Annotated in this window: 102 protein-coding genes, 2 tRNA genes and 2 pseudogenes (2 of these 106 running past the window's edge); 59 read left to right on the top strand and 47 right to left on the bottom strand. The window is 35.1% G+C overall.

Going from position 1 to position 115,343, the window contains the following annotated elements; all coding sequences use genetic code 11:
- The 3 genes from ACZZ9T_RS14270 to alaS all read right to left on the bottom strand — a co-directional run.
- A protein-coding gene (locus ACZZ9T_RS14270) for a hypothetical protein (protein ID WP_463442644.1) crosses the window boundary here: on the bottom strand, positions 1-903 show its start. The gene continues 1,515 nt to the left of window position 1, outside the view; only the first 903 of its 2,418 coding nucleotides appear in the window; the start codon lies at positions 901-903; its stop codon lies off the left edge, out of view.
- A gap of 181 nt (positions 904-1,084) precedes the next feature.
- Positions 1,085-1,831 (bottom strand): hypothetical protein, encoded by a 747-nt coding sequence (locus tag ACZZ9T_RS14265; RefSeq protein ID WP_463442643.1) that lies wholly within the window; start codon positions 1,829-1,831, stop codon positions 1,085-1,087.
- Between the two features lie 210 nt (positions 1,832-2,041).
- Positions 2,042-4,645 carry an alanine--tRNA ligase gene (gene alaS, locus ACZZ9T_RS14260; RefSeq protein ID WP_463442642.1) on the bottom strand — a complete coding sequence of 868 codons (2,604 nt, stop codon included), beginning with the start codon at positions 4,643-4,645 and terminating at the stop codon, positions 2,042-2,044.
- A gap of 815 nt (positions 4,646-5,460) precedes the next feature.
- Here alaS and msrA point away from each other — a divergent pair.
- A pseudogene (msrA, locus tag ACZZ9T_RS14255) lies at positions 5,461-5,982 on the top strand (peptide-methionine (S)-S-oxide reductase MsrA); the annotation flags it as partial.
- A 41-nt stretch (positions 5,983-6,023) separates the two neighbouring features.
- On the opposite strand, the gene ACZZ9T_RS14250 reads toward msrA, so the two are convergent.
- From ACZZ9T_RS14250 to ACZZ9T_RS14240, 3 genes are all read right to left on the bottom strand, one after another.
- A complete protein-coding gene (locus ACZZ9T_RS14250; protein WP_463442641.1) occupies positions 6,024-6,698 on the bottom strand; it encodes a hypothetical protein in 675 nt (224 codons plus the stop codon).
- Positions 6,699-6,779: 81 nt separating this feature from the next.
- Positions 6,780-7,625 carry an ABC transporter permease gene (locus ACZZ9T_RS14245; protein WP_463442640.1) on the bottom strand — a complete coding sequence of 282 codons (846 nt, stop codon included), beginning with the start codon at positions 7,623-7,625 and terminating at the stop codon, positions 6,780-6,782.
- A gap of 2 nt (positions 7,626-7,627) precedes the next feature.
- Positions 7,628-8,530, bottom strand: a complete 903-nt coding sequence (locus ACZZ9T_RS14240) for an ABC transporter ATP-binding protein (protein ID WP_463442639.1) — start codon at positions 8,528-8,530, stop codon at positions 7,628-7,630.
- 191 nt (positions 8,531-8,721) lie between these two features.
- Between ACZZ9T_RS14240 and ACZZ9T_RS14235 the strand changes: the two genes are divergently transcribed.
- The 3 genes from ACZZ9T_RS14235 to ACZZ9T_RS14225 all read left to right on the top strand — a co-directional run bounded on the left by ACZZ9T_RS14235 (position 8,722) and on the right by ACZZ9T_RS14225 (position 12,102).
- Positions 8,722-10,071 carry an AAA family ATPase gene (locus ACZZ9T_RS14235; RefSeq protein ID WP_463442638.1) on the top strand — a complete coding sequence of 450 codons (1,350 nt, stop codon included), beginning with the start codon at positions 8,722-8,724 and terminating at the stop codon, positions 10,069-10,071.
- A gap of 114 nt (positions 10,072-10,185) precedes the next feature.
- Positions 10,186-11,298 carry a peptide chain release factor 2 gene (gene prfB / locus ACZZ9T_RS14230; RefSeq protein WP_463442637.1) on the top strand — a complete coding sequence of 371 codons (1,113 nt, stop codon included), beginning with the start codon at positions 10,186-10,188 and terminating at the stop codon, positions 11,296-11,298.
- Between the two features lie 87 nt (positions 11,299-11,385).
- Complete coding sequence (locus ACZZ9T_RS14225) at positions 11,386-12,102, top strand: DedA family protein (RefSeq protein WP_463433201.1); 717 nt, start codon at positions 11,386-11,388, stop codon at positions 12,100-12,102.
- 41 nt (positions 12,103-12,143) lie between these two features.
- Here ACZZ9T_RS14225 and ACZZ9T_RS14220 read toward each other — a convergent pair whose 3' ends face one another.
- Both ACZZ9T_RS14220 and ACZZ9T_RS14215 read right to left on the bottom strand, forming a co-directional pair.
- Positions 12,144-12,803 carry an alpha/beta hydrolase gene (locus ACZZ9T_RS14220; protein WP_463443008.1) on the bottom strand — a complete coding sequence of 220 codons (660 nt, stop codon included), beginning with the start codon at positions 12,801-12,803 and terminating at the stop codon, positions 12,144-12,146.
- Between the two features lie 259 nt (positions 12,804-13,062).
- On the bottom strand, positions 13,063-13,560 hold the full coding sequence (locus ACZZ9T_RS14215; RefSeq protein ID WP_463442636.1) for a hypothetical protein: 498 nt from the start codon (positions 13,558-13,560) through the stop codon (positions 13,063-13,065).
- A gap of 122 nt (positions 13,561-13,682) precedes the next feature.
- On the opposite strand from ACZZ9T_RS14215, the gene ACZZ9T_RS14210 reads away from it, so the two are divergent.
- Together ACZZ9T_RS14210 and ACZZ9T_RS14205 are read left to right on the top strand one after the other, a co-directional pair.
- Complete coding sequence (locus ACZZ9T_RS14210) at positions 13,683-14,588, top strand: DUF808 family protein (protein WP_463442635.1); 906 nt, start codon at positions 13,683-13,685, stop codon at positions 14,586-14,588.
- 115 nt (positions 14,589-14,703) lie between these two features.
- Complete coding sequence (locus ACZZ9T_RS14205) at positions 14,704-15,621, top strand: acyltransferase family protein (RefSeq protein WP_463442634.1); 918 nt, start codon at positions 14,704-14,706, stop codon at positions 15,619-15,621.
- A gap of 105 nt (positions 15,622-15,726) precedes the next feature.
- Here the strand turns inward: ACZZ9T_RS14205 and ACZZ9T_RS14200 are convergent, their stop codons facing one another.
- The 6 genes from ACZZ9T_RS14200 to proS all read right to left on the bottom strand — a co-directional run bounded on the left by ACZZ9T_RS14200 (position 15,727) and on the right by proS (position 22,372).
- Positions 15,727-16,077 carry a prevent-host-death protein gene (locus ACZZ9T_RS14200; RefSeq protein WP_463442633.1) on the bottom strand — a complete coding sequence of 117 codons (351 nt, stop codon included), beginning with the start codon at positions 16,075-16,077 and terminating at the stop codon, positions 15,727-15,729.
- 95 nt (positions 16,078-16,172) lie between these two features.
- Positions 16,173-17,291, bottom strand: coding sequence for a molecular chaperone DnaJ (gene dnaJ, locus ACZZ9T_RS14195; RefSeq protein WP_463442632.1), 1,119 nt, complete (start codon positions 17,289-17,291; stop codon positions 16,173-16,175).
- Between the two features lie 66 nt (positions 17,292-17,357).
- Positions 17,358-17,894, bottom strand: coding sequence for a nucleotide exchange factor GrpE (locus tag ACZZ9T_RS14190; protein WP_463433190.1), 537 nt, complete (start codon positions 17,892-17,894; stop codon positions 17,358-17,360).
- Positions 17,895-17,997: 103 nt separating this feature from the next.
- Complete coding sequence (locus tag ACZZ9T_RS14185; RefSeq protein ID WP_463442631.1) at positions 17,998-19,332, bottom strand: Nramp family divalent metal transporter; 1,335 nt, start codon at positions 19,330-19,332, stop codon at positions 17,998-18,000.
- A gap of 111 nt (positions 19,333-19,443) precedes the next feature.
- Positions 19,444-20,772, bottom strand: coding sequence for an OmpA family protein (locus tag ACZZ9T_RS14180; RefSeq protein WP_463442630.1), 1,329 nt, complete (start codon positions 20,770-20,772; stop codon positions 19,444-19,446).
- A gap of 124 nt (positions 20,773-20,896) precedes the next feature.
- A complete protein-coding gene (proS, locus tag ACZZ9T_RS14175) occupies positions 20,897-22,372 on the bottom strand; it encodes a proline--tRNA ligase (protein WP_463442629.1) in 1,476 nt (491 codons plus the stop codon).
- 146 nt (positions 22,373-22,518) lie between these two features.
- Between proS and ACZZ9T_RS14170 the strand changes: the two genes are divergently transcribed.
- Positions 22,519-23,565: a prolyl-tRNA synthetase gene (locus ACZZ9T_RS14170; protein WP_463442628.1), complete on the top strand. Its 1,047-nt coding sequence runs from the start codon at positions 22,519-22,521 to the stop codon at positions 23,563-23,565.
- A gap of 53 nt (positions 23,566-23,618) precedes the next feature.
- Positions 23,619-25,025: an OmpP1/FadL family transporter gene (locus tag ACZZ9T_RS14165; protein WP_463442627.1), complete on the top strand. Its 1,407-nt coding sequence runs from the start codon at positions 23,619-23,621 to the stop codon at positions 25,023-25,025.
- Positions 25,026-25,104: 79 nt separating this feature from the next.
- Here the strand turns inward: ACZZ9T_RS14165 and ACZZ9T_RS14160 are convergent, their stop codons facing one another.
- Both ACZZ9T_RS14160 and ACZZ9T_RS14155 read right to left on the bottom strand, forming a co-directional pair.
- Positions 25,105-25,821, bottom strand: coding sequence for a ZIP family metal transporter (locus ACZZ9T_RS14160; RefSeq protein WP_463442626.1), 717 nt, complete (start codon positions 25,819-25,821; stop codon positions 25,105-25,107).
- Between the two features lie 262 nt (positions 25,822-26,083).
- Entirely contained in the window at positions 26,084-26,809 is a 726-nt protein-coding gene (locus ACZZ9T_RS14155; protein WP_463442625.1) for a class I SAM-dependent DNA methyltransferase, read from the bottom strand.
- A gap of 136 nt (positions 26,810-26,945) precedes the next feature.
- On the opposite strand from ACZZ9T_RS14155, the gene ACZZ9T_RS14150 reads away from it, so the two are divergent.
- Complete coding sequence (locus ACZZ9T_RS14150) at positions 26,946-28,115, top strand: THUMP domain-containing class I SAM-dependent RNA methyltransferase (protein WP_463442624.1); 1,170 nt, start codon at positions 26,946-26,948, stop codon at positions 28,113-28,115.
- 180 nt (positions 28,116-28,295) lie between these two features.
- On the opposite strand, the gene ACZZ9T_RS14145 is transcribed toward ACZZ9T_RS14150, so the two are convergent.
- Positions 28,296-28,862: a DUF6705 family protein gene (locus tag ACZZ9T_RS14145; RefSeq protein WP_463442623.1), complete on the bottom strand. Its 567-nt coding sequence runs from the start codon at positions 28,860-28,862 to the stop codon at positions 28,296-28,298.
- Positions 28,863-28,873: 11 nt separating this feature from the next.
- On the bottom strand, positions 28,874-30,193 hold the full coding sequence (locus ACZZ9T_RS14140; protein ID WP_463442622.1) for a hypothetical protein: 1,320 nt from the start codon (positions 30,191-30,193) through the stop codon (positions 28,874-28,876).
- A gap of 177 nt (positions 30,194-30,370) precedes the next feature.
- Here ACZZ9T_RS14140 and ACZZ9T_RS14135 point away from each other — a divergent pair, with 177 nt between their 5' ends.
- The 12 genes from ACZZ9T_RS14135 (at position 30,371) to ACZZ9T_RS14080 (ending at position 37,435) form a co-directional block, all read left to right on the top strand.
- Positions 30,371-30,742, top strand: coding sequence for a helix-turn-helix domain-containing protein (locus ACZZ9T_RS14135; protein WP_463442621.1), 372 nt, complete (start codon positions 30,371-30,373; stop codon positions 30,740-30,742).
- A gap of 205 nt (positions 30,743-30,947) precedes the next feature.
- A complete protein-coding gene (locus ACZZ9T_RS14130; RefSeq protein ID WP_463442620.1) occupies positions 30,948-31,955 on the top strand; it encodes a glycosyltransferase family 2 protein in 1,008 nt (335 codons plus the stop codon).
- An 89-nt stretch (positions 31,956-32,044) separates the two neighbouring features.
- Complete coding sequence (locus ACZZ9T_RS14125) at positions 32,045-32,635, top strand: Crp/Fnr family transcriptional regulator (protein ID WP_463442619.1); 591 nt, start codon at positions 32,045-32,047, stop codon at positions 32,633-32,635.
- Between the two features lie 79 nt (positions 32,636-32,714).
- Positions 32,715-33,128: a VOC family protein gene (locus tag ACZZ9T_RS14120; protein WP_463442618.1), complete on the top strand. Its 414-nt coding sequence runs from the start codon at positions 32,715-32,717 to the stop codon at positions 33,126-33,128.
- A gap of 25 nt (positions 33,129-33,153) precedes the next feature.
- Positions 33,154-33,678 (top strand): DinB family protein, encoded by a 525-nt coding sequence (locus ACZZ9T_RS14115; RefSeq protein ID WP_463442617.1) that lies wholly within the window; start codon positions 33,154-33,156, stop codon positions 33,676-33,678.
- A 40-nt stretch (positions 33,679-33,718) separates the two neighbouring features.
- Positions 33,719-34,150: a VOC family protein gene (locus tag ACZZ9T_RS14110; RefSeq protein WP_463433160.1), complete on the top strand. Its 432-nt coding sequence runs from the start codon at positions 33,719-33,721 to the stop codon at positions 34,148-34,150.
- Between the two features lie 72 nt (positions 34,151-34,222).
- The gene (locus ACZZ9T_RS14105; RefSeq protein ID WP_463442616.1) at positions 34,223-34,636 is read left to right on the top strand and encodes an SRPBCC family protein; all 414 of its coding nucleotides are present in this window, start codon (positions 34,223-34,225) and stop codon (positions 34,634-34,636) included.
- Between the two features lie 25 nt (positions 34,637-34,661).
- A complete protein-coding gene (locus ACZZ9T_RS14100; RefSeq protein ID WP_463442615.1) occupies positions 34,662-35,525 on the top strand; it encodes a VOC family protein in 864 nt (287 codons plus the stop codon).
- Positions 35,526-35,630: 105 nt separating this feature from the next.
- Positions 35,631-36,059, top strand: coding sequence for an SRPBCC domain-containing protein (locus ACZZ9T_RS14095; protein WP_463442614.1), 429 nt, complete (start codon positions 35,631-35,633; stop codon positions 36,057-36,059).
- A gap of 62 nt (positions 36,060-36,121) precedes the next feature.
- Complete coding sequence (locus ACZZ9T_RS14090; protein WP_463442613.1) at positions 36,122-36,565, top strand: SRPBCC family protein; 444 nt, start codon at positions 36,122-36,124, stop codon at positions 36,563-36,565.
- 93 nt (positions 36,566-36,658) lie between these two features.
- Positions 36,659-37,120, top strand: a complete 462-nt coding sequence (locus ACZZ9T_RS14085) for a DoxX family protein (RefSeq protein ID WP_463442612.1) — start codon at positions 36,659-36,661, stop codon at positions 37,118-37,120.
- 241 nt (positions 37,121-37,361) lie between these two features.
- A tRNA-Asp gene (locus tag ACZZ9T_RS14080) sits at positions 37,362-37,435 on the top strand.
- A 410-nt stretch (positions 37,436-37,845) separates the two neighbouring features.
- On the opposite strand, the gene ACZZ9T_RS14075 is transcribed toward ACZZ9T_RS14080, so the two are convergent.
- From ACZZ9T_RS14075 to ACZZ9T_RS14065, 3 genes are all read right to left on the bottom strand, one after another.
- The gene (locus ACZZ9T_RS14075) at positions 37,846-38,172 is read right to left on the bottom strand and encodes a T9SS type A sorting domain-containing protein (protein ID WP_463442611.1); all 327 of its coding nucleotides are present in this window, start codon (positions 38,170-38,172) and stop codon (positions 37,846-37,848) included.
- A 33-nt stretch (positions 38,173-38,205) separates the two neighbouring features.
- Positions 38,206-38,439, bottom strand: a complete 234-nt coding sequence (locus ACZZ9T_RS14070) for a hypothetical protein (RefSeq protein WP_463442610.1) — start codon at positions 38,437-38,439, stop codon at positions 38,206-38,208.
- A 582-nt stretch (positions 38,440-39,021) separates the two neighbouring features.
- Entirely contained in the window at positions 39,022-40,782 is a 1,761-nt protein-coding gene (locus ACZZ9T_RS14065; protein ID WP_463442609.1) for a T9SS type A sorting domain-containing protein, read from the bottom strand.
- A gap of 344 nt (positions 40,783-41,126) precedes the next feature.
- Here ACZZ9T_RS14065 and ACZZ9T_RS14060 point away from each other — a divergent pair, with 344 nt between their 5' ends.
- Genes ACZZ9T_RS14060 through ACZZ9T_RS14040 form a run of 5 tightly spaced genes read left to right on the top strand, consistent with a single transcriptional unit; the run spans position 41,127 to position 46,990 of the window.
- Positions 41,127-42,110, top strand: coding sequence for an L-histidine N(alpha)-methyltransferase (locus tag ACZZ9T_RS14060; RefSeq protein WP_463442608.1), 984 nt, complete (start codon positions 41,127-41,129; stop codon positions 42,108-42,110).
- 20 nt (positions 42,111-42,130) lie between these two features.
- Positions 42,131-43,321 (top strand): ergothioneine biosynthesis protein EgtB, encoded by a 1,191-nt coding sequence (egtB, locus tag ACZZ9T_RS14055; protein WP_463442607.1) that lies wholly within the window; start codon positions 42,131-42,133, stop codon positions 43,319-43,321.
- 6 nt (positions 43,322-43,327) lie between these two features.
- Positions 43,328-44,248: an ABC transporter ATP-binding protein gene (locus tag ACZZ9T_RS14050; RefSeq protein WP_463442606.1), complete on the top strand. Its 921-nt coding sequence runs from the start codon at positions 43,328-43,330 to the stop codon at positions 44,246-44,248.
- Positions 44,245-45,810 carry an ABC transporter permease/substrate-binding protein gene (locus ACZZ9T_RS14045; RefSeq protein WP_463442605.1) on the top strand — a complete coding sequence of 522 codons (1,566 nt, stop codon included), beginning with the start codon at positions 44,245-44,247 and terminating at the stop codon, positions 45,808-45,810. Before ACZZ9T_RS14050 ends, ACZZ9T_RS14045 begins: the two co-directional genes overlap by 4 nt.
- 4 nt (positions 45,811-45,814) lie before the next feature.
- Complete coding sequence (locus ACZZ9T_RS14040; protein ID WP_463442604.1) at positions 45,815-46,990, top strand: MalY/PatB family protein; 1,176 nt, start codon at positions 45,815-45,817, stop codon at positions 46,988-46,990.
- Positions 46,991-47,149: 159 nt separating this feature from the next.
- Here ACZZ9T_RS14040 and ACZZ9T_RS14035 read toward each other — a convergent pair whose 3' ends face one another.
- From ACZZ9T_RS14035 to ACZZ9T_RS14015, 5 genes are all read right to left on the bottom strand, one after another.
- On the bottom strand, positions 47,150-47,464 hold the full coding sequence (locus ACZZ9T_RS14035) for a MoaF-related domain-containing protein (RefSeq protein ID WP_463433134.1): 315 nt from the start codon (positions 47,462-47,464) through the stop codon (positions 47,150-47,152).
- Positions 47,454-47,843 (bottom strand): nuclear transport factor 2 family protein, encoded by a 390-nt coding sequence (locus ACZZ9T_RS14030; protein WP_463442603.1) that lies wholly within the window; start codon positions 47,841-47,843, stop codon positions 47,454-47,456. The genes ACZZ9T_RS14035 and ACZZ9T_RS14030 overlap by 11 nt, the downstream gene beginning before the upstream one ends.
- A gap of 102 nt (positions 47,844-47,945) precedes the next feature.
- Positions 47,946-48,302, bottom strand: a complete 357-nt coding sequence (locus ACZZ9T_RS14025) for a nuclear transport factor 2 family protein (protein WP_463442602.1) — start codon at positions 48,300-48,302, stop codon at positions 47,946-47,948.
- Between the two features lie 69 nt (positions 48,303-48,371).
- Positions 48,372-48,989: a hydrolase gene (locus ACZZ9T_RS14020; protein ID WP_463442601.1), complete on the bottom strand. Its 618-nt coding sequence runs from the start codon at positions 48,987-48,989 to the stop codon at positions 48,372-48,374.
- Between the two features lie 147 nt (positions 48,990-49,136).
- The gene (locus tag ACZZ9T_RS14015; protein WP_463433126.1) at positions 49,137-49,718 is read right to left on the bottom strand and encodes a Crp/Fnr family transcriptional regulator; all 582 of its coding nucleotides are present in this window, start codon (positions 49,716-49,718) and stop codon (positions 49,137-49,139) included.
- A 442-nt stretch (positions 49,719-50,160) separates the two neighbouring features.
- Here ACZZ9T_RS14015 and ACZZ9T_RS14010 point away from each other — a divergent pair, with 442 nt between their 5' ends.
- The 4 genes from ACZZ9T_RS14010 (at position 50,161) to ACZZ9T_RS13995 (ending at position 53,451) form a co-directional block, all read left to right on the top strand.
- Complete coding sequence (locus tag ACZZ9T_RS14010) at positions 50,161-51,183, top strand: Atu2307/SP_0267 family LLM class monooxygenase (RefSeq protein WP_463442600.1); 1,023 nt, start codon at positions 50,161-50,163, stop codon at positions 51,181-51,183.
- Positions 51,184-51,216: 33 nt separating this feature from the next.
- Positions 51,217-51,507 (top strand): GNAT family N-acetyltransferase, encoded by a 291-nt coding sequence (locus ACZZ9T_RS14005; RefSeq protein WP_463442599.1) that lies wholly within the window; start codon positions 51,217-51,219, stop codon positions 51,505-51,507.
- Positions 51,508-51,509: 2 nt separating this feature from the next.
- The gene (locus tag ACZZ9T_RS14000; RefSeq protein ID WP_463442598.1) at positions 51,510-51,722 is read left to right on the top strand and encodes a (4Fe-4S)-binding protein; all 213 of its coding nucleotides are present in this window, start codon (positions 51,510-51,512) and stop codon (positions 51,720-51,722) included.
- An 88-nt stretch (positions 51,723-51,810) separates the two neighbouring features.
- The gene (locus tag ACZZ9T_RS13995; protein WP_463442597.1) at positions 51,811-53,451 is read left to right on the top strand and encodes an FAD-dependent oxidoreductase; all 1,641 of its coding nucleotides are present in this window, start codon (positions 51,811-51,813) and stop codon (positions 53,449-53,451) included.
- Positions 53,452-53,563: 112 nt separating this feature from the next.
- Here the strand turns inward: ACZZ9T_RS13995 and ACZZ9T_RS13990 are convergent, their stop codons facing one another.
- The 6 genes from ACZZ9T_RS13990 to ACZZ9T_RS13965 all read right to left on the bottom strand — a co-directional run bounded on the left by ACZZ9T_RS13990 (position 53,564) and on the right by ACZZ9T_RS13965 (position 58,966).
- Positions 53,564-54,427 (bottom strand): SDR family oxidoreductase, encoded by an 864-nt coding sequence (locus ACZZ9T_RS13990; RefSeq protein WP_463442596.1) that lies wholly within the window; start codon positions 54,425-54,427, stop codon positions 53,564-53,566.
- 78 nt (positions 54,428-54,505) lie between these two features.
- Entirely contained in the window at positions 54,506-55,075 is a 570-nt protein-coding gene (locus tag ACZZ9T_RS13985) for a Crp/Fnr family transcriptional regulator (RefSeq protein WP_463442595.1), read from the bottom strand.
- A gap of 359 nt (positions 55,076-55,434) precedes the next feature.
- Positions 55,435-56,622, bottom strand: coding sequence for an aspartyl protease family protein (locus tag ACZZ9T_RS13980; RefSeq protein WP_463442594.1), 1,188 nt, complete (start codon positions 56,620-56,622; stop codon positions 55,435-55,437).
- A gap of 226 nt (positions 56,623-56,848) precedes the next feature.
- A complete protein-coding gene (locus ACZZ9T_RS13975; RefSeq protein ID WP_463442593.1) occupies positions 56,849-57,712 on the bottom strand; it encodes an alpha/beta fold hydrolase in 864 nt (287 codons plus the stop codon).
- 166 nt (positions 57,713-57,878) lie between these two features.
- The gene (locus ACZZ9T_RS13970) at positions 57,879-58,439 is read right to left on the bottom strand and encodes a TetR/AcrR family transcriptional regulator (protein ID WP_463442592.1); all 561 of its coding nucleotides are present in this window, start codon (positions 58,437-58,439) and stop codon (positions 57,879-57,881) included.
- Between the two features lie 152 nt (positions 58,440-58,591).
- Positions 58,592-58,966, bottom strand: coding sequence for a winged helix-turn-helix transcriptional regulator (locus ACZZ9T_RS13965; RefSeq protein WP_463442591.1), 375 nt, complete (start codon positions 58,964-58,966; stop codon positions 58,592-58,594).
- A gap of 252 nt (positions 58,967-59,218) precedes the next feature.
- Here ACZZ9T_RS13965 and ACZZ9T_RS13960 point away from each other — a divergent pair, with 252 nt between their 5' ends.
- The 6 genes from ACZZ9T_RS13960 (at position 59,219) to gcvP (ending at position 66,025) form a co-directional block, all read left to right on the top strand.
- The gene (locus ACZZ9T_RS13960; RefSeq protein ID WP_463443007.1) at positions 59,219-60,058 is read left to right on the top strand and encodes an NAD(P)H-dependent oxidoreductase; all 840 of its coding nucleotides are present in this window, start codon (positions 59,219-59,221) and stop codon (positions 60,056-60,058) included.
- A 518-nt stretch (positions 60,059-60,576) separates the two neighbouring features.
- Positions 60,577-61,155: an RNA polymerase sigma factor gene (locus tag ACZZ9T_RS13955; RefSeq protein ID WP_463442590.1), complete on the top strand. Its 579-nt coding sequence runs from the start codon at positions 60,577-60,579 to the stop codon at positions 61,153-61,155.
- Positions 61,156-61,166: 11 nt separating this feature from the next.
- On the top strand, positions 61,167-61,505 hold the full coding sequence (locus tag ACZZ9T_RS13950; protein ID WP_463433102.1) for a hypothetical protein: 339 nt from the start codon (positions 61,167-61,169) through the stop codon (positions 61,503-61,505).
- Positions 61,506-61,848: 343 nt separating this feature from the next.
- Positions 61,849-62,106: a hypothetical protein gene (locus ACZZ9T_RS13945; protein WP_463442589.1), complete on the top strand. Its 258-nt coding sequence runs from the start codon at positions 61,849-61,851 to the stop codon at positions 62,104-62,106.
- A gap of 121 nt (positions 62,107-62,227) precedes the next feature.
- Positions 62,228-62,878, top strand: a complete 651-nt coding sequence (locus ACZZ9T_RS13940) for a J domain-containing protein (protein ID WP_463442588.1) — start codon at positions 62,228-62,230, stop codon at positions 62,876-62,878.
- 288 nt (positions 62,879-63,166) lie between these two features.
- Positions 63,167-66,025, top strand: coding sequence for an aminomethyl-transferring glycine dehydrogenase (gcvP, locus tag ACZZ9T_RS13935; RefSeq protein ID WP_463442587.1), 2,859 nt, complete (start codon positions 63,167-63,169; stop codon positions 66,023-66,025).
- 117 nt (positions 66,026-66,142) lie between these two features.
- Here the strand turns inward: gcvP and ACZZ9T_RS13930 are convergent, their stop codons facing one another.
- The 7 genes and pseudogenes from ACZZ9T_RS13930 to ACZZ9T_RS13900 form a co-directional block, all read right to left on the bottom strand.
- Entirely contained in the window at positions 66,143-66,994 is an 852-nt protein-coding gene (locus ACZZ9T_RS13930; RefSeq protein ID WP_463442586.1) for a transporter, read from the bottom strand.
- Between the two features lie 28 nt (positions 66,995-67,022).
- Entirely contained in the window at positions 67,023-67,244 is a 222-nt protein-coding gene (locus ACZZ9T_RS13925; protein ID WP_463442585.1) for a hypothetical protein, read from the bottom strand.
- A 484-nt stretch (positions 67,245-67,728) separates the two neighbouring features.
- Positions 67,729-68,205 (bottom strand): hypothetical protein, encoded by a 477-nt coding sequence (locus tag ACZZ9T_RS13920; protein WP_463442584.1) that lies wholly within the window; start codon positions 68,203-68,205, stop codon positions 67,729-67,731.
- Positions 68,206-68,374: 169 nt separating this feature from the next.
- Positions 68,375-68,666: pseudogene (locus tag ACZZ9T_RS13915) on the bottom strand (CPCC family cysteine-rich protein).
- 8 nt (positions 68,667-68,674) lie between these two features.
- Positions 68,675-69,016: a hypothetical protein gene (locus tag ACZZ9T_RS13910; RefSeq protein WP_463442583.1), complete on the bottom strand. Its 342-nt coding sequence runs from the start codon at positions 69,014-69,016 to the stop codon at positions 68,675-68,677.
- Between the two features lie 75 nt (positions 69,017-69,091).
- Positions 69,092-69,436, bottom strand: coding sequence for a hypothetical protein (locus ACZZ9T_RS13905; protein WP_463442582.1), 345 nt, complete (start codon positions 69,434-69,436; stop codon positions 69,092-69,094).
- Positions 69,437-69,842: 406 nt separating this feature from the next.
- A complete protein-coding gene (locus ACZZ9T_RS13900) occupies positions 69,843-70,325 on the bottom strand; it encodes a hypothetical protein (protein WP_463442581.1) in 483 nt (160 codons plus the stop codon).
- A 306-nt stretch (positions 70,326-70,631) separates the two neighbouring features.
- Here ACZZ9T_RS13900 and ACZZ9T_RS13895 point away from each other — a divergent pair, with 306 nt between their 5' ends.
- Complete coding sequence (locus ACZZ9T_RS13895) at positions 70,632-73,634, top strand: LamG-like jellyroll fold domain-containing protein (RefSeq protein WP_463442580.1); 3,003 nt, start codon at positions 70,632-70,634, stop codon at positions 73,632-73,634.
- Positions 73,635-73,705: 71 nt separating this feature from the next.
- Positions 73,706-73,867: a hypothetical protein gene (locus ACZZ9T_RS13890; protein WP_463442579.1), complete on the top strand. Its 162-nt coding sequence runs from the start codon at positions 73,706-73,708 to the stop codon at positions 73,865-73,867.
- A gap of 73 nt (positions 73,868-73,940) precedes the next feature.
- Here the strand turns inward: ACZZ9T_RS13890 and ACZZ9T_RS13885 are convergent, their stop codons facing one another.
- The 4 genes from ACZZ9T_RS13885 to ACZZ9T_RS13870 form a co-directional block, all read right to left on the bottom strand.
- Positions 73,941-74,504: a hypothetical protein gene (locus ACZZ9T_RS13885; protein WP_463442578.1), complete on the bottom strand. Its 564-nt coding sequence runs from the start codon at positions 74,502-74,504 to the stop codon at positions 73,941-73,943.
- A gap of 65 nt (positions 74,505-74,569) precedes the next feature.
- Positions 74,570-75,274, bottom strand: coding sequence for an AAA family ATPase (locus tag ACZZ9T_RS13880; protein ID WP_463442577.1), 705 nt, complete (start codon positions 75,272-75,274; stop codon positions 74,570-74,572).
- A gap of 172 nt (positions 75,275-75,446) precedes the next feature.
- Positions 75,447-75,953, bottom strand: a complete 507-nt coding sequence (locus ACZZ9T_RS13875; RefSeq protein ID WP_463442576.1) for a MepB family protein — start codon at positions 75,951-75,953, stop codon at positions 75,447-75,449.
- A gap of 579 nt (positions 75,954-76,532) precedes the next feature.
- A complete protein-coding gene (locus tag ACZZ9T_RS13870) occupies positions 76,533-77,264 on the bottom strand; it encodes a DNA-formamidopyrimidine glycosylase family protein (protein ID WP_463442575.1) in 732 nt (243 codons plus the stop codon).
- Positions 77,265-77,334: 70 nt separating this feature from the next.
- On the opposite strand from ACZZ9T_RS13870, the gene ACZZ9T_RS13865 reads away from it, so the two are divergent.
- On the top strand, positions 77,335-78,690 hold the full coding sequence (locus ACZZ9T_RS13865; RefSeq protein ID WP_463443006.1) for a deoxyguanosinetriphosphate triphosphohydrolase: 1,356 nt from the start codon (positions 77,335-77,337) through the stop codon (positions 78,688-78,690).
- A gap of 70 nt (positions 78,691-78,760) precedes the next feature.
- Positions 78,761-79,693, top strand: coding sequence for an SPFH domain-containing protein (locus ACZZ9T_RS13860; RefSeq protein ID WP_463442574.1), 933 nt, complete (start codon positions 78,761-78,763; stop codon positions 79,691-79,693).
- 228 nt (positions 79,694-79,921) lie between these two features.
- On the opposite strand, the gene ACZZ9T_RS13855 is transcribed toward ACZZ9T_RS13860, so the two are convergent.
- The 3 genes from ACZZ9T_RS13855 to ACZZ9T_RS13845 all read right to left on the bottom strand — a co-directional run bounded on the left by ACZZ9T_RS13855 (position 79,922) and on the right by ACZZ9T_RS13845 (position 82,818).
- Positions 79,922-80,245 carry an Mpo1-like protein gene (locus ACZZ9T_RS13855; protein ID WP_463442573.1) on the bottom strand — a complete coding sequence of 108 codons (324 nt, stop codon included), beginning with the start codon at positions 80,243-80,245 and terminating at the stop codon, positions 79,922-79,924.
- A gap of 284 nt (positions 80,246-80,529) precedes the next feature.
- A complete protein-coding gene (locus tag ACZZ9T_RS13850; protein ID WP_463442572.1) occupies positions 80,530-81,141 on the bottom strand; it encodes a hypothetical protein in 612 nt (203 codons plus the stop codon).
- A gap of 3 nt (positions 81,142-81,144) precedes the next feature.
- Positions 81,145-82,818 (bottom strand): APC family permease, encoded by a 1,674-nt coding sequence (locus ACZZ9T_RS13845; RefSeq protein WP_463442571.1) that lies wholly within the window; start codon positions 82,816-82,818, stop codon positions 81,145-81,147.
- A 231-nt stretch (positions 82,819-83,049) separates the two neighbouring features.
- Between ACZZ9T_RS13845 and ACZZ9T_RS13840 the strand changes: the two genes are divergently transcribed.
- From ACZZ9T_RS13840 to ACZZ9T_RS13810, 7 genes are all read left to right on the top strand, one after another.
- On the top strand, positions 83,050-86,013 hold the full coding sequence (locus ACZZ9T_RS13840) for a tetratricopeptide repeat protein (protein ID WP_463442570.1): 2,964 nt from the start codon (positions 83,050-83,052) through the stop codon (positions 86,011-86,013).
- 80 nt (positions 86,014-86,093) lie between these two features.
- On the top strand, positions 86,094-87,863 hold the full coding sequence (locus ACZZ9T_RS13835) for a porin family protein (RefSeq protein WP_463442569.1): 1,770 nt from the start codon (positions 86,094-86,096) through the stop codon (positions 87,861-87,863).
- A 75-nt stretch (positions 87,864-87,938) separates the two neighbouring features.
- Positions 87,939-88,012 (top strand) — tRNA-Arg (locus ACZZ9T_RS13830).
- 232 nt (positions 88,013-88,244) lie between these two features.
- Entirely contained in the window at positions 88,245-88,607 is a 363-nt protein-coding gene (locus tag ACZZ9T_RS13825; RefSeq protein ID WP_463442568.1) for a response regulator, read from the top strand.
- A 660-nt stretch (positions 88,608-89,267) separates the two neighbouring features.
- Complete coding sequence (locus tag ACZZ9T_RS13820) at positions 89,268-90,383, top strand: glycosyltransferase (RefSeq protein WP_463442567.1); 1,116 nt, start codon at positions 89,268-89,270, stop codon at positions 90,381-90,383.
- Positions 90,384-90,388: 5 nt separating this feature from the next.
- Positions 90,389-91,492 (top strand): UDP-galactopyranose mutase, encoded by a 1,104-nt coding sequence (gene glf / locus ACZZ9T_RS13815; RefSeq protein ID WP_463441773.1) that lies wholly within the window; start codon positions 90,389-90,391, stop codon positions 91,490-91,492.
- Positions 91,482-92,657, top strand: a complete 1,176-nt coding sequence (locus ACZZ9T_RS13810; protein WP_463442566.1) for a hypothetical protein — start codon at positions 91,482-91,484, stop codon at positions 92,655-92,657. The genes glf and ACZZ9T_RS13810 overlap by 11 nt, the downstream gene beginning before the upstream one ends.
- A 161-nt stretch (positions 92,658-92,818) precedes the next feature.
- Here the strand turns inward: ACZZ9T_RS13810 and ACZZ9T_RS13805 are convergent, their stop codons facing one another.
- The gene (locus tag ACZZ9T_RS13805) at positions 92,819-94,105 is read right to left on the bottom strand and encodes a DUF389 domain-containing protein (RefSeq protein WP_463442565.1); all 1,287 of its coding nucleotides are present in this window, start codon (positions 94,103-94,105) and stop codon (positions 92,819-92,821) included.
- Between the two features lie 290 nt (positions 94,106-94,395).
- Here ACZZ9T_RS13805 and ACZZ9T_RS13800 point away from each other — a divergent pair, with 290 nt between their 5' ends.
- The 12 genes from ACZZ9T_RS13800 to ACZZ9T_RS13745 form a co-directional block, all read left to right on the top strand.
- Positions 94,396-94,614 carry a hypothetical protein gene (locus tag ACZZ9T_RS13800; protein ID WP_463433077.1) on the top strand — a complete coding sequence of 73 codons (219 nt, stop codon included), beginning with the start codon at positions 94,396-94,398 and terminating at the stop codon, positions 94,612-94,614.
- 490 nt (positions 94,615-95,104) lie between these two features.
- Positions 95,105-95,620 carry a hypothetical protein gene (locus tag ACZZ9T_RS13795; protein WP_463442564.1) on the top strand — a complete coding sequence of 172 codons (516 nt, stop codon included), beginning with the start codon at positions 95,105-95,107 and terminating at the stop codon, positions 95,618-95,620.
- 32 nt (positions 95,621-95,652) lie between these two features.
- Positions 95,653-96,483, top strand: a complete 831-nt coding sequence (locus ACZZ9T_RS13790) for a glycoside hydrolase family 28 protein (protein ID WP_463442563.1) — start codon at positions 95,653-95,655, stop codon at positions 96,481-96,483.
- Positions 96,480-99,335 carry a glycoside hydrolase family 2 protein gene (locus tag ACZZ9T_RS13785; RefSeq protein WP_463442562.1) on the top strand — a complete coding sequence of 952 codons (2,856 nt, stop codon included), beginning with the start codon at positions 96,480-96,482 and terminating at the stop codon, positions 99,333-99,335. Before ACZZ9T_RS13790 ends, ACZZ9T_RS13785 begins: the two co-directional genes overlap by 4 nt.
- A 2-nt stretch (positions 99,336-99,337) precedes the next feature.
- Positions 99,338-100,660, top strand: coding sequence for a rhamnogalacturonan acetylesterase (locus ACZZ9T_RS13780; RefSeq protein WP_463442561.1), 1,323 nt, complete (start codon positions 99,338-99,340; stop codon positions 100,658-100,660).
- Positions 100,661-100,670: 10 nt separating this feature from the next.
- Positions 100,671-103,448 carry a glycosyl hydrolase gene (locus tag ACZZ9T_RS13775; protein WP_463442560.1) on the top strand — a complete coding sequence of 926 codons (2,778 nt, stop codon included), beginning with the start codon at positions 100,671-100,673 and terminating at the stop codon, positions 103,446-103,448.
- A 54-nt stretch (positions 103,449-103,502) separates the two neighbouring features.
- Complete coding sequence (locus tag ACZZ9T_RS13770) at positions 103,503-105,377, top strand: rhamnogalacturonan lyase (protein ID WP_463442559.1); 1,875 nt, start codon at positions 103,503-103,505, stop codon at positions 105,375-105,377.
- Positions 105,378-105,408: 31 nt separating this feature from the next.
- A complete protein-coding gene (locus ACZZ9T_RS13765) occupies positions 105,409-106,572 on the top strand; it encodes a glycoside hydrolase family 88/105 protein (protein ID WP_463442558.1) in 1,164 nt (387 codons plus the stop codon).
- 96 nt (positions 106,573-106,668) lie between these two features.
- Positions 106,669-107,757 carry an L-rhamnose/proton symporter RhaT gene (gene rhaT / locus ACZZ9T_RS13760; RefSeq protein WP_463442557.1) on the top strand — a complete coding sequence of 363 codons (1,089 nt, stop codon included), beginning with the start codon at positions 106,669-106,671 and terminating at the stop codon, positions 107,755-107,757.
- Between the two features lie 336 nt (positions 107,758-108,093).
- Positions 108,094-111,138, top strand: a complete 3,045-nt coding sequence (locus ACZZ9T_RS13755; protein ID WP_463442556.1) for a SusC/RagA family TonB-linked outer membrane protein — start codon at positions 108,094-108,096, stop codon at positions 111,136-111,138.
- A gap of 18 nt (positions 111,139-111,156) precedes the next feature.
- Entirely contained in the window at positions 111,157-113,220 is a 2,064-nt protein-coding gene (locus ACZZ9T_RS13750) for a RagB/SusD family nutrient uptake outer membrane protein (RefSeq protein WP_463442555.1), read from the top strand.
- Positions 113,221-113,499: 279 nt separating this feature from the next.
- Positions 113,500-115,343, top strand: the 5' portion of a protein-coding gene (locus ACZZ9T_RS13745; protein ID WP_463442554.1) for a bifunctional aldolase/short-chain dehydrogenase. The gene runs 259 nt beyond the window's last position; 1,844 of the gene's 2,103 nt are visible here — the first part of the coding sequence; it begins with the start codon at positions 113,500-113,502; its stop codon lies off the right edge, out of view.

The following is a 115,343-nucleotide window of genomic DNA, read 5'->3' as shown; positions in this document are numbered from 1 at the left end:
TTCGTTTTTTTCTTTGCTGATGCTTTCTATTTTTTTGATGCCATAGGTATCAATATCAATGTAAAGATACCCGCTGAATTTTCTTCTTTTAACCGATTTTTTATAGCTCGCCTCACGGAAACGGATGACAAAGTTTTTTCTGCCGTCAACTTCAATGGTGTCTGTAAGATAAAATCTGTACAGACCACGATTCTCCGGCTTGATCTGATCTGGAATTTTGTCCCTGTTTCCCTGCATCGCAATCAGTTCGTAGATGGGCTGCTTCAATCCGGAAATCCGGTTATCAAGAATATTTACCTTTTCACCGAATTTTTGTGAGTACAAATATTCCTGAGCCCTTTCCCAAAGAAATAATTTGCTTTTCGAGAATATTCTCCTTGCCGAAACATCATTGATAGAATCTTTTGTTTTCTGCTTTTTGAATAGATTAAAATTCTCATTGAAAACTTCGTTGAACGCTGAAATACTGTCCTGATCAATATCTAATGAGATCTTATCGTAAGATTTGTAGGTGTAAGAATCTAAGCTTTGTGGTGAGTTGCTTTTAAAAAGCTGGTCTACTTTTCTCAGAACTTCTAATGCCTGTGGATCACTTTTATCTTCAAGAATTACGGTTTCTATAGATTGTGTTTTTGATGACGTGTGGATAAGAGTAACGGTCATTTCATCTTCAACCAATGCACTTTCTTTGAAATAATTGGGTGCAGAGATCTGAATACTTTTACACTTAGATTTAAATTCTAAAAATCCGGCAGGATCTGTTTTACCTAGAATTATACCGTCACATAAAACAATAGCATCAGAAATTGGAGTTCCTTTGGCTTCGTTTATTACTGTAAGTTTTGATTGTGAATAACCAAAAATGAATAGTAACAGAAATATAAAAACAAGCCCTTTTTTCATGAAAAAAATCTGCCCCAAAATTACTGATATTTCTTTGGGTAATAAAGTTTTTGAGGTGAAGTTTATGTTTCAATTTAAGCTCTGAAAAACAAAATTCCCGATCATGAACTGTCTAAAAAGTGTTGAACTCTTCGGAACCGTCCATTATCGGGAATTCTATTGTTTTTAAATGAAAGTTGTATTACATTGCTTCTTCCTTCGTGATGGTAATTTCTTTCAATACTTTACCGCTTTTATCAGTATAGATATATTTGATATGATTGATTCCCAAAACAGAAATCTGTGAAAACACTTGTCTGATCTGACCAGATTTCAGCATCGCTTCTTTCATGGCTACCTCTGTTCCTTCAATTGCCAAAGCCTTCTTAAAGCTATCAGGAACTTCGCAGGTATACACTAAATTATTATCAGCATCCGCTTTAATATTTGTGATTTTTGTTCCTGTTGAAGGATCCTCAACGGGAAGATTCTTGTTGAATGATTCAAGAATACTGTTCAGTTGTTGATTGTTTGGTTGGTTTCCTTTAGCAATAGATTTAAAATCAACATCTTTTGCAAGGGTTTTGTTGTCGATGGTTTTATCTAAAATCAATTTAGAATTGAGACCATATACTTTTAGATTAAATTTTACTCCGCTATCGAAAAGTTCCTGACCTAATTTTTCACTTTTAATAGCCTGTCCTATAAGATCGGGGAGAGCAGCTGTTACCAGATCGCTTTCCATTCCGCTGCCTTCGTAATCGGTCTCTACGGAAATATTAACTAAATCCGGACTGGATGTTGTGGCTTTAGTCGATTTAATTTTGTTGTTGGTGATCATACTCGAAGACCGATTATACATATCCACAAACTCCTGGGTCTTGTCTTCTTTTGTTTTACAAGCCATTAACAGCATTGAAGCCATTACCATAAAAAGTAGTTTTTTCATAAATAATATTTTAGGAAAGATAATCAAAAACATAAACTTTAGGTCTCTGTTTATGTTATTTAATTTTAAAATTTAATCTCGGCTTAAGAAGTGAAAAGAGGATTGATCTTATAACATAAACAATCCCTTTCAAAACTGAAAGGGATTGTTTAAACTACTTCCGTACAATAAAATCTTACAGAACCATAAGTAGTGATATGTTAATAAGAATTAAATATTCAAAGCTTTCTGATAGGCATTTTCCAGACCATCAAGATTTTTACCGCCTGCTGTTGCAAAACCTGGGTTTCCGCCGCCGCCGCCTTGAATTTCCTTTGCTAAATCTTTTATAATCGTTCCTGCCTGATAACTTGCAGCCAAATCATCAGAAATCCCAACGGTAATCATTGGTTTTCCGTCGTAATCGGATAAAACAATCGTTACAGAAGTCGGAATTTCTTTCTTCAGTTGAAATACGATATCTTTCACAGAACCTGCATCCAGAGAAGTTTTCTTTACCAGAAGCTGCTTGTCGCCTTTATGTTCATAAGAAGTTTTCCAGTCGCCGATTTCGCTTTTTGCTTTTTCTTTTTTCAGAGATTCAACTTCAGATTTTAATGCTGAATTTTCATCCATTAATTTCTCAATTGATTTTACAATATCTTTAGATTTTAACAAATGTGAAAGTTCAGCAACTTGTTTTTCCAAATTCTTGAAATATTCTTCAGATTTGTCTCCTGAAATGGCTTCAATTCTTCTGATTCCAGCCGCAGCAGAACTTTCAGAGTTGATTTTAAAATGACCGATCTCGCTTGTATGTTGTACGTGAGTTCCACCGCACAATTCTTTTGAACTTCCAAACTGGATCATTCTCACGCTGTCGCCATATTTTTCACCAAACAATGCCATCGCACCTTTCTCAATCGCTTCCTGAATCGGAATGTTTCTAAACTCCTGCAGTGCAATATTTTCTTTAATTTTTGCATTGACTTTTTCCTCAATCAAAGCCAATTCTTCTTCTGTCATTTTACTGAAATGCGAGAAGTCAAAACGCAGATAATCAGGACCAACGAATGAACCTTTCTGCTCAACGTGCGTTCCCAGAACTTCTCTCAGAGCCTCGTGCAATAAATGCGTTACAGAGTGGTTTGCCTGAGAATTTTTTCTTTCGCTTGCGTTGACTTTAGCGTAGAAAACAGCCCCCGCATCTTTCGGAAGTCCGTTGATTAACGAAATAATCAATCCGTTTTCCTTTTTAGTTTCAATAACTTCAAAGCTTTCAACTGCATTTTCCAAAACGCCTTTATCACCGATCTGTCCTCCTCCTTCAGGATAGAAAGGGGAGTTGCTCAACACAACCTGATAAAATTCGCCGTCTTTATTTTCTACTTTTCTGTATCTTGTAATATATGTTTCCGCTTCGATTTGGTCATAACCAACAAAATTTTCAGGCTTTTCTTCTAAAACAACCCAGTCGTACACTTTAGAAGCAGAATCTTTTTTAGAACGTTGCTTTTGTTTTAACATTTCAGCTTCGAAACCAGCTTCATCAATCGTCAAACCTTTTTCTTCGGCAATAATTCTCGTCAAATCATCAGGGAAACCGTAGGTATCATATAATTCAAAAACTTCTACACTTGATAGAACTTTAGAATTTTCTGAAATCGTCTGCTGAATTAATTTTTCAACTCTTAATAAACCTGTTTCAATAGTTTTTAAAAAAGATTCTTCTTCACTTTTGATGACTTCAGTGACTAATTTTCCTTGCTTTTCCAATTCCGGGAAGAATTTTCCCATTTGGTTTTGAAGAACAGCTACCAATTCAAAAAGGAATGGTTCTTTTCGATCTAAAAATCGATAAGAATAAGAGATTGCTCTTCTTAAAATTCTTCTGATTACGTAACCTGCACCGCCGTTTGAAGGTAACTGTCCGTCAGCAATTGCAAACGAAACTGCTCTGATGTGATCTACTACAACGCGGATCGCAATATCTTTTTCGTCCGTTAAAATTCCTGTATATTTTTTTCCTGAAAGTTCTTCAACTTTAGCAATCAAAGGCGTAAAAACATCAGTATCATAATTCGATTCTTTCTGTTGCAAAGCCATACAAAGACGTTCGAATCCCATTCCTGTATCGATGTGTCTTGCAGGAAGGTTTTCCAGTGAGCCGTCTGCTTTTCTGTTGAACTGCATGAATACGAGATTCCAGATTTCTACAACTTGTGGATGGTCGTTGTTTACTTCCTCAATTCCAGGTTTTTTTGCTTTTTCTTCTGCACTTCTAAGGTCAACGTGAATTTCAGAGCAAGGTCCGCAAGGTCCGCTTGCACCCATTTCCCAGAAGTTATCTTTTTTGTTTCCGTTGATGATTCTGTCTTCAGAAACAAATTGTTTCCAAAGATCATAAGCTTCAGTATCTCTTTCCAGATTCTCTTTTTCGTCACCTTCAAAAATGGTCACGTACAGATTTTCTTTTGGAATTCCGTACACTTCCGTCAACAATTCCCAAGCCCAGGAAATAGCTTCTTTTTTGAAATAGTCGCCAAAAGACCAGTTTCCCAACATTTCAAACATGGTGTGGTGATAGGTATCACGGCCCACATCATCCAAATCGTTATGCTTTCCGGAAACTCTCAGACACTTTTGTGTATCGGCAATTCTTGGCGCCGTCGGAGTTTTATATCCTAAGAAAAAATCTTTGAACTGTGTCATTCCGGAGTTGGAAAACATCAGCGTTGGATCGTCTTTCAACACGATAGGTGCTGAAGGAACGATAAGGTGGTTTTTACTTTTAAAATAGTCTAAAAACTGTTGGCGTATTTCCTGTGAAGTCATTTTTTATAGCTTTTAATATCAAAAAAATTGATAAGGTTGCAAATTTAATATTTTTAAGTGATTGCGAAATAGAGTTGCTGAGAATTAATGAAAATTATCGAGTGTATTTGATAGATTTTTTTTAATTGTTCTTAAATTTCACCATTAAGAAAATTAATTTATTAAGGGTAATTAAGAATCAATTAAAATTGATTTAAGAATGCTGCTGGATATTGACTTTGGTGTTTATTTTAACGCAAAGCACACAAAGATTTGTAACTACTAACTGCTTTAGGTTACACAGAGGCGTTTGACTTAGTCGAATCTTCGATTTCACTTATAAAAGCTCGCAAAGTGTTGTTATTACAAATTTCTGATAATCAGAAAGGTTTTTAAAACAATTCGTTGATGAAAATATTATAAATCATCAGAACCTTGTATTTCTTTAATAAGTGAACGCCTTTGCTTATCCTAATTTAAGAATGTTTATGTATAAAAATCTTAGTCTTTCTTTGCGTTAAAATTTAGCTTATGAGAAATATCGTGTAATCGTAAACCAGTTAAACAAACTATTTTCTAAGATTTTTCGTATATCATATTAAAGAAATTGATCGTTGAAAATTAATCTAAATCAAATTTAATTTTAGCGTGAAATTTGCATCTAACAAAAGTGTTCTAAAAATTATATCAACAAAATGATTAAGCATAATAAACAAAAAATGAAAAACATATTCATATTACTGGGAATGTTTCTTGGAATTGCTGTTTTTGCAGCAAGCTGCGGAGATTCTAAAAAAGTAAAACCAACAGAAACTAAAGAAGAAAATCAAAAAATTATGGAAGCAGGAAATGTAAAAGAAGTTTATTTTGCAGGAGGATGTTTTTGGGGAACCGAACATTTATTTCAGCAGGTAAGAGGCGTTGTAGGAACTGAAGTAGGATATGCCAATGGGAAAACTAAAAATCCAACGTATGAAGAAGTGGTGAGTCATACTACAGGTTTTGCGGAAGCGGTAAAAGTGAAGTACGATGCAGATGAGGTAGATTTGAAACTGTTGATTGAACTTTATTTTAAATCAATCGATCCTACGACTTTAAACAGACAGGGAAATGATGTAGGAGATAATTACCGCAGCGGAATTTATTTTACTGACGCCAATACAGAAAAAATTGTAAAAGCAGAAGTTGAAAAATTAGCCAAAAATTATTCTAAGCCGGTCGTTGTAGAGGTTGAAACTTTGAAAAATTTCTATAAAGCGGAAGATTATCATCAGGATTATCTGAACGCAAATCCGGGAGGTTACTGTCATATCGAACCGGGACTTTTTGAAGAAGCGAGAAAAGCAAACCCGCCAAAAGCGAAAAAATAAAATTGAAAAGTTGTCGAAAGGCAACTTTTTTAGTTTAAAAATCTTTCTTTGATGCTGAACATGGAGATGTTTAGGAAGATTAAAAAGGAAAAAAATATATAATAAGCTGGTTGAGAAAGATTATTTAAAATGTTCTCCTGATTTTGAATACTTATTTTAATATTCTCAAAAGATTGTTGAATAAAATTTTGTTCAAAAGCTTCTGTATTTACAAAATTATCATGACAAAGCAGACACTCAATCTTTTCATCAGATTCTCTAGGTTTTGGATAATCTGAACTCACGACTAAATTTCCTGTTTCTAAATCTATTCCGTAATATTCATGCTTTGAAATATGAAAGTCATTCAATAATGATACAAAATCACCGTATGTGTTCTTTTCATTTAGAATAAATTCAATTCCTGAGTTCTGAGAATTTTGATTCTTGAGTTTTCTAATTTCAGAAACATATAGATTTGAATTCTTTTTCGCATTATTACTCTTGATATTTATTTTTGTGTAATGATCATGTTTTAAAGGCAAAAAAATTCCAATACCATTTTTGTCTGCATTTGCATTCTTATCTTGGGATGGAAGTTGTATGTCTATAATATTCGCAACCGTAAAGTCGATGTATGGGGTGATGTAATACCAAAACAAAACAGGAATCAATAATGCGCTTATCAATCCTGGAACGTAGTATATTTTCTTTCCTGAAATCATCGGTTCAAATGTAAATAAAAAAAGTGACTCAAAAAATGAATCACTTTTATATTTGAATAATGTTAAATCTTAAAATAAAAACTACCAATCTCTCTTTTTCAAGATCAGATAAGAACCCAGAATGAAAATTGTACACCAAACGATACAGGCAATCAGACTTTCCGTAGGATAGGTAAACTCGTATTTCATACCCATCGCTTTTGCCATATTAAGTCTCATCATCGGGTTTGGAATTAAACTCGACATACTTTCCAACGGTAAAAGTTTGCTGAAGAAAAAGTCGTTTTGAAGAATCTCATTTCTCTGTGGTCCCTGCATTCCGCTAACTTTCGAATAGGTTTCAATACCTCCAAGAATCGATTCGCCTACCCAAAGTACAAAAAACGCAAGAAATACAAAGATTGATTTTCTCAACAAAATAGAAAGAAACATTAAGAAGCAGAAAAATGTAAACAGCTTTAAAAAGTAATTTCCAATGAAAAATATCTCTGCATAAACCTTTGATGATTCTGTATCTTTAGAATATTGAAATCCTAAAAACATTGTAATTGCCAAAACAAGTACAGTGGAAATCACCGTAAAAATCGTAATGGTAAGCAGTTTTGAACCGATAAATTCTTCTCTGCTTAAACCATCTATCGTATTCTGTTTAAACATTCTGTTGCTGAATTCCTGACAGATGGAGAATACAATGATTAATCCTAAGAAAATCTTCAGTAAAGCAACTATCCATGTGGTGAAATTCCAGATTTCCGGAAAATTATACATTCCCTGTTCTTTTAAATTAATAGGGTTTCCGAACAGTTTTATATCAACCAAACCGATTAGTAAAAAAATTACCAATATTGCAAAGTAAAGTATCGTAAAAACCTTAAACGGTGTGTAATTCAGGTTTTTGTAATATTCAAGTTTTAATAATTTCATCATGATTAGTTGGTGTTTTTTACAAGTTCAAGGAATTGATTTTCAAGTGACTGTTTTCTTTTTGCAAGATGAGATAAGAAAATGCCTTTTTCAGATAATTTCTGATTTAGAGCAGACGCAGAGACAGATACATCTTCAAGAATCTGTGCTTTGATAACATCGCCGTCAATATTGATAGAACCGAACCATTGAAGTTCTTCCAGAGCAGTCATCAATGTGGTGTTATTATCAGCTTTCAGTTCAAAATATCCTTTGTTATTCGTTATTTCGTTCACTCTTCCGGAGTAGATCGCATTTCCTTCTTTCAAAACGATTACGTGGCTGCAGATTTTTTCAATCTCATCCAAAAGGTGACTCGCAATGATGATGGTGATTCCCTGTTTTGCGATACTCCCGATAATCTCTCTGATCTGAATGATTCCTTCAGGATCTAAACCGTTCGTAGGCTCGTCTAAAATCAAGACTTCCGGATTATTCAGCAAAGCAGAAGCAATTGCCAAACGTTGTTTCATACCCAAAGAATAGGTCTTAAAAGCGTCTTTTTTTCTATCTAAAAGTTTTACGGTTTGCAATACTTCATCAATTCTTGAGAAAGGTGTTCCTTTGATTTCTGCAACAATTTTAAGATTGGTTTCGGCATTTAAATAAGGATAAAAATTCGGCTGTTCAATGATGGCGCCTATTCTTTTCAGTGTTTCAGGATCAGTTCCTTTTTTGCCAAACCAAAACCAGTCGCCACTTGTAGGGTTAATGGTTGAAAGCAGCATTCCGAAAGTAGTTGATTTTCCGCTTCCGTTGGGACCGAGAAGTCCATATACATTGCCTCTTTCTACGTCAAAGGAAATATTGTTAACAACAACTCTCTTGAATTTTTTAGTCAGATTTTTGACCGATAAAACTTTTTCCATGTTTTTAATTCTATATGCAATAGGTTTCTCTTTTTCGTGAAATGTTACAATGAAGTTCAAATATTATTAGAAAGTTAATACGTTTATAAGTTTATTGATAAGAACTAAATTTTTATCCAACATCAAACAACAAAGAACGAGTAACCATCAACCTATCATATTTTTTATTAAATTTGATTCAAAGATGATTTATGAAGTTAATAGAACTGGCAAAGGAATTGAGTGTTTCCGCAGAGGCTATCAAGCAGTTTATTCAGGATTTTGATCTGGATCTTATTGATTGTATCACCACTCAATTTGAAGTGAAAGAAGATTTTGAAAAGTTTGCCCGGGAAAATGTGGATTTTTTGAAACAATATGAGAAAGATTTAGACGAAAATAAAACTGTCGAACAAATAGCCGAAACCATCAATCAGCCGAAAGAAAAGATTGAAAAGGCAATTGAGGAAGATCAATCCAATATTTTTGATAACGGATTTTTCCGTTCTTCGGTTTCAAGTTATGGCATTGACAATAAGCTAGGAGGCAATTATCAATTTGTCTATAATTATTTTGGAAATAAAACCAGGCTGCAACAGCGAGATTTTATAGGTTACAGAGATTTATTCTTTTATATTTCTAGCGTTTTAGAACCGTTTTTAAATCCTCAACAGATCAAAGACTGGGGAATCAACAAACCTGTCGGAATCATTTTATACGGTCCTCCGGGAAGCGGTAAGATTTTTTGGGCAAACAAAATTGCGGAAATAATTAGTTATCAATTTAAAGAAGTCAAGAAACATTATCTGGGAACCTCTTTCGTAGATGGAAATCAGACCAACTTTAATGATTTTCTTTTAAAAATGATGAAAGAAGAAAAAGTTTTGCTTTTTTTGGAAGATTTTGATGAAATTATGATGGCGAGAAGTGCTGAGACAAATGTTGCAACCTGCAATCTCGAATCTCAGGAAGTTATTCTTCATTATATTTCAAAATTTGAGAGCGAGGATGTTTTAATGGTTGGTTCAGCCAATTCAGTCGCTGATATTGATGAAGAAATTCTGGCACCCGGAAGATTTGATGTCGTAATACCTGTTTTTCCTCCCAATGCGGCGGAGCGGTCGGAAATCATTCTGTATTCAATGACCAGAAATCTAGATAAAGATTCTTTGCTTTTCAGGATTCTTAAAAATAACAAAGCTGATAAAATCCCTTTCTGGAGCGGAATTGCTTCTAAAATGAAAGTTTTTAGCAACACCATGCTGATTGATTTTACCCAAAGTTTAAAAAAACGAATTAAAAACCGTTATGACAAAACTAAAAACGAAAAACTCATCATTGATGAAACACTTTTAAACGGTGCTTTACGGGATGCCGGAGCAAAACTGACCGAAGAATATCTCAACCAGATTGCCCAGTTTTTAAGTGATGTGATCGTTAATAATTTAGATGATTTCCAGATGAGAATTCATGCTTTAAAAACCGAATTAGAATCTTACAAAGCTGTGGAAATACCAAGAAGAGAAATAGGTTTTCAGCATAATGATGAAGATAAGGTATAAGTGAAATAGATTGAGCGTTGGAGTATTGAAGAGATTACAGCTTTAAATATTACCCATTTCAAAATACCTTTGCTCATGATTTATGCGTAAATTTACACCTCAAATTTTATAGTTTTGATTAACAACGACCAGATAAAAGAAACCCAATCCAGAATTCAGGATTTATATAAATTTTTGCAAATCGAGAAAAAGAAAATTGAGATTGCAAACGATGAAGAAAAAACACTTGCTCCGGAATTTTGGGACAATCCCAAAGAAGCAGAAATTTTCATGAAGCAAATGCGCTCCAAGAAAAAGTGGGTGAATGATTATGAGGAAATTTTTACAAGATTTGAAGATATTCAGGTTTTAATGGAATTTGCTAAAGAAGATCCAGATTCTGAAAAAGAATTAGACGAATCTTTTCCGGCTCTTGTAGAAAAAATTGAGGATTTAGAGTTTAAAAATATGTTGTCTAATGAGGGCGACGAACTTTCTGCTGTCTTACAAATCACAGCAGGAGCAGGAGGAACCGAATCTTGCGATTGGGCTGCAATGCTCATGAGAATGTATACGATGTGGGCAGAAAAGCAGGGTTATAAATTACGGGAACTGAATTTTCAGGAAGGTGAAGTTGCAGGTGTAAAAACGGTAACTCTGGAAATAGACGGCGAATTTGCCTTCGGATATTTGCGTGGGGAAAATGGTGTGCACCGTTTGGTAAGAATATCTCCGTTTGATTCTAATGCGAAAAGGCATACGAGTTTTGTTTCGGTTTATGTATATCCTTTGGTAGATGATACGATAGAAATCAATATCAATCCTGCCGATATTTCCTTTGAAACCATGCGTTCGAGTGGGGCAGGAGGGCAGAACGTCAACAAAGTGGAAACAGCTGTTCGTCTTCGTCACGCACCTTCCGGAATTATTATTGAAAATTCTGAAAGCCGTTCTCAGCTACAAAATAAAGAAAAAGCAATGCAGCTTTTGAAATCCCGTTTGTATGAAATGGAATTGGCAGAAAGAATGAAAGCCCGAAACGAAATTGAGGCCGGAAAGATGAAAATCGAATGGGGAAGTCAGATCAGAAATTATGTGATGCATCCTTACAAATTGGTAAAAGATGTACGTTCCGGACACGAAACTTCTGATGTAGACGGTGTGATGAACGGAAATTTAACCCCATTTCTTAAAGCCTTTTTAATGGCAGACGGAACTTCGGTTTCTGATGATGACCTCGACCTATAAAATATCATGTTTGAATTTTCGTTAAAATATGCTAATATATTTTCAGCATAATTTTATTAAGCTTATTTTTGTTCATCATCATTACTTATGGAAGATTACAATAGCTGGAGAGATTTACTAAACCCCGAATTCTATATCAATATGGGTGGGTTTTGGGTTATATTGTTTATCATTTTTGCCGAAACAGGTTTGTTTGTAGGGTTTTTTCTTCCGGGAGATTCTTTGCTTTTTGTTTCTGGTATTTATGCAGTAGATATTATTTCTCAGACTTTTGGGTCTACAGGAAGTGATTTTTTAGACACTACTCTTTTGGCAAGTGCTGTGGCGATTGCTGCTATTGTAGGTAACCAGGTAGGATATTGGTTTGGCAGCAAAACAGGACCTGCTCTTTATAAAAAACAGGATACTTTCCTTTTCAAGAAAAAATATTTATACCAAGCTCATGATTTTTTTGAAAAAAATGGAGCATTAGCTGTGATTATGGCGAGATTTTTACCTGTGGTAAGAACGTTTATGCCAATTGTAGCCGGTATCGTGAAGATGGATAAAAAGGCATTTCTACGAGATAATATCATCGGTGGTATACTCTGGTCTTTCAGTTTGATCTTTGCAGGGCATTATTTAGATAAATTATTCATGGATCAATTTGGGATCAATCTGAAAGAAAAGCTTGAATTTATCATCATCATCATTGTTCTGGTAACTACAGTTCCTGTCATTCTTAAATTTGTCCTTGGAGCTCCAAAAGAAAACCCGAAATTGGAGGATGAGGTTTTAGATGATTTGATCGATAAAGAAAAATAACTAACTTTAAATAAATTGTATAACCTGCTTTCCTGAGCAGGTTATTTTTTGACCCAGTCGAGAATGTTTGGGTAAATGATGCTGTCTCTTTTCTTCTTATTAAAAAATCTCGGCGCGTGACCTGTTTTATCCATAAAAACAAATTTGTGAGGAACATTTAACGCAGTTAATGCTGAATCTAATGCTAAACCTTGCTTCTGATTAACAAGAAAATCCTGATTTCCCTGAAATAAAAGGGTTGGAACATTCGTAATGTTCGCAATAGGGCTGGCTTTTTTAAATTCTTCAGATAAATTCTTTCGGTCAAATTGTATTCCTACCATTTTATGAACGGTTCCCGATGTGTATTTTGAATAGAATGAATGTAAATATTCCTGAGAATAAAAATCTGTAGGTCCACTCAGGGAGATGATTTTTTTTATTTTGTCTGAATTCTGATAACCGTAAAGCAATGCCAAATGTCCTCCTGCGCTTTCGCCCAAAAGAATATAATTATTGGGAAGAAGTTCGGCTTTTTCACATAAATTGTTGAACTTTTTGATTGCTAAACTGATGTCTTCAAGCTGCTCTCTGTAAGTTAAATGTTTTGAAACCAGACGGTAATTCATATTAACGCTCGGAATATTATTTTCAAAAAGCATTTTCTGAATTTTAATCATGTGCTCTTTTCTACCATATTTCCAAGCACCACCATGGAGAATTATAACGACAGGAGAATTGGGAGCATAATCTGCAGGGAAGAAAAATATCCATTTTCTGGCGTTTGTGTTCTCCGTAATTTAAATTGTAAATTTTTTGTTCTTTATTTCCCACCCAAACCCGAAATTTAGAATTACAAGAATTGAATACAAAGCCTATCAATCCTAAAACAAAGAAATGGTAATTGAGAATCAGCTTTTTCATAGAGTAAAGGTAAGGAGAATTTGATTTTTATAGTGATCGACTGATATGATTTATTTCTTACAGACTGTAGAACTCATACATATCACCAGATCCATTCTTACATTCTCGGAAAAACTCTTTAGGAATGCCATTTTTAAAATTAATTTTTGATGAAGATTTTTTGTCACAATCACTATTTTCATTTCCAAATATCAAAATTCCATTTTCAAACTTTTTAGGCAGATCAGAAACCATTGTGACATTATACTCCCCAATATATTGATTAATTTTATTGAATATTAAAATTCTATTAGTTGCTCTTTTTGATAAGCCCCAAAGCCATACTGAGGTCAATATTTTATAAGTTTTTCCTTTTTTGGTGTTTACATTCCCCAAATATGTTAAATGAGTTTCAGTTCCGCCTTTTTCGTTCCATTTTCCATAAACATATTTTTTACCAATATTTGATTTTTGTAAAGTTTTTAATCTGATGTCATCATCATTTATCTGAGCAAATAATGTTTGTGAGAAAATAGTAAAAAGAATTACTGCAGATATTTTTAAAGGTAATTTCATTCAAGTAAATTTAAAGAAAACACTTTAATCTAATTAACATTATTAAGATTATAAGCTGTTAAAAATCAAATTAAATCTATATTTTTGCAGGACTTAGCATTAATTAAAAATATTAAAACAATATGGCTTCTGGTTTTTTTGCGATTTTAGATGATATCGCTGCTTTGATGGATGATGTTGCGGTTACGAGTAAAATTGCAACTCAGAAAACAGCAGGTATTTTGGGTGACGACTTAGCGGTAAACGCAGAAAAAGCGACTGGTTTTCTTTCATCAAGAGAAATTCCTGTGTTAATGAAAATAATGAAAGGGTCATTCATCAATAAGCTGATTATTGTACCTTTTGTTTTCCTCCTAGAATGGCTGTATTCGCCTGCGATAAAAATTATTTTAATTATTGGTGGATTTTATCTGGCTTATGAAGGGGTCGAGAAAATTGTAGAATTTTTATTTCACAGAGAAAAAAAGGGACATGAAGTAATTGAAGAAGCAGACGATGTGATTCAGGATGGTGAAGAAGCTGAGAAAGTTAAAGTAAAATCGGCCGTAACCACTGATTTTATTTTATCCCTTGAAATTGTAATTATCTCATTGGCGGCAGCAAAAGATGGCTACGAAGCTTTAAAATCACAGTTTAATCCGTTGCTTGTAGAAATTGTTACCGTTTCGATAGTCTCAATAATTGCTACCGTAGGAGTTTACGGAATTGTAGCATTAATTGTAAGAATGGACGATGCAGGCTTCAAGTTAATTAAGAAAAGTAATGATAAAGGTTTCTTTGCTAAATTGGGACATCTACTCGTAAAAGCTCTTCCTTTTGTAATAAAAGCTCTGGGAGTGATCGGTACAATTGCCTTGATTTTGGTAGCAGGCGGAATTTTTGATCACAACATCGATTATCTTCATCACTCACTTCCAACATGGAACGAAACGTTGAAACAAGTTATTTTCGGTATAGTCGGAGGATTAGTTGCTTTGTTTTTGATTACCGGAGGAAAGAAATTATATTCATTAGCTAAAAAAAAATAATTAGTATATCTTAATACAAAATCCTGCTTTGAATGATCACGGCAGGATTTTTAATACAAAGTTTTATTTATTTTGCGAAAATTGAATGTTTAGTTCTTATTGTTAATGACTAATTATGGGTAGAAATTTGTCAATTGATGTTTTAAAAATTGTACTGGCATTTTTTGTCGTGTTCCTGCACATGAATTTTTTGAAAGATTCTTATCCAACTTTAAGTTACGTCTTGGTCAACGGATTGTTCAGAATCGCAGTTCCCGTTTTTTTAATTATTACAGGATTTTATTTCTTTCACATTGACAACAAAAAAAAGCTGAAAAAATGGCTTTTCAGAACGTTTTTGCTTTATGCAATCTGGATGCTTATTTATGTGTCGTATTGGAAGGATAACGAACAGATTTTCCTGACTGTTCTATTTGGTTATCATCATTTATGGTATTTAATCGGAACTTTTTTTTCAGGCTTTATTCTTTATTTTTTAAGAAATCAAAGTTCTATACTATTGATTATACTGACTCTGTTTTTATTTTTGACAGGTTATATCATTCAGGTTTTGGGAAATTTGCATTATTTTCAACAAAATCATGATCTGATTTTGAATGATTATCTGCTTTACCGAAATTTCCTTTTCGTATGTTTTCCATTTTTAACGATGGGCTTTTTGATTAACAAGCACGAAATTGTTGTGTCGAAATATAAAAAGCCATTTCTATGGATGATTTTGTCTGTCTTGTGTGTTATTGCAGAAGCGTTTTTTAATTATCACACAATCAGTTCAGAAAGCACAGACATTTTATTTTCTTTGATTTTTGCCTGTCCGCTGGTGTTTTTATACTGCCAGAAAATATACATCAAAACTACTTCAAAAATTTTGGCAAGTTTTTCCACAGCAATATATGTTGTTCATCCGCTGATTATGAAGTCAACTTTTTACAAGGAAATTCAATCTTTTCAAATTTTGATTTTTCTGGCAATTTTAATTCCTTTAAGTTTTGCTTTGGTTTACCTCAATAAGAAATTCAAATATTTGCTTTAAACTTTAATTTTCAGCATTCATCTACAAAATAAAATCATCAAAAAAAACTATTAATTTGATGAATTATACTGCCCGAAAATTTGTATTCAATAAAATAGAGAGAATTTAATTTAAATCATAATTCATAATAACAAGCCTCAGAATAAAATGAACAAAATCCTGTTGTGCATCATTTCTGCTGATAAGTTTGTTTTTGTATTCGTAAGAACCCAAAACTTTCAATAAAGTTTTGTAAGTGTTATAATCTTCGTCTTTAATTCTGATTTTTACATGTCCGTCTTTTCTTTTGATAAGTTTATCATCTAAAGTTCTGACTTTGAATAAAACGTCGCAAGATTTAGGAACAAGACCGTAGTATCTTTCTACAATATTTACTTTGAAAGCATCAAAGACTATCGTGTTAAAAACAAGATTGGCTTTAGAATCTGGTGTGCGAAGTTGAAGTTGATAGTTCATTTTGAATTGCTACCTTTTTTATAAGGTATAAAATTAAATAAAAAATTGAAGCTAAAAAAGAGACTTTTTTTATAAAGCCTCTTTTATTATCTTTTTTAGTTGAATAAGTCTTTCACTTTGTCAAAGAAAGTTTTTTCCTTTCCTGAAGGTTCTGCTACCATGTCACCGCTAGACATTTGTTTTTCAAAGAAATCTCTTTGCTCTTTATTCAGTGTCTGGGGAGTCCATACATTGATATGGATAAACATATCACCTTTACCGTAGCTGTCGATACTTGGCAAACCTTTTCCTGCTAATCTTAAAATTTTTCCGGATTGAGTTCCTGCATCAACGGTAATTTTTACTTTTCCGCCAACGGTTGGAATTTCTTTTTTTGTCCCCAGAGCTGCTTCTGCGAAAGAGATATACAATTCTTGATGAAGATTGTCTCCTTCTCTTTTGATAGTCTGGTCTACTTCTTCTTCTACAATCACAAGTAGATCTCCGGGAATTCCGCCAAACGGCGCATCATTTCCTTTACCTCTTACATTCAGCTGGATGCCGTCTCTGGCTCCTGCAGGAATGTTGATTGAGATTTCCTCTTCATCTTTTATTAAACCTTGTGCGTTTGCACCTGCAGGAATTTTATCGGCAACTTTCCCGATTCCCTGACAGGTTCCACAAGTAGTTTGTGTCTGCATCTGTCCGAACATTGTGTTCATCACTTTCATCTGAACTCCGGCTCCGTTACAGGTAGGACAAGTTTTTGAAGTGGCACCTTCTGCCATCTTCATTTTTTTTACTTTAAGAGTTTTTTGAGTTCCGTTTACCATTTCTTCAAGATTCAGCTTGATTCTGATTCTTAAATTAGAACCTTTCACCTGCTGCTGACGACCGCCACCACCGCTGAATCCTCCAAAACCACCTCCGAAAATATCACCGAACTGGCTGAAGATGTCTTCCATATTCATTCCGCCTCCGCCGAAACCACCTCCGCCATAGCCACCACCGCCGACTCCTGCATGACCATATTGGTCATATCTTGCACGTTTTTGGTCATCACTCAGGACTTCATAGGCTTCTGCAGCTTCTTTAAATTGATCTTCAGCTTCCTTATCTCCCGGGTTTTTATCCGGGTGATATTTGATCGCCATTTTTCTGTATGCTTTCTTTATTTCGTCGGCACTCGCAGATTTGCTGACCTCAAGAACCTCGTAATAATCTCTCTTTGACATATATTTATAAGTAATAAACAATGGGTAATGAGCAATTATTAATTACTTATTACCCATTACTGATAATTAATTTCCTGTTACAACTTTTGCAAAACGAATCACTTTATCACCTAAAGTATATCCTGTTTCTATAACGTCTACAATTTTACCTTTCAAATCTTCAGAAGGAGAAGGGATCTGAGTAATTGCCTCGTGATAATCTACATTGAAACTGTCACCCGCTCTTACTTCCATTATTTTTAAACCTTTCTCAGTTAATTTGCTTTTGAATTTCTGATAGATCAGCTCAATACCCTGAATGTCTGTAGCGTTTCCATTTTTACCAATTTCTTTTAATGCTCTTTCAAAATCATCCAAAACACCCAACATAGAAACCATCATTTCCTGATTGGCATAGGTGAAGAATTCCATCTTCTCTTTTGAAGTTCTTTTTTTATAGTTTTCAAACTCAGCATACAATCTGATATAACGGTCTTTTTCTACTGCCAAAAGTTCTTCTGCAGTAGGAATTTCTGTCACATTTTCTTCTGTTGTAACTTCTTCCTGAGTAATGTTTTCTTCTTGATTATTGATATTTTCTTCGTTGATATCCTGATTTTCCATGTTTCAATAACTTTTTATAAAGCATGATTGTCAAAGATTTTGCCAAATAAAAAAAACAGGACATTTAGGCAGGTTTGTGTTGAGAAGGTAATTTATCATCTACTTATTCCCCGAAAAATGTTTGATATAAAAGATAGAGATTAAGAATGATAATAACAAAAGTAATCACCCAGACACAAGTTTTCAAAAAGGGCTTGTTGACAAACTCACCCATTTTTGCTTTATCACTTGTAAACATAACCAGAGGAACCACTGCAAAACTTAACTGCATCGATAAGATTACTTGACTTAAAACCAAAAGATCTGTTGTTCCTTTCTCACCGTATATAATGGTCACAATCAATGCAGGGATTACGGCAATTAATCTTGTAATCAATCTTCGCAACCAAGGTTTTAATCTGATGTTTAAAAAACCTTCCATTACAATTTGCCCGGCAAGGGTTCCCGTTAATGTAGAATTTTGTCCGGATGCCAAAAGAGCAACTGCAAAAGCAATACTCGCCATCGATGCACCTAAAATAGGAGTCAGCATTTTGTACGCATCATGAATATCTGCAATATGTTCATTTCCTGTTGTATGAAAAGTTGCTGCAGCTAATATTAAAATAGCAGCATTAATGAAAAACGCTAGTAGTAATGATACTGTGCTGTCTAAAGTTGCAAATTTTATAGCCTCTTTTTTTCCTTCTTTGTCACGGGTGTAATCTCTGGTTTGTACGATGCTGCTGTGAAGATATAAGTTGTGCGGCATAACGGTGGCTCCCAAAATTCCGATACCAATGTAGAGCATTGCGGGATTGGTGATGATCTCTTTCTGAGGAATTAATCCTCCCAAAATGGCATTGATTTCAGGTTTAGAAATGATAATTTCATACCCAAAACATACTAAAATGATAAACATCAATCCTGCAACAATACTTTCTATCCAGCGGAAGCCTTTTGCCTGAAGCAATAAAATAATCAAGACATCAATAGTTGTAATCACAATTCCCCAAGTCAAAGGAATTCCAAAAAGTAAATTTAAAGCAATTGCAGAACCTATTACTTCTGCAAGATCGCAGGCAGCAATGGCAATTTCACAAAATATCCACAACATGAAATTTGTAGTAGGTTTAAAATGATCTCTGCACGCCTGTGCAAGATCTCTCTCCGCAACAACACCTAATTTTACAGACAAATGCTGTAAAACCATTGCGAAGATATTCGATATTAATATTACAGATAGTAGAGTATAACCGAATTGTGAACCGCCGGCAATATCAGTTGCCCAATTCCCGGGATCCATATAACCTACAGCGACCATTAATCCGGGTCCGGCAAATGCAAGATATTTCCTCCAAAAACTACCGTTTCTGGGGATTTTTATAGATGAGTAAACTTCTGATAATGAGTTTGAAGTTTTCTCTTTTCGCCAAGCGCTATTGAGTTTAAAATTCATAATTGTTAGAAATGACTAACAAATGTAATTAAATAAATGAAATGATGATGATATTCATATAAAAAATCCCGAAATATTATTCCGGGATTTAAATTATGTTTAAAAATAAAATTATTTTGTAAATCTTACAGCCATTTTTCTGTCAACTGCTCTTTCTTCGTTAGTAGCGCTTGCATCAACTTCAGCAAATTTACTTCCATATCCTTCAGCTCCAAGAATCTGAGTTCCTACACCAGCATTGGTTAATGCAGTTTTGATGAAGTTTGCTCTTGCAGTAGAAAGTTTTACATTGTCTGCTTCAACACCGGTTTTGTCGGTATAACCACCAATTTTGATTTTTGCATCCGGGAATGCTTTCAAAATTGCTACCAAGTTATCAATTTGACCCTGAGAACCAGCTTCTAATTCTGTAGCAGAACCTATTTTGAAGTTCACATGATCAAAACTGTACCAAGTATCTTTTAAAGCAGCATCGTCAGCTGCACTTGCATACGACCCGCTTTTCAAGAAAGTAATCATATTATCTTCCATTCCTCCCTTGTAACCTTTCAATGCTGTACCGTTCAGATCAATGTTTTCATCAACTTTTGTTGTTGTCATTGTTGTAGCAGTATCATTTTGCATTGATGATGAATCATTTACAGTATTTAAAGAATCACCTGCAACAGTGGTTGTAGTTGTTGTTTCTTTTTTCTCACACTGCTTCCATATAAAATATGCTGCAGCAATTAATAATAGCAAAGGTAAAAGCCATTTCCATATAGATCCACCATCCGATGTAGTGGTCGCTCTGTCGGGGAAAGTTCCGCCATCTGCAACACTTTTTGTTACTTCAATTTTCTTTTCTTCATGATGTGTTGGGTTAGGAAGTGGTGTTGTTGGTGTGGTCCTGATGGTATCATTATCGTTATCAAATTTGTAACCTTTCGCCCAGTCTCCTACATTTAAAGATGCTAAAGAAAGACCTGCAGGCAATAATGATGAAACTATACCTTTCTGATCATTCAGTAAACTTGAAATTCCTGACTTATCAAGATTATTATCAGCTGCATATTTTCCTACAGAACCTACTGTTGCCCCAGTTACCAGATTAAGTAAAGAAGCTGACGAGTTATTACTGATTCCTGCATAAGTTGCAATAGAATTAACCAGACCTCCTAGTTTGTCACCAAAAATTGATGTTAGTAAACCTGCAACCCATGAATTATTGGTAATCGTTCCCATTAGATTTCCAAGCAATCCTTGAGAAGGAGCATTTGAAATCGCATCCAGAACAGCTGGATTGTCTGAATTGTTAGCCAATCCTCCAACAACTGCTGGTAATAAACCTCCGATAGCTTTTGAAATACCGGATTCACTTTCGCCCAATTGCGATGCAGCCTGTGTTACTAATGCAGAACCTAGCTGTCCTTTAATTAAATCGATGATGTTTAATGACATAATGTATTATTTGATATTAATGTATTATAAAATTAAACAAAAATCTCTCCAAACGTTGAATTTTTAAAAAAAATCTTCAAAAAATTAACTATTTTTTGAAGATTTGATAATATTATGTTAAGTGTTAATAGGCTTTCGCATATAAAACACGTCTCTTAGATGGCTTTCCGGAAATCATAGAAATGCCTTCTTCAATGTCATCATCCATCGGGATACATCTGATTGTAGCCTTGGTTTCTTCTTTTATCTGCGCTTCTTCCTCATCAGTTCCGTCCCAATGTGCATAGATAAAACCTCCTTTTTCTTCTAAAACCTTTTTAAATTCTTCATACGAGTCAACTTTTGTAATGTTTTCCTTTCTGAAATTTAAAGCCTTAGTGTACATATCATTTTGAATGGTTTTCAATAAATCTTCAATATATGTGTCTAAACCTTCCAGCGGACGAGTTTCTTTCGTAAGATTATCTCTTCTTGCAATTTCTACAGATTTATTTTCTAAATCTCTCTGTCCCATCGCAATTCTCAACGGCACACCTTTTAATTCGTATTCGGCAAATTTCCAACCCGGTTTATTATGGGTATCATCATCAAATTTTACCGTAATTCCCTTTGCTTTTAATTTATTCTGAATCTCTAAAGCGACTTCGCTGATTTGATTTAATTGTTCTTCACCTTTAAAGATAGGTACAATCACCACTTGAATCGGAGCAAGAGTAGGAGGTAAAACCAAACCGAAATCATCGGAATGGGTCATAATCAAAGCACCCATCAGACGGGTTGAAGTTCCCCATGATGTCGCCCAGGCATGTTCTATTTTCCCTTCTTTGTTGGTAAATTTCACATCGAATGCTTTGGCGAAATTCTGTCCCAAGAAATGAGAAGTTCCTGCCTGAAGAGCTTTTCCATCCTGCATCAAAGCTTCAATGCAATACGTGTCATCGGCTCCTGCAAATCTTTCAGACGGTGTTTTTACACCCATTACAACCGGCATTGCCATGAATTTTTCTGCAAAATCTGCATACACATTATTCATTTTTTCCGCTTCTTCCAATGCTTCGTCTTTTGTAGCATGAGCAGTGTGACCTTCCTGCCATAAAAATTCTGAAGTCCTCAAAAACAAACGGGTTCGCATTTCCCAACGAACAACATTTGCCCACTGATTGATCAAAATCGGTAAATCTCTGTAAGACTGAATCCATCCTTTATATGTATTCCATATGATTGCTTCAGAAGTAGGACGCACAATCAATTCTTCTTCTAATTTTGCCTCCGGATCAACCATCAGTTTCCCAGGATTATCCGGATCATTTTTTAAACGGTAGTGGGTAACAATCGCACACTCTTTAGCAAAACCTTCCGCATTTTTTTCTTCAGCTTCAAATAAACTTTTCGGAACAAAAAGCGGGAAATAAGCATTAACGTGACCGGTTTCCTTGAATCTTTTGTCCATCTCATCACGCATCTTCTCCCAGATTGCATATCCGTAAGGTTTGATAACCATGGATCCTCTCACGCCGGAGTTTTCAGCCAAATCTGCTTTTACTACCAACTCATTATACCATTTGCTGTAATCTTCGCTTCTTGAAGTTAATTTTGCCATTAATTTTTTTTTAATATTTTAACTTTTGTATATTATTGTAATCTAAAAATAAAAATCTATTTTTGATAGTTGCTTGTTACCAATAATTTGGTATATTTTTGGTACAAGATGCAAATATAATTTAAATTAAAAATTTATCCATTATCATGAAAAGAAATATATATAAAAATTTATTTGGAATTGTAAAATCTAGAGGGGTTTTAGCAGTTGCAAGTGGTTTATTATTAATGTCTTGCGGTGCCCAGGTTGGCGGTTACAGTGAGACCGACGGAGTATATTACGATCCCAATAAAGATACTCTTCCTGAAGGGGTTATTATTAACGGAGATCAGGGAAATAGAGTAGGAGATTATTACGATTACTATCCACAATCTAGTATTGTAGAAAATTCTCAGATCAACTCTCAAGAATACGACAACAGATACAATGAATGGAGCAATGTGAATAACAATGCAACAGACTCTGACTGGGGTAATTTTGCAGGAAATGAAACCAACATTTATGACAACTCTTGGGGTTGGGGTTCACCATGGGGATGGGGCTCACCTTGGGGATGGAACGGCGGATGGGGCATGGGAATGTCATTCGGCTGGGGAAATTCTTGGGGATGGGGCGGATTTAACCCTTACTGGGGAATGGGATGGAACTCACCTTATTGGGGAATGTACAATCCTTACTGGGGCGGTGGATATGGTTTTGGAAACTGGGGTTACGGAAACGGCTATTGGGGAGGTAATTATTACAGACCAGCTTACAGAAGAAGCGGAGCGAACGGAGGAGGATTTGTAAACAGTACAAAAGGGATCAATAAATCTAATTCAAGCGGATTTAGAAACGGCAACAGTGGTTCTGGTTTCAGAAACAGCCAAGGAAATAATGGTGGTTTCAGACAAGGAAATTCAAACGGCGGTTTCCGTCAGGGAACAACCAATGGAGGTTTTAGAAATCAATCTGGTATGAGAAATCCAAATGCTCAACAAAGACCCAATTATAATTACAGACCACAACAACAGCAGTCTCAGCCAAGATACAGAAATGACAGCGGATCGAGACCAAGTGATAACGGTGGTTTCAGATCGGGAGGATATAACTCTGGCAGTAGCGGAGGAGGTTTCAGATCAGGAGGATCTTCTGGCGGTGGTGGAATGAGATCAGGCGGCGGAGGCGGCGGTTTCAGATCCGGAGGTAGATAATATTAAACTCAATAACTATTAATAAAATAATGTTAAAAAAATCTTTAGTAATAATGAGTATTTCTGCAGCATTTTTTGTGCAGGCTCAGGATATTTCAGTAATCAGAAACTCCGTGGATGTATATTCAAACACTCCAATGGTAGGGTCTTCAAAGTTTAATGCGATGGTAGGTTCAAACGGAGCTTTAGGAGGTGACGCTACTTCGCTGATGACGAATCCTGCAGGTATAGGAGTTGCCATTGCAGGTGATGTTTCAGGAACGCTGTCTGTAATTAATAACAAAAATACGGCTTCATTAGCGGGTTCTTCTATTGATTACAATATCAACAAGGTTAATATAGGAAACGTCAACGGTGTCGCTACGTTCCAGTTGATGACAGAAACTCCTTGGAAATTTATTAATGTAGCAGCAAATATTTCGACAACTTCTATAGAAGACTATGTAGAATCACCAGGTAACTCTAATGTTTCTATTGCGAAAAATCTTGTAGATCAGGGTGGAAATAATGTTGTAGGAAATATGTCATATTTAGGTCATGCTTACAACAGATACGGAACGCAAACAAAATTTAATGTTGGGGTAGGTGCAAATTATAACAATGCATTATATTTTGGTGCGAGTCTTAATATGCATGGAGTAGATATGGAGCAGTTTGACAGCGCAGTTTTCGGATTAGACTTAGATAATTCGGTTACTACTTTCGACAAACAATTTACTCCTTATTCTGAAAATTCAAGCGGATTCTCAGGAAGTTTAGGGGTAATTGGTAAAGTAAGCAATCAATTAAGATTGGGTGCATCGATTGAAACCCCTACTTGGTGGACCATTGACAGAGCTTATAGAGACTATTATGACGGAGCAGATGGAATTTATTATGATAATTTTGTAGAAGACAGAACCTTTAGATCTCCTATGAAAGCAACCTTAAGTGGTGCATTTGTTCCCAGCAAAAACTTTGCGATAAATGTTGACTACACTTTAGGTTTGACAAAGCCAAGATATAAAGTACAAGGTTCAGCAGAAACTGAATTAAACGCTTTTTTCAATGATAACTACAAAAATTTATCTGAAGTAAAAGTTGGGGCAGAGTACAGAATCAAATCTCTGAGATTGAGAGGAGGTTATTCTTATGCATCAAGTCCTTTTGATACCACTACAATCAGTGCATTTTCTAATGCAGGTACAGTGGGCGACAGCAGCTTCAGCAATTATATTTTAGGAGACAGAAGTACAATTGGTGCAGGTATCGGATATGATTTCGGGAAGTTTTATGTTGATGCAGCTTATCAAAACGTAAGTTCAGAATACAAAAATCCGTTTTTGGCGGGATATGAATTTGATAATTACAATACAGGATATTACTCAGGAGATTTTGATGTAACCACACCATCTTCAGTAGTATCAGATGTAAAAAATATCCGAAATAATTTCTTCCTTACAATAGGCTGGAAATTTTAATCAGATTTTTTACTTAAATAAATACAACAAAGGCTTCGAATATTTTCGAAGCCTTTGTTGTATTTATTTGAACCTGATATCAATGATGATCGTGAGGATGAGAATGAAATAAATGCATGATTAAAGCTAACGAAACTCCCAATATAACCAAGCCAATCTTTGACCAGTTGATGTTGTGATTTTTATTGCTTTCAAAAATAATAACGGATGAAATATGCAGAAAAATACCACCCACAATCGCAAGAAAATAGGGTTGCCATTGAGGATTGAAATAATTTCCGAGCAACATTCCCATTGGTGAAGCTAAAGCAAACAATGCAACAATTAAAATAGAAGGATAGGATGCTTTTGAACCCGATCTGTTAAACAGAAATGCTCCCAAAATAAACGAAATAGGAAGATTGTGAAACAAAATTCCTAAAAGATAAGGTGACCAGGGATTCGTTTCATTTGCCAAAGGAATTCCCTCGATAAACGCATGAATAAACAGTCCGATCATTAAAGCGGCGGGTAAAATATTACCACTTTCATTATGATGATGGAAATGCCCGTGTTCAAAACCTTTTGTTAATGCTTCCAAAATCATTTGAAGTAGAACACCGCCAATAACGAAAATTCCCAAATTTTCACTTACTTCTGACGTATAAACCAGCGGGAAAACTTCATTTAAGCAAATGGTAATCAGGAAACCGGCACTCAGAATCAAAAGATTTTTTGCAAACTGCTCTTTTTTACCAAAGAATTTTCCAAGAAAAACTCCGGTGATGACGCTTAGAATTAATAATATTATAATCATTTTAGATAAAAGGTAATAGTAAACAAATTAAAACAATCAATAAATTTAATACTGTAAAAGCTAAATGGATTTTATAGCTGTATTTATCTTTGAAAATCGTCTTAAAAAAAATTAAAACAGTTCCAATCAATAATAGTAAGCTAGACAAGACAAATGACAATGGAGGCGTATGACTGTCTGTAAATCCTAATTTCACTCCTAAAAATATAGAGCTTAAAGTCAGAACGATGAAAACTATATTAATCTTCATTGTAATTCTGAGTTACTTTTTCTTAAACAAATTGATGCAACGTGGCGAAATTTCTTTCTGAAAATCATTCAGCTGATAATCTCCCCAAATTTTTATTCTTTCAAAACCACATTCTGAAGCGTAGTTTTCGATAGTTTCTAGGGTATGAAGTTTTACTTTTTCGAAAAAATGTTTAGACTCTCCGTCAATTTCAAAGCGAATATCTTTAATAATATGTCTGCCTTCAATTTTTTTAGAAATATGAAAATCAACTCCTTCTCTCTGAACGGTAGTTTCCGGAACTAAATTTCTGGTGACGTATTCTTCGTTCAGATAATCTAAAACAAAAAAACCTTCTGGTTTTAAGACATTGTAAACAGACTGGAAAACGTTTCTGTCATCAGCTTCGTTATCAAAATACCCAAAGCTCGTAAAAAGATTAAAAACCGCATTGACAGGTTGAGAATCAATAGGATTTCTCATATCATGCACTTGGAAAGCCAGATTTTCATTTTCAAACTGTTTGTCAAACTCAATACTTTGTTGAGAAAGGTCTAAACCAAGCACATCGTAGCCCAATTTATTAAGAAAAACAGAATGTCTTCCTTTTCCGCAAGCGAGGTCAATTATTTTTGATGATTGAGGCAGCTGAAGCTCCTGAGTGAGTTTTGTGATGAAGTTTTCTGCTTCTGTGTAATCTCTGTTACTGTAAAGCAAATGATAATAAGGTGTATCAAACCAAGATTCAAACCATTCCATAATGCAAAAATAACTAAATTTGCGGTGTTGAAAGAAAAGTATTTTAAATATTAAAAGAGTGAAAAGTTCAATTAATTGAGAAATTGAAATGGTAATTCTTTGACTTTTAAATAGTTAAATCTTTTAATTATAATTTATGGATACAGAAAATATTAAAATTCAGATAAAAACATTCTTCGGATTAGAAACCGTTTTGGGTGAAGAGATCAAAAAACTGGGTGGAAGAAACGTTGAACTTAAAAATCGTGCAGTGAATTGCGAAGGAGATTTAGGTTTTCTTTATAAAATCAATTATTCTGCAAGAACAGCTTTGAAAATCCTGGTTCCGATTGATGAGTTTAAAGCTTATAACGAAACAAAATATTACGACAGACTCTTTAAATTTGAGTGGGATCAGTTCATGGATGTCGATCAGACTTTTGCCATCGATTCTACGGTGAATTCTGAAAGATTCAGTCATTCTCAGTTCATGACTTTCAAAATGAAAGATGCAATTGTAGATTATTTCCAGAATAAATATGGAAAGAGACCCAACATCGAAACGAAATCTCCTAATATCAAATTTCACCTTCACATCGACAGAGAATTGGTAACAATTTCTCTCGATTCTTCAGGTGATGCCTTATTCAAAAGAGGCTACAGAAGAGAACAGGGTGAAGCACCGATCAACGAAGTTTTAGCAAGCGGAATGCTGCAACTGGCAGGTTGGGACGGAAAAGGAAATTTCCTTGATCCGATGTGCGGTTCGGGAACACTATTAATTGAAGCTGCGATGATTGCGATGGATTTGCCTGCGCAATTGTACAGAAGAGGATTTGCTTTCCAGAACTGGAAAAATTATGATGAAGATTTGTTTGCAACAATAAAACAGCATCGCGTAGACAGAATTAGAGAATTTCACGGAAAAATTGTGGGTTATGATATTGACGGTAGAATGCTTGATGCTGCAAGAACCAATGTAGAATCTGCAGAAATGGAAGACGTCATCGAAGTGAGAAGAGAAGATTTCTTTGATACTAAAAAAGATATGTTTCCTTTGTTAATGGTTTTCAATCCGCCTTATAACGAGAGAATTTCGATTAATGATGATGATTTTTACAAAAAGATAGGAGATACGTTCAAAACGAATTATCCTAACACTTTGGCGTGGCTGATTTCTTCAGATCTCGATGCACCGAAGAAAATAGGATTGCGACCTTCAAGAAAAATCAAACTCTTCAACGGAAAACTGGAAACCCGGTTTTTGCAGTATGAAATGTATGAAGGAACGAAGAAGTTGCATAAACTGGAGAATAAAGAAGACTAAAATTTAAATCATCAAAAAAACAGAACTTCAAATGAAGTTCTGTTTTTTTTCTAACTGAGTAATTTTAGCTTTTAAATCTTCGATCTCTTTTTTTAGAATGTTGATATACTCTTGCTGGTTTGCAGGAGATATTCTGGAACATTGCAATAAACATTATTACTTCCTATATAACTATTTGTATTATTGTTTTGTCAACACAATATCTTTAGGGAAATTAATTGGCCAGTCACCATGCTGTGCTACATAAGCATTGTGAATACAGTTCTCATCATAGTAACTTGGATCAAACATCAATTTTAAGGTCATTTGAGTAGAAGTGATATTTGTAATATGTATTGTTGCAGTTTTTCTGCACATATCTCTCGGAAAGAAAAGTATAGTATCTTTTCCTGGATATACTAAACTTGGGAATATACCCCAAAATTCTGCACCATCATTTGCGAAATTACTGATGCGGTCTATTTCTATAGTACCATTTGCATTAATGATTTTTCTTTCACCTTTTATTTCGTCCATATAATATGGATGATTACCATCATAATAATATTTCACCTTTCTAAGATCGATATAAACTGTTTTCCCGTTCCAGTTTCCTGTCCATACCCCTATATATTTATCCAACTCATTATTGATATCTTTAATGTAGGCATTATCAGGAATGTCGCCGGGACTTGTGTTTAAAGGAAATATTTGCGCTTTGCAAGATATTGCAAGAGTAGAAATTAATATTATAAGTAAATGTTTCATAATTTTAAATTTTATTGTGGACATGGGTTTGTTTTTCTGTTTCCGTTTTCTAGATAGAGTTCTGTATTGCCACTATTTTCAACTTTAAAGAGTTTTAAATCTGGCATACTAAGATTATCTTTCATGAATTTCATAAATTCTTTTTCTAACTTATCCATATTATAAGATATACCTGAAGCACCAGCAGTAGCGCAACTTCTTAACATACTAATGTATTTCTTATTTATATTATCAACTTCTTGTTGTGTAAAATTTTGAAAAGGCGTTGATCCCATACCATCATATGTCATCGTATAGCTTCCCCAACTTGTTACTACCGTATAGGAAAGATTATTGAGATCAATCTTGGGATTATTGGTTGGGATGTCGTTCCATGATTTTGCCCATACAATCCATTCGTTGAAACGTATAATATCTCCGGGTGAAAAGATAGGATAAATTCCGTCATAATGAGTATGCATAAATGCATAAGTTGTTGGATGAAATGTGAATTTTACTTCTGAAGACCCTAAAGGACTATCTAAAAACTGCGGTTGTGCACCGAGAGAAAGAGTATATCCTGTTTCTCTTTTTAAATCAGTTTTTCCTTTTAGAGTATTTGCACTTGAAACAAATTGAGGATTGGTAGTAGTTGCCTTTGTTCTTGTACATGGATCTTCCTCTTCCTCCGGTTCATTTCCACCGCCACCACCAAGTCCGGGATAAGTGTAGCCGCCTTCACCATTACCACCGTCACATTGTCCGTACTCGTTGATAAAGCCAAGACATTCGTCTTTTAATGCTTTACATTTGATAATTGAGATAGGAGATCCCCAAGATCCCGGTCCATCAGGATTACTTTCATCATCAGGATACCACATACTTACCCATTGTCGGGTACAGGTAATAGTGTTGGTCTGTGCCGTAGAACCATCCGGCATTCCTGCTTTTTTAATTTTGGCAAAAACCAAAGCCCGGAAAAATGCAATATCGCTTTCGTCATGCGTGTAATAGAAGTAGATCCTCTTTCCGTGTCTCGGTACTTTCAGCACCGAGGTTACTTTTCCGTTGTCTACGATTGGCACTGCGACGAAGCTTTCGTCGAAGCTCTCTACTGTCGTGGCATAGTCCCAGTAAGGGATTCCGTTTACTTTCTTGATGTCTGCCTCGTTTTCGGCATAGACTTTCATGACATTGGTAATGTACCTTTCGTCCTGTTTCCAGAGACTTTTGTTGATGTATTCTGTAGAAGAAGGGTCAGATGAAGAGTAGACTTCATCGTGAATACAGGAATAGAGCGACAGCATCACTGTCATCAGCAGGCAAAGCCTGAGAAATAGATTTTTTTTCATACCAGTTGTGTTTGGTTTTTAATGGATTAAATATATAAATTTTTCTGCAATCACTAAAATGTGATTATGATTTTTCAAAAATAGAAATTGTTTTATGTCCAACCAACAACCTACAGTTATAATTTTATAACCTTTAGTTATCAATATAAATTATTTTATATTTGTAAAAAATATTACATGAGTTTAGGAACAAAACTTAAACAGCTAAGACAAAATAGAAGCTGGTCTCAAGCTGATGTTGCTTATAAATTAGATGTTTCTCAACCCGCATATAACAAATGGGAAACAGATCAGGCAAAACCTAGTTTAGATAAATTAGGAAAAATTGCAGAGGCTTTTGAAATAGAAATACAAGATTTATTTGAAAATGAAGGAAACGTCATTATTTCAAATAATACTTTCGAAAACTCAAATATCGTTTACCCTAAAGATTCAACAGTAAATATTCAATCAGCAGAATTGTTACAGAGCATTTTGAAAAACCAGGAGCAGATTTCAAAGCTTATGGAAAATCAAAGTAAACTAATTGAAAATCTACTGAAAAAATAAAAAGAACATCATTGTAAGAATTTAAATATTTCATAATAAAAGATATAGTTGTTTCATTTTTATATTTTTTAAGCGTAGAAATTTAGTCTCAATGGCAAAGAATTAAATACAAACCAGAATAGAAATATTCTGGTTTTATATTTTAATTAACGGTAAACTGTTTGTAAGTTCATTCACGAATAATTAATTTTGAAAAAAATTCCATTTGAATCCTACCATTTCCATTGTCGTTGCCATATTTAATCGAAGAGACGAGCTTTTTGAGCTTCTTAATTCGCTCGCTTTTCAGACTGATAAAGCGTTTGAAATCATTATTGTAGATGATGGTTCTCTCATCGATTTGAAACCGACCATTCATAGTTTTGACGGGATTTTAGATATTAAATATTTCAGGAAAGATAATTCAGGACCCGGTTTGTCAAGAAATTACGGTTCAAAAAGAGCTTCGAACGATTGGCTTGTTTTTGTAGACAGCGACGTGATTGTGGAGAAAGATTATATTCAGAATATTAAAAAAGATATTCTCACGATTCCTTGTGATGCTTTTGGTGGTGCAGATAAGGCGCATAAAGGTTTTAATCTGATGCAGAAAGCGATTTCTTATTCAATGACATCTGTTTTTACGACCGGAGGAATCAGAGGAAATAAAAAAGCGGTTTCCAAGTTTCAGCCAAGAAGTTTTAATATGGGAGTGAAAAAAGAGGTTTTCGAGAAAGTTGGCGGTTTTTCAGAAATGAGAATTGGTGAAGATCCGGATTTGTCGATGACACTTTGGGAAAACGGCTTTACGACAGCTTTTTTTGATGATATTGCGGTCTATCACAAACGCCGTGTAGACTTTGGAAAGTTTTCAAAACAAGTGTATCAGTTTGGTTGTGCAAGACCTATTCTGAACCAAAGACATCCGAAATACGTAAAAATATCATTTGCATTTCCTACGCTGTTTTTGTTGGGATATATTTTAGGATTTATAGAATATTTTGTTTTGGGAAGAGGGGTTATTCTCGCATTTTACGGGTTGTATACATTCATGGTTTTAATTCATGCGATGATGGTTACAAAGAATATAGCCATTGCAGGAATGGCTGTTATTTCTACTTATATTCAGATGTTTTCTTATGGTTACGGTTTTCTGAAGTCCTGGTTTCTGCTGAATGTTGTCAGAATGAAACCTGAAGACGCTTTTCCAAAACACTTTCACAAACAATTATAAGCTAAGTTGTATTCATTGATAATTTAGAGATATTTTTTTTCGTCAGTTCCCATAAATCATTTAATTTTAAAATTTTAAAACAGTGATTGATGAAAAATAAATCCTTTGAAGTTTACTACGATTTTCCATTTTTCTTCCAGGAAGAACTGGATGAAATTATTAATGCTCATGAAAAAGTTGTTTTCCAAAAAGGAGAAATTATTCTTCGTGAAAGCAAAACAGCTAATGAATATTATATTCTGGAAAAAGGCTTGGCGCGTTCGTTTGTTAATGATTTCAACGGAAACGAAGTGACCACCAACTTTTTTGCAGAAAATGAAATTATCATTGAAGTATCTTCACTCTTCCAGAGAATCCCGACACAGGAAAACATTGTTTGCATCACCGATTGCGAATGTTGGAAAATGGATTTTGAGGTTTTTCAGGAGCTGTTTCATAAAATTCCAAACCTCAGAGAATGGGGAAGAGCATGGATGTCGCAACAGCTTTTTCTTTACAAACAGCGTTCTGTAGAGATGTTCATTCTATCTGCCACCAAACGTTATCTTCAGCTTTTAGAACAAAAACCACAAGTTATACAGTTTGCACCTTTAAAACAAATTGCTTCCTATCTGGGAGTTACAGACACTTCATTAAGCAGAATCCGTAAAGAATTGGTTTCGCATCCAAAGAAAGATTAAATCTTGTCTTATGGCAAGTTGAATATAGCATATACGAAGTAATTTTGGTTAAAAGTTTAACCTTAAAAAAAATTACAATATGCAGATCACCGATATTTATGTAAATCTTCACGTAAAAGATGTTCACAAAACAAGAGAATTTTGGACGAAGCTAGGATTTGAGATAAACGAGCAATTCTCTGATGATAAAGCAATTTGTGTGGTCATGAAAGAAGACCATATTTACGTAATGTTTTTACAGGAAGAGTTTTTTCAGACTTTTACAAACAGAGCTATCTCGAAGAATGATACTACACAGACGCTTCTCGCTATTGGTGTAGGAAGTCGTGACGAAGTGGATGCCATGGTACAAACTGCAGTAGAAAACGACGGTTCTGTCTACAGCGAAACAAGAGATCATGGATGGATGTATCAAAGCGCTTTTGCAGACCTTGATGGTCATCAGTGGGAAGTGATGTACGGCGACATTTCTCAATTACCTGCTCAGCCTTAGATTTTAAATTTTCAAATATAAAATTATGGACACACCAACATCAAAAAAATTAGACATCATCATTCCCGCATTTCGTGGGCACAGCCAAAGTTTTCTTATGGTTCTGGACGGAATTTCTGAAGACGACGCTTTGAAGAGAATTGAAGGCAGAACCAATCACATTATCTGGATGGTCGGAAATTTTCTCGATATGCGGTATGCTTTAGGAAATGTACTTGGTCTGAACGAAGAATTTGAATTCAAAGATTTTTTCTTTCAGGGCAAAGCTTTGGATGAAAGCTTATCATATCCAACTTTACAACAGCTGAAGGATAATTTTCATCAAATATCACCTTTAGTCTATGAAAAATTATTAAATGTTTCTGATGAAGAATTGGGAAAAGCATTTCCGATGGGAATGAACATTGAATTTTTCCCGGAAAATGTGCTCAATTTCGTTGGGATGTGCATCGGTCGTGAAGATTATCTATGCGGACAGATCGGTCTGATGCGCAGAATTCTAGGGTACGAAGGCATGAAATATGACTTTGACGAAAATATGAAATACTAAATTCTTTAAAAATTATTAATGAAATCTAAACCTAAAAATCATGGCAAAATTAAATCCATACCTCAATTTTGATGGTAAAGCAGAAGAAGCTTTCACATTTTATAAATCTGTTTTTGGCGGAGAATTCGTAGGCGAAATCCACAAAATGGGCAATGCTCCGGGAACAGAAAATTTATCAGATGAAGAAAAAAACAGAGTAATGCATATTGCACTTCCGGTTGGTGGTGATCTTTTAATGGCTTCGGATATTGTTCCTTCATTCGGACAGACATTATCAGTGGGAAACAGTAATTACGTTTCGATTTTCCCGGATTCCAGAGAAGATGCAGAAAAACTTTTCAAAGGACTTTCTGAAGGAGGAAACATAGAAATGCCCCTCGAAGATCAGTTTTGGGGAGATTATTTTGGGAGTTTCCAGGATAAATATGGTGTCTATTGGATGGTGAATTATAATGAAGAATATATAAAATAGTTTTATATTTAATGAATACAAGGGTAGCTATTTTGGTTACCCTTCCTTTTACACGATTAAATAAAAAAAATTATGGATAAAATAAAAATAGACATTACGATTTTGTCACCGGTAGAAAAGGTCTGGGATTATTTTAATAAGCCGGAACACATTACCCAATGGAATTTTGCTCACGAAAGCTGGGAATGCCCATCTTCAGAAAATGATCTTAGAGTCGGTGGAAAATTCAATAACAGAATGCAGGCAAAAGATGGAAGTTTCGGGTTTAATTTGATTGGCATTTATGATGAAATTATTCAGAATGAATTGATTAAATATCATCTGGAAGACGGCAGAAGCGTTGAAGTGATTTTTGAAAAAATAGATGAAAGCACCACCAAAGTAACCGAAATATTTGATCCTGAAAAACAAAACTCCACCGAGATGCAGCGCGACGGTTGGTATGCGATACTCAACAACTTTCATAAATATGTGGAAAACAATTAAGAGCTTTCATTAAAAAAATAAAATCATGAATAACAATATTTTTCCATGTCTCTGGTATAACGAAGACGCAAAACAGTCAGCAGATTTTTATTGTAAAATATTCAACGGAAAAATTACGGCAGATACACCGGTTGTGATGAATATTGAGCTGTTGGGTCAAAAATTAATGCTTTTGAATGGCGGTCCGCAGTTTGAAAAAAATGCTTCGGTTTCGTTTATGATCATGTGCGAAACTGAAGATGAGGTTCAGAATTATTGGGATCAGTTATCAGATGGCGGAATTGTTTTGATGCCTTTGGATTCTTACCCATGGAGTAAAAAATACGGTTGGGTGCGTGATCAGTTTGGCGTGACATGGCAGCTTTATCTGGGTGAAAAACAAGGCGAACAAAGAATTATTCCGACCTTGATGTTTATTCACCAAAATAACGGAAAGGCTTTAGAAGCGATGGAATTATACACAAAAATATTTCCGAATTCTAAAATAGGAAGCGTCCTGAAATACGGAGAAGGTGTAGGGAATGAAAGTCATGAAATTCCTGATAATCTACAACACGCTCACTTTGAGATTGATCATTATTCGTTCTTCTGCATGGATAATTCTTACGATCATCAATTTGATTTTAATGAAGGGATTTCTATGGTCATTATGACCGATAATCAGGAAGAAACAGATCATCTCTGGAATTCTTTAACGGAGAACGGAGGTAGAGAAAGTATGTGTGGCTGGCTGAAAGATAAGTTCGGAATGAGTTGGCAGATCGTCCCCAAAAAATTAATTGAATTGATGAGCGATGCTGATCAGGTGAAAGCTCAAAAAGTTGTACAGGCAATGATGAAAATGCGGAAAATCATCATTAAAGATTTGGAACAGGCTTATCATTCTTAATTTTTCGGCTTGCCGTTTGATGTAAAATCAGGTCTTTAAAGTCTTCTTTAAAATAAATTTCAATTTTTTAGACTTTAAGTTTATCTAATGATTAAAATTAAAACTATGGAAATTTTACAATACGAAATTCAGACTGATGCACCACCAGAAAAAGTCTGGACGGTTCTTTGGGACGATATGAGTTACAGACAATGGACTTCTGCTTTCACCAAAGGTTCATTTTACGTGGGAACCTGGGAAGAAGGAAGCATCATGAAATTTTTTGACCCGAGTAACAACGGGATGTATAGCAAAGTTCTTAAAAATGATCCCAATAAAGAGATGGTTTTTCTGCATCTTGGAGAAATTTATGATGGAGTAGAAGTTCCTCAGGAGTGGGGAGATGCAACAGAATCTTATCTTTTGGAAGAGACAGAAAACGGCACAAAATTAACTGCAAAAATTAAAACTTCGGAAGAATTTAAAGTATTCTTTGAAGAAAAATTTCCTCAGGCACTTCAGAATGTTAAACATTTGTCTGAAAATCAGCTGTAGTGAAATACCAATATTCAAGTATAAAATCTTATTGATTTTAAATAATCAACAAAATCAACATTATGGAAACATTATCACACGAAATTATTATCAATGCTCCTAAACAGAAAGTATGGGACGTTCTTTGGGGAAGTGAAACGTACAGTGAGTGGACACAATTTTTTGGTTCGGGCTCTCAAATGAAATCAGACTGGAAAGTAGATGGTAAAACGTATTTCGTCAATGCAGAAGGTGCAGGAATGGTATCTACTATTGATAGTTTAGAAGAACCTGATCAAATCATCTTCAAACATCTCGGAATGGTTGATAAAGATGGAGTAGAAGATACGGAAAGTATGGAGATCAAGCAGTGGAGCGGATGTTTTGAAAAATATTTTCTAATCGATTTTGATGGAAAAACAAAGCTTCATACAGAAGTGCAGGTTGACAAAGACTGGCAGGAGCACATTGATCATGGTTTTATAAAAGGTTTAGAAGTTGTGAAAAGTCTTGCTGAGAATAATTGATAAGTCCTGAATATCATTTCACAGCTTATATTGCGAAAAGAGCTAATATTACTATAATTTTGCAATTGTAATCTGCGAAAATTTACCTGGCTCATGAAATTATTAAGCATCCTTTTCATAACATTCATTCTGGCATTACTGGGAACTAAAATCTTTCAGGAAAATTGGGATTTCTTGTTTGCCGGAAATTTAGGGATGGCTGTTTTCATTGTTTTTACAGGTTTTTCACATTTTAAATTTCAAAAAGGAATGGCTTTGATGATTCCTGATTTTATTCCTGGCAAATTATTCTGGGTATATTTTACAGGAATTTTAGAAATTGCAGCCGGAATTGGTTTAATGATTCCTTCAATACGTGAATTCACAGCAGTTTTACTTATTATCTTTTATGTTTTGGTTTTTATAGCCAATATCAATTCATCTAAAAAAAAGGTCAACATTTTTAAAGGCGATTATTCTGGTCCGGGAATGAATTATTTATATGCACAGCGGGTTCCGATGCAGATAATTTTAATTATCTGGACGTGGTATTTTGGGATTTATTATGCATCCTAAAGTCATTGAAGTAAAAATTTTTGTATCTGAAAATGTGGATTTTAGGTTGTTGTAAGGCTAAAAGAGATGACTTATTTTGTGAAAACTAAAAAAAACTATATATTTGCACCAGTTAAAATTAAGCTTTTCAAATGTCTTGAAATTCACTATCACAGTAATTTAAAACATATATTAGCTTGAATAAATGAGTAGAGTTAGTTTTTAAAATTCTTTTCCATTTTAAAATTTTAGCACTTAAAAAGATCCGGTAGTTCAGCTGGTTAGAATGCCGCCCTGTCACGGCGGAGGTCGCGGGTTCGAGTCCCGTCCGGATCGCAAGTACAATATCAAAGTAGTACAAAAAGCTTTAAAACATATGTTTTAAAGCTTTTTTTGTTTTATGTCTTTTCAAGGAGAACTAAAAGGATAATTTGAAAGTGACCTGTTCAGTGACCAGTTGAAAGAGGTTTAAGAAGATCACTGAAAATTCAGATAAACCCTTTTCAGGAGCTATTTCAGCAACTGAATATCTTGTGATAAGTTTTTGCTAAGGTTTAATTTTAAATCTCAAAAGCTAAACGAAATGAACAATACATTCAATTCACTTTTTACACCTTTCAGCAACAGCAGTATTGAAACTTTGAAGAAAGAATTTTTTGAAATTATATAAAAAGCAGGTTAGAAAAAATCTACCGGCTTCTCTTAATAAAAAGTATAAAAAAACTAACTATGATTTTTTAAATTCATTATTTCTTTATGAATTTGTTTCTGAACATTTTACCTTCTGCGCTTTTACATACAATCATATAAATACCCGGAACAAAACTGCTTACGTCGATAGCTTCTTTAAATTGATGTTCTTTTTTCTGCTTTATGAGCTTTCCGGTCATATCGATAATTGATACTTCAGTATATTTCTTGTGAGATTCTTTACCTATATATAAAAATTGAGCAGTAGGATTGGGATAAACATTTAAATTATTTTCCTGCGTAGTAGTTTCTCCGGTAGAAAGGTTTTGACAGAAATTCCAATTTCCGAAATTCAGCTGTAGAAAGGCAAATGTTGCCAACATTTCACATTGGTCTGGACAGTATTCTGTGCAGGCTTAAAAACCATACAGCCCAGTTTCGGTTGCAGTATAAGAATCTCCTGTTGCACCCGGAATTATGCAGGCATCTGTAGGTTGTGGAGGATTACTTCCAGGAATACACCTGAACCAGAGATGATCTCCATAAACTTGCGGAAAACCATTATTTAGCTGAACAGAAGCACCATTACATACATTATATTTGAAAATTGAGTTTTCTCTAAAAAAACTGTGTAAAATAATAATGATCAAGGCTCTTAAAATCAGGAAAGGAAAATAATAAGATTCTACACAGGTGTTATAGTTTTTATAACATAATATTAAAAGAAAAACAGTAGCGGGTTAGCCGAAATTACAAAACTTTTAAACCAACAACTTTCCATCTTATATATATTTAGCCTGGTCAATTTCTTGATCAGGCTTTTGATTAATATTCATTTCTATAAGTATCTGGATAATGTTCCCTCTTTTACTTTTGACTTTGAAAGATCGGTTCCGTTCCTAATGTTGTCGATCTTTCCGTATATGTTAAGCGGAATTTATTTCTGCGTCGTATTTTTTTCCTCAAAAACCAATATCAGTTAAAAATCTTGACATGGAGAATGCTTTTTGTAATCATCCAGCAGTTCATTTAAGCTGCTTTATTTATAAATCAATATATAGGGATATAGGTTATGATTACCAAAAGAATAACAGTATTTTACCACTACTTGTTCTGACAGTAAAACAAAACAGTCGTGAATTCATGAAAAATTAATTGAAGAAATATTGATAATTGGTTAATAATCAAATTGAAAAGTCAACCCTTCAATCAGCATCAAACAGATTATGCAATTACTTTTTAATAATCTTTTCAACAAAAGTCTGAGCACCAGAATTAATATGAAGCAGGTAAATGCCGGTAGTTAAATCTTTTAGATTTAATTCAGCAGATTTACCATCTGTATTTTTTGAGAAAATAAGCTTACCGTCAATACTGTAAACTGCAACACTTTTGATATGTGATTCAGATTGAATGTTAATCTTGTCACTTGTAGGATTCGGATATATATTGAGTTTTACCGGCAAACTAACATCGATAGTTTTGAGAAACATATTTTTACTAAGTTTTACTGTAAACCCATCATAAACTCCGTCGACATTGACGTTCGTTATAGCCGGATTAAAATTTACATCTTCAGAATATTTTCCTCCCAAGATAATGTCCTCATTGTTATCAATAGCAATCGTATAAAGATAGTCATGAAGTATACCCCCATAGCTTTTCGCTCCGGCAAACACGCCATCGGTATCCAGTGCAATAATAAACATATCATAATTGCCACCGTTGGCGGTGATGACATACTGCTGATTCTCATCAGGATTACAATCCATACTTACCAAAAAGTATCCGGCTAAATAAACTTTATTACCTTTTACTGCAATATCATATGGTTTTTGTTCTGTGGGATAAAGAGCGCCCATTGCGCTGAATCTCTTTACCCAAACAAATTGTCCTGTAGATGAAAGCTTTAAGAAGTAGGTACTGTAAGAAGTTCCTGTATTGGTCAAAATAGCAGTATTGATAGGGTCTGGATTAAAATCAACACTTCCTTTGAAATGTCCTGAGGTGTACACATTGCCGTTATTATCAACCTGAATTGCAAAACCGCTGTCTGCGCCGACTCCGCTTCCAATAGATTGAGCCCACTGCAGGCTCCCGTCTGATAAACTGTATTTTGCAAGATATCCGTCAAAAGTATTTCCTACAGAAAGCAGATTGCTGACTGTGCTTTGCGGATCAAAATCTACAAGCCCTTTATAAGAACCGGTAATGTACATATACTGATTATCGATAACCATTTTTCTTACAATATCATCCTGACCCGGGTTTCCTATTTTTTTTGCCCACACAAAATTTCCTTGGGTATCGAGTTTCATCATAAAGATATCGTAACTGTTATCGGAAGTTAGATTAAAAGTCCCGGTTCCCGGATCAAAATCAACCGTATTCCAAAAGTTTCCTGCAAAATAGATGTTTCCCAAGTTATCAACTTTCATGTTATTAAAAACACAGCCTAAATTGTCATTGCCACCGATTCTCTTGGCCCATACAAATCCTCCGTCAGTAGTGTACTTCCCAACAAAGCGATATGTGGCACCAATGCCCGGTATATCAGACAGGAAAAATGATGATGAAGGGCTCGGATCCAAATCCATACGGTAATCATAAAGCCCGGTGATGTAAAAATTCCCCAATCCGTCTAATGTGATCTTGGGATGTAAATATTCAGCATCCACTGCATTGACACTGACACCTTTATCACCTCCGATCTGTTTAACCCAGATCAGATTACCGGCCGGGCTGTATTTTACAACAAATAAATTTCCTTTATCCAATGTAAAAGTATTCATATTGATGTTTGGAATTCCCGGATCAAAATCTGCCCAGTTAAGAAACCTTCCGACTGAATAGACATTCCCTGCAGCGTCCACTGCTACATCAGATACATAATCATCACTGTCACTTCCGACAGGTGCTACCCAATTGGGAATCTGAGCGGATAAAGAGAACTGCGTTAAAAACACAAAAGCTAAAATATAGAAGAACTTCATAGATTTATTAATAATTTGCAAAAATAAGATAAATCATAAGAATTCAAAACTGTTGAGGAGTGTTTTTGTTCATTTAGCAGTGACTTTTCAGGTGAAAGATATCAGATAACAACTTCACCAGATGCACATGAGGTACTTAACTTCTATAATGGAACAAGTATTATTGAGATGATCGTTCTCAAAATTAATAAGGACTAAGTATATCGTCGAAAATGAAGATATTCATCCTAAAATTAAATTCTTTAAATTAGATGAAATTGCAGAAGCTCATACTTTTATAGGAAGTAATTCTAGTGTCGGCAAGATAGTTGTAGTTCTCTAAAAATCAAAAAAACAATATTTATATGAATTCACAGGTGGAAACAGAGTTTCAGACACAAAAAAATTCAAAACAAATTTTTCTCACAGACGTTATCGATGGTTTGAAAAGCAGTTCGAAACGATTGTCATCAAAATATTTTTACGATAAAGCGGGTGACCAACTTTTTCAACAGATAATGAATATGCCTGAATATTATCTGACCGATTGTGAACTGGATATTTTTAAAAATAAAACCAAGGCGTTGGCGGATAGTATTATTTCTGATCATTCACCTTTCGATTTAATTGAATTAGGAGCAGGCGATGCAATGAAATCACGTTACCTCCTGGAATATCTGACAAAAGAAAATATAGATTTCACTTATATGCCAATCGATATTTCTGGGAATATTCTTTCGGAACTAAATCATAAATTTAGGACACAGTTGCCAAAATTAGAGGTCGTTTCTTTGGAGGGCGAATATTTTGATATGCTGGACAAGGCAATGACCATATCGCAAAGAAGAAAAGTGGTTCTTTTTTTAGGTGGAAATATCGGAAATATGGATTTGGAAGAGTCCTCTCATTTCTGCAGAGAATTGAGGAGAAAACTCAATCGTGGTGATGTTCTTCTGGTTGGTTTCGACCTTAAGAAAAACCCGCATACAATTCTCAATGCCTATAATGACGAGACAGGCATCACATCATCTTTCAACCTGAATCTTCTCATCAGAATGAATCGCGAACTAGAAGCAGATTTCGATGTTTTGAATTACCAGCATTACCAAACCTACGACCCTATATCAGGCGCTTGCAAAAGTTATCTAGTAAGTCTTTCGGAGCAAAATGTACACATCGGAAAGCAGGTCTTTCACTTTGAAGAAAATGAACTGATTGATATGGAGATCTCACAAAAATTTTCCCGGGAAGACATCAGTAAACTCGCCAGAGATTCTAATTTTCATATTATTGATGAAATCCACGATTCTAAAAACTGGTTTGTAGATTCTATCTGGCAGGTTTTGTAAATTTTAAATAAATGAATCAAATGAAGACAAATTCAGTAATAGCAAGATCAAATTCGATTATAAATTGGGCAGAGAAATATTCAGAAATTCGTGACCTTTCGGTGGAAATTTGCAGACCTCTCGAGATTGAGGATTATGTTGTTCAGCCCATCATTGATGTCAGTCCACCAAAATGGCATCTAGGTCATACAACCTGGTTTTTTGAGACTTTTATTTTGGAACCAAATTTCCCAGGTTATCAGGTTTTTGATTCTCAGTATAATTACGTTTTCAACAGTTATTATGAAACTATTGGTGCAAGAGTAATCCGAACCGATCGCGGAAATCTGAGTCGTCCGTCTGTTTCTGATATTTACAAATACCGGGAATATGTCGATGAACAAATGAATGCTTTTCTTCAAAGCGAATTTTTAACTGAAGAAATAAAACCTTTACTGGAACTCGGACTCAACCATGAGCAGCAGCATCAGGAATTATTGCTGACTGATATCAAATATATTTTAGGTCATAATCCACTTTTTCCGGCTTATAAAAAAGAAGAAACTATAAAAATAAGATCTAGTGAAAATTTAGAAATGATCAGATTTTCAGAAGGTGTTTACGAAATCGGTTTTCAAGGAGAAGGTTTCTGTTTTGATAATGAATTGGGAAGACATAAAGTTTATTTAAATGATTTTGAAATAGCACATCGATTGGTGATCAACAAGGAATATCTTGAATTTATGGAAGCGGGAGGGTATGAAGATTTCAGATACTGGCACGCCGAAGGTTGGGATTGGGTACAACAAAACGAAGCACGATCCCCATTATATTGGCATTTGATTGATGGAAAGTGGATGAATTATACTCTAAATGGTTTGCAGGAATTAGATCTGAATAACGCAGTTTGTCACATCAATTTTTATGAGGCCTCAGCTTTTGCTTCCTGGAAAGGGATGCGTTTGCCAACCGAAGCAGAGTGGGAGATTGCATCCAATCATTTTGAATGGGGAAGCCGGTGGGAATGGACGGATTCTGCCTACCTACCATATCCGGGTTTTAAAAAAGAAGCCGGTGCAGTTGGTGAATATAATGGAAAATTTATGGTCAATCAAATGGTTTTGCGTGGCGCTTCAGATGCAACATCAATCGGTCACAGCAGAAACACGTACCGTAATTTTTTCCAGACGGGATTGAAATGGCAGTTCACCGGAATCAGACTTGCTCAATAACTGCCCATGATTACATTAGAATCGGTTTCAAAAAGTTTCAACGGAAAATCAGCAGTAGACGGTATTTCTTTTCAGGCAAATGACCGGGAAATTCTAGTGCTTCTGGGAACCAGCGGTTGCGGAAAAACAACAACTCTGAAGATGATTAACCGCTTAATTGAAGCTGACTCGGGAAATATTTTGATTGATGGTAAAAATATCCAAGATCAGAAAATAGAGAAATTGAGAATGGGAATTGGTTTCGTGATGCAGCATTCCGGACTTTTCCCTCATTATACGGTCAGGCAGAATATTGCCGTTGTTCCTGAATTATTGAAATGGGACAAAAAAAAGATTCAAGACAGAACAGAAGAGCTCTTGCTTAAACTTCATCTTTCCGAAGAGGTGCTTTCCCGTTTCCCCAGTGAATTAAGTGGGGGTCAACAGCAAAGAGTAGGAATTGCACGGGCTTTAATAGCCAATTCCCCAATTCTGCTGATGGATGAGCCTTTTGGAGCTTTGGATAACATTACGAAAGCCGATATTCATTCAGAATTTAAATCGTTGAAAGAACTTAAAAATAAAACCATTATTCTTGTTACTCACGATGTTCAGGAGGCTTTTGAACTGGGACACCGGATTTGCCTGATGGATAAAGGAAAAATTATCCAGACCGGAACACCGAAAGAAATGTTGTATCGTCCAGAAAATGATTTTGTGAAAGACTTTTTCGCTGAAAATAGATTGTTACTGGAATATAAAGTGGCGAGTTTGCAGGATGTTAATTCTTTCATCCATTCAGAAAATTTTATCAGTGAATTTACATTTACAAAAGACACAAGTGTTTGGGATGCTTTACAAAAATTAAGTTCTGACCATAAAAATACTGAGTCATACGAAATGCTGATCAAAGCTTTCAATATTTATCGAAAATTACAAATCGTATGACGCAGCAAAGTCTTTGGCAGTTCGTCATCGAACAACACGAAAAATTACTGACTCAGCTTGTGCAACATCTTGGGCTGACTTTTTTGTCATTGCTTCTGGCGATTATCGTGGGTTTGCCTCTCGGAATTTTAATTGCAAGAAAAAGAAAACTTTCAAGTCCTGTTCTTGCTTTTGCCGGGATTTTACAGACCATTCCAAGTATTGCTTTGTTAGGATTTATGATTCCGGCTTTTGGAATTGGTGCTACTCCGGCAATCGTCGCCTTATTAATCTACGCACTTTTACCGATTATAAGAAATACTTTTACAGGAATTGCAGGAGTTAATCCCGCTGTGATTGAAGCGGCAAAAGCAATGGGAATGAACCGGAAACAATTGCTTTTCAAAGTTGAACTTCCGTTGGCGATGCCCGTTATCATTGCAGGGATAAGAACTGCAGCAGTTATCAATGTTGGGGTTGCCACACTAGCGTCATTCGTTGCAGCAGGTGGTTTAGGTGAATTTATCTTCGGCGGAATTTCATTAAACAATACCAATATGATTTTGGCAGGTGCAATTCCTGCAGCGTTATTGGCTATTTTGCTAGATCAGATTATCGCTCTTTTACAGAGATCCGGCTATCAGTTTTTAAAGAAATTAAAATATATAATTCCAGCACTTTTAGTGATTTTTGGAATTATTTATTTAATGACATCAGTTTCTGATAATAAATTGAAAGCAGGTTTTACGCCCGAATTTATGGGGAGACAAGACGGAAATTTAGGTCTGCGTTCCGTTTATGGAATGGATGTCAATCCTAAAGTCGTGAATGATGCCCTAATGTACAAAGCAGCGTACGAAAATGAATTGGATCTCATCAGCGGCTATTCTACGGATGGAAGGATCAAAGCTTTTGATTTATATGTTCTCGAAGATGATAAAAAAATATTTCCACCGTATTTTGCGGCTCCGATCATTAAAACCAAAACATTGGAAAAGTTTCCTGAATTGGAAGAAACCCTGAATTTATTATCAGGAAAATTCAATGATTCGATAATGACGGATCTCAATTACCGTTCCGACTATCTCAACCAAACACCTGAAAAGATTGCGAAGGATTTTCTAATTAAAACTAAATTATATAAAGTTCCACGAAACGGAAATGGAGCAACAATTCGTATTGGTTCAAAGATTTTTGGCGAGCAGTACATTCTCACAGAGATTTATAAAATCCTGATCGAAGGCTACACCCATTACAAAGTGGAAACCAAAACCGGATTGGGCGGTACGAAAATCTGTTTTGATGCTTTGATGAACGATGCCATCGATTTTTACCCCGAGTATACAGGAACCGGACTTTTAGTTTTATTAAAATCTACAGAAAAAACCATTAAAACTGTTTCTCAAAATGCCGATGAAACCTATAAATTTGTAGATTCAGAATTCAGAAAACAATATGGGATTCAATGGTTGAAACCGCTTGGATTTAATAATTCTTATGCCTTAATGATGCGACAAAAACAGGCAGACGAATTGAAGATAAAAAGTATTTCAGACCTTAAAAAATATCTCGATTCAAAATAAAAAAATGAGTACCAGCAAATATAACTTTGACGAAATCATCGACAGACGACTAACAGATTCTGTAAAATGGGATTTGGCGAAAGATGCCGAAGTTTTGCCAATGTGGGTCGCAGATATGGATTTTAAAACTGCGCCCAAAATTACAGAAGCACTTCTAAATAAAGTTTCACAAGGTATTTTTGGTTACAATCTTGTTCCGACAGATTTTTTCGATTCGATAATTCATTGGTGGAGAGAAATTCATCATTTTGATATTAAAAAAGAATCGATTCTGCCTGGTCCTGGAATGATTCCGACACTTTCTGCAATCTTGAGAACCTTTGTTAAATCTGGTGAAAATATTATTATTCAGCCGCCTGTTTACAATCATTTTTATAATCTTTTGGAAAATTGTGAATTTGGAATGGTCGAGAATAATTTAATCTATCGAAACGAAAATTATCAAATTGATTTTGATGATCTTGAAATTAAAGCCTCAAATCCCAAAACCACACTTCTGCTATTGTGCAATCCTCACAATCCCGTTGGCAGAGTCTGGAATAGAAGTGAACTTGAAAAGATGGCGGAAATTTGTTCGAAACATCAGGTGATGGTAGTTTCAGATGAGATTCATGCAGATCTGGTTGTTAACGGTCATCAGCATATTCCTTTCGCATCGATTGCTGAAAATTATGATTTGAAATCTATTACTTGTGGTTCGCCTTGTAAAACTTTCAATCTTGCAGGTTTACCTATTTCTTATGTGCTTTCTGAGGATGTTGAAATTTTAAATAAAATTCATAAAACTTTCGAAATTCAGGAAACAAGTTATCCAAATCCAATGGCTGCAGAAGCTTTGGTTGCCGCTTACCAATATGGAAAAGAATGGCTGGAAGAACTGAAAATTTATCTTTATGAAAATTATGAATATCTTTTAGAATTTATCAGCCAAAATTTACCAGAAATTAAAGTCATTCCATTAGAAGCAACCTATTTGGTCTGGCTGGATTGTAGTTCATTAAATAAAACGTCAGAAGAACTTTCCAAAATTCTACTCGAAGAAGAAAAGCTTTGGGTAAATCCCGGAACATTGTATGGCTCAGCCGGCGAAGGTTTTCTGAGAATCAATATTGGCTGCTCCAGGGAAATTCTAATTGAGGGTTTGAACCGATTGAAAAATTTTTGTCAGAATTTGAAATAATAATTTCTAATAAATTCGCTCATTACTATGATTTAAAATTAATTAGAATATAATAAAAATGGCGCCGCTTGTTTTAAAGTGGCGCCATTTGGCTTTTTGTGAACTAATTTTACTTGCTGCTTTTGTCCACGATAAAACAATCTTTTATGATTTAATGTCTTATATCAAATGAATAGTACCTTTCATTGTATAAAAACTACCGTCAGCCAAAGTTGCATTGCTGTAGATAATTCCTTTCTCGTGGTCTTCAACATGAGTAACCGTAGCGCCTGAAATTTCTTTCCATGCAACCATATAAACATTTTCACGAATCTCGGCAATGGTTGTTTTTACTCTTTCTGAATACCCGTTTTTAGTTAATGAGCCTCCGTCAATAATGGTAAAAACTAAAGAGTCATCAGAATCGAAAAACAGTTCTGTTTTCAGACCATCCACTTCCATTCTGTATTTGTTGCCTACTAATTTATTTTTCATTTTTAATCATATTAAAGGAGTTCATAGGATTTCCATTTGCAGATTTTGATGCAGGAATTTCTTCTTGTACAACATCCCAATGCTCAGCAATTTTCCCATCTTCGATACGGAAGATATCCACAACAATGACGGGTATCGGACCCCATCCATTAACTACGCTGTGGCTGATAACAACATTTCCCTCTTCTACAATAATACCGGGTTCCCATCTGAACTTTGGATCAAGTAGGGTTAAAAGATCTTTGAGACCTTGGTGGCCGCTTATCATTGATGGATTGTGCTGAACGTATGATTCATGCCAATAGCGGTCTATAGCAGTACTGTCTTTTTCGTGAAACAATTCATTCATTGCTTTCACTACGATTTCTTTATTTTTCACTTTTTATTAGTTTTAATTTATTTGTTTCTTTTAATGTCCGAATGTTATTTTAGTTCGAGGGATCAAATTAAAGCAACATGATAAAACATTTTTCTGGTTTGCTTAATCAAGAAAAACATATAATGATTTAATTTTTCCATCTTTAAAATGAGCGATATCCATTCCTGTAGCAACGTGCGGCTGACCTTCAGGACCAGCTCCCCAAATGAGCCTGCCCAAATTATTATTAATGATAATAGGTTTAAGCTGAGTGAAAATAAAATCAGGTGGCAAATTCTGAAGTGTTATGGTCACGCTTTCATTAATGGCATCTAATCCCTTTACTTTATGTCCTGTATGGTACAATTTGGCTTCTTCTCCATAAATTTTTTTGATGGCTTCCATTCTGATGGTAGAATTTTTTTCATTCCAAACATGTTGAAGGTTGTCTTCCATCATTTGGATTTCTTGATTTTTCATATTTTGGATTTTAGAATCTTTTTAAATAACAAGCACATCCTGATGATAAAAAGATGTGCTGTAAAATGTTTAATTTGTAGATACAGGAGTATTTAGAAGCTGCAGTTCCCATGCAAGTGCAACACCGCTTGCGCCACCATGTTCTATGATCACTTCAGAAAGTTGACCCGCTGTTTCCATACGTGCCCAATCGCGCTGCCACTCAGCAATTACCGCAAGCCAATTGATCGGCACAATACCGACCTGAACCATACGGCGTACTGCCATATCATGCGCTTCTGAAGTTGTCGAACCACTTGCATCGGTTACCACAAAAACATCATAACCTTCACCTAATGCCTGAATTGCAGGCATCGCAACGCAGATCTCTGTCCATAAACCGGCAAGAATCAGCTGCTTACGGCCGCTTTCTTTTACGATATCGGTAACCTTCGGATCTTCCCATGTATTGATGAATGTCCTGTTAATAGGTTTTTGATCAGGATAAACATCCTGCAGTTGTTTGATAATGTAGCCACCTCGTTCCTCAATAACGGTGGTAAGAATTGTAGGAACATTAAAAATTTTGGATGCTTTGGCGAGCCCTGTCACATTATTTACAATCATTGTCGGCTCATGACTGTTGAGGTTTGTAAATTGATAAGGCTGATGATCAATCAGTACAACAATGCTGTCCTCAGGACGCAAAAGACCTTGAAGGCCGATTTTGGGAGATTTTTCCATTTTTTATGATATAAAATTAGTATCACAAAAGTGAATGAAATGATCCGTCAAAATAGTAGACAAAAGACGAAAAAAAAAGTAGATATATGTCTAAATAAGAAATTGGCTATATTATTTTTTAAGTAACTTTTTTCGCACTCTACTAAGGGTATCTTTTGTTATTCCCAAATAGGATGCGATAATATGCTGAGGGAAGCGGGAAACAAAATACGGATGACATTCAACAAAATCATTATAGCGTTTTTCCGCAACAGAACTGATGGAAGATGTTATTCTTCTCTGTGTTGCAATATTGTTTCTCTCATCAAGCTTTAACAAAAGCTCATTAAAAGCAGGACATTCATGGGCTAATTTTACGGTGCTTTCTCTCGTGACCAAAAAGACTTCACAGTCTTCCCATGCATCAATATGATATGCACTCGGTGTTGACATTGCAAAACTTTCGCGATCACCTGCCCACCAGTTTTCAACAAAAAGATTGACAATATGTTCAGTGCCTTTATCGTCTGTATAATATTGTCTCATGGCTCCTTTTACAATAAATGCAAAATGTTTGCAGATTTCTCCTTCTTCTAAAAGGAATTGTTTTTTTCGCAGTTTTTTTCTGATAAAGTAATTCTGAAAGACTTTGAAATCTTCTGCAGAAATTGGGGTTGTAGAGTACTGGTTGATATAGTTCAATAATGGATGCATGGAATGATATTAGCTCAGACAAAGTTAATTATTTTTTGAGTTTTGATAATATTTCTGTTATGCAGACAAAATTCTTTTTTCTATTGAGGTAAGATTTAAATACTACAAAATATCGGGTTCAATTTTCTTTAATAAGCGATTATGTAAAAGTATTTGATTTCAAATAAATTGATTTAAAGGAGAAATTTAATAATAATTTTTGTTTTATTAGTAGATATATGTCTACAATATTTATTGTCAAATGTCGTCTTTGATTTATAATGATACATCTAAATTTGTTTCAAATTATAGAGTTTGAAGTGATATGAAAATAAGCGTTTAAATTAGATTTAATGCCTTTTTCTTAGTAAGATTATATCAAAATCTTAACAAAACAAAAAATCATTTAAGTTCGCAATCCTTGAACAATCATATATATAAAACCAAATAATCAACAATATAAATGGAAATAGGAATAGACAGTTTTGCATCTGCAATGTATGGCAGTGACCATCTTAATAGTGCAGATGTCATGGAACAACTGTTGGATAGAATCGTAAAGGCCGATCAGGCCGGGCTGGATTTTTTTGGTGTCGGAGAGCACCATAAAAGGGGCTTTTTAGATTCTGCACCAGCCGTCATTCTTGCAGCCGCCGCAGCCAGAACAAAACGGATTATGCTTGGCAGTGCGGTAAAGGTGCTGAGCACCGATGATCCTGTACGGGTGTATCAAAGCTTTGCTACCCTTGATCTGATATCGAGAGGACGTGCCGAAATAGTAGTTGGCCGCGGTTCTTCAATTGAGGCTTACCCTCTTTTCGGTTTTAATCTGAAAGATTATGATGCACTATTTTCGGAAAAGCTGGAATTACTTCTTCAAGTAAACGATAACGAGTTTACAACCTGGTTCGGTAATTTCAGGCCGTCATTAGATAACCAACCCGTTTACCCACGGGCATTACAGGAAAAACTGCCTGTTTGGTTGGGAGTAGGTGGCACACCGGAATCATTTGTGCGTGCAGGCTCATTGGGACTGCCTTTGATGGTAGCTGTAATCGGTGGAGAAACAGAACGCTTTCGCCCTCTAGTCGATCTTTATCGTGAAGCAGGGCATGCCGCAGGATTTTCACCAGAGCAGCTGAAAGTGGGGTTGCATTCTCCAGGTTATGTAGCTCATACTACCGAACAAGCGATTGAAGACTATTACCCCGGCTATTCCAAATTATGGACTCAGTTGGGTAAGGATCGCGGCTGGCCTCCGGTAACTCGACAAAGTTTTAACGCTTTGATTGCACCAAAAGGCGTATTGATAGTGGGAGGATCGGAAGAAGTCGCTGAAAAATTATTAAGGCACAGTAAAGCATTGGGTGGTGTAGACCGGTTTGCTTTCCAAATGGATAACGCTGGCTTGTCGCATCAGCAATTGCTGCAGGCTACCGAATTAATAGGGACCAAAGTAATCCCATTCATAAAGCAGGCATTATAAAAAATATTATTTACAAAAAACAAATTGACAATTATGAAAATATTCATCAAAGAGCGTGAAAACGGAGGCTTTGCCATAGCAAGGGAAAATGAAAAAAGGGCAGGAGCAATGACGTACTCTTCAGCAGGAGAACATTTGATCATCATCGACCACACTGAGGTGGAGCCAGAATACATGGGTAAAAAAGTCGGCCTTCAAATGTTGTATAAAATTGTTGAGATGGCTAGGAAAAACGATATGAAAATCATTCCGTTATGTCCTTTTGCGGCAGCGATGTTCAAAAAAGAAGAAAATATTAAAGACGTATTAAAAAACATTAATTAATTTTGGAAAATACAAAAGAATATAAAAAAGGTGACTTCACCATTTTGTGGAAACCCAAAATGTGCATCCATGCAGGTATTTGTGTAAAAAGTCTGCCACAGGTTTACAATCCAAAAGCATCACCATGGGTTAATTGCGAGAATGCTTCAGTAGAAGATCTAAAGAAGCAAATAGAAAAATGTCCTTCCGGAGCATTATCGTATAAGGAATCTTAATTGAGATTTATTCCACCTACAGCATCATCGATGAAAGGTGAAAATTTCAAAAATAAAAAAATATCCATATCATTTAAATTTACAAACAATGACTGATCCAAGATTTCCTGTATTAACCCAAAAACAAATCAATATTTTAAAAGAGTCAGGAACGGTAATGACCTTTGAAAAAGAAACTGCGGTTTTTGAAGCTGGGGATAGCTCCTATAATTTTTATGTCGTTCTAGACGGAGCAGTGGTCATTAAAGATCCGTTTAATGAAAATCAAGTATTGGCAACTCATGGGATCAATGAGTTTACCGGTGATAACAGTATGCTATCCGACAGAAGTATACCATTTAGCGCTTATGCTTTAAAAGACACTGCCGTTCTTAGCATTACCCCTATTGATCTTAAAGAGATCATATCCAAACACAGCGATATATGTGACGTTCTTTTAACTGCTTTTATTCATAGACAGGAAATCATGCTGAAAGAATTCAACGGGGGTATAAAAGTGATCGGTCCCGAAAAATCTAAAGAAACCTATGCATTACGTGATTTTCTGGAAAAGAATCATATTTGGCATACGTTCCTTAATACTGATGTTTCAGAAGAAGCTCAGGAGCTTTTACAGAGTTTCGGACTGCTCAATGAAGATTTACCGATTGTTATCAGTATCTCAGGAGAAATTTCGAAAAAGCCTACTGTTGCTGAAATTGCAAGAAAAACGGGTGTTTTAATTGAATTTACTGATGAAATATTCGACGTTTTGGTAGTAGGAGCAGGTCCATCGGGTTTAGCAGCGAGTGTATATGCCGCTTCAGAAGGGCTGTCTGTTATTACCATTGACGGTAATGCTCCCGGAGGACAAGCCGGAAAAAGTTCAAAAATAGAAAATTACTTAGGCTTTCCTACAGGAATATCCGGAAACGACCTTGCCAATAAAGCATACATCCAGGCACAGAAATTTGGATGTACGCTTTCTATTCCGCAAAAGGCAGAAAAAGTAGAGTATAACGGCAGCTATTTTACCTTGTGTGCTTCAAATGGTAAAAATATTAAGGCAAAATCTGTCATTGCAGCAACGGGAGCCAACTACAGACGTTTACCGGTAGATAATATTGAAAAATTTGAAGGCAGCGGAGTTTTCTACTCAGCTACAGGAATGAATGCATCTGCCTGTAAAAATGAACTGGTAGGAGTGATTGGAGGTGGGAATTCAGCGGGACAAGCTGCACTGTTTTTAGCAGATCATGCTCATGAGGTTCATGTAATTATTCGTGGAAATGATCTGGGAGCCAAAATGAGTGATTATCTGGTTCAAAGAATTGAGACTACTCCCAATATCATCGTTCACAAGAATAGCAATATCACTCAGCTCAACGGAACCCATTATCTGGAATCTTTAGTACTTGATACAGATGGAACGACACAAGTGATCGGTATTTCAAATTTATTCACGTTCATAGGAGCAAAACCCTGCACGGAATGGTTAAACGGAATGGTTTCCATGGATGATAAAGGATTTATTCATACAGGCTCTGAAGTTGTTGAATCTACAATGGCTGAATCTGTTATCTACAAAAAAAGAAAGCCACAATCTCTTGAGACCAGTATTCCAGGTTTCTATGCTGTAGGAGATGTTCGGAAAGGGTCTGTAAAAAGAGTAGCCTCTGCGGTTGGTGAAGGTTCTATGGCCATCAGTCAGGTTCACCAGTATTTAGCCGAATTAAAAATGAATGCTTAGATTAAATTTGAGGTATTAAAATTAGAAAATGTCTATTTACAATAGAGAATTCTCATTATGAAACAAAAAAAATACTCCAAAGTCGGAAACTTTGGAGTATTTTAATTAGATATTATGATAAAAGTTCCTGCATTCCAAATGCTGTTAAAACTTTTGCATATTCAGAGGCTACAGCTTCATTGGCTGTTCTTACAATTTCTCCCGTTGTAGGGTCGGCAACTGTTCTTAACGGTCTTTGTCCTTTTGGTAAATTGATTAGGTTTACGACAGCATCTGCAACCTCCTGCGGATTTGGTTTTGCAGTTTCAAACATTTGACCAACGGCTCCAAATATTTTATCCGGAATATCAGCGATCTTTTTATAATCATCAACAACGGATGCGTCAGAACCGAATTGAACTTTTTGAGACATCTCGGTAGGAAACGAGCCTGGCTGAATAATGGCTACATCTACTCCAAATGGTCGTAGCTCATAATGCAAACTTTCGCTTAAACCTTCAAGAGCGAATTTTGAAGCACCATACATTGCAAAAAAAGGAGCTGAGAATCTGCCCCATCCGCTGGAAACATTAATAATCAAACCTTCTGATTGTTTACGCATAAAAGGTAACGCCAATTTCATCAATCTCCACGGAGCGATTACATTCACATCAATCATTCGCTGCAAATCTTCAGGCGTAGAACTTTCAGCCACACCAAACATTGAGATCCCTGCATTATTTACCAAGATATCAATGGTACCTTCTTTAGCTATAATGGTGTCGATTGCATTTTTCACACTTGTTTCATCAGTGAGCGCCACATCCAAAACGGTTATGTTTTCTACCTGTGCCAAGGCTGTTGCTCTATCGGCATTTTTTCCGTCTGTATCTCTCATTGTAGCATACACTTTATGCCCTAAAGCTGCAACACTATTAGCAGTAAGCCACCCAAATCCACTATTTGTACCTGTTATTAACACTACTTTTTTGTCCATTTTCTTTATTTTAAATTGATGATACAAATTTCGGGTATTGGTAAGTGGAAACGTTTACCAAATGGTAAAAAGCAATTTTCACCTGATATTTTTTCTTATTCTGCTTAATGATTGTTGGGTAATTCCTAAGTAAGAAGCAACATGGGAAAGAGGTATCCGATTGACAAGATTCGGAAATTTTTCAATGAAAGATAAATAGCGGGTGGTTGCATCTTCTGAAACCAACGGACTTCTCCTTTCAATGGTTTCTATCAGACATTTTTTATAAATTTTAGCAACAGTTGTGTCCCAGCCAACTATAGTATTAAGAAGGTCTTCCCAATCTTTTCTTGAAAAAACAAGCATTGTAGAATCGGTAACTGCCTGTATATATTCGGAAGCTACCGAGTTTGTTTCAAACTTCTGATAATCGCTGACAAAATTGTTTTCATCAATAAAAAAATGTGTTATCTCATCACCATTGTTGTTGTAATAACAAAAACGAAATACGCCCTTAAGAATAAATCCAACCTGCATAGGGACTTTTCCCGCTTCGGAAAAATATTCATCTTTACGAAGATTAACCATTGTTGCTTTGCTTGTGATAAGGTCAATTTGCTGTTTATTCAGACCTCCAAACTGTAGAATATAATCTATAAACTCTTTCATAATTTAAAAATACTTTTTATTACCATCAACAAACTTACCCTATGGTAAAAATCTATTGTTTGACAAAATGCATGAGCAATTTCAGTACCTTTTTTCCAATTGCTAATTTCAGTTCCGACCATCAAAAATGTACATTGTTCAGAGTCTGGAACGGTGTTTTCTCATTGATGACTTTTGAAAACTATCCTTTGTCGGCAAATAGTTTTCCAAAAAGCTGCTCCGTCATTTTTTAATGCTTCGGGTTACGAGTTGAAATATATATGATAGAACAATTTTGAACATTTTCAAAAATTAGGCTTAACTGTTTAGAGTCAAACCCAATTATCTTCAATTACTAATATATGCTATAATATTTCAAATTAATTTTTTAGTTTAATTTTTACTGACTTAGTCTTATTATTAAGATCTACATATTTGAATATTATTTCTCCATTTTCTTGCTTGAGCAGTTGATCGTAGGTATAGATGTCTTTACTTACCATATTATTGATAGATATAACCTTCTGACCTTTCTTAAGTCCTTTTTTATAAGCATCTGTATTTTCCATAACATTTGATATTATAATCTCTTTCCTGTCGTCACTATACTCAAAAGTTATAGGTTTAGCCAATGCGTCAAAATCCATAAAAAAAAGATTGTTAGGCTTTAAGTAAAGATATTTATTCTTATAATCGAGTATAAAATTAAACCTGTTAATGATCTCGCTTCCCAAGATGCCTAAAAGATGATCTAAAGAACTAACGCCTTGTTTATCAGAGGATAAAGAAATCGCTAAATTTTTATTTTTAATTATAGTATTACCTAACTGAATACTTTTAATGAGTCCTTTATTATAATTCGTATTATTGCTCAGATTGCGGCTACTGTACAAAATTTTCTCATCAATTTTATTGAGAAGATCATTTTTCTCCTTATAAGGCGTATTGACCAGAAGAGTAAGTCTTGCACCGCTATCAAATAGTATGTCACCGGAAAATTTTTCATTATTTTTCAGTTCAAAGGTAATCGGAATTCTAGGAATGCCAGAGAAAAGCTCAAAAGGAATCTTCTCATAACCCTCATAATCTATAAGATCACCCAACTTGTATAAATTCATGGTCTGAGTTTCAAAATCAATTTTGGTAAGATAATTTGTTAAAATCGCAGCGCCTATGATTCCGTCAAACTTTTTCTCATACGTTGTATTGAGTCTTGATAAGTCATCTAAAACAATATTTGTACTATCTATAAATTGACTTCTATCAAAAAATATTTTTTGATTAGTCATTACCTCATAAAGCTTTTTACCTCCTGCTCCGGTCACTTCTGTTTGGTAATCAGCTTTAAGATTGTATTTTTCAGCTATTTTTTTATCTAACAAAGTTGTACCTGCTCCTGTATCGAAAAAAAAGAGTAAACTGTCCTTTTGGTTTTCCATAGGAAGTTTTATAAAAACAGCTTTATTGTCCTTTGATAATTCGAAGGTTAGCTTTATCTGTTGTGCGTAACAAGTAGCTGCAACAAAGAGGATTAAAAAAAAAGTTAATTCTTTAAATTTTATATTCATAATTTATTTTATTACAAATTAAGTTCTTATCAGCCAGTATCTTTATAGACAATTATCTACTATAAGATAATTATAGTTATGTCTGGTGAAATTGTCTATAAAATACTTGGAATTAATCAATACGGTTCAGATTTTCAGTTGAAAATAAATACCAATAAAGACTAGAAGCAAAAACTGTTTTATATTTTTCGTTTTTTAAACACTTACAATATTAATACTGATACCTTTATTTATTCAGTTTCTTCATGAAGCTGCGGATTTTTTCGATGATTGCATCACCTTCTTCTTCCATAGCAAAGTGACCGGTATCATAGATATTATAATCGATATTTTTAACATCTTTTATATAAGCTGCTGCACCGCTTTCTGGAAAATAGATATCATTTTTACCCCAAACAACTAATAATGGTGGCTGATAATCACGAAGATATTTTTGCCATTTTGGATATAGTTTGACATTATTTTGATAGTCATACCACAGATCAAGATTTACCTTGTGTGCATTGGGGCGAGACATTCTGAGATAATCTAATTGCCAAGAATCAGGATTTATATTTTCTTTGTTTCTGGTGCCGTGCGTGTATTCATTTTTCAAACCTTCAAGAGTAAAAGCTGGTAATAAAACTGATTCTGTTTTCTCATTCCGGTCTTTCCATAATTCTCTTATAAGTTTCCATCCTTCACCGAGGCCTTCTTCATAAGCATTTCCGTTTTGTGTTATCATAGCAGTAACTCTTTCCGGATGTTTTGTAGCGATTCTAAATCCGATAGGAGCACCGTAATCCTGCATTACGATGGCATAAGATTTTAAGCCTTTTTTTTCCAAAAAAGCATCCATAGTAATGGCTATATTATCAAAAGTATATTTGTATTGTTCTGGTGCAGGAAAGTCGCTATCACCAAATCCCGGATAATCCGGAGCAATTAAGTGATAGTCGTCCGATAACTGATCAAGCACTTTTCGGTATTGATGGGATGAAGCAGGATACCCATGTAAGAGTACAATAGTTGGTTTTACTGGATTTCCTGCTTCCCGGTAAGCGATATTGATGCCGTTCACCTCTAGTTTTCTAAATTTTGTTGTTTTCATATGTACATCTTTTATAAAATGATTATTATTTTCCTTTGATTGGTTAGATGTCTTATTACATCCTAACAGTAGCGTTAATGCGAAAAATAAAATTGTTGTGTGTTTCATCATGATAGTGTTAAAGTTTTATTACCAAACGTTCGGTAAAATTAAAAGTGAAATTTTTTTATTTGATATATCGTTGCTCAATATTTTTCAATACATTTTCAAAAACGGTTGTATTGTTCAGTATTTTAGAGAGAACCAAACTACCCTGAATGTCTATTAAATTTTGAATAGCCAATTGCTCTGCTTTCTCAGCTGATAAATGAAATGATAGTCCAGTTTTTGTAAATGCATTAATCCATTGTTGCATACTTTCTTTGAGATTATTCTCAAAAAGTTGTAAACCGGTATCCATAGATAGTGCTTGAAATATACACATGTTTTCGCCTCCCTTGTACAGTTGACTGATTTGTTCCAACCCATTTTTTAATCGCGTAACCGAATCATTTTTTTCATCATTTAGTGCTGAAAAAATATTCTTTTCGACCCATTGATCAAGATATACCAAAACAGATTCTGCCATTTCTTGTTTTCCGTTAGGGAATCGATGATAGAGACTGGCCTTTTTCAAGCCTGTTTCGTCTGAAAGTTCCTTTAAGCTTGCTCCTTCATAACCAAATGAACGAAAGGTCTTAGATAAGCTTTCCATTAAATGATTTTCTGATACTTTCTGTGGTCTCATGATGCAAAGGTAATGAATTAATTTAATTTTACCAAACGTTCGGTAATTATCGTGAAATATTTAAATAGAGACTTATTTGTAGCAATATACCAGTACATCATCAAGATTAATTCCTTCTCAATGATGTATCTCTTGGTTAGTCGCTTTTGTAATTATTTTTTTGTGTGCATTATATAAGATCTTTCTTTTACAACAAAATGCCCCCAATCAACCAACGATTCTAATAGCGGTATTAGTGTTTTGCCAAAATCTGTTAAGGAATATTCTACTTTTAAAGGCGGTTTTATATTAAAAACCTCTTTTTTTATAATTCCGTCTTCTTCCAGACTCTTCAATTGAATTGAAAGCATTTTTTCGGTGATATTTGGGATGAGTTTTTTGATTTCATTAAATCTTTTCTTATCCTCTATTATGTAATAAAGCACTACCGTTTTCCATTTTCCACCTAGATGATGCATTGCTACATCCATCCCACAATGAAATTTCAACTCAGTAATTTCATTAGGTGATTCTACACTATTATTCATCATACATTATTTTAACCTGTCAGGTTTGACAGTTATTGATTGGGTACAAATTTAAAGATAGTTTTGCAACTGTAAATAATATAGTTTAAAATATGCACAAAAAGCAACTGCATATATGAACTCGTTTTAATCTCAAGAATATGAAAACCCTAGTTTTATTATCACATCCCAATTTAGAAAGCTCAATAGCCAATAAAACAATCATTGAACATCTAAAAATAATGATACCAAATTCGCAAATAGAAGTGCGTCATCTCGAAAGCATTATATCCTAATTATGATATAGATGTTGAATCGGAACAGTCTGCTTTACTTGATGCAGATTTTTTGATTTTTCAACATCCTCTTTATTGGTACAGTACCCCTGCAATTTTAAAAAAATATTTAGATGATGTAATGACTTGGGGATTTGCCTATGGTACTGGAGGAGACAAACTAAAAGGCAAACATTTTATGCAAAGTATTACTTTAGGTGGCTCAAGAGAGGCTTATACCCCTCTTGGCTATAATCGTTTCAGTATAGAAGATCTTTTAAAACCCATGCAGCAAACTGCTTATCACACTCAAATGGTTTACAGTCTTCCTTTGTACTCTTACGGCAATACTTACATATCTGGAATCTATAACTCAATATCGGAAGTGAAAGAGAACGCTATTGTTCATGCAGAAAAACTAATTGAAAAAATTCAGGAATTTTCGAAAGGCAATAAAGAAAAGGTGGAAGCATTTATTTATAAATGGTTTAGCCATCTTGATTTATTAGACGAAAACGGATATTTCATACAGTACCTTCATCAAGATATCGAATTTACATTTCCAGGTAATTGTAGCAAGAAAGGACATGCTGAATTTAATAAGTGGTACTCCTCAATAAAAGAAAAATTAGAAGCTCCGATTAAACATGAAGTTAAAAACTTAAACATTCAGGAAACGGAAAAAAATCAATTTGATATTCGCTTTGAAGTGAGATTTCAGGCTAAAGAAAAGGAAAGTCAAAAAGAAATTGATGTTCTTGAAACAGAAAATTGGAAATTATTTTGGAATGAGACAAGTAATAGACCAATTATTGAAAAGTACATTGTAAGCAATTAAAATAACATCAACGATGAGGAAGTTAATACTAGTTTTATGCATTTCAGTCTCAGCACTAGGTTGTAATAACAGTTAAATAAGAAGATCAACAATAACAAAAAATATTGGAAAATGTTACTCAGCTAGTCATTTCAGTTTCAATGTAGTTTGAAAAGAAAAGCGATGAAGATGTTGTAGCTGAATATGTGCTAGAACATGTTTTAATTAATAATCAAAAAAAATAGAAGAATTAGTAGCTGATATTGATCAATTGATGGTTGATATTGATAATTATTGGGAGGAAGTTGGTGTTGAGGCAAACAGATATTTTGAAAACTCAGAAGATGCATTCGAATGGCTGAATATGATTAAAAAAGAATTAATAAAAATGTGAGATTTCTACAATTTGGTATGACTATTTTGAGCATAAGCTGTCTCATTGATTTCTAAAAATATCATTAACAAAAGGAAAATTGCAAGGTCAAAAAAAATCTTTATATTCATTAAAGTAAAACCAAAAGTACAATCGTCATAGCAATATGGAGATTGCCGAGAAAATAACAATGCCACAGAAGGAAAAAGAAAGCATCATTTCTCAAACCGTATCAAGTTACGGTGGAAAACTGATGTCTTTTATTCGACCGAAAGTGAAAAATACCGAAGATGCGGAAGATATTCTGCAGGAAGTTTGGTATCAGTTCAGCAGTTTGACCAATCTTTCTGAAATTGTAAATGTCGGTGGATGGTTATATCGTGTCACAGCAAACAAAATCATAGATAAATACCGAAAAAAGAAAACCGAAAACCTTGAAGATTTTGTATACGAAGACGAGGACGGAACGTTTTCAATAAAAGATATTCTGTTACAAGATGACAGTGCAGGACCGGAAGTGAAAATGTTTCAGGATGAGATTTGGAAAAAACTGTTTGAGGCTTTAGAAGAGCTTCCGGAAAAACAAAAACTCGTCTACATGGAAAACGAACTGAACGATAAAACATTGCAGCAAATAGCTGATGAACAGGGTGAAAATATCAAAACCATCATCAGTAGAAAAAATTATGCAGTGAAGCATTTGAGAAACAGATTGAGACAGTTGTACGAAGATTTAAATAATTAGAAACAAATAAAATGAACAATAAATATAAAAAAAGCTGGGCACTTTTAATCTTATGTCCGCCATTGATTTTCCTTGCTGTAGCGCTGATTGTGATGTGGCTTTGGAACTGTATTCTTCCCGAAGTTATCGGTGTGAAAAACATTAATTATTGGCAGGCAATGGGGATCTTAGTGTTGAGTAAAATTCTGTTCGGAGGTTTTCACGGGAAATTCGGAAGAGGAATGCGAGATATGAAAGAAAAACATCTGAGACATAAAATGGAAGGAATGTCTGAAGAAGAAAAAGAAAAATTCAAAGAAGTCTGGAGACAAAAATGCTCAACCGGATTCTTCAACAGAAACAACGAATAGTTTTAGAAATTTTATTTCCTCCGACGACCGTAAAGGAAGGGGATTTTCTTCATCAAAATTACAATTTTGTCATCCTGAGCTTGTCGAAGGATTTAGGTAAATTAATTTTGATGAATTTTTAAAGAAGTAGTAAAGTAAAAATCAAAATGAATTCGTCTCTATAAAAAACAAAAATTAGTTGTCTTATCAATAATAAAACTTTGAGTTCTTAGCTGAGTAAAACGCCTTTGCGAAACTTAAAAACAGTGAGCTGGTAAAAAAAGCTTTGCGGACTTTGCGTTAAAAGTTTGATTTTAATAAGACATATTTTAAAACAAGAAGTAGTAAAATTTAAAATTTAAAAATGAAAAATTCAGTATTAAAAGGTGTTCTAGGAGCATTAGCCGTTGCCGGAGTTGCAGTCGTTGCTAAAAAAATAATTGAAAGAAAGAGATTGGTAAGAGGTATTTTCAATGAATACGGAATCAAAGAAAAATCTCCTTTCGGACTGGCTGATAAAATCAGAGAAATGGATGAGGAAAAATATCAGGAATTGAAAGGAAAGCTTAAGAAGGAATTCAAATCCAGATGCTGCAAAAGAGAAAATTCTTTCGAAGCATAATAATTTATTTTTAATTAAATTGAAATTGTTGATTCCGGTGCGGGAAGCTTCGCTTCCCGCACCGGAATTTTTTTGTCTTTGTAAGAAATAACAAAATTTCCTTATTTTTGTATTCACTTACATGAAAGATTACTACTATTTTCTTGGGATTTCTCACAATGCTTCAGATGAAGACATCAAAAAATCCTACAGAAAACTTTCATTAAAATACCATCCCGATAAAAATGAAAATGATGAATTCTTTGCAGACCGTTTCAAAGAAATTCAGGAAGCGTATGAAACCTTGAGTGATAAAGGGAGAAGAATTACCTATGACCAGAATTTAGAAAGTCAGCAGAAAAGTTTCAGATATACGGTTCCTCCTTCTATTAAAACTTTTTCAGCCAATAAAATTCACGCAAAAAAAGGAGAGGAAATTATCATCACTTGGCAAACTCAAAATGCTGATGTAGTGAAAGTATTGCCTTTCGGATTGGAAAAAGCGTACGGAGAAAGAATATTTAAGATTACGGAATTCAAAAACGGTAAATTCCAGTTGTTGCTTCATGCAACCAATTCGCTTTTGCATAAAACAGTCGTTCAGGGGATTACCATAACAGAAGTTTTTGAAAGTGATGGTGAAAAATTCAGAGACAAAGCTGAAGAACTTTTCAAGTCACAACCAAGAACTGCAACAAATCCTAAAGGTCAGCCAAAAATTTTCAGATTAATTTTTGGACTTTTAATTTTAGCTTTAGCGATATATTTTTTAATCAGCAGTATAACCAGCTAAGCCAGTTTCTTATTTCCAGGGCATTTTTTACACCTTTTACCTTTCTTAAATTTTTTACAGCAAGATTTTTTTTCACAGAACATTTCTTCATTACTAAAAGAAAATGCCGGAGCCAATGGCGGTACTTTAAATGGAGTGATGATATTCATACTGCAAATATATTAATTTAGAATAAATATAATTAATAATTAACATATAAATAATATCAATAGTTTTTATCATTGCTAATCTGCCTAAAAAAACGTAATTTTACCCATCTTTTTTTACAAACAAAATCTAATTATAAAAATGAATACAGAACAGTTTGTGAGCCGTCACATTTCCCTAAACGAAGCCGATAAGCAGGCAATGCTGGAAAAAGTGGGCGTTTCAAGTATCGAAGAGTTAATTTCTCAAACCATTCCATCATCCATCCGTTTAGAAAATGATCTGAATATTTCAGAGCCGCTTTCAGAATATCAAATGCTGAATCATTCACAGGAATTGGCAGCTAAAAACACGGATTATACGAGTTATATCGGTTTTGGGTACCACAATACCTTGTTGCCATCGGCAATTCAGAGAAATATCTTCGAAAACCCAAGTTGGTACACCGCTTATACGCCATATCAGGCAGAAATCGCACAGGGAAGATTAGAAGCTTTGCTTAATTATCAGACTGTTGTTTGTGATTTAACTGGTTTTGCTCTGGCAAATGCATCTTTATTGGATGAATCTACGGCAGCAGCAGAAGCGATGCATATGTTCTTCAATAACAGAACAAAAGATCAGAAAAAAGCGGGAGCTAACAAGTTTTTCGTTTCTGATCTGGTTTTACCTCAAACGGTCTCTGTTTTAAAAACAAAAGCGGAAGGTTTAGAAATCGAAATCGTAGAAGGTGATCACAAAACGCACCAATTCGACGAGTCTTACTATGGAGTATTATTACAATATCCAGGTAAAAACGGGATTGTTTTGGATTATACAGAAGATATTGCTGAATACAAAAAATTAGATTTACAGGTAGTTGTAGCTTGTGATCCGATGGCTTTGGTTAAACTGAAATCTCCTGCATCAATGGGCGCAGACTGTGCTGTTGGTACTTCACAGAGATTTGGTATTCCTTTAGGCTATGGTGGTCCTCACGCAGCATTTTTCTCTTGTAAAGAAGATTACAAAAGAGATATCCCGGGAAGAATTATCGGGGTGTCTCAGGATATGTACGGAAAACGTGCACTGAGAATGGCTTTGCAGACGAGAGAGCAACACATTAAGAGAGAAAGAGCAACTTCAAATATCTGTACTGCTCAGGTTCTTTTAGCGGTTATGGCTGGAATGTACGCTGTTTATCATGGTCCGAAAGGATTAAATTACATTGCCGATCAGATTCACTTTAAAGCAAATGCTTTGAAAGGCGGATTGAAAGCTTTGGGTTACCAGACGGTTGAAGAGCCCATCTTTGACACTGTGAAAATTGTGATAAGTGAAGATGAAAAGACCAGATTAATGAGAATGATGCTGGATCACCGATTAAATCTGAACTATTTCACAGAAGGTGTGGTAAGTATTGCCATTAATGAGAGTACTACACTAGAGAAACTAAATGTTTTGATGGCTTCTTTTGCTCAGTTTAAAGACAAGCAGACATTTAAATTAGAAATAAAAGAAGGATACAGCATTCCGGAAGAAAATCTTAGAAAAGACGAAATTCTTACGGAAGAAGTATTCAACAAATATCATACAGAGACAGAATTGATGCGTTACATCAAGCGTCTTGAAAGAAAAGATTTATCATTAACCCATTCTATGATCTCTCTTGGTTCTTGTACTATGAAACTGAACGCTGCGACTCAGATGTTACCACTTTCGTGGGCAGGTTGGGGAAGTGTGCATCCATTTGTACCCGTAAATCAGGCAGCAGGTTATCAGGAAATGATCAAAGAATTAGAGAAAGATCTTTCTGAAATCACTGGTTTTGCAGGAACTTCGCTTCAGCCAAATTCAGGAGCTCAGGGAGAATATGCAGGTTTGATGGTGATTAGAGAATATCACATCTCAAGAGGTGAAGGTCACAGAAATGTGGTTTTGATTCCTCAGTCTGCACATGGAACCAATCCGGCATCTGCAGCAATGGCAGGAATGAAGATTGTGGTCGTTAAAAATCTTGAAAGTGGAGAAATTGATTATGAAGATTTCAAAGCAAAAGCAGAAGCTAATTCTGAGAATCTATCTGCAGTAATGATCACGTATCCGTCAACTTACGGATTCTTTGATGCCAACATTAAAGAAATTACCCAATTGGTTCACGATCACGGCGGACAGGTTTATATGGATGGTGCCAACATGAATGCTCAGGTTGGGTACACAAGTCCTGGAAACATCGGTGCAGACGTTTGTCACCTTAATCTTCACAAAACTTTCGCAATTCCTCATGGAGGTGGAGGTCCTGGAGTAGGTCCGATCTGTGTTGCGAAACATTTAGTTCCTTTCTTACCTACCAATGCAAATATTAAAGTAGGTTCAAAAGAAGCGATTGAAGGTATTTCTGCTGCACCTTACGGATCTGGTTTAATCCTGAATATTTCTTACGCTTACATCAAAATGTTGGGAACTTCAGGTTTGAAAAAAGCAACGGAGCACGCAATCTTAAATGCCAATTACTTAAAAGAAATCTTGGCAGAACATTTCCCTATTTTATATTCAAATACAGAAGGTAGAGTAGCGCACGAATGTATCGTAGATTTCCGTCAGTTTAAATCTCTGGGAATTGAAGTGGTTGATGTTGCCAAAAGGTTGATGGATTACGGTTTCCACGCACCTACGGTTTCTTTCCCGGTTGCAGGAACACTAATGATCGAGCCTACAGAATCTGAAAGTAAATCTGAAATTGACCGTTTTGCCGAAGCTCTTATTGCTATCAAACATGAAATCGATGAGATTGCTAACGGTGAAGCAGATCAGACCAACAACGTACTGAAAAATGCTCCTCACACCGAGCAATTGGTAATTTCTGATTCTTGGGATAAACCATACAGCAGAGAGAAGGCAGCTTATCCGTTACATTGGGTGAGAGATCACAAATTCTTTGCGACTGTTGCAAGAGTAGATGAAGCTTACGGAGACAGAAACTTAGTGTGTACTTGTGAGCCGATTGAAGCTTATATGTAATTAAAAGTTTTTTAGATATATAAAATCCCTTTCAGTTTTGAAAGGGGTTTTTATTTAAGTGAAATACATGTTTAATTTAAACTTTAAATTCTTTACATATTCATCAATAGGTGAATTTTAATTACGATACGAAGCACCAACGAAATAATGTTTTTCCGTATTATGCTGTAATCCGTAATTAATCCCTGCATCAAGTTTAAAATCTTTCACAACTTGTATCTGAATAGCAGCGTTTAAATAATTAGATAACTCATGTGCTTTAAAGTCATAAGTATAATAAGTTTCTACTATACCGTCTATATTTTTTATTAATTGGTGGCTAAGAGCTAATGTCTGCAGCAATTCAGTATGCATAGTCTGCTGATCTTTATCTTTTAATCTGTCAACTTCTACCTGAAATCCAAGATTCCATTCTCCGGGTAGTTTATAGAGCATCGGAACAATTAAACCACCTTCAAAACGGCTGGTTTCATCATATGTCGAAGTTGGAAATTTTATATAAGGTAATAATGCCAAAGCAAAATTTCCTTGGTCGTTTCCAATCAAATTTTGTTTGATTCTAAGAGTCACATCACCAAAGCCATGCGTTGTCTCTGTATTTCCAGAAGCAAGGTCTGTTTCTTTTTGCCTTCCATAAGTCTGGAAGCCAATCTGTATGGCGGTACTTTTGGTAAGTCCGATTTTTAAGTTTGCCTGATTAATCAATAATGGATTGTTTTTCTGTTCTTCAGACTTTTCTTTTATCAGCCTTACAAAATCAGTTTCGTACTGTAAGTGTCCTGCATCTACTGTATAGGGTGATTCAGTAACATCCGGTCTGTCGGTTTCCATTTCCCTCATGAGAGCACGGGGAACAGGATGCAGCAGCGAGTAATTTTGATGCAATTCTTGTTGCCCATAGCACACAAAAGGCAAAATAAATGCACCAAAAAAAATCTTAAAAATGTTGGGATTTTTTTTAATGGTCATGTTTATAATTTTGAAACTTTGGTTACAATTAAAAATTCACTCTGATATCTTCAGGATTCTCTAAAATAATTTTAATGAGGTTAAGATTGTCAATGATTTCAGCGTCTAGTTCCTCAAAAGTCCCATTCTCCTTTTTCTTTTGTAACTTAATGTCGCCGAAGCCGACTTCGTCTTTTGGAATTTCCAGCAAATAATTACCGTTTTCTTCGTTGTGAATAAAATGTTCTTTTTTGAATTCAATAAATTGCATAATAATATTTTTTTAGTAATGTTATACATTATTCAGCAAATTCTATTTTAAGATTGGCAATGACTTTTGATGCTGATCTTAAATTTAAAATGCTATATTTTTCGTAACGCAATAACGAAGCCACAGAACAAAAATTCGAAAAAATAAGAAGTCACGATCTGGAGTTAATAAATAACGTTTCCGTTTCCATCATCTAATGTCATGATCAAAAGGCCTTTTTTAAAATGTATTTGGATAGATCTAAACGCCAAAATCAGATTATATTCTTAGAAGTAAATAAAGATCACTAACAAGTAATTCTTAATTTAATTAAATAAAACTAAGGTTTTTTTTATCCTTTTAATTTTTCATTTTCAGTATGTTAAAATTAGTTTATTTAGCATAGTAATAATGATTTAGGATGTAATTATTGATTTTTAGATAAAATTTATTGCGAAACGTGAACTTGAATTTAACAAAAATTCGAAATCTTGCCAAACGCCTGTTAACTGACGTTTTTTATTTTCACTTCCCCGAATTTCAGTATATTATCATTAAATAACTCTCTATAATACCAAATTTTATTATTTACAATTTTCCATTTTGCTTCAACAAATTCCAGACATATTATGTTCGAATCCCACCAACTCATTCTTGTGTAATATTCTGGTGGTGATATTGGATTAAGGTTAAAAAATAATTGGTAAGTTTGGTTGAAATCATACTCATAGATATAATCAAATTTTTCGGCAAGAGTATCAAAAAATGATTCATTTAATTTGCCAGAAAACTTGTTTGTAGAACTAATAATTATAGGTTGTTCCATTTCAGCACCTTTTTCTTTAACTTCTCTTTCAGATGGCATTTTAAAAAACCACGTAAGTATTACTTTTTCTCCAATTTTTTCACATAATACGTCATCTAATAAATTTAAAGGAATCAACTCTGTATAATTTTTAGTTTCAAAAAATTCTATTTCCATATGTTGTAGCTTTTTTAAATGGCAGCTAACGTTTCGAGGCTTGGTGAGGCAAGCTTAGGAACCGATTTTTTTCTGTTAAAGATAAAATTTCTTGCGAAATGTAAAGGTAAACGTGTATTTACTACAAAATTCAGAATCTTGTCAAACTTCTGTTACCAGCAATATTAATTTAAATTTTACGTATATCGTTTTCGAACAACTTTCTAACATTCATTTTCATTTCCAGTTCGCAAACTCCAAATTCTTCAAAGTTTTTTCTTGCTTCAATTAAAGAAACTCGATTTGGACCTCCTTTTTCATTTGGATTTTGTTTGATAGAGGTCGTCTTCCCAAAAACAAATTTCACAAATTTTATAAGTTCCACTTGGAAATTCTGATAAAGTATTGTAACCGCAACATTTGCAAAAATATTTTCCATTTGCGCCATGTTGGTAATCTTCGTCAAGTTTTCTTAGGCTCATTTTCAGGATTAAAAAATTACAAAAAAATCATCAATTATTTTTCCAGTTTGTTCAAAGACAACAGAATAAAAACCTATTGTTTTGTCTTGATTAATAATTTTACATTTAAAAGTAATAAATGGATTTTTTAAATCACATTGGATATGATTCAACTCAATTGAAACATTTTTATTACTCAAATTTAAATCCTCACAAGTATTATTTTCAACAATTGATTTGAAGGAATTGAATAATATTTCCTTTACATTATTAGAATCTATAAAGTCTTTTGTCTGGATTTCGTTCATAAAATATTCTGCTAACGTATTGGGGCTTTGCGATGGTGGGGCAATCGAAGCACAAATCTTCAATTTTGCACAAAATTTCGATAGAAGAACTGCCGTTGAACTTTGCAGTTTCGCCCCACTATTGCAAAACTCTTGTTATCATTCGTTAAGTTTTAATGCTCCTTTTAGTTCCTCTTCTGTTGTCGACCAACCGCTTTCATATAATTTGTCCCAACCTCTTTTTCCGTTGTCAATGAATATTTGAATGTCAAACGGATTGAGTTTACTATCGAATATTTCAATTTTGTCAAACCAAATTTTTACCTCAATTGTCTTTTTACTGTATTTGTCTTCTTGAAAGAGGTCGATTGTGTGTTGCTTGTCAAAGTTACTACTCATAATTGTGTCAAAACTTGTATTTTCTTTCCATTGATTGAAAATTAATTTTTCTTCGTTATCAATAAATTCCCAGCCATAAAGTGATTCATTTTTAAATTCATTCATTTTGTCAACAAGTTCGGTTGGTTCGAATTTAATCGCTTCTGTTTCTGTGTCAAGAGTTAATGACGAAGCCAGTCGTCCAACGTTTCTAAAAGCAAAAAGAAATCTATTATCATTGGGAATTGTCCCGTCTTGTTGAATTGCAATAGGATAAAAAGTAAGGTAAACAGTTTTGCGTTCCTCTTCAAAGCAAAGTCCGACAATAATTGCCTCGTTTAAAGCAAGGTTAAGTCCGTTTTTTATGTCTTGGGTAATGTTTGTCTAAGTTTACACATAACGTTTCGGGGCTTTGCGATGGCGGGGAATCGAAGCACAAATCTTCAATTTTGCAAAAAAGTTCAATAGAAGAACTACCGTGGAACTTTGCAGTTTCGCCTCAATATTGCAAAACCTTTGTTAGGAGTAATTCTTATCTATAATTTACTTTAGTTAAGTTTCCGTCAAGAATAGTAAAAGATAAAATCTGATAGCTATCAACATTTTTTCCGTCAACTTTTGCTGCTTCCCAGTTTTGAGGCATTTTTTGGACTATTTCCAAAACGTTTTCAGAAAGCAATTTTAAATCTCCTTTTCCGTTACTAATGATTTCAAAATTACCTGCTTTTCCATTACAATTAACCACAAATCCAATATGTGTTCTAAACACAATGTTTTTGGATTTAGGATTTGTAAGAGAATTTTCCGCAAAATACTTTTTCAATTCTTCAATTCCGCCAATAAATTTTGAATTAGTATTTGGTTTTGATAAATCTCCATATTTTTGTTTTAATTGAGAATCTTCTACAGAATATTTTACTTCAGTACAAGGAGTAAAATCAGTTGTATTATCTTGTGCATAAATAACACAAGTCAATAAAGTAATTACGCTTGCTAGGATAAATTTTAAATTCATGTTTTTTAATTGTTAATGTGTGAATTACTGCTGACTTTTGTCTTAGCATTGCGTCAATCCAAACTATAATCAAATATAACAAAAATCTTCAGAAATTGATTTATTACAATATGTTTAAGATAATCAATTTTAAATATATAAATCACAATCATCCTCCAATGATTTCCAACCTATTAACATCTCTTAACTTGGTGTAAAAACAATGATTAGTAGTGTAATTATTTGATTTTTAGACGATAGCAGGACGGAGCAGGATGCTCATATTTGGCGTTGTGGGTAGATTAGTTTAAACAAAATTTAATATTCATGAAAAATAAATCTTTACTCTTTAAGCAAACTCTCAAATCTTTATTGATTTGTGGAATCACACTTTCTACAGTCGATATAAATGCACAGACACTAGCATTTCCGGAAGCTACAGGTTTTGGTAGATTTACTACAGGAGCAAGAGGTGCAGCCAATCCTCAAATCTATTTGGTAACCAATTTGAATGACAGCGGTGCAGGTTCTTTCCGTGATGCGGTAAGTCAGCCGGGTCGATTTGTGATTTTTAAAGTGGGAGGAATTGTTAATTTACAATCGGTCGTTGCCGTTGCTGCCAATACCACGATTGCCGGACAAACCGCTCCCGGAGAAGGAATTTTATTTTTAGGACCGAGAGTTTCATTTTCTGGATCTAATAATACCATTGCCAGATATTTCCGTGTCCGTTATGGCGGAACAGCCCAAAATCAAGATGCATCAGGAATTGCGAATGGTGCGAATATTATCTTAGATCATATGACATTTACCTGGGGTACAGATGAAGTATTTTCTGTGAACTGGGATAACAATGGGACGAGTCCTGATAATATTACGATTCAGAATTCTATCATCGGACAGGGATTACACCGTCATAATCACTCTGCAGGAGGATTGATGCAGCCACCAGTAGGCGGAAAGATCAGTCTGATCGGAAATTTATATATCTCCAATAAAACCAGAAACAACAAAGTAAAAGGGATCAATGAGTTCGTAAATAATGTTGTGTACAACTGGGGAAATTATGGCAATACGTACGGTCATACACAGTCAGGAGAAGCTTACATTATGGGCGGAGATTCTGCTGGAGCTTCTTATGCAAATATTATCAACAATTATTTTATCGGAGGTCCGAATACGGGCAGCACAGTTTCTACACCTTTTAGTGTGGGTAATGCCAACTTCAACTTGTATGGTCCCGGGAATTATTTTGATAACAATAAAAACGGAGTCTTAGACGGAACTTTGGTTCCCCAGGATTTAACGGGGTTTCCTACAGGAGATGCAGCTTCTATACTGACGACTCCTTATGATTACCCAATGAAAAATACAACTTTATCTGCGGTGGATGCTTATAATAATGTTGTTGCTGGAGTAGGAGCATCGTATCCGAGACGTGATCAGGTAGATCAATTGATGATTTCAGATTTATCATCTAAAGGAACCACTGCCGCTTATGTTTATGTACAAACGGATTTAACCACTCAGTTTGGTTTCACCAACGGTGGAGCAGGACACATTTATGGCGCACCGGCTCCTCTGGATACCGATAATGATGGTATGCCGGATGCGTGGGAAACTGCCAACGGACTTAATCCTAATGTTGCTGACGCTTTAGCAGTAAGTACTACCAACGCTCCTTATCTGAACATAGAGGTTTATATTAACGGTTTACCGAATACACCAGCGCCGGATTTTATTATCCCACCTACGAATTTAAATTTCACTAATCCTCTTACCACAGGAACTCCTGCTTTAAGTTCTTTCACGGTTAACTGGAATGACAATGCGACCAATGAAACGAATTATGTACTGGAACGTTCTACCAATGGAACAACCTTTACAGCTATTGCAACACTGCCTGCGAATACAGTCACTTATAATGAAACGGGTTTAACACCAAATACGCAATATTATTACAGAGTAAAAGCGACCAATGCAACAGATTCTTCTGTGTATACCGCCAATGCAACCATTACTACACCTCCGGTTCCGTCTGCGCCAACACAGGCTACGGCTCCCAATCCTTCCAGTGCAAATACCAATATTCAGTTGGATAATGGCAATCTGCTTTTAAAATGGTCAGGAAGCAGCAACACAACGAGCTATACTGTTCATTTTGGTACAGATCCTTTGAGTTTAACCAATGTGGCAACAGTTCCATATTCAGCTACGCCTTCACATCAATTGACAGGTTTGAGTACAGCAACCAATTACTACTGGAGAATTGATGCAACCAATACTTTAGGAACAGCTACAGGAATTGTATGGAATTTCCGTGCGATTACACCGAGTGTTGTAGGAAACTGGCCTTTTGCTGAAGCTCCGTTATCAGGTACACAAATTACAGATGTTTCGCCATTTGCCAATCACGGTATTTTAAGTGCGGCGTATGACAACGCAAGTGTAAGAGTTCCGGGAAAAGAAAACAATGCTTTAGATTTGGCAACTGCACCGGCAACTCCTTACATAGCGAGTATTCCTCATCAGGATCAGATTATGTTTAACAATAATTCATTTACCGTTTCTTACTGGATGAAAGCTCCGGCAAGTATGATTCCGGCATCTTCAGCGACGAGTCTTTATATTTTGTGTAAAGGTTCGATCACTAAAAATACAACAACAGGAGCAACCGGTAAACGTTTTAACATAGAGATTAAAGGTGGTCAGCTGCGATATGCTATCGATGATGATGTAACGAAAAAAGAAATTACATCACCTGTAGCCAATTATTTTACAGGCAACTGGGTGCATGTAGTGATCCAGAGAGACATTGTTGCTCATAAAATGAGAATTTACACCAATGGCGTTTTAAGTGCTGAAGGTGACGAGACAGCAGTTACAGGAATTGGTGAAGCAAGCGATTTTATCATTGGAAATATCGGTGAACTAGAATTTCAGGCAACTGCCAACGCTTCAGCTCCCTACAAAGGTGCATTTGATGAACTTAAAATGTACAACTACGCATTAACTTCAACCGAAGTATCTGCTTTGTACAATCAGGCAGTGTTGAGCAATGAAGAATTCAGCATCAGTAAAAACGTAGGAACGGTATATCCGAATCCTGTAAAAGATCAGATTTTCATTAAGCTTCCCGAATATAAAAAATCAAGTCTAACAGCGACAATACTGGATATGACCGGTAAAGTGATCGTTAAGGAAACAATAAAGTCTACAGAAAACGGAATATTTAATTTAAATATCGGTGGTAGAAAAGTATCAGGAAATTATATTCTGAATGTTTCAGGAGAAAATCTGAACAGCAATTTTAAAATTATTGTTCAGTAAAAATCAAAAGCACACTTAGTTTATTTCATATTACATTAGAAGATCCTTTCAATTTTTGAAAGGATTTTTTTTTGGGACAATCTGAAATTCGCTTCATCTGTAGAGTGCCAAAATTCGAAGAACATGAATTTGTTTCAAAGAAAATCTACGAACAGATTCCGCCCAAAGTAAAAGTATTTTCTCACAGATTTTGGGAAGACGCTGATTCCTGTGATTTCTGCGCTGGGAAATAAGATATGCGAATTGATTTAGGGAGTTATGAAGGGGTGAGTAAGCACCAGTTTAGAAACCCATACTATGAAAGGGTTATCTAAACTTAAAACTAATATCCTTCAAACTTTGTTTTTCCATAATAAATACTAGAGACCAGTGATCTTGAATATCAAATATTATTGAATCTGTTAACGTTTGGATTGTATAGGGTGGGTTATAATAAGTTGAATATAATAATTTTGCAATATGTTCTATATATTCATTACGTGAACTACTCGTTATTAATTCATTATTTTTGAAGAGATCTACAAATTGTTGATGTAAGCCAAAATCATTTGCAAGAAATCCTAAGCCTAATTGCGAAAAAATAATTTTACCATTTTTACAAACCAATATTGATTGTCTTTTACTAAATCCGTAACATCCTCGAAAATTCAAGTCGAATATATAAAATGACACCTCTGGAATACATTTTTTAAGAACATCATCTACATACAAAACAGGTAGATCTTTTTCATTATAATAGATTTCTCCAAAATTTATTTTCTTTCTTATAGGATATTCATTCTTCAAATAAGCAACTAATTCCTCCTGAGTTTGTGCCAAGCCAATACAGGGAAATAAGATCAGAAATAAATAAATTATCAGATGTTTCATACGGTGTGGTGTTAGTGCTAATATATCTTTTTAGCCTAAATCTAAGTTATTTAAATTTTTTAAAACTATTGTGTTTCCAACTTCCCAATCAACCTCCCTTTCACCACCGTAAAAGCATAATCCTTCGCTTCAGCAAAAGAAAACTCATATTTTCTCTCGATATTTCTCAGATCTTCAGGAAATTTTGCTAAAAGACCATCATAAAAACTATCCAGAAATTCTTTAGAAGGCATTTCGTATTTTATTTTCAGCTGAAAACGTCTGATGATTGCCGTGTCAATAATTTCTGCATGATTGGTGGCACAAAGCAGCAGCGCATTTTCGGGATAATAATCGATTAACTGAATCAGCGTATTCACGAGTCTTCTCATTTCACCCACATCTTTATCATCACTACCGCGAGCTTTTCCGATCTGGTCGAGCTCATCCAAAAAAAGAACAGATCGTTCTCTTGCAGCTTTATCAAAAATCATTTTGATATTTTGAGAAGTTTCCCCGATTCTTGACGAAACGATATTGCTGAGGTTGAGAATAATGATATTTTTGCCCAAAGCATTAGCAATTGCCTTTGCAGTCATAGTTTTTCCGCAACCTGAACTTCCTTCGAGAAGGACTTTATTGTTCACGGGAAGTCCGTATTCCATCAGTTCTTTGGCGTAGGTCTGTTCTTTGATGAGCTGTACAAAATGGTCTTTGTTATGAGGTTCAAGAAAAACATCATCGAGTGTTACTTCTTCTTTGTCCTGAATGATGAGGTTGTACAGATTCATTTTAGCTTTGTTGAAACAGTTTTGTGTTGCAAAGATAATCCTTTAGAATCTTTTTGGTTGATTAAGTTTTTTTAGAATAGCGTTGCTTCTAGTAGATTTTGAAAAAAATAGTGTCAAGAAGTTTTCGATGTAATGGCTGTCGGTGGCTCAATCTTTCTCGATACCTGTTTTATTAATTTAATAACGAAAAACGCCAGAGCTGACGAATTTTTCCAAGAAAATCATCATCCGAGAAATCTATAAAGAAATCTGCCTGCCAATCCTGAGTTTTCATCGCTTGTTTATTTTTGGGCGAATCCCAGTTCGGATACACTCTGAAACCTCGTTTTCCTTCTTTCGATCGAGAGGTAAGAATATGCTTTTGAGTAAGAATATATTTTGGAAAAAAGAAAATTCCGGATTTTTCATCAGACTGACAAGCAATAATGTAAAAATCAAAAGAATCTTCAGAAGTGAAAGGTTCGGTTTGTTTACTTTCAGGATTTCTCTTCCATAAAGTTACAAATTGTCCGATTTTCTTTGGGGTAATTTTAGCCTTTCTGAATTTGATGCTGCGATGATTAAGTTGAAAACTGTGTCCAAGATAATCTTCACATTCAGGATCTGGCTGAAGGTTTGAAATGATTAAGTCGAGCTTAGAAAAAACTGAATTTTGAAGTTGCTCAAGTTCTGTAATCATTTTTTGAGTTTTTTGCGCTCTTTTACTCCGGTTGAGTAAAAGAGCGGGCAGACAGTTAAGACTGCAAACATAAAAATACTAACTGATAAAATTGTTTTATGGGCTACTATTTTTAGTTGATAATTTAGTTGTTTTCTTTTTTTACCGTTGCGATATAAGAAGAAACTAAAACTGCACATGTTGCTACTCCGACGATTGCGATCATAATTTTTGAATTTTTATTTATTTTAATATTTATTGCGAATTCTGTAATGCAATATTACGGCTTTCAAATTGTATAGGCAATACAAATATCATGATGTATATCAGTTTGTTACGGCATTATTAAGCTATTTAAGAGTAACTGTTAATTGAATAATTTTAAAAATTTCATACAAATTGTCTGTAAAATAAATTATTTTATTCGTAAAATAATGTGAATATGTTAATGTATTCGTATTGTGTGTTTAAGACTTGATAATCACAATAAGATAAAAATGCTTTGCATAATAAAAACTAAAGCACCCTAAATTGGTGCTTTATTGATTAAAAATGAATAAAATTTAATAGTATAATTCGTCAGTTATCTGTGGATACAGATCAATACAATTTCTGATCATTTTCACAGAAAAAACTCGTGCGTTTACTTTTTCCGGTGTCTTTCTTTGTAACTTCTTCTCCACAGATGGGACAGCTTTTCTGATGGTAGATTTGGAAATGTTTGCTGAGAACATTGGCTTTTTTCCATTTCTTAAAGTCGAAACCATAGTTTCTTGCTTCTGCGATAATTTCTTTCAGTTTTTTCGGAGGTAGGTTTCCGATCAGAGTTTCCGGATGAATTCCTACTCTGAACAAAGCTTCGTTTTTGATGATATTCCCGACTCCGGAGAAAATATCCTGATTCATCAAGGCATCACAGATCATCATTTTAGGAGCTGCTTTTAAAGTTGCTTCAGTTTTTTCGGAGTTCCATCGGTCACTCATGATATCAGTTTCCCAGTCGATTTTTAAAAGAAAACTTTCATCAATGATTTTCACAACGCAAGTGTAAAAATACATTCCGCCTTCTTTAAATGTAAAGCCCAGACGAAGTGTATCAATATCTTTCCTTTCATGCAGACTGTAAGAACCAAACATCATGAGATGGATTTTGAAAATAATATGATCAAAAATCAGATAGGTTTGTTTCCCGAAGGTTTTGATTTCTCTTAGAATTTCTCCTTTTATTTTTGATGTTTCAGGAAGTTCGCTTCCGCTCACTTCCATTACTTTTTGGCCTGCAAATTTTTGCAGATCTTCTTTCATTAGAATAATTGTTGGACCTTCAGGCATTGTTTTGTTTTCAAGAAAAACTCAAATATTATTCCTTTAAAAGTAAAATTTGAATTAATTTTGGAAAATGATGAATTTGAACCAGATTTTTACCAGTCAGCGTACCGGTAACAATCCAAATACTGTTGCTTCAAGAACGGATTTCCAGAGAGATTTTGACCGGATTATTTTTTCGTCGGCATTTAGAAGATTGCAGAACAAAACTCAGGTTTTTCCTCTTCCCGGAAGTGTATTTGTACATAACCGATTGACGCATTCATTAGAAGTTTCTTCGGTAGGAAGAAGTCTGGGAAGTGTGATAGGAGAATTTATTTCTGAAAATCATCAGAATGAACTCACGGAAGAATCTAACAACTTTTATCAGCTTAATTTAGGAAACGTAATCGCTGCAGCCTGCCTTTGTCATGATGTGGGAAATCCTGCGTTCGGACACTCCGGTGAAGATGCCATTGCGAGCTATTTTGATAAAAATGAAAACGAACTTAAACCTAAATTTTCAACCAAAGAATGGGCAGATCTTGTTAATTTTGAAGGAAACGCCAATGCAATCCGTGTTCTCGCTCATCAACAGCAAGGGAAGGATCTAGGAGGAACCCAGCTTACCTTTACAACTTTAGCAAGTATTGCAAAATATCCCTGTGAAGCTGTCGCAAAGAAAAAAGGAATTATTCACAGGAAAAAATTCGGGTTTTTTCAGAACGAAAAAGAAACTTTTTTAGAAATAGCAAAAGGAGTTAATCTCATTCAGGAAAATGATGAACCTTATATTTTTAAAAGACATCCTTTTGTTTGGTTAGTAGAAGCTGCCGATGATATCTGCTACAATATTATTGATATGGAAGATGCACATCGTTTGGGGATTATTTCAAGTGCAGACTGCGAAAATCTTTTTATGGATCTTATCGAATCTGAAAATAAGGACATCAAAAAAGTGAAAGATAAGCTGGTTGCTATTTCAAATGATAACGAAAGGGTTTCTTACCTGAGAGCTAAAGTTATTAATGCATTGATTAATCAGTCCATAGAAAGTTTTAAAACAAATTTCACTACAATTTTAGAAGGTAATTTAGATAAAGGTTTGCTGGATATTTACCGTGACGGAAATAAAGCACTACAGGAAATTGAATCTTATTCTATCGCTAAAATATACAATCACAAAGCTGTTGTAGAAATAGAAAATGCAGGTTATAATGTTATGTATGAATTGCTTGATCACTTTATTCCATCGGTTTTAAAAGCGAAAGATGACAGGAAATCTTACGATAAAATGGCTTTAAAACTTCTGCCACAACAATTTGTTTACGAAGAAGGGAATGATTACCAGAAAACTTTGGGAGTTATTGATTTTGTATCAGGAATGACCGATAATTATGCTACAGACTTGTATAGAAAAATAAAAGGAATCGATATCGGAATGACGATGTGATTTTTCAACTTTAATTTGATTTTTATTCTAAAAACTTGTATCTTATCACCTAATTCATAAAAAAAACTATATGGTGTATTTAGGTATTTTGGTCTTTTTCGGACTTGTTACATTATTCGCTTCATTCTTTACAGTAAAGCAGGAATCTGCAGCGGTTGTAGAACGATTGGGTAAATTTTTAAAAGTAAGCCACGCCGGTTTGCATTTGAAGATCCCTTTTTTGGATCAGATTTCTAAACGTCTGAATCTTAGAATCCAGCAATTGGATGTCATTATCGATACCAAAACTTTGGATAATGTTTTCATAAAAATGAAAGTTTCTGTGCAATATCAGGTGATCAGAGAAAACGTAAAAGATGCATATTATCGTTTGGAAAATCCTGAAAATCAGATTACATCTTATGTTTTTGATGTGGTGCGTGCGGAAGTTCCAAAAACGAAATTAGACGATGTTTTTGTAAGAAAAGATGATATTGCAGTGGCTGTAAAAAGTGAATTGCAGGAAGCAATGCAAAGTTATGGTTACGATATTATCAAAGCGTTGGTGACAGATATTGATCCGGATGAACAGGTAAAACACGCCATGAACAGGATCAACGCTGCAGAACGTGAAAAAACTGCTGCAGAATACGAATCTGAAGCGCAAAGAATCAGAATTGTTGCGGTTGCAAAAGCTGAAGCCGAATCTAAAAAACTTCAGGGACAAGGGATTGCAGACCAGAGAAGAGAAATCGCAAAAGGTCTTGAAGAGTCTGTAAAAATGCTGAATGCTGCAGGAATCAATGCGCAAGAAGCTTCGGCACTAATTGTTGTAACGCAACATTACGATACTTTACATTCCATCGGAGCCAATAACAGAAGCAATTTGGTGTTATTACCCAATTCTCCACAGGCAGCAAGCTCTATGCTGAATGAATTGGTGGTTTCTATGGCTGCAACGCAGAAAATGGATGAAGTCAATAAGATACAGTTACCCGAACCTCCGAGAAATCACGGGCATTAAGATCATTTGCTGAAAATATAAATCCCTTCAATACATATTGAAAGGGATTTTTTTATTTCTTGATATTAGAACAGTTTCTGAAGCAATGATGAAAATTTTATCGTTTTCTCGTTTGAAATTCTGCATTGTTTTGCATTGAATCTCGACAAATATTGCTGTTAAATGAAAAATTAAGATTAAAGTCTATAGAATATTTTTCATCATATGAAATTTCAAAGGACTTCAAAATTAAGCTTTTTCTTTAGTTCTGAATTTTTGTTTGCCAGTCAATAATTCGAAAAATAGTTTAAAATCTGACATCAGTGACCAAAGCGGATATTTAAAAGTGGCAGGTTTATTTCTCTCGATAAAAGCATGGCTCAGCCACGCAAAACCATATCCAAATATCGGAATGTACCAAAGAAATCTTTCTTTTCCGGTGTAAATGACAAACCCCATGACGAGAAAAACAAACAGAATTCCCAGAAAATGAAAAATTCTTGTTCCTAATTTCTTGTGTTCATCGAGATAAAACTCATAGAACTCTTGGTATGTTTTGATTCTTTCAGGCATGGCAGTATAGTTTAAAGTTCTTAAGAAACTTTAGCAATTATTTCGCCAATTATTTATAGTAATATGATAGTTTGTTCCTGTTTAGATGATTTATTAAAATATTGTGTTACTTTCTTAAATAAATACCACTGTTTTTCTTAGACAAAATGTAGGTTGTCAAAACTTTGTCTTTCATCGTGATAATTAAACGCAAAGCTAAACAAAGACTTAACTTATAAGGTTTTCAAATTAAGATATACAAAGGCGTTCCACTTATATTCGAAAAACAAGGATTGGATATTATATCAATAATTTAAAGTTCCAAGCATAAATGTTTTGGAAGCGTTCAATGCCTGTGAATTTGTAGTTAATTCCTTTACAACACCCTTGTTTTTGATATAGCTGGAATGAATAAAATAAGTGTCTTTATTTTCTCTTGTAATAAAACCCGTATGGAAGTCGAGACCGACAATGTACACCTGGTTTTTATCTTTGTTTAAGAGATAATTGTCTAAATCCTGTCTTTTGCTGAAATATTTGATGTCTTTACAAAGCTTTTTAATCATCACGGAAGAAGCTTGTTGTGCAAGATAAGTTCTGTTGATGTCGAAACCAAAATCAACCAGCGTATTCGTAACAAAATATCCGCAGGCAATGGTGTTTTTCTGAGGTTCTCTCGATGTTCCGTTGAATGACCAAGGTGTACCCATCCAATAATTGGGAACGTCGTAGTTGATAAATTTAAAAAGATAATTTTTCTTTTCTTCCGCAGTCTTTTTATTGATCGACCTTAAAAATTCTTTATAAGGAATCTTCGTTATTTCTGAATTCTGTACGGTTAAATCATTGCCCGATTCAACTTTAGATTTATTGCATCCTATGGTGATTAAACATAGCAGACAGAAAAGATATTTCATCTTTTAATTGGTATTTCTCAGTTTGCTGTTCTGATATCCGTAACAGAAATAAATTACCAAACCTACGGCAAACCATATCCCGAAATAGAACCAGTTTTCGTGGCTCATCCCTGTCAATAAATACAGGCAAGAGCTTAAACCGATTAATGGAATCAGCGATAGATTTTTGATAAAAGTTACCAGACAAAGAATCAGATTAACAATAATAAAAAAGAAAATTGATGCTCTGAATTCGCCTTCTTTGGGATCTTTCCAATCCATTAAGTTTTCAAAAAATGCCGGTTGAAAATAATAAAACCCCACTAAAGCTCCGATGAAAATTACCGGGAAAATAATTTTACCATTGATGTAGGGAAGGTGAAAACGACCTTTGATCTTTTCTTTTGGAGGGAGCATCAAAACACCTGCACAGACCAGCACAAAGGCGAAAATAGTTCCGATACTTGTAAAATCTAAAATAAAACTTTTGTCTGTAAAAAGAATCGGAACGCCAACAACAATACCCGTAACAATCGTTGCGAATGCCGGTGTTTTGAATTTTGGATGCACTTCCTGAAACTTTTTGGGCATTAATCCGTCACGACTCATCGCATACCAGATTCTCGGTTGCCCCATCTGGAATACCAATAAAACTGTGGTAATTGCTACAATCGCTACAAATGAAACCGTCAGTTCCATCCACGCAACATTAGCGTTTGTTTTTTCAAATATAAATGAAAGAGGATCTCCGACTCCGTCGAACTTTCTGTAATCGACCATTCCGGTTAAAACCAAAGTCAGACAGATATAAATAACGGTACACAAAGCCAAAGAAATAATCATTCCTTTTGGTAATGTCTTTTGTGGATCTTTTGTTTCTTCTGAAAGTACACTTAGTGCATCAAAGCCTATATACGCAAAGAAAACTCCTGAAACCGCACTCATCACTCCTGCAAAACCATTCGGCATAAATGATTGAGTCCCTGTCTCGATACTTACAGGTGTCCAGTTATCGGTATTGATGTATGAAAAACCAACCAGAATAACCAAAACGATTACGGCTAATTTTAAAATCACCAAAGAATTGTTGAAGTTTTTACTTTCTTTCACTCCACGATAACACAGCCACGTAATTAACCCATTAATCACCAATGCCGGAATATCGACGATTAGTTTTAAATTTCCCAGTAAAGGTGCAGATGTCCACGCATTAATGAGTTCTTTATTTTCAGAACCGTTTAAGAAAGCTTTTTTCGCTTCGGTATAGCTGCACGTGAGATAATCAGGAATGTGCATTCCGAGACGCTCGATGAAACTTGTAAAATAATCTGACCAGGAGAACGCGACATAGATATTTCCGAATGAATATTCCATAATCAAAGCCCAGCCAATTACCCAGGCTATTAATTCACCAAAACTAGCGTAAGCATACGTGTAAGCAGAGCCCGCTGTAGGAATTCTGCTGGCAAATTCTGCATAACATAGAGCGGTAAAACCACAGGCAAAACCACAAATCAGATAGAGCAGGATAACGCCGGGACCACCTCTGAAAACGGCTTCACCCAAACTGCTGAAACTTCCGGCTCCGATGATGGCGGCAATTCCAAAAAAAACGATATCCCAAGTTCCTAAAACCCGCAAAAGATTGGTGGAAGTATCTGTTGCTGAATAGTTTTTCCTTCTGAAAAGTTGATTCATTTAATAGTTATCTAAAAGTTGAAAAAAACAAATGTAATTATTTCTGATAAATAATTAAGATTTTCTTAATATTTCTTACTAAAAAGTTAATTAGTATTAAAAAATAATCCACATACTAACAATATGTTAAAAGGCTTGTTTTTACAATATCTTTTCGATATTTTCGTTGATAATTTGTGGATAAAATCTGTCTCATTTTTGAAGACCTTTCCATTTTAAAATTTGATGTTAATGAAATCAAAAAAAATACTTTTAGCGGCTGCTGTTTTCTATTTCGGGGTTTCCGAAGCTCAACAGTCTCAATACTTTACCCAAAAAGAAAACTACAGGTTTAATCTTGCTCAAAATCTTTATCAGACCAAAATATACAACGCTTCCCAATACGAATATGCACGACAGTATTTCTACAACCAGAATCTGGAGCAGTCGAGAAAAGAAGCTGCACAGTTTTTTGATAACGTGATAGGAGTGATTCTTCAGAAAAATCATGCGGAAGAAGGTTTGACGGCTTTTATAAAAGAATATCCTAACTCTGCGTATTTTGCCCAGGCAAATTTACCATTGGCAGATTATTATTTGGCTAAAAAAGATTTTAGTACAGCTTTAGAAACTTTAAAAAAAGTAAATCAATATCAGCTGACCAAAGAAGAAAATACACAGTATATTCTGAAATTGGGGTATGCTAAATTTATGATGGGTGATTCTAAAGGGGCGATTGATGCACTGGAAGAAGCTTACAAAACGGCTGAAGAATCTGAAAAAGGCGATGTAGCTTATATGTTAGGACATTTATATTATTCTAACAAGCAGAATGATAAAGCTTTCGAATACTTTGATTCTGTAAAAGATCAGCCGAAATTTTCAAAGCTGGTGCGTCCGTATTATGTTCAGATGCATTACAATGATAAAGATTACGATAAAGCGATCTCAGAAGGAAATGCTTTGTTGAATGAAGATATTTCTGAATCTTACAAAGCGGAAGTTCACAAAATCATCGGTGAATCTTATTTTATGAAGAACGATTATGAATCGGCGTATCCACACTTGAAAGATTATCTGAGTATTCAGCAAAATCCGTCAGAAAATGATCTGTATGAAATGGGATTTGTGGCGGCTCAGCTTAAAAAATATGATGAAGCGGTTTCTTTTTACAACCAATTAATCAACAGCAACTCGGCTTTAGCTCAGAATGCGTATTATCAATTAGGGAATGCTTATTTGGCAGTTGATAAAAAGCAGGAAGCACTTTCAGCATTCCGTTCGTCTTATCAGATGGATTATGATGCAAGTGTGAAACAACTGGCTCACGAACAATACGCAAAATTAGGATACGACATCGGAAACCCGTTTGAAAGTCCGACAACTGTAATTCAAAATTATATAACAGAAAATCCAGGTGGTGCTAAAACTGCAGAAATGAGATCACTTTTGGTGAAATCTTATCTGTATTCCGGCAACTTTAAAGAAACTTTGAATGCTATTGATAAATTACCGAATTCTACACCTGAAACCGACAAAGTAGATCAGGAAGTTTCTTACTTATTGGGAACTGAAGAATTCAACAAAGGTAATTTTGACGAAGCGGAACGATATTTCTTAAGAAGTTTAGAATTTAATATCAATAAAGAATTCAACAGCAGAGCTTTATACTGGTTGGGACAGGTGTATTATCAGAAAGGAAATTATCCTTCTGCGATTGCCCGTTACGAAAAACTTACCAACGAAACCTTCCCTGAGAAACAGCAGTTGCCTTACGATATGGGTTATGCTTATTTTAAATCTAAAAAATTCGATCAGGCAGAAACATATTTCAAACAATATCTGACGAATCCTAAAACTGAATTTAAAAATGATGCAGAACTTCGATTGGCCGATATCTATTATGCCAATAATAATCTGAACGAAGCAATTGCGATCTACGATAAAAATGAGGATTCTACAGATTATACTTTATATCAGAAAGCTTTGGCTTTAGGATTTAAAGATGATCAGGCAGCAAAAATTACCAATTTAAAATCATTGATTTCTAAATATCCGGCATCGGAATATATTGATGATGCGCAATACGAAATTGGTGCAGCTTACGCCGCTCAGGATGATTTTACCAATTCTAATGATTTCTTCGGAAAAGTGATTAAATCTTCTTCAGATAAAGATTTGGTTGCGAATGCATCCATTTACAGAGCGCAGAATTATATTGACCAAAATCAAAGTGATAAAGCGTTATCTGAATTAAGATCTCTTGGCGAACAATATAAAAATACGGCTTACGCACAGAAAATTGTTCAGGCTGCAAAACCTATTTTCACAAAAAATGGTGATGTTTCAGGTTATGCTGATTTTGCAAGAAATATGGGTGTCAACATCGACGCTTCTGAAATCGACGAAATTAATCTGTCAACAGGTAAACAATATTTCACAAAGAAAGATTACAAAAATGCAATTTCTTATTACGAGAAATATTTAATTCAAAATCCAACAGGAGAGGGTCTTTATCAAGCTAAATATGAGTTAGGTGAAAGCTATTATCAGACGAATAATCCTACAAAAGCCTTATTGGTTTTACAGGAAATTGCAAACGTTCAGAATGATTATCAGGATGACGCAGCAACTCGAGTGTCTCAAATTTATATCGCTCAGGGAAATTCTGCCGAAGCTAAGAAGTATCTTGAAAATATTAAGAATTCTTCCAACATCAATGTCAGAAACTTCGCCAATATAGAACTGATGAAAATGTATGCAGAAGAAAAGAATTTCTCCCAAGCTGAAAAATTGGCTGATGAAGTAATTTCAAATAATAAAAACTCTGCTGCAGTAATCGAAACGGCTAAAGTGATCAAGGCGAGAAGTCTGATGAATTCGGGGAAAGATAAAGATGCACAGACCGCTTACACTTCACTTGAAAAATCTTCGAATACTGAAGTTGCAGCAGAAGCACTTTACGCAAAAGCATTCTATCAGAACAAAGGAAAAGCATTTAAATCTTCTAACGAAACCATTTTTAAATTAGCTAACAATTACGCATCAGAAGATTATTGGGGCGCAAAAGCATTGGTTTTGATGGCTAAAAATTATATTGGTCTGAAAGATAATTATCAGGCAAGTTATACTTGTGACCAGATTATTTCAAACTATGCAGATTTCCCTGAAATTGTTGCAGAGGCGAAGGAAGTTAAAAAGCAGATTAAAAAGTAAAATGTACTGTCGTATTCCTGTACAATGAGATTGAAATAAATCACTAATACATTGTACATGAATACATAAATACAACATATATGAACAAGAAAATTCAAATATTATCTATATTATTTTTGGGAATTTCGTCGGTGGCATTTTCTCAGATTAAGGAGGAAAAACTTATTCTTAACAAGAAAAGAGAACCGGAAGTAAAGAAAATTGAGAAGAAGAAAACCTCAGTTGAAATCATAAAAAACTATCCGCCGGAAGAGAAGTCTGCGAATCCTGTGAAATACAATATTACAGATGTTCCTGCGGTTTCAGATTTTAAAACTTCTACCATTCAGGGTGAAGATGTTGCTCCAAAATTTGACGGAACGGCTCAGAACAACTATTTTCAGTTCGGAATGGGAAATTACGGAAAGATTTTAGCAGATGCCAATATTTCTAAAACTCTTGAAAATAAAATAGAAGTAGGAGCAGATGTTCATGTGCTTTCTACCAACGGTTTGAAGAAAGTTTACGCCTGGGATTCTGATCAGAGTTCGGCAACGTTGGGAGCTTTTTTAAATTCTTATGGTGAAAAAGGAAAGATCAATATAAATGCTGAATACGGTTTAGATAATTACAACTACTACGGAATTTACGCATTAACGCCTTCGGAAGATGTAGATTTAAAGCAGAAAGTAAATCAGTTTAAAGTCAATGGATATTATGATTTTTATTCTAATGAAATTTTAAATGATGTAAGAGTAAAATCTTCATTTTTAAGCGATCATTTTGATGCGAAAGAAAATCAGGCTTCCATCCTGGCAAATCTTTCAAAACATGCTGTAGAACTAGGAAAAGGCGGAATTGTTCTGAATGCAGATTTAGGATTAGGCTTAGAGACTGTAAAAACAGATTTTGCCTTATTAAATGAAAATTCTTCAACGTTTTTCAATGCCAATATTGCTCCTAAAGTAACGTTCGCCAAAGGTGAATCTTATGTAATGTTAGGTTCTTCATTTTCCTTTTTAAATGCAAGAAATTCAAATTTAATTTTGGCTGAAGAATTAAAGAACAATAAAACGTACTGGTTTCCACAGGCTGAATTTCAGGTAGCAGCAGCGAAAGAATTTAAATTTTATGGTGGAGTTGACGGAGGTTTAAAACTCAATACTTACAGCGAATTGCTTCAGGAAAATCCGTTTCTGGTTTCAGACCAGATATTAAGACCTACAGAAACACAATATCATTTCTATGCAGGTTTAAGAGGTGATATTGACGAAACTCTTAAGTACGATGTGTCTGCCGGTTTTGGAAAATTGAGGAATATCATGTTTTTCCAGGGGAATAATTTATTTGATAACAGCTTTACTTTAGATCGTCCAGGATATGATTTTGCAAATACTTTTTCTGCGGTTTATGATGACGGAAATGTAAGTGACATCAAAGGAAGTTTACAGTATTTCCCATTAGAAAATCTTATTGTAGATGCTGATGTGAGATTTTTAAAATATGACATAAAGAATTACGAAAATATTTATAATGTTCCGTTAGTAACAGGAAGCATTGGTGCAAAATATACGATGTTTGAGAAAAAACTCTCATTAGGTTTCAAAGGAATTTTCGCAACAGACAGAACCACAAATTCGTATATGCTTGAAGGCGTGGGAAGTCCGTCGTTGATTTTTCAGTCAACTGAAGATACGAATGATAAAGTTGGTGGTTATGCAGATTTAAACTTGTCTGCAGAGTACAAAGTTCACAAAAATTTCAGTATTTTTGCACTTGGAAATAATCTTTTGAGCTCGACATACCAAACGTACAAAGGCTACAAAGTTCTTGGTGCACAAGTTGTGGGAGGTGTAAAGATTACTTTCTAAAATATAGGTGATGAGTAATTGGTAATAAGCAATATTGCATTACTTATCATTGATTACTCATTACTTATAAAAAACGGCTGCGTAGTTCAACTGGATAGAATATCAGATTTCGGCTCTGAGGGTTGGGGGTTCGAATCCCTTCGCGGTCACTAATGTCAATCACTTTCCCACAAAGGGATTGACAGCTTTTTCACTTTTTGGAAGCGTATTAATCGGTAACAAAATTAATGCGCATGAAAAATCTAAATTTCGGATACAAACGCCCCTGTTTTCTTGTGATAAGCCAAATTATAATTAGTTTTTTCAGCTTAATTTTTTCAATTTTTTTAAAATAGTATTACGTAATATTTTATTACATTTACATTAAAATACTAATATTCTATGAAGAAAAAAGTTATACTTGTGCAAGATAATATTGAGATTCTGGAAATAATGGATCAGGTATTAGATGATGCAGGATTTGATGTGATAGGATCGCTCAATACAGATCCTATTGAAAATGTAGAAAGTATTGATCCCGATATTGTGATTGTTGATGATCATATCAAAGGTGAAGTGAAAGGTTCACAGGTGATTAAAGAATTAAAGTCTGATCCTGAAACAGAAAGTATTCCTGCGGTATTAACCAGCACCTCAAGTAGCCTTCCGAAGGATGCCCAGCAATGTAAAGCAGACGATTTTATCGAAAAGCCATTTGGTATTGATGAAATGTTAGAAGTTATAGAAAGAAATGTTGATAAGTAATTTTGAACTTTAAAATAGTATAATTCCCTAAAAAAAGTCCGTTTCAATATAAGTAAAACGGACATTGATTTTTTTATCCATTTTTTTTCTGGGAAAACAATTTTTTTTTGCAGTGAAAAAATTCTTTTATTCCGCTGCATTCAGATTAATCTCTGATACTGCTACTTACTTAAATAGAATACCATAATTTTCTCCTCATCAAAGATTTATTGAAGCAATTTCAGAGCGTCCTTTTAATCTGGTAACTTATAATAAGATGCAAGCACTCTATGATGAAATTTCATAATGTTCCACGTTTTGCACTACTGCAATAATGGCTGCATATCTCACTGCACAAATTCACTTTCTTATAGCACTTTACAGATTTTACTTTTTCACTAAGAGACTTAAAAATATATTCTAAACATGAATTGCTCAGTTTCAATTTGATGCTTGGTGATGGCATCTTTTAGATTAGGTGATGTGATATTCTTTTCCATTTTTACTAACACCTTAAAAAAATTCTCTAAGGTTCTCATCCATATCACTTTTCGGCTTAATTACATCTACTTCTGTATAATCAATCCAAAATTTCCAATAATATTAATGATTATATTATGACCACGGTCATAGGAGATGATTCGTACATTGTTCTATCTTGTTCTCACTAAATTACATTATATGAAATACTTATTATGCTTCAGCCATTTATCATGGAACTTTGTTTATCAGCGACCGCAACATCTTTTGACCCGGTTTTCAAAAGCTTATCAGGTATTTTATTTTGAAGAGCCAAAAATTGGAGATTCCGACAGGTATATTGTCAATGTTCAGGATGGGGTTTATGTGGTAGAACTGTTGGTGACAAGACATGACGAGACTACAAACAGACGAATCCGGAATCTGATCAGCCAGCTGATAAAAGAATATCGTATCGGAAATTACATCAGTTGGTATTATACTCCCATGGCACTGCAGTTTACGGATGAACTGAATCCTGAGACGGTTGTTTACGATTCTATGGATGAATTGTCTGCTTTTAAATTTGCACCGCCACAGCTTTTAGAGTTGGAAGAAAAGTTATTCGAAAAAGCAGATGTGGTATTCACCGGTGGAAACTCTCTTTACCAGGCAAAGAAAAACAAACATGGCAACATTCATGCAATGCCAAGCAGTATTGATAAAGCCCATTTCGGAAAGGCCAGAGCTTTACAGCACGAGCCGGAAGACCAGTCACCCATTGGCTACCCAAGATTAGGCTTCTTCGGAGTGGTTGACGAAAGATTTGATATCGAACTCCTCCGTGAAGTTTCTGCAAAGCGCCCCGACTGGCAGTTTGTGATTATTGGTCCTGTGGTGAAAATTAATCCTGATGATTTACCGGTTGCTTCCAATATTCATTATTTAGGTCCGAAAACGTATTCCGAATTGCCTTTGTACATTGCACATTGGGATATCTCCCTTATTTTATTTGCATTAAATGAATCAACAGAATTTATCAGCCCCACCAAAACTCCTGAATATCTGGCAGCAGGCAAACCTGTGATTTCTACAGCCATCAGAGATGTTGTGAATCCCTATGGCATAGCAGGTCTGGTCAACATCATCGGTGATTCCGAATCTTTCATTTCAGCTGCAGAAAAAATATTTGCCGATACAGAAAAAGACCATTGGCTGAGAAATGTTGATCACTTTCTTGAAAACGATTCCTGGGATCACACTTTTAGTAAAATGAATGCCCTGATCAATGAAGTGACCATGACGGAGGAAACAGTTAAATACAAAAAAGCAAATTAATAACTATGTATGATTTTTTAATAGTAGGCTGCGGTTTTGCCGGAGCCGTGTTGGCAGAGCGTTTAGCTTCAGAAGGAAAGAAAATTTTAATTGTTGATAAGCGAGATCACATTGCAGGAAATGCTTTCGATTACTATAACGAAGACGGCATTCTGATTCATAAATACGGACCTCATATTTTTCATACCAATTCTGAAGATGTGTTTAGATATTTAGGAAAATTTACCGATTGGCGACCTTATGAGCACAGGGTTTTAGGAAGTGTAGACGGTTTATTGGTTCCTATTCCTATTAACCTGACGACGATTAATGATTTGTACGGTAAAAATTTAACTTCAGATGAGGTTACAGACTTTTTAGCCTCAAAAGCTGAGAAACGAAATCCCATTCTCACCTCCGAAGATGTTGTATTAAATGGAGTGGGGAAAGAACTTTACGAGAAATTTTTTAAAGGATATACCAAAAAACAGTGGGATCTTGATCCTTCAGAACTGGATGCTTCGGTTACGGCACGTGTTCCCACCAGAACCAATAAGGATGACCGTTATTTTACGGATACTTTTCAGGCAATGCCTAAAAACGGGTACACTGAGATGTTTAAAAAGATGCTGTCTCACAAAAACATCAGCATCATGCTGCAAACCGATTACCGGGATATTGTTGATGTAATTCCTTTTAAAACTTTGATTTATACAGGTCCGATCGATTCATATTTTGATTATTGCTACGGGAAGCTGCCTTACCGTTCTATCGATTTTAAATTTGAAACCCTGAATCAGGAAAATTACCAGCCCACAGGAACGGTGAATTATCCGACCTCCAATTTATATACAAGAATCACGGAGTTTAAATTTTTAACCGGGCAAAAAAACGAGAAAACCACCATCGTTTACGAATATCCTACAGCCGAGGGAGATCCTTATTATCCGATTCCGCGGAAACAGAATCAGGAAATTTACAATCAGTATAAAAAACTTGCAGAAGATCTTCCTGATGTATTTTTCACAGGCCGTTTGGGAACGTATAAATACTACAACATGGATCAGGTGGTGGCCCAGTCACTGGCACTTTTCAAAAAATTAAAAAGCAGGGAAGAATATGTTCAATAATGATTTTCTGCCTTCCAACATCAATCCTTTTAAAAGTTTTCTGATGGGTGGTTTTGAATGTGCAGATCAGCAGAATGCATTTGGAAACAGGGTAGATTTGTATAAAGCTTCAGGACACGACCGCTATTTGGAAGAAGATTATGACCAGTTAGATTTTTTTGGAATTAAAACCATTCGAGAAGGAATCAGGTGGAGTGCAGTGGAAACTAAACCTTACCAATATGACTGGACGGAAGTAGAACGTTTAATCAATATTTCGCGTGAAAAAGATATTCAGGTGGTTTGGGATATTTGTCATTTCGGATATCCTGATGATATCACGCCGCTTCACCCGATGTTTGCCAGAAGATTTGCGCATTTGTGTCGGGAATTTATTATAAAATACAGAAGCTTGGTTCCTGAAGGTCTTCTGGTTGTAACCCCGATCAATGAAGTCAGTTTTATTTCCTGGTTGGGCGGCGACGTCAGAGGGACTTCTCCATACTGTGTAGGGCAGGGTTGGGAAGTGAAGTATGCCTTGATGAAAGCTTATATTGAAGGGATAGAACGGATGAAAGAAATTGATCCTTGTGTACGGATCATGGTTACAGAACCACTCATCAGTATTGTAAGCAATCATCATGATGTAGTCTCTCTTTTGTCTGCTGAAAAAAAACATTTTGAGCAATTTCAGGTGCACGATATCCTTTCTGGCAAGATGTGCCCGGAACTTAGAGGCAAACCGGAATATTTAGATATTATCGGAGTCAATTATTATTACAACAATCAATGGATTAATGAAACCCATGAATTTTTGCCTTGGACAGAAACGCCTGCGCATCCGCTACACCGTACGCTGCATTCATTAATAGAAACTGTTTTTACAAGATATGGCAGACCTGTTGTTATTTCAGAAACCAGTCATCCCGGAGAAGACAGAGCCAAGTGGATTAAAGCAATCACTAAAGAATGTATTTCTATTTTAAAAACAGGACTTCCTCTTTTGGGTTGCTGTTTTTATCCTATTGTAGACCGGCCGGATTGGGATGATCTGGAAAATTGGCACCACAGTGGAATTTGGGATGTATTTGACCCGCTTTCATTAAAAAGAGAACCTGATTTGCAAAGTGTGGAAGCACTTGTAGAATTTAAAGAACAGCTGAATGCCATTCATGTTTTTAATTAAATAACTTTAGTTCAGTTAATAATATTTATTCAATGTAAAGCCTTCTGATTGTAGAAGGCTTTTTCTTTCGCTGATAAGGTATAAAACTATTGTACTAATTATTTTATCATTGATTATCGAGAATCAGAATCGATGATTTTTTTTAATTTGAATATGAATTATTACTCTACAGAACTTCTGATTACTTCTACATTTTCTTCATGCAACCTTTTCTTTAACCAATTTTTAAATTGAGGTTGATTGATTTCTTTACCGGAATAAACAACAACAAACTGTAATTTTGTACTGTCTGTTGCAGGAAATTGTTCAATTTTACCATAAGATAAATTAGATATTTCCGGATAGAGTATCTGTATTTCTTTTACCAGCGATGAGTCTGAGACTTTGTAAATATCCAGCTCTTGTCTGAGTTTTGAAATGGCAAAATCTTTTTCTGACAGATTGTTGTCAGTTTTATTGATCTCATTTAATATTTCAGACTTTAGATCTGCCGTGTTTTGTCTGATGATTAATTTGGTGTCTTCAAGTCCTTTATTCATCAGCATTTTGTTATAGGATGCTATTTCAGAAGGTGAAAATTTCTTGTTAAGAAAAGCAATATCTATTGTTTTCGGTAGTGTATTATAATTAATTTTTTTATAAATAACAGTATAACCGTTATTTTCGAATTCTTTCTGGATAAAAGACTCAGCAGTTTTTGTGAATTTTTTCTCATTGAGCAGATTATAAGCGAGATAAAAACTTGGAACAATCATCACAACAATTAAAATATATATACTGAATCGGATCCTTTTTTCGTATTTATTATCAACAATATAAGAAGGATATTTTAAATATTTAACGACAAGAAAAGTTGCAATGCAAATGAAAAAGCAATTGATTGTATACAGATAAAAAGCTCCAAAAAAATATGAAAAATTCAACGTAGCAAGACCAAAACCTGCAGTACAAAGAGGAGGCATCAATGCTGTAGCAATCGCAACTCCGGGAATAGGATTGCCTTTCTCTACTCGCGTAATAGCAATAACTCCTACCAAACCTCCAAAGAACGCAATTAAAACATCATAAATATTGGGGGCTGTTCTTGCCAATAACTCAGATTGTACATCCTTAAACGGACTAAGATAAAAGTACAGCGAAGAAACCGTCAAGCTAACAACAGTTGCAATAACGAGATTTTTTATCGATTTCTTTAAAAGCGGAATATTATACGTACCCAATGCAAATCCAGCGCCTACAATAGGACCCATGAGAGGCGAGATCAACATCGCTCCGATGATGACTGCCGTAGAATTTACATTGAGGCCTATAGATGCAATCATAATGGCGCAAGCAAGAATCCAGAGATTCGAGCCTCGGAAAGAAATATTGGAAGTTACATTATCTAAAACCTTATCTTTTCCTTCTTCGCCACTGTGAAGATTGATGAAATTAAAAATACTACTCATAATTGACAGAAATATTGGTTAAAGTATTTAAAAAATAACAATCTGCAAAATCGGTGGCTTATTTAAATGCTGGTTATATTTTAAATCAAAAATTTTGAAGCATCTGATTAAATAAAAATATCCGCCATGATAAACGACAAATACTTGTAATTTAATTGAAATGTGTGTGAATTATTGTAACATAATTACTTATAATATATTATTGTTTGATTTTTTTTTCTGAATTTATAATTTTGGTTAACTATTTGTATAGTAAAATATAACATTCTTTAACAATTAAAAATACGGTTATGAATATTTCTTATTACGATTTTACAAATTTACCGGATCAAGTACAGTACGAAATGGTATTAAGTTTTGGAAGAATGATTGATGAAAGCACGGTGAGCAATTCACGATATGTTCTTTATGAAATTTCAAATTTCACAGTAGAAATCATCTACAGTTTAAGCAAAAATACAATTGCCGGGAAAAATATTTTTCACAACAGAGCCGCATATTCGGCATAATAAACTCTGTTTTTATTTAATAAATTGTTAAAAATTCATTTCCTAGACTTTCTAAATCAATTTTCCACTTTATTCAGTCGGAAAAACTTATGATTTATTCATTATTTCTGACTTATCAAGTTTCTCCTACAAGTTTTTTGCATACTAATCATGTAAGATTTATCTAATAAAAAATTTGTACAATATATAAAAAACTCATTGTTTCTCAATCTCAGCTCACATTGATAATTCTGTCAACTGAAGACAATTTTTAATTGTTTTTTTTTTTTGAATATTAAGATCTATATTCTGTAATAACTGCGGTTTAATAATTCTAACAACCATTAATTATCTATCATTACAATTCTTATTTTTATTAAAATCATCCAAAATATTATTAACATGAAAGAGCAGGATGCTGTAAATTGGTAAAATGTATATTTTTATGAAAATGAAATGAAAGAATAATTTTCTTTAACAAATGAATTTCATTCATATACCTGATTTAATTATGAATTTTCAAAATATATCCAAATTTCTTTACTCACTGCTATTTCTTGCTTTATTTTCGTCTACATTAAAAAGCCAGGATCTTTTCCCGGACGGTACAAAAATCCCAAAATGGTTTAAAGAAAACAAACCGACAGACATCAACAAACTAGGCAAAAAGTATATTCTTACGGAAAATGGTGTGAAGAACGACAGTACAATTCTTCAGACAAAACAACTTCAGGCAATCATAGATTTGGCGGCTAAAAATGGCGGCGGTGTTATCATTGTTCCGAAAGGAACTTTTCTAATCAGTTCAGTTTTCTTCAAACAGGGAACGCATTTGCATCTGGAAAATGGTGCAAGATTAAAAGGAAGCGATGATATCAACGATTTTCCGATTGTGATGACAAGAATGGAAGGTCAGACTGTGAAATATTTTCCGGCTTTGATCAATGCTGATGGTTTGGATGGTTTCACGATTTCCGGAAAAGGCATGCTCGACGGAAACGGACTTAGATTCTGGAAGTCATTCTGAAAAGACGAGAATGGAATCCTAAATGTACAAATATGGATGAAATGAGACCTAGAATTATCTATGTTTCAAATTCTAAAAACGTTCAGTTTGAGGGAATTACCATTAAAAACTCGCCATTCTGGAGCACACATTACTACAAAAGTGATTTTGTAAAATTATTAAACCTAACAATTCTCGCTCCAAAAGAACCTGTAAAAGCACCAAGCACAGATGCCGTTGACATTGATGCGTGCACTAATGTATTGATTAAAAATTGTTACATGTCAGTTAATGACGATGCAATTGCTCTGAAAGGAGGTAAAGGTCCGAAGGCTGACAAAGACTCTAACAACGGAGAAAACAGAAATATCATTATAGAAGACAATACGTTCGGATTTTGCCATTCTGCACTCACTTGCGGAAGTGAATCGATCCATAATTACAATATCATTTTCAGAAACTCAACAGTGAAAGATGCATCGAGATTATTACATCTTAAAATGCGTCCCGACACGCCTCAACACTACGAATATCTTACGGTTGAAAACATCACCGGAAACGTAAAAACTTTCTTGTATGTAAAAGGGTGGAATCAGTTTTTCGATTTGAAAGGAGAAGAAAAACCGAAAACAAGACTGATCAACAATATCGTATTAAAAAATATTGACATCAGTTGTGAAATAGCTTTTGATATTGAAAAATCAGATCTTTACGAATTGACAGATTTCACATTTGAAAACCTGAAAATAAAAGCAGTAAAACCAAAAGAGGAAAACTTAGATGCGATAAAAAATCTGAAGAAGACTAAAGTAAATGTTACCCAGGTCGCTTCTCTCACTCACTCTTACGATAAAAAAGACGATTCTGATATTGCTGCAAAATGACCTGTTTTTCCAAAATATTTGTTCTCCTATGTCTGTGCTCACAGTTACTGCATTCTCAATCTAAGGAAATTCAATTCCTGAGCGGGACAGATTCTGAGCATACCAAAGAATGGAATTTTTGGATCAGTGGAGGGCGGAAATCTAGAAGTTGGGACAAAATTCAGGTGCCTTCACAATGGGAACAGCAGGGATTTGGCTCTTACAACTATGGACGAGATTATGTAACCAACGGAAAGAATTTTAAATTCAATGATGAAGTTGGATTATATAAACACAAATTTTCAGTTCCAGATTCCTGGAAAGGAAAATCCATAAATATTGTTTTCGAAAGTTCAATGACCGATACTGAAGTTAAAATCAACGGAAAATTAGCCGGAGAAATTCATCAGGGAGCTTTCTATGAATTTAAATATGATATTTCAGATAAAATATTATTTGGAAAAGAAAATATTTTAGAAGTTAAAGTTTCCAAAATGTCTGCAGACAAATCGGTCAACAATGCAGAACGTCTGGCTGATTATTGGATTTTAGGAGGAATTTTCAGACCGGTTTATTTAGAAGCCCATCCAAAAGAAAATATACCATCACTATCGATTGATGCAAAAGCAGACGGAACTTTCCTTTCAAATATTCATTTAAAAGGAATCAATTCTGCCAACAATGTAAAAGTCGAAATTTTCGATGCTGAAAATATTCTCATTGGCGAATCTCAGATGACCATTCAAAAAGGAGATACTTTAAAACAGATTCAATTCTCCGTTAAAAATCCAAAACTCTGGACAGCTGAAACGCCGAATCTGTATAAAGCGAAATTCAGTTTAAATAAAAATAGAAAAGCCATCTTTCACACTGATGAAAAATTCGGTTTCCGAACTATTGAAATCCGAAAAGGTGACGGAATCTATATCAACGGAACCAAAATCAAAATGAAAGGCATCAATCGTCACGTTTGGTGGCCTGAAACAGGAAGAGCGGTCAACAGAAAAATCGATTTAATGGACGTTCAGCTCATCAAAGAAATGAACATGAATGCCGTTCGCTGTTCACATTATCCACCGAATAAATCCTTCCTTCAGATGTGCGATTCTTTGGGTTTGTATGTTTTGGACGAACTCGCCGGATGGCAAAAAAAATACAGCACCGGAGTTGGCAAAAATCTGGTGAAAGAAATGGTTACGAGAGATGCAAATCATCCTTCCATTATTTTTTGGAGCAACGGAAATGAAGGAGGGCATAATTTTGATCTCGATAAAGAATTCGGAAAATATGATGTGTCGAATCGTGCCGTTATTCACGCCCATCACAAGCCAGGAAATGCTTTCAACGGAATCGACGGAAATCACTACGAAGATTATAACAGCACCAAAAAAATACTTGAAGGAGAAAATATTTACATGCCGACCGAGTTTCTTCATGCACAGGACGACGGCGGTGGCGGAACTTCTTTAGCCGATTACTGGGAACTTCACTGGAATTCAAAAAAAGGAGCAGGCGGTTTTCTTTGGGCGTTTGCAGATGAAGGTTTGGTAAGAACAGATTTTAATAATCAGATTGATGTAAATGCAATCAATGCTCCAGATGGAGTCGTGGGTCCGCATCGTGAAAAAGAAGGAAGTTTTTACGTCATCCGTGAAATTTACAGTCCGGTAAAAATAGATTTGAAAACTTTACCGAATGATTTTAATGGAACAATTCCTGTAGAAAACCGCTATCATTTTACGAACTTAAATGAATGTCAGTTTGAATGGAAATTGGTAAAATTTAAAACACCATTTTCATCAGAATCTGGTTTTGATATTCTTCAAAAAGGAAAAACAGAATCTCCGAATATTAAACCGACAGAGAAAGGAAATATCACTATAAACCTTCCCGCAAATTGGAAAGAAAATGAAGGTTTACTGTTGACTGCAACTGATTTTTTCGGTAAAGAAATGTACACATGGACTTGGAGAATTGCATCAAATGAAAAATTATCGACACAATTTTCGAAATCATTAATCAAAGAATCACCGGTTTCTGTCATAGAAAATGATTCGTTATTTATTCTAAAATCAGACGAAAAAGAATTTTCATTCGGGAAAAAAGACGGCTTATTAAAATCAGTTATTTTAGATAAAAAAGGCAAAAAAATGACCTTCCGAAATGGACCTGTTTTTGTGAACGGAAAAACCGAATTGTTATCCTTCAAAGCTTTTATGGAAGAAGGAGATGCAGAATTAGAAGCTCGTTTTAAAGACGGAAAAGTAATAGTTTGGAAACTAAATCATAATGGAATTTTAGAATTGAATTATGAGTATTCACTTTCAGGAGATTACCAATTTGCAGGTGTAAGTTTTGATTATCCTGAAAATTATGTTATCAGCACAAAATGGCTCGGAAAAGGCCCGTATCACGTTTGGAAAAACCGTTTGCAGGGACAAACTTATAACGTTTGGCAAAATCTGAGAAACTCAACAAGAACAGGTTTTTCACCTTGGATTTATCCCGAATTTAAAGGCTATTTCGATGATGTTTCATGGTTGCAGCTCAATACAGCAGAAGGAAAAATTACGGTTGGGACAAAAGAAGAAAAAATGTTCGTCAGACTTTTTGATTTTTATGGAATTTACGGTGCTGAAGGTTACCCCAAATTACCGGGTGGAAATGTTTCTTTCCTCGATGCGATTCCGCCATTGGGAACTGTTTTGGCGTTTAATATTAATAACGAAACTTCGACTTTAGGTCCGGAAAGTGAACCAAATCATCTGAACGGAACAATCAAAAGAACATTATATTTCTATTTTGGTCTGCCGGATTTGGGCGATGAAAACAAACAGTTTACAATGCCAAAAGAAAATATTTTGACTGATTAATAATGCAAAACTGGATAAAATTTTTAGCGCTTTTCTTAGGTTCGTTTTTGTTTGCGCAACAGACGACTTTCAAATTTGATTTTGGTACAGGTAGAACCAAAAACGGGTTTATTCCTATCACTTCAACTTCAAAATTTGATCAGAAAATAGGGTACGGTTTTATGGATGTTTCCGGTCTGAAATCTGTGGATAGAGGTGGAAATGCTTTAACTGGAGATTTTATTACCAGCGATAAACCATTCTATTTCTCAGTCGCAATTCCTGAAGGAAATTATGATATACAATTAAATCTTGGCGATTCTAAAGGAACATCTGAAACAACAGTTCGGGTAGAAAACCGCCGTCTGATGCTGAATGATAACAAAACAAAACAAGGCGAAATTCTCGAAAAACAAATTACAGTTCACGTTAAAGACAGCATTATCAGGAATGAGAACGGAACTCAAATTGGAATTGTAAAACTGAAACCGAGAGAAAGAAAATATCTGCATTGGGATAACCTTTTGACCATCGAATTCAATCACAAAGCTCCGAAAGTGTGTTCGGTCATCATTCAACCCAACAAAAAGGCTAAAACCATTTTTATCACCGGAGATTCTACTGTTGTGGATGCGCAGTATGAACCTTGGGCTTCGTGGGGACAAATGTTGCCCTGTTTTTTTGTTTCAAATGAAGTTGTGATTGCCAATTATGCCGAAAGTGGAGAAACTTTAAAAGCATTTGAAGACCGCCGCCGAATTGATAAAATCTGGAACAAAATAAAACCTGGAGATTATCTCTTCATCCAGTTCGGACACAATGACCAAAAAGCGGGAAACAGTATAAAATCAGGATATCGAAAAAGATTAAAAGAATGGATTTTAAAAGCTAAAGAATTAGGAGTAACTCCTGTTTTGATTACCTCAATGAACCGCAGAGTTTTTGATGAAAATAATAAAATTGTCAATACTTTAGATGATTTTCCTTCTGCGATGCGGGAAATTGCAAAAGAAGAAAATGTATATTTAATCGATTTAAATACATTGAGTAAAACCTTGTTTGAAGCAATGGGACCTGAAGCTGCAAAGAAAGCATTTGTACATTATCCGGCAAACAGCTATCCTAATCAGCCAACCGCTTTGGCAGATGATACGCATTTCAACACCTATGGAGCTTATGAATTAGCGAAATGTGTTATAAAATCTATTGCAGATCAAAATTTGCCTTTGAAGAAATATATTTTGAAAATTGATAAAAATTTTAATCCCGAAAAACCCGATGATGTTGAAAAATTCTACTGGCCTGAAAGTATCTATATGGAAACTTTAAAACCTGATGGAAATTAACAAATAAGAAATGAATATTCAATCGATCATAAAATTAAGTCTAATCTGTTTTGCCTTCGGAAATCTTTCCGCACAAAATCCGTGGCCAAAATCCACCGAAACCACAAAACCCTGGACACGGTGGTGGTGGATGGGAAATGCTGTAGACGAAAAGGGATTAGATAAACAACTAACCATTTTAAATGAAGCAGGTTTCGGAGGTGTGGAAATCGTTCCGATTTATGGCGCAAAAGGTTTCGAAAAACAGTACATCAGTTACCTTTCTCCGGAATGGATGAAAATGCTTCAGTTCACCACAGACAAAGCCAGAAGTCTGAAGATGGGCGTTGATATGTCGGTGGGAACAGGTTGGCCGATTGGCGGACCACAAGTTGAAGAAAAAGATGCTGCTACAAAAATGATTGTTCAGACGTATACGATTTCATCAGGCGAAAAATTTTCAGATAAAATTATACTGAAAGATGAAAAACAGAAGAATTTAAAAACAATAAAACTAGATATTGTAACAGCTTATAATGAGAAAAATGAAGGAGTTGTTATTACTGATAAAGTTAGTAGTGATGGAAGCTTGAATTGGAAACCAACATTTGGGAAATGGACAATCTACGCAGTTTTCGTTGGTAAAACCTTACAGAAAGTAAAACGTGCCGCACCTGGTGGAGAAGGTTATACTTTGGACCATTTTTCGCCGGATGTGACCAAAGATTATCTGAAAACTTTCGATAAGGCTTTTGGAAATTCCAATTACGGAATCCGTTCTTTTTTCAATGACAGTTATGAGGTTTATAATGCCGATTGGACACCGGATTTTAAAAATGAATTTAAGAAAAGACGAGGCTACGATTTAAGTCCGTATATCAAATATTTAGTAAGCAACGAGGAAAATGAAATATCAGAAAGAGTAAAATCCGATTACCGAGAAACCTTAAGCGAATTGATTTTAAATAATTTCACGAAAGATTTTACCAGTTGGGCTCATTCGAAAAACTCAAAAAACACGAATCAGGCGCACGGTTCGCCGGGAAATTTGCTTGATTTGTATGCTGCAGTGGATATTCCTGAATCTGAAACTTTCGGAAGCTCAGTTTTTGATATTCCGGGTCTAAGAAGAGACAGTGCAGATATTCAGAAATCAGATATTCCGGATTTTAATATGCTGAAATTTGCTTCTTCAGCAGCAAACGTGACCGGCAAAAAATTAACTTCTAATGAGACTTTTACCTGGCTGACCGAACATTTCAAAACCTCGTGGTCACAGGCAAAACCGGAGGTGGAGCAGGTTTTTTTATCGGGAATTAACCACGTTTTTTACCACGGAACAACGTATACGCCGACCGATGTGCCTTTTCCGGGCTGGCTGTTTTATGCTTCCGTGAATTTCGTTCCTGACAACAGTTTGTGGCCTCATTTGAAAGGATTAAATTCTTACATCGAACGTACACAATCTGTTTTACAAAGTGGAAAATCAGATAATGAGCTGTTGATGTACTGGCCGATTTACGACCAATGGGCAAGTCCGAAAGGGAAAGATATGACGTTCAAAGTTCATAACGTGGAAAAATGGTTACAACCCACTCCGATGTATGAAAATTTGACGAAGCTTAACAAAATGGGTTATTCTCTGGATATGATTTCCGATAAAATGATTGGAGAATCGATGATGGAAAATCAGAATATTAAGGTATCAAAATCAGGATCTGCATATCAGGTTTTAATCATTCCCGAACTCACTTATTTGCCCGTGTCTACTTTAAAAAATATCTTAGATTTGGCTCAAAACGGAGCATCAGTTATTTTTCAAAATGAGCCGAAAGATATTCCCGGAAATTTTGAAGTGGAGAAAAGAAGAAATCAGTTAAAATCTTTATGGAATCAAATTCAATTTAAAAATCAAGCGGGAAATGTAAAAACAGCAAGTTTCGGAAAAGGAAAAATTATCTTGAGTGCGGATGTTGCAAAAGGCTTAGAATATTTAAAAATTGAAAGAGAAAAACTGACCGACACAGGATTGAAATTTGTGAGAAGACAGTTTGATGGTGGAAAATATTATTACATCGTCAATCACACTTCAAAAGAAATCAGTCAGAATATTCCATTGAATTTTACAGGAAAACAAGTCACTTTGATGAATCCAGAAAATGGAGATTTCGGAATCGCTCAGACTCATAATAATTCGGTTAGAATTCAGCTGAAATCGGGAGAATCTTTAATTATAAAAGCTTCTCAAAATACAGAAACCTTACTTCAAAAATGGAATTACACTGAAAAAACCAAATCACCAATCGTTTTAAACCAAGCTTGGCAACTGAGTTTCAAAGAAGGCGGTCCCGAACTTCCGAAATCCCGAACTTTAGGAAAACTTGAACCTTGGACCAACTTCACAGAAGATGCTTCCACACAAAGTTTTTCAGGAACAGGAGTTTACACAACTACATTAAATGTAAGGAAAAAAAATGCAGACGATTACCTCTTGAAATTTGACAAACTTTACGAAAGCGCAAAAGTCATTGTCAACGGTCAGGAAGCAGGAATTGTCTGGAGCATTCCATTTGAAATCAACATCGGAAAGTATGTAAAGAAAGGCAAAAATACCATTCAAATCGAGGTCTGTAATCTTATGGCGAACAGAATTAGAGATATGGATAAAAAGAAAATACAGTGGAGAAATTACCACGAAATTAACTTTGTAAATATCGATTATAAACCATTTGACGCATCCAATTGGAAAGTACAGCCTTCCGGTTTGGATGGCGAAATTCAATTGGTTCCAATATATTATTCAAAATAAATATTTGAATAAATAATAGTGCAATCGATTAATCAAGCTTAAAAAAGAAGAATTATGATTTTTAAATTGAAATATATTTTAGTTCCGATTCTATTTTCACAAACTCTATTTGCCCAAAGACAAATGGAATATCTGAAGAGAGGAATTGTTGCTATACCTTCAGATTCCGGTGTTTTTGTGAGTTGGCGTTTGCTGGGAACTGAAGCTCAGAATACTCAGTTTGATTTGTATCGTGTTGAAAATAACTCAGCCAAAAAACTCAACACAAAGACGCTGTTGAATGAAACAAGTTTTTTAGATAAAACAGCCGACAAGACAAAGAATTATAGCTACTTCGTAAAATCAAATACTCAAGATAAAACGATTGATATTGATTCTGCGAACTATGTTGCGAATCAAAAACCTTATTTTTCAATTCCGTTAAAAACACCGGCCGGATATATTCCGAATGATGCTTCTGTTGCAGATTTGGACGGAGACGGCGAATACGAAATCATTCTTCATCAGACCGGAAAATCCAAAGACAACAGCCAGAAAGGAATCACAGATCCGCCAATCATTCAGGCTTATAAAATGAATGGAAAGCTTTTGTGGGAAATTAATTTAGGTAAAAATATACGTGAAGGAGCGCATTACACACAGTTTTTAGTGTATGATCTCGACCAGGACGGAAAAGCAGAAATCGTAATGAAAACTGCCGCCGGAAGCAAGGATGGAAAAGGAAAATACATTGGTGATTCGACGAAAAATTACGTCAACGAAAACGGATATATCCTTTCAGGACCAGAATATCTGACGGTTTTTGATGGGCAAACCGGAGCAGAAATTCATACCGTGAATTATGAAGTTCCAAGATTTGCAGGCAGTTTAAATCCAACCGATGAACAAATGACTGCAACCTGGGGCGATGCAAAAGGAAACCGTCTCGACAGATTTTTGGGAGCCGTAGGATATCTGGATGGTAAAACGCCAACTGTGATTATGTCGAGAGGGTATTACACGAGAACCGCAATCGCAGCTTGGGATTATAAAGATAAAAAACTCAGTTTGAGATGGCTTTTTGATACCGAAAGCTCAGAAGAAAATAAACAATACCGTGGGCAGGGAAATCACAATCTTTCTGTCGCAGATGTAGATAACGATGGAAAAGACGAGATTGTTTTTGGTGCAATGACCGTCGATGATGACGGAAAAGTATTAAACAGTACAGGTTTTGGTCACGGTGATGCATTGCACGTTGGAGATCTTGATCCGTCAAATCCAGGATTGGAAGTTTTTGATATTCAGGAAAGGTTTGATGACGCAGGAGCACATTTCAGAGACGGAAAAACCGGGAAAGTTCTGTGGAAATTGCCGTCTTTGATTTACAGTAAAAATGGGAAATATCAAGGACCCGGAAGAGGTTTGTCTTTAAATATTGACCCTCGTTATGACGGTTCAGAATCATGGGCAGCTGGAGCAGGTTTGAAGGGCATTTATGATACTAAAGGAAAAAAAATAAGTGATAAAAATCCGCCTGCCAATATGGGAATTTATTGGGACGGCGATTTTTTAAGTGAAATTTTAGACGGAACATCAGTTTCAAAATGGGATTGGAAGAATGAGAAATCAAAACTCATTTTTGATGCTAAAGATTTCCAGTGTGAATCGAATAACGGAACCAAGAAAAATCCGGCTTTGGTGGCAGATTTATTTGGCGATTGGCGTGAAGAAGTAATGTACAGAACGTCTGATAATCAGGAATTGAGAATTTTTTCTACGACTATTCCTACGCAGCACAGATTGTACACTTTGATGCACAATCCGCAATACAGATTAAGCATTGTTTGGCAGAATGTAGGTTACAATCAGCCTCCACATACGGATTATTATCTGGATGAATCTCTGAAAGAAGTTCCCAAACCGAATATTGTAACAGTGAAACCTTAAAATAAAATTGAAAAATAATAAATTAAAATATATGAAAAGATCACTCATTAAAAATGGTGCTTTTACATTGATCATTGCAGTATTGTCTTCATGTTCTGTTCAGAAACAGACTTATGCAAGTAAGGTTGAGCTCCCCGCTAAAAAAGAAGTTCTGGAAGTTTCCAGACGTGCTAACCAATATTTTATGAACAAATGGCCCGATACAGGCAAAGAAATTGTGGGCAAAAAAGTATGGCCAAGTAATCTCTGGACTCGCGCAGTCTATTATGAAGGATTGATGGCTTTATACAAAGTCGATCCGAGAAAAGAGTATTATGATTACGCAATGTCATGGGCAAATAACCATAAATGGGATTTGATGCGAGGAACATATACCAGAAATGCCGATCACCAAGCTTGCGGACAAACCTACATCGACCTTTATGAAATAGACGGGAAAAAACATCCCGAGAGAATTAAAAATGTAAAAGCCTCGATGGACAGTATGATTGCTACGTCAAAAGTTGATGACTGGTGGTGGATTGATGCACTTCAGATGTCGATGCCTATTTTTACGAAATTGGGCAGAATTACAGGTGAGCAAAAGTATTTCGATAAAAATTATGAAATGTATGCATACACTAAATATAAGCACGGAGGCAACGGCTTGTACAATCCGGTCGACAAGATTTGGTGGAGAGACAAAAGTTTTGTGCCGCCTTATAAAGAACCAAACGGCGAAGATTGTTATTGGAGCAGAGGAAACGGTTGGGTAGTTGCCGCATTGGCAAAAACATTAGAAGATACGCCAAAATCTGATCCTCATTATCAGGAATACTTACAGGATTATAAAGATTTGTTGGCAGCTTTGCTACCAATCCAGAGAGAAGATGGCTTCTGGAATGTAAGTTTGCACGATCCCAATAATTTTGGTGGAAAAGAAATGACAGGAACGGCACTTTTCGTTTACGGAATGGCGTATGGTGTCAACAATGGATTGATCGACAGAGAGACTTACTTGCCGGTTCTGGTAAAAGCCTGGAATGCTATTGCAAAAGATTCTGTACAGCCAAACGGATTTTTGGGTTGGGTACAGGGAACCGGAAAAGAACCAAAAGACGGTCAGCCACTTTCTGTAAGTAAAGAGCCTGATTTTGAAGATTACGGTTTGGGGTGTTTACTACTTGCCGGAAGCGAGGTGTATAAATTGAAGTAATTTCTGTTTAAATTTGAAACCGATATACATGACACTACAAGATGCACAGTTGTCATCATATCAGTAATTTTCAGATTCAACCAATATAAATAAATTATGAATGCATTATTAGGAGTATTATTTCACTTTCTGGGTGGTTTCTCTTCAGGAAGTTTTTACCTGCCTTACAAAAAAGTAAAAGGTTGGTCTTGGGAAACTTATTGGTTGATCGGAGGCGTTTTCTCATGGATTATTGTTCCGCCACTTGCTGCATATCTTACGATTCCTGGTTTTTGGGAAATTATTCAGAATGAAAGTTCATCTATTATAGGACTGACGTTTTTGTTCGGTGCTTTATGGGGAATTGGTGGTTTTACGTATGGTTTAGGCGTTCGATATTTGGGTGTTGCATTAGGAAGCAGCATTATTTTAGGACTTTGTATGGTTTTCGGATCGCTGGTTCCTTCTATTTATTACGAGTTTTCTCCTCAATCGGGAAAAGATAATATCGGTTTAATGATGTCAAGTTCTTGGGGACAGTTTGTTTTGCTGGGACTTTTTGTCTGCGTCATCGGAATCATTATCAGCGGAAAAGCGGGAATGATGAAGGAAAAAGAACTTAAAACCGTTTCTATAGATCCTCACGGTACAGAAGTGAAAACTGAATATAAATTCGGATTGGGTTTGACGGTTTCAATCATTTCCGGAGTTTTGAGTGCGTGTTTTAATTTCGGTTTGGAAGCCGGAAAACCAATGGCAAATGTTGCCAACGAAGCCTGGAAATTAGCCAATCCTAATCAGGGAGAGTTCCTTTTTCAAAATAACGTAACCTATGTTGTGGTACTTTGGGGCGGAATGGCAGTCAATCTCATCGGTTGTCTTTATCTGGCTTTTAAAAATAAATCTTATACCGATTATACGAAAACAAATGTTCCGGTAGTAAAAAATATCATTTTTTGTGCATTGGCAGGAACGATGTGGTATCTTCAGTTTTTCTTCTACGGAATGGGAGAAAGCAAAATGGGGAACGGCGCAAGCTCTTGGATTTTACACATGGCATTTATTATTTTAATTGCCAATCTTTGGGGCGTAGTCATCAAAGAATGGAAAGGCGTTTCCAAAAAAACAATCACAACTATTTCAATGGGAATGTTCGTTTTGCTTATTTCTATTTTGATTGTGGGGTATGGAAATTCTTTGAGATAATTTTATATAAAATATTTCTTCATTATAGTTAAATTTCATATTAATTTTTTAGGACACTGATTTTTCTCAGTGTCTTTTTTTTGGTTAATAATACACAATTTTGTAATCATGATTTTAAGTAAATAAGAGAATACACATTTTGAAGTTGTTGCATATTTTGAATATTAACCAAGATTTATTAATTAAATCGTTAATATTTTCCCATATCGTTAAGGATTTGTATAATTATTTAAGAAAAATTAAGAATTTTATAATGCAGGATATTGCAGGATGCCAAAACTTTCGCAACGCTGTACTTTGGTGACAGAAATAAGTAATGTAAATAAAAATTAATATATGTCTCTAATAATTAAACACAAGAATTTTAAGCCACTTATCGCACCGCTGTTTTTGCTTGCATCTGGCTTTATGTTCGGACAAAAAACAGCAAGTGATAGTGTAAAAACAGATACTAAAGATATCGATGAGGTAGTTATTATCGGTTATGGAAAAGTAAAGAAATCTGATCTTACAGGATCTGTATCATCTGTATCTGCAAAAGATCTTGCGGCAACACCTGCAATGAATGCTTTGCAGGCTTTACAGGGAAGGGCAGCCGGATTAAATATCGTTACCGCAGGTGGAGCTCCGGGAGCTGGTGCAAATGTTACTGTACGTGGTGGTGCTTCTATTACTCAGGGTACAGAGCCTCTTTATATTGTAGATGGTTTTCAGCTGGATAATGCGCTGAATATTATCAACCCCAATGATATTGAAAGTATCGATGTACTGAAAGGTGCTTCTGCAATCGCAATCTACGGAGCGCGTGGTTCAAATGGAATTATTGTAATTAAAACCAAAACAGGTAAAAAAGGAAGAATAACCATCAATTATAACTCTTTCATGGCATTTGATATGCTTTCGAAGAAACTGGATATGATTTCAAACTCTGAGCAATATGTGAAATATCAGTATGAGATGGCACAGCTTCAGGGAAAAACAACTACATGGAGTAATGTTTTCGATAATAGTTTAGGTGTAGATTCTCCTGGCTTTTATACGGGAGCTTTTAACAGGATCAGTAATCGTTACGCATCACAACCTGCATTAGACTGGCAGGAAAAAATGCTTGGCGGAACAGGAATTACTACCAATCATAACGTAAGTGTCTCTGCTGGTAATGAAAAAACACAGGCATTCATCAGCTACAATTACAACAAGCAGGAAGGTTTGTTACAAAATTTCAGTGAGACGAGAAACTCTTTGCGTGCCAACATCAACTCAGAATTATACAAAGGTGTACGTTTAGATTTCAGTTCAATGTTTACGTCAAATTCTACCAATGGTGGAGGTGCGTATTCAGGAATGAAAAAAATATTGCTACAGCCTATTACAGGAGGTACATTATTTACTCAGGATGAATTATTTAATACCCAGACATTTCCTGATTACTCTTCATTAGATTCCGGTTATGATACAGAAAATCCTTATGTCGAAACTGCTGCGTCCACATCAAACAGACGTGCCAGAACATTTTTGGCGAATGTAGGTTTAGAATTTGATTTGTTAAAAAATTTCACATTCAGAACTGCGGGATCTTATAACTGGACGAATAGTAAGTCAACTTCATTTTCAGATAAAAACTCTCGTGCATTTCTTACAGATCCTGTAAATACTGGGATCAACGGTAGTATTGGGAATTCTGAAGCGTACAGATATCAGATTACAAATACATTGACTTATAATACAACTTTAGGTGAAAAACATAAAATTACAGGTTTAATCGGTAATGAAATAATCTATGACGAAAATGAAAGTAGCAGCATGAGACTGATAAGGTTTCCTTCTATTTTAAATTACGGGTTAGATGATATTTCAAATGCTACAGTTGCTGATAAGGATGCAGGTAAATCTAGCAATGCGCTGATTTCATACTTTGCACGTGTAAATTATAACTATGATAATCGCTATTTGTTAACCGGGACTGTTCGTAGAGACGGTTCGTCAAAATTCGGTCCGGATGAAAAATTTGGTGTTTTTCCATCTGTAGCTGCAGCCTGGAGAGTTTCTCAAGAAGGTTTCTGGAAAAATTCTAAAATTGAAAATGTAATTAATGATCTTAAGTTCAGATATGAATTTGGGATCGTAGGGAACAACAGCATACCAAATAATGTATTCAGAACCAATGTTGTTGCAACAGATTATCCTATTAATAATACAATTGGGAATCTAGCTTTGGTAACAAGCAGTGTACTGGGTAACCGTGGTGTGCAGTGGGAAGAGATGAAATCTACTAACTTTGGGGTAGATTTGGCTTTATTTAACAATAGAATCAAGCTGACTTCTGAATGGTATAATAACAATGTAACCGGCATGTTGCTGGAAACTGTACTTCCTGTGTCAACAGGATATTCAAGACAGTTTAAAAATATTGGATCTATGAAGAATACCGGGATGGAATTCACATTAAATTCAGTGAATTTAAGTTCTGAAAACTTCAGATGGTCTACAGATGCCAATATAGGATTTAATAAGTCTAAAGTTTTATCTCTTGATGAAGGGAGAACTTTCCGAAATTTCAATGCAGGAAGCAACAGAGCAGGTATGGTAACATATTATGCAACCGTCGGAGAAGAATTAGGTGATATGTACGGATATGTTTATCAGGGAATTTATACCACAGATGACTTTATCCAGGCTTCAAACGGAACATTAACTTTGAAACCCGGAGTTGTAAAGCCTTCTACAGGAACTCCAAAACCTGGTGATATAAAATTTGCTGCTGATAATGAAGCCGGCGATCAGTTTACAAGAAAATTGGTGAAGATAGGAAACGGAACACCTGATTTTATTGGTGGTTTGAGTAATAATTTCTCTTACAAAGGTTTTGATCTTGCGGTATTTATGAAATTCAGTGTGGGTGGCGATGTTTACAATGCTACAAAGCACAGTATGAGCCCTTATGCTTTATTCCAAAACGTGCCTTCAGAATTTGGCGATAATTATTACCATGTAGTTGACCCGAATACTGGGCAGGCTGCGACAAGTTTGGTAAGGCTAAAAGAACTTAACCCTAATGAGGAATCAAGGCTTTGGAGTTTAGGGACTACCAATTCAAGCTATATTACTTATCCTTCATCATATTATGTAGAAGACGGTTCATATTTAAGAATTGCTATGGTCACTTTGGGATATTCTTTTCCTAAAGAATTTTTAAGCACTGTTAGATTATCTAATGCACGTATTTATGCAACGGTTAATAATCTGGCTACAATCACTGGGTATTCTGGTTTTGATCCGGAAGTATCAGCTGCGAGCGGTGTGACTATTACACCTGGTTATGATAGTTCATCATTTCCAAGATCCAGAAGCTATGTTTTGGGTATCAATCTTACTTTTTAATATTTAAATGTTTCAATCATGAAAAATATATTTAATAAACACAATTTAATAAAGAAGCTAATCATTGTTCCGGCTATTTTGATTGCCGGTTTAAGTATCAATTCTTGTAACCACGATTTTTTAGATCAGCCATCATTTAATTCATCTGATACACAATCTGTATTTACAAATATAGAAACTGCAGATGCTTTCGTTCAGGGTTTATACAGAGGTCTCGTTCCTACTGAAATGTTTTACCAGTTAGGTGCAGGAGATACGGTTACCCATTCATCAGAAGATGGCTCAACCAATAATTCTAAGTACAACATCTGTAATTATCAGTACGATTCAAAAACTCCAAATACGGTAACAGGTATCTATGCTGCAATGTATGCTGTGATAGAAAGAACCAATATTGCTATCGACAGATTACCAGATATGCCAGCAAGCCCAAAACGTGATGCATTAATAGCAGAAGCGAAGGCTATTCGTGCATTTTGCTATTACAATTTGATCAGAGTGTACGGTGATGTACCTGCAATCTGGATTCCTTTAGAAGAAGCAGATCCCAATGATCCCAATACATTTTATCCAAAACGTTCTTCACGTGACGAGATTTATGACAAGGTGATAGGTGATATTCAGGAGTCAATAAATAATATGCCTGCGTCTAACGGAACACCGGAAAGATTAAACAAGCAATCTACCAATGCACTTTTAGCAAAAATTGCTTTGTATGCTGCAGGATATTCACTTCGTTGGCCTCTCAATACTGCTACCCCAGGTACAATGTCTCGTCGTCCGGATAACGCAAGAGTTCAGCAATTGTATCAGATTGCAGATGCGGCTGCGGCTGCAGTTATTAATGCTGGTACCAACAGTTTGGTTCAGGCGCAGGGAGGAAAAAGCGGTTTTGAAGCTTTATGGTTCAATTTCGACAGAAGAAATTTTGCAGCTGTAAACCAGGAAATGCTTTGGCATATCGCTTCTTACGGACCAAATACCAATTCAGCATTTGGGGTGTATGCACATCCGGGTTCAAGAGGAGGTACTTACGGTTCTCGTAAAGCGTTACAGTTTATACTTCCAAGTTATTACCTGTCTTTTAATGCGGCAGATAAGCGCAGAGATGTTGCCACAACTTCTTACAGTATCTATTTTTTAAATACGGGTAGTGCAAGTGATACATGGGTGGATGTAGGTACTACCTATTCTTGTATCATGCCCGGTAAATTCAGAATTTCCTGGTGTGTAGAGCCACAGGCTGCAGATTCACGTAATTTGAATATTCCTATCATCAGATATGCAGATGTATTATTAATGTATGCAGAAACTCAGAATTATTTAAATAATGGACCTACAGCTGCAGGAATCGCTGCTTTAATGCAGGTAAGAAACCGTGCAGGAATTGGCTCGTTACCAATACCAAGTGGTCAACAGGCTTTTGAATCAGCACTTGTTCAGGAACGTAAATGGGAATTTTCTGACGAGTTTATGCTTCGTACAGATTTAATCAGAATGAATCGTCTTGCCAGCGAAATTGATGCTACAAAACAGGCAATGAAAAACTTATCAAACCGTACAGGTCAGTTTGCAACAACACCAATTTACCGTTTGTACAAGTTTCATAAAAATGCACAGGTATATGGAGATCCGTTCTTAGCAATTACGTATATTGATTTAACAAACCCTACGCAAATCGCACAAGTTCAGGCAGTTCCTACCAACTCATCAGGTTATGCTGCTTATCAAACGACTTTGAAAGCTATAGCATTAGCAAACGGACAAACATCAACCACTGATGACAAATGGTATCCTGCGAATATGTTTCAGGCTTACACAAGTACATTCAACGGTAACGCAAGAAAAGCAGTTGGGTTTACAGCAGGATTTAATGTGCTTCAGATTGGAAATATTATCTATACAAAACCAACAGGTTCTTTCGAAAATGGCGGAGTATACCCGAACTGGATAGAAGGTGGAGGTGATGGTCTTTTCTACGGATTTGTACCAAACAAAACAGAATTACTTCCTTTTGCAGCAGCTTCTGCAGGTCATCCAATGATTGATAATCCTAATCTGACCCAGCTTCCAGGTTATTAATCGTAACAATATTTAAATATTTTTTAAACATTAAGAAAGTTGAAGAATTATGGTTTTCGTAATGAATCTTTAAATTTTCTTAATGTTTATATTTTATCAAAACACCATATCATAAATATTAATCAAAATAACTTAATCAGATTGTAGTAGAGATAGATGATTTACAATAATCAAACATTAATTTATCTTTAAATAAAGCATTTAGCAGTATAGAGCGGGATGCTGAAAAAAATTAAACAATCTAAATTTGAGTTAAAATTCAGAAACAAAAGAAAACAAATGGAAAACGTGAAAACATTCAAATACGTAGATTATTTATGGGACGAAACTAAAGCAGCATCTTTTGGAGATGATCAGGTGGCTTTATTTTTATACCGTTCAAATATATTAGGTGCAGATCTTAGAATTACAAATTATGGAGGAGGAAATACAAGTTGCAAAACCATTGAAAAAGATCCTTTAACAAACGAAGAAGTTGAGGTAATGTGGGTAAAAGGTTCAGGTGGCGACATCGGAACTTTGACGAGAAAAGGAATCGCAGGATTATATACAGAAAGGTTAAGAAATCTGAAAAATGTTTACGGAGGTTTATCAGATGAAGATAGAATGGTAGGTTTATTCGATCACTGTATTTTTGATCTGGATAGCAAAGCGCCTTCTATTGATACTCCGCTTCACGGTTTACTTCCATTCAAACATATCGATCACCTTCATCCGGATGCTTTAATTGCCGTTGCAGCAGCGAAAGACAGCGAAGCGATTACGAAAGAAATCTGGGGAGATACAATGGGATGGGTGCCTTGGCAACGTCCTGGCTTTGATTTAGGTTTGCAGTTAGAAAAATGCCTTGCCGACAATCCCGGAATTCGTGGAATTATCTTGGGAAGCCACGGTTTATTCACTTGGGGAGAAACTTCTTACGAATCTTACATGAACAGTCTGGAAGTAATCGAGATGGCTTCTGAATATATCGCTAAAAAAATACAGGAAAACGGACAGGTTTTTGGCGGACAAAAAGTAGAATCTCTTCCGTCTGAAGAGCGTAAAAATAAAGCTGCTCAACTGATGCCTTTGTTAAGAGGTCTGGCTTCATCCGAAAACAGAATGGTTGGTCATTTTACAGACAGCGATGTGGTTTTAGAATTTATTAATAGTAATGATCTTGAGCGTCTTGCGCCACTCGGAACTTCTTGTCCGGATCACTTCTTAAGAACAAAAATTCAGCCTTTGGTGCTGACTTTAGATAAAAATGAAGATTTAAGCGATTCTAAAGCGATTTTGGAGAAACTAAATCCTCTTTTCGAACAATACAGAAAAGAATACAAAGAATATTACGAAACGTGCAAACATCCAAATAGTCCCGCAATGCGTGATCCCAATCCGGTGATCATCATTTATCCGGGAGTTGGAATGTTCAGTTTCTCAAAAGATAAACAAACAACTCGTGTTGCCAACGAATTTTATGTGAATGCCATCAACGTAATGCGTGGTGCAGAAGCTATTTCTGAATACACGTCTTTACCAAGACAGGAAGCTTTCGACATCGAATACTGGTTGCTTGAAGAAGCAAAATTGCAGAGAATGCCGAAAGAAAAACCTCTTTCAAGAAAAATTGCAATCGTAACAGGTGCAGGTGGCGGAATCGGACAGGCAATTGCTGACAAAATGGTTGCGGAAGGTGCGGTAGTTGTTTTCACAGATCTTAATTATGAAGCTGCGGAAGCCGTTACAGCGAGATACAGCAAAGATCAGGCGATCGCAGTTCAGTGTGATGTTACAAATGAAGAAGATATTGCAGATGCTTTCAAAGAAACTGTTTTAGCTTTTGGCGGTGTTGATATTTTGGTTCATTCTGCAGGTTTGGCAATTTCTAAATCTTTGGAAGATACGACCACGAAAGATTGGGATCTTCTTGAAAATGTTTTGGTTAAAGGTCAGTTCCTGATCGCAAAGAATGGAACTGAAATTATGAAAAAACAAAATTTAGGCGGAAATATCGTGAACATTGCCAGTAAAAATGGCTTGGTTGCGGGCCCAAATAATGTAGCTTACGGAACTGCAAAAGCAGCTCAACAGCATATGACGAGATTGTTGGCAGCAGAATTGGCAGCGGATAAAATCAG

It is taken from the genome of Chryseobacterium sp. AC417 (genome assembly GCF_979258215.1).
The sequence above is the reverse complement of the archived record's forward strand: the minus strand, read 5'-3'. Positions and strand labels throughout refer to the sequence as shown.

Excerpts from the sequence above, each read along its gene's own strand:
- ACZZ9T_RS13770 (WP_463442559.1), top strand. The coding sequence starts at position 103,503 with ATGATTTTTAAATTGAAATATATTTTAGTTCCGATTCTATTTTCACAA.
- ACZZ9T_RS14155 (WP_463442625.1), bottom strand. The coding sequence starts at position 26,809 with ATGGAATGGTTTGAATCTTGGTTTGATACACCTTATTATCATTTGCTT.
- ACZZ9T_RS13920 (WP_463442584.1), bottom strand. The coding sequence starts at position 68,205 with ATGGAAATAGAATTTTTTGAAACTAAAAATTATACAGAGTTGATTCCT.
- ACZZ9T_RS13865 (WP_463443006.1), top strand. The coding sequence starts at position 77,335 with ATGAATTTGAACCAGATTTTTACCAGTCAGCGTACCGGTAACAATCCA.
- ACZZ9T_RS13880 (WP_463442577.1), bottom strand. The coding sequence starts at position 75,274 with ATGAATCTGTACAACCTCATCATTCAGGACAAAGAAGAAGTAACACTC.
- ACZZ9T_RS13895 (WP_463442580.1), top strand. The coding sequence starts at position 70,632 with ATGAAAAATAAATCTTTACTCTTTAAGCAAACTCTCAAATCTTTATTG.
- ACZZ9T_RS13925 (WP_463442585.1), bottom strand. The coding sequence starts at position 67,244 with ATGCAATTTATTGAATTCAAAAAAGAACATTTTATTCACAACGAAGAA.
- ACZZ9T_RS13940 (WP_463442588.1), top strand. The coding sequence starts at position 62,228 with ATGAAAGATTACTACTATTTTCTTGGGATTTCTCACAATGCTTCAGAT.
- proS (WP_463442629.1), bottom strand. The coding sequence starts at position 22,372 with ATGGCAAAATTAACTTCAAGAAGCGAAGATTACAGCAAATGGTATAAT.
- ACZZ9T_RS14065 (WP_463442609.1), bottom strand. The coding sequence starts at position 40,782 with ATGAAGTTCTTCTATATTTTAGCTTTTGTGTTTTTAACGCAGTTCTCT.
- dnaJ (WP_463442632.1), bottom strand. The coding sequence starts at position 17,291 with ATGTCAAAGAGAGATTATTACGAGGTTCTTGAGGTCAGCAAATCTGCG.
- ACZZ9T_RS13835 (WP_463442569.1), top strand. The coding sequence starts at position 86,094 with ATGAACAAGAAAATTCAAATATTATCTATATTATTTTTGGGAATTTCG.
- ACZZ9T_RS13850 (WP_463442572.1), bottom strand. The coding sequence starts at position 81,141 with ATGAAATATCTTTTCTGTCTGCTATGTTTAATCACCATAGGATGCAAT.
- ACZZ9T_RS14185 (WP_463442631.1), bottom strand. The coding sequence starts at position 19,332 with ATGAATTTTAAACTCAATAGCGCTTGGCGAAAAGAGAAAACTTCAAAC.
- ACZZ9T_RS13945 (WP_463442589.1), top strand. The coding sequence starts at position 61,849 with ATGAAAAATTCAGTATTAAAAGGTGTTCTAGGAGCATTAGCCGTTGCC.
- ACZZ9T_RS14205 (WP_463442634.1), top strand. The coding sequence starts at position 14,704 with ATGGGTAGAAATTTGTCAATTGATGTTTTAAAAATTGTACTGGCATTT.
- ACZZ9T_RS14085 (WP_463442612.1), top strand. The coding sequence starts at position 36,659 with ATGAAATTATTAAGCATCCTTTTCATAACATTCATTCTGGCATTACTG.
- ACZZ9T_RS14100 (WP_463442615.1), top strand. The coding sequence starts at position 34,662 with ATGAATAACAATATTTTTCCATGTCTCTGGTATAACGAAGACGCAAAA.
- ACZZ9T_RS13765 (WP_463442558.1), top strand. The coding sequence starts at position 105,409 with ATGAAAAGATCACTCATTAAAAATGGTGCTTTTACATTGATCATTGCA.
- ACZZ9T_RS14180 (WP_463442630.1), bottom strand. The coding sequence starts at position 20,772 with ATGTCATTAAACATCATCGATTTAATTAAAGGACAGCTAGGTTCTGCA.
- ACZZ9T_RS14170 (WP_463442628.1), top strand. The coding sequence starts at position 22,519 with ATGAAAAGAAATATATATAAAAATTTATTTGGAATTGTAAAATCTAGA.
- ACZZ9T_RS14050 (WP_463442606.1), top strand. The coding sequence starts at position 43,328 with ATGATTACATTAGAATCGGTTTCAAAAAGTTTCAACGGAAAATCAGCA.
- ACZZ9T_RS14015 (WP_463433126.1), bottom strand. The coding sequence starts at position 49,718 with ATGCATCCATTATTGAACTATATCAACCAGTACTCTACAACCCCAATT.
- ACZZ9T_RS13955 (WP_463442590.1), top strand. The coding sequence starts at position 60,577 with ATGGAGATTGCCGAGAAAATAACAATGCCACAGAAGGAAAAAGAAAGC.
- ACZZ9T_RS14060 (WP_463442608.1), top strand. The coding sequence starts at position 41,127 with ATGAATTCACAGGTGGAAACAGAGTTTCAGACACAAAAAAATTCAAAA.
- ACZZ9T_RS14160 (WP_463442626.1), bottom strand. The coding sequence starts at position 25,821 with ATGATTATAATATTATTAATTCTAAGCGTCATCACCGGAGTTTTTCTT.
- ACZZ9T_RS13900 (WP_463442581.1), bottom strand. The coding sequence starts at position 70,325 with ATGAATTTAAAATTTATCCTAGCAAGCGTAATTACTTTATTGACTTGT.
- ACZZ9T_RS13840 (WP_463442570.1), top strand. The coding sequence starts at position 83,050 with ATGAAATCAAAAAAAATACTTTTAGCGGCTGCTGTTTTCTATTTCGGG.
- ACZZ9T_RS13980 (WP_463442594.1), bottom strand. The coding sequence starts at position 56,622 with ATGAATATAAAATTTAAAGAATTAACTTTTTTTTTAATCCTCTTTGTT.
- ACZZ9T_RS14095 (WP_463442614.1), top strand. The coding sequence starts at position 35,631 with ATGGAAATTTTACAATACGAAATTCAGACTGATGCACCACCAGAAAAA.
- ACZZ9T_RS14165 (WP_463442627.1), top strand. The coding sequence starts at position 23,619 with ATGAGTATTTCTGCAGCATTTTTTGTGCAGGCTCAGGATATTTCAGTA.
- ACZZ9T_RS13750 (WP_463442555.1), top strand. The coding sequence starts at position 111,157 with ATGAAAAATATATTTAATAAACACAATTTAATAAAGAAGCTAATCATT.
- ACZZ9T_RS14190 (WP_463433190.1), bottom strand. The coding sequence starts at position 17,894 with ATGGAAAATCAGGATATCAACGAAGAAAATATCAATAATCAAGAAGAA.
- egtB (WP_463442607.1), top strand. The coding sequence starts at position 42,131 with ATGAAGACAAATTCAGTAATAGCAAGATCAAATTCGATTATAAATTGG.
- ACZZ9T_RS13795 (WP_463442564.1), top strand. The coding sequence starts at position 95,105 with ATGAATTTTCAAAATATATCCAAATTTCTTTACTCACTGCTATTTCTT.
- ACZZ9T_RS13995 (WP_463442597.1), top strand. The coding sequence starts at position 51,811 with ATGACTGATCCAAGATTTCCTGTATTAACCCAAAAACAAATCAATATT.
- ACZZ9T_RS13800 (WP_463433077.1), top strand. The coding sequence starts at position 94,396 with ATGAATATTTCTTATTACGATTTTACAAATTTACCGGATCAAGTACAG.
- ACZZ9T_RS13845 (WP_463442571.1), bottom strand. The coding sequence starts at position 82,818 with ATGAATCAACTTTTCAGAAGGAAAAACTATTCAGCAACAGATACTTCC.
- glf (WP_463441773.1), top strand. The coding sequence starts at position 90,389 with ATGTATGATTTTTTAATAGTAGGCTGCGGTTTTGCCGGAGCCGTGTTG.
- ACZZ9T_RS13825 (WP_463442568.1), top strand. The coding sequence starts at position 88,245 with ATGAAGAAAAAAGTTATACTTGTGCAAGATAATATTGAGATTCTGGAA.
- ACZZ9T_RS14235 (WP_463442638.1), top strand. The coding sequence starts at position 8,722 with ATGAAGTTAATAGAACTGGCAAAGGAATTGAGTGTTTCCGCAGAGGCT.
- ACZZ9T_RS14245 (WP_463442640.1), bottom strand. The coding sequence starts at position 7,625 with ATGATGAAATTATTAAAACTTGAATATTACAAAAACCTGAATTACACA.
- ACZZ9T_RS14210 (WP_463442635.1), top strand. The coding sequence starts at position 13,683 with ATGGCTTCTGGTTTTTTTGCGATTTTAGATGATATCGCTGCTTTGATG.
- ACZZ9T_RS13930 (WP_463442586.1), bottom strand. The coding sequence starts at position 66,994 with ATGACCATTAAAAAAAATCCCAACATTTTTAAGATTTTTTTTGGTGCA.
- ACZZ9T_RS13970 (WP_463442592.1), bottom strand. The coding sequence starts at position 58,439 with ATGAGACCACAGAAAGTATCAGAAAATCATTTAATGGAAAGCTTATCT.
- ACZZ9T_RS13875 (WP_463442576.1), bottom strand. The coding sequence starts at position 75,953 with ATGATTACAGAACTTGAGCAACTTCAAAATTCAGTTTTTTCTAAGCTC.
- ACZZ9T_RS13810 (WP_463442566.1), top strand. The coding sequence starts at position 91,482 with ATGTTCAATAATGATTTTCTGCCTTCCAACATCAATCCTTTTAAAAGT.
- ACZZ9T_RS14240 (WP_463442639.1), bottom strand. The coding sequence starts at position 8,530 with ATGGAAAAAGTTTTATCGGTCAAAAATCTGACTAAAAAATTCAAGAGA.
- ACZZ9T_RS13790 (WP_463442563.1), top strand. The coding sequence starts at position 95,653 with ATGGATGAAATGAGACCTAGAATTATCTATGTTTCAAATTCTAAAAAC.
- ACZZ9T_RS14110 (WP_463433160.1), top strand. The coding sequence starts at position 33,719 with ATGGCAAAATTAAATCCATACCTCAATTTTGATGGTAAAGCAGAAGAA.
- ACZZ9T_RS14125 (WP_463442619.1), top strand. The coding sequence starts at position 32,045 with ATGAAAAATAAATCCTTTGAAGTTTACTACGATTTTCCATTTTTCTTC.
- ACZZ9T_RS14145 (WP_463442623.1), bottom strand. The coding sequence starts at position 28,862 with ATGAAACATTTACTTATAATATTAATTTCTACTCTTGCAATATCTTGC.
- ACZZ9T_RS13965 (WP_463442591.1), bottom strand. The coding sequence starts at position 58,966 with ATGAATAATAGTGTAGAATCACCTAATGAAATTACTGAGTTGAAATTT.
- ACZZ9T_RS14215 (WP_463442636.1), bottom strand. The coding sequence starts at position 13,560 with ATGAAATTACCTTTAAAAATATCTGCAGTAATTCTTTTTACTATTTTC.
- ACZZ9T_RS13855 (WP_463442573.1), bottom strand. The coding sequence starts at position 80,245 with ATGCCTGAAAGAATCAAAACATACCAAGAGTTCTATGAGTTTTATCTC.
- ACZZ9T_RS14140 (WP_463442622.1), bottom strand. The coding sequence starts at position 30,193 with ATGAAAAAAAATCTATTTCTCAGGCTTTGCCTGCTGATGACAGTGATG.
- ACZZ9T_RS14120 (WP_463442618.1), top strand. The coding sequence starts at position 32,715 with ATGCAGATCACCGATATTTATGTAAATCTTCACGTAAAAGATGTTCAC.
- ACZZ9T_RS14200 (WP_463442633.1), bottom strand. The coding sequence starts at position 16,077 with ATGAACTATCAACTTCAACTTCGCACACCAGATTCTAAAGCCAATCTT.
- ACZZ9T_RS13870 (WP_463442575.1), bottom strand. The coding sequence starts at position 77,264 with ATGCCTGAAGGTCCAACAATTATTCTAATGAAAGAAGATCTGCAAAAA.
- ACZZ9T_RS13985 (WP_463442595.1), bottom strand. The coding sequence starts at position 55,075 with ATGAAAGAGTTTATAGATTATATTCTACAGTTTGGAGGTCTGAATAAA.
- ACZZ9T_RS14045 (WP_463442605.1), top strand. The coding sequence starts at position 44,245 with ATGACGCAGCAAAGTCTTTGGCAGTTCGTCATCGAACAACACGAAAAA.
- ACZZ9T_RS14225 (WP_463433201.1), top strand. The coding sequence starts at position 11,386 with ATGGAAGATTACAATAGCTGGAGAGATTTACTAAACCCCGAATTCTAT.
- ACZZ9T_RS13950 (WP_463433102.1), top strand. The coding sequence starts at position 61,167 with ATGAACAATAAATATAAAAAAAGCTGGGCACTTTTAATCTTATGTCCG.
- ACZZ9T_RS13775 (WP_463442560.1), top strand. The coding sequence starts at position 100,671 with ATGAATATTCAATCGATCATAAAATTAAGTCTAATCTGTTTTGCCTTC.
- ACZZ9T_RS14090 (WP_463442613.1), top strand. The coding sequence starts at position 36,122 with ATGGAAACATTATCACACGAAATTATTATCAATGCTCCTAAACAGAAA.
- ACZZ9T_RS13990 (WP_463442596.1), bottom strand. The coding sequence starts at position 54,427 with ATGGACAAAAAAGTAGTGTTAATAACAGGTACAAATAGTGGATTTGGG.
- ACZZ9T_RS14265 (WP_463442643.1), bottom strand. The coding sequence starts at position 1,831 with ATGAAAAAACTACTTTTTATGGTAATGGCTTCAATGCTGTTAATGGCT.
- ACZZ9T_RS13860 (WP_463442574.1), top strand. The coding sequence starts at position 78,761 with ATGGTGTATTTAGGTATTTTGGTCTTTTTCGGACTTGTTACATTATTC.
- ACZZ9T_RS13785 (WP_463442562.1), top strand. The coding sequence starts at position 96,480 with ATGACCTGTTTTTCCAAAATATTTGTTCTCCTATGTCTGTGCTCACAG.
- alaS (WP_463442642.1), bottom strand. The coding sequence starts at position 4,645 with ATGACTTCACAGGAAATACGCCAACAGTTTTTAGACTATTTTAAAAGT.
- ACZZ9T_RS13780 (WP_463442561.1), top strand. The coding sequence starts at position 99,338 with ATGCAAAACTGGATAAAATTTTTAGCGCTTTTCTTAGGTTCGTTTTTG.
- ACZZ9T_RS14150 (WP_463442624.1), top strand. The coding sequence starts at position 26,946 with ATGGATACAGAAAATATTAAAATTCAGATAAAAACATTCTTCGGATTA.
- ACZZ9T_RS13905 (WP_463442582.1), bottom strand. The coding sequence starts at position 69,436 with ATGAATGAATTTAAAAATGAATCACTTTATGGCTGGGAATTTATTGAT.
- ACZZ9T_RS14075 (WP_463442611.1), bottom strand. The coding sequence starts at position 38,172 with ATGTTGGCAACATTTGCCTTTCTACAGCTGAATTTCGGAAATTGGAAT.
- ACZZ9T_RS14105 (WP_463442616.1), top strand. The coding sequence starts at position 34,223 with ATGGATAAAATAAAAATAGACATTACGATTTTGTCACCGGTAGAAAAG.
- ACZZ9T_RS14135 (WP_463442621.1), top strand. The coding sequence starts at position 30,371 with ATGAGTTTAGGAACAAAACTTAAACAGCTAAGACAAAATAGAAGCTGG.
- ACZZ9T_RS14025 (WP_463442602.1), bottom strand. The coding sequence starts at position 48,302 with ATGAAAAATCAAGAAATCCAAATGATGGAAGACAACCTTCAACATGTT.
- ACZZ9T_RS13975 (WP_463442593.1), bottom strand. The coding sequence starts at position 57,712 with ATGAAAACAACAAAATTTAGAAAACTAGAGGTGAACGGCATCAATATC.
- ACZZ9T_RS13755 (WP_463442556.1), top strand. The coding sequence starts at position 108,094 with ATGTCTCTAATAATTAAACACAAGAATTTTAAGCCACTTATCGCACCG.
- gcvP (WP_463442587.1), top strand. The coding sequence starts at position 63,167 with ATGAATACAGAACAGTTTGTGAGCCGTCACATTTCCCTAAACGAAGCC.
- ACZZ9T_RS14250 (WP_463442641.1), bottom strand. The coding sequence starts at position 6,698 with ATGATTTCAGGAAAGAAAATATACTACGTTCCAGGATTGATAAGCGCA.
- ACZZ9T_RS13805 (WP_463442565.1), bottom strand. The coding sequence starts at position 94,105 with ATGAGTAGTATTTTTAATTTCATCAATCTTCACAGTGGCGAAGAAGGA.
- ACZZ9T_RS14005 (WP_463442599.1), top strand. The coding sequence starts at position 51,217 with ATGAAAATATTCATCAAAGAGCGTGAAAACGGAGGCTTTGCCATAGCA.
- ACZZ9T_RS14035 (WP_463433134.1), bottom strand. The coding sequence starts at position 47,464 with ATGAAAAATAAATTAGTAGGCAACAAATACAGAATGGAAGTGGATGGT.
- ACZZ9T_RS13885 (WP_463442578.1), bottom strand. The coding sequence starts at position 74,504 with ATGAAACATCTGATAATTTATTTATTTCTGATCTTATTTCCCTGTATT.
- ACZZ9T_RS14040 (WP_463442604.1), top strand. The coding sequence starts at position 45,815 with ATGAGTACCAGCAAATATAACTTTGACGAAATCATCGACAGACGACTA.
- rhaT (WP_463442557.1), top strand. The coding sequence starts at position 106,669 with ATGAATGCATTATTAGGAGTATTATTTCACTTTCTGGGTGGTTTCTCT.
- ACZZ9T_RS14010 (WP_463442600.1), top strand. The coding sequence starts at position 50,161 with ATGGAAATAGGAATAGACAGTTTTGCATCTGCAATGTATGGCAGTGAC.
- ACZZ9T_RS14115 (WP_463442617.1), top strand. The coding sequence starts at position 33,154 with ATGGACACACCAACATCAAAAAAATTAGACATCATCATTCCCGCATTT.
- ACZZ9T_RS13820 (WP_463442567.1), top strand. The coding sequence starts at position 89,268 with ATGAAATACTTATTATGCTTCAGCCATTTATCATGGAACTTTGTTTAT.